This is a genomic window from Psychrobacter sp. FDAARGOS_221 (assembly GCF_002313155.2).
Lineage (GTDB): Bacteria > Pseudomonadota > Gammaproteobacteria > Pseudomonadales > Moraxellaceae > Psychrobacter.
Map to the genome: position 1 here is coordinate 1,614,803 of NZ_NWFK02000001.1, position 115,343 is coordinate 1,730,145.

The window sequence follows — 115,343 nt, forward strand, 5'->3', positions numbered from 1 at the left end:
GATGGAGCAGCGTATCCATGTACCTGTTCAGCTTTATGATGAGCGTCTGTCATCTGTAGAAGCACGTGAGATGGCATGGGATTTGGGCTTAATCAACAATGAGCGTGACCCCATCGATGACATTGCTGCTTGTTTGTTATTACAAAGTTATCTACGCCATCCAGAACACGCGCAAGACATTGCCACTTACAAAGAGTCCTAAGCTATGAGCACACCCAGCGGTCAGCCACACCCTACCTCAGCGGTAAACAATCACGCTACTAATGGTGAGAAAAAACATGCCATCGCAGGTTTTCCTTTGGCAGCAATAGATATCTTACGACAGGCACAAAAGCTGAATCGGCTGACCATCGGCAGTATTGTATTGGCCATCTTCGCGTTTGTGGTTTTTGGCACCTTAGCCAGCCTTGAGATGTTTCATGGCAGCCAGCAGCTGTACTTATTGTTTCACTACTTGCCTTATGTATTGGTCGCCCTCACTATTCCACTGACGCTGTACCAAGCATTTTTGGTCTATCGTTATCGCTTAAGCCAGCCCTCGATGCTGGTGACCAGTGTTGGCGGTGCCAGCTTGCTGCTAATTGTTTGCTTGCTGTTTTCACTGTCGGACTGGTTGTGGCTGGCGATGGCGGCATGGATTGGCGTGGCTTATTGGTTTCAGGCAACCTTTAAACGCTTTTTTAAATTTATCAATGACCAACAGCAAGCAGCGTCTCATCCGACAGACACAGCAACCGATACTAGCGACCAAGCCACTGGCCAATAACATCTATCAAACAGACTAAACGGCAGTGGTTACAACCAACACTGTACTCAAAAATAGCAACTGGGGACTTGATTATGACACAGGCGAATAACGCAGCAGATCAGCACATCGAACATCACCTTGATACTCAAGGCCTTATCTGCCCAGAACCGGTGATGCTGTTGCACCGTGCGATTCGTAAGGCAGACGGCGGCGAGTATATTGAAATATTAGCGACTGATCCTGCCACTACCCGAGATATCCCAAATTTTTGTCGTCATCTTGGTCATACTTTGGTTGAAAAGTCAGAACAAGACAATCCCAATGGCCGCAGTGACAATCATACCGATACGCTATATCGCTATGTGGTACAAAAAAAGCAGGGCTAATGCATTGTTTAAACCTAGCGAGTGAGATAGGTTGCCTCTAGCAGTTACTTTTCATTAACAACACTCTATTATCCGCCTACAAATAAGGCTATTGGCTGTGATAGCATGGGTTTAGTTGATAAGTCACACTCTCCGTGACTTTGTTCAATAAAACCACAGCTATCAATAAAACAGCAGCTATAAAAAATAAAACCATAGCCAAGATCTAAGGATAAGACATGAGTAACAACCGTAACCGCGACCTAGCCCCTACCCCTTACACCGATTTTGATTTGCAATTTATTGCCGGTGACTGGGTAAAAGGTAAAGACGACAGCGTCAATACCGACACCAACCCTTACACCGGTGAGACCTTAGTTGAGATTCAACAGGCCACCAAAGACCAACTAAACGAGGCTTTTTTAGCCGCTGAGCAAGCACAAAAGCAGTGGGCACAAACCTTGCCTGCCGAGCGCACTGCGCTGCTGCACAAAGTCATTAAATTGATGGATGAGCGCCGTGAAGAGATTCTAGATTGGCTGGTGAAAGAATCTGGCAGTACCCGCATTAAAGCCGGTATTGAGCTCAGCGTCGCACGCACTGTCACCATTGAAGCAGCAAGCTACATTCACCGCGCTCATGGTGAAATCCGCCCGAGCAACACACCTGGCAAACAAAACTACGTGCTGCGTGAGCCCATCGGTGTTATCGCTCTAATTAGTCCTTGGAACTTCCCACTACATTTAACTCAGCGCTCACTTGCGCCAGCCATTGCCTTGGGTAATGCGGTGGTGTTAAAGCCTGCCAGCGATACGCCAGTAACCGGCGCGCTGCTGTTGGCCAAACTGTTTGAAGAAGCTGGTTTACCAAAAGGCGTATTGAACGTGGTTGTCGGTGCTGGTAGTGAAATTGGCGATGCCATTGTTACCCATGACGTGCCAGGATTGGTGTCTTTCACAGGCTCTACCCCTGTCGGCAAACACATTGGCGAGCTTGCCTTTAGCGGTCAATATATTAAAGATGTGGCATTAGAGTTGGGCGGTAATAATCCGTTTGTGGTGCTAAAAGATGCCGACATCGATCAAGCGGTTAATGCCGCGGTATTTGGTAAATTCTTGCACCAAGGCCAAATCTGTATGGCTATCAACCGTATTATCGTTGAAGACAGTATCCACGATAGCTTTGTTGAGAAGTTCAAAGCCAAAGTACAGACCCTAAAAGTGGGCGACCCCAATGACAACGATACCTTTGTCGGTCCTATTATCAATTCAGATCAAATCCAGTCTTTAAAAGATAAGATAGCTACCGCTGAGCAACAAGGCGCCAATCTTATCTTAGAAGGCAAAATCGACGGTCAACTGCTGCATCCTTATATCTACACTGAGGTTACACCAGAGATGGATCTGTTCCGTAATGAGATATTTGGGCCAATCGCTGCTATTGTCAAAGCCAAAGATGAAGCGCATGCGTTACAGCTGGCAAACGACACCGAGTTTGGCTTATCAAGCGCCGTATTTACCGGTGATATGCAGCGCGGTATGAACTTTGCCAAACAAATGCAGGCAGGTATGACCCATATCAATGATATGCCGGTTAATGACGAAAGCATGGTGCCTTTTGGTGGAGTGAAAAACTCAGGCATTGGCCGCTTTAACAGTGATCAACTGTTAGAAGAGTTTACTCGAACCCACTGGGTATCTTTCCAAAACGAGCCGCGCAATTACGGTATTTAGAAGCAGGTTAGATTAAACCTTAATACTCGATAAAAAGAGGTCAATTTGATGATGTGGCCTCTTTTTTATGGGCTATAGTTTAAGGCTACAGTGAACTAAATATATGGCTACGATAAGACAATAAATGACACTGGCTACTGCCAATAGTATTAGAAAATTCAATACGGTAGCTGTCTTAAGCTGGCTTGACTATAAACCGCTCACCGTACCTATCATTCACTTTTGTGCTATATTCTATGACCTGTTAATGTTTACCTGTAAAATGATTTTGAGAGTGTCCCATGAGTCGTGATCGCGCCATACAACCCAGACAACCCAAAGCGCTTGCTGTCGATGACGAGCCGGCTTATATCACTGAGTTTCGTCAGGCCATGTTGGCGCGTGGTTTATCTACCCGCACCCGTAATGCCTACGTGCGTGATCTTAAGCTGTGCGAGACGACCAATACCAAAGCCCTAACCGTATGGACTGAGATGGACGTGATGCAGTGCTTGGTCACGCTGAATCAACAAGGTAAAACCCCACGTACTCAAGCGCGTATGCTGTCAAGCTTGCGTCAGTTTTACCTGTGGATGGTCGGCAATGAGCGCCGTGACGATAATCCTTGTGAACGAATTAAGACGCCTAAAATTGGCCGCTCTTTGCCCAAAGATTTGTCCGAATCTGATGTCGAAAACCTACTCTCAGCACCAGATACCAGCACAGCGTTGGGTCTGCGCGACAAGGCCATGCTTGAGGTGTTGTATGCTTGTGGACTGCGGGTGAGTGAGCTGATGGAGCTATCGCTGGAGCAGGTCAATTTAAATGCCGGCTGGCTACAAATCACAGGTAAAGGCAATAAAACTCGCTTGGTTCCCTTGGGGGAATACGCCAGTGAGGCTTTGGAAGACTATATGACCCATGCCCGAGGTGAACTGGTCGCACATTTAAAGTCTGGTAACTGCCAAGCGGTGTTTTTGACTGCTCAAGGCGGCTATATGACGCGGCAAAACTTTTGGTATATGATCAAAAAGTACGCCAAACAAGCCGGTATCGAAGACAGTCTATCGCCACACAGCTTGCGCCATGCTTTTGCGACTCATTTGTTAAATCATGGTGCCGACCTACGCAGCGTGCAGCTGTTACTCGGTCACAGCGATCTATCTACTACTCAGATTTATACCCATGTCGCTACCGCTCGCCTGCAACAGCTACACGAAGCGCATCATCCGCGTGGTTAGGTTAACTGCCTAACCATGTTTTCAGTATTTGAAACTGCTTCGAGTTATCAACTTTGAAGCTATAACCGTTAGCCCATTGCAAAACCTCAATATTGCCAAAAATACGATGTAATAATTGTTCTGCGTTATCGGGTTGACCTTCTAAATATATATTCAAGTACTTTTCACGCACTAAAATAGCTACTTTATCAAAACCATCGATGTTTTTTCGGAATCCAATGAATCGTCTTCTAGAAGGGTCACCCTCTTTTGTCTCTAGACAGTATTGCAGTGCTTCCGCGGCAAAAGGATACGCCAGCTTAGGTAGCACATCATCCCAGGTTATTAACGATTTATCACTGTTTAAAGCTTTTAGACCTCGTTTCTCATAGACATCTTCCAGCTCCTTGAGAGGCAGTCTTTGCTCAAAGTTTACAAAGGTATCATCTTCTAACTTATAGAGAGAAACAGAAAAAGCCGTAATATCCATTCCATACTGATTCGCTAACCAATCTGCGGTAATGATAACCTCAGGGTCATAACGCTCGGAGATAAGAATAATTTTAACGGTGCTATTTAGTGGGTTATTGTTGATTAAATCCACCAGCTCTTCTGAGTCAGAAATCGTAGCGTGCTGAATTTGACTGATTAGCTTTTCTCTATCCCATGTCGCTACCATTGCCGCATAGCTCAGTGACTGTAAAAGCTGTAACTTATCTTTGTCACGCTTCAGCTCGATAACAATGATGGAACTATCATCACTATCAAAAGCGAGTAAATCGATAGAGTTTTGTACAGAATGATGAGGCGTTATCTCCTGACCGACCAAATAAGCATCAGGAATGTTCAAACTGTGTTTAATTTGCTCCCACGAGCTAACTATCGCTGACTGAAAGTCGTAACGCTCTAGTATGTGCTCTTGTTTGAAGTTCCCTTGTGTTAACGGCTCAAACTTCTTATTTTTTAGGTCAAATTTAAGCATAACAATTCACTCTTAACGTCACTGTTAACGCTTCACCAACTCATACACTACAAACTTCGCTGTGGTCTCAAAGTGTTGAGTATCGGTAGAGGCCAATAATGCTTCACGCTTCTCTGCTTTGGCACGATACGAATAGGGCGTCATAGTCAATAAATCAGACAATGCCTGCTTATCTAATGACAGCGGTGCTTGTATTTGATGGGTGTTGATCAGCTTAAATAACGGCGCTAGCTCATCCAAGAACTTATCCGAGTCATGCTGACGCACTTCATCAAACAATGCCTCACGCATACTTTGCAGATGACCCGCATCCGGTTTGGCAATAATCAATCGCCCGCCTACCCTCAATACTCGTGCAAACTCGTCAGGCAATATGGGACTAAAAATACTACTGATAGCGTCCAAACTGTTATCCGTTAATGGCAGGTGCGAGGCACTGGCCACCATCGGATATACCGCAGTACTACCCTCTGAATTATCCTGATACCAAAGCTGATGCTGCTGCTTGGCGGTTCGTGCTAATAGCGCCACTGCTGGCTTACTGATATCCAGTGCAATCAGTGCCGACTTTGGCTGATGTTGATTGCTCAGTGCTTGTGCCATGGCGCTGGTGTAATACCCTTCACCACAGCCGACATCGAGCCAAGTCTGGCTACTTAATGTCTGGTTATTTGATTGGGTAGATTCTGCTGAACCTTCTGTTTTTTGATTAACCAAATGAGCAATCAATTGCTGTAATGGTTGATAAAAACCTTGGCTTAAAAAACGATGTCGCGCCTCTATCGACTGCTGACTGTCACCGGGATCTTTTGATTTTTTGTTTTGTACCGGCAATAAATTAACGTAGCCTTGACGCGCCACATCAAACGGATGACGCGTGCCTTTATCATTTAAGCTGCCGTCACATTGCCAGGTTTTGGCATCTGCGTGTAATGGTGATTGACAATATGGGCAAACAAACGAAGATAATGACATCTGACTAGACTGAGGCGCATTCATAGTGGACTACTTAACAAAAAATGACAGGTATATTTTGACGAGGGTATTTTAGCGACAAGGCTGTGAACTAGAGTATCAATATAACAAATAAACACCAGCCGTTAGTGCCAATGTGACAAGATTTCGTTGATATAGTGCTTATTAAACGCAATAAAATCTCTGTTCTCTAAAGGTTGGCCTTGATTGCCTTGCATACTATCTGATGCTTGAGTTTGCGACAGCTTTAACAGCGCTTGCATCTCGCTATCCTCTGACTCGGCGCTGCTTTGATACACATACTGAGCATTTTGCTGTTTAAAATGGGTCAGCAAGGCATCAATCTGCTGCTGTAGCTCAGCGCGCTGCCCATCTGAGGTCGTACTATCGAAAAACACACGCTGCATATCACTTAAAGTGGTTTCTTCTAGGCGCTTTAAGATAACCTCATGGCTTGATGCCTGAATCTCATCAGGCTGCTGCGCAATCAGCCAACGTAATAGAATCTTAAGCTCCATCACACTGTTTCTAAACTGCTTTTCAATCGGCTGACCCACTTGTGAGAACTCGGCCATTTGTTTTTCTAAAATGGTCTTATTGAGCTCATTAACTTGGGTTAAATTAAGCAGTAATAAGTCATCAACGCGCGCTTCATGTTGCTCAACGAACAGTGCTTGCGCCGTGGTATTGACTTGCCCATCTTTGACAAACTGACTGGCCAATTCATCAAGGCGCACTAAGGTATTTTGGGTTAGATCTTTGAGTAACTCATCCACTCGAGTCGCCAAATAAGGATGTGCTTGCTGCAAATAACTTAAGTGACTATGTAATTGATTCGCGGCTTCGATTAGCTGATGTAAATGTTCAGTAGCGGGCTTTGATAACAACACAGCCAAATGCGTTGCATGACGACTTATGTCCAGTGGTAGCTCATAGTTAACTTGACTAGCCTCTTTTTTAGCATCAATATCCGACTCTGCTGTCGCTGCTTTTTCTGCACTGGCCTTTGACACCACCTGAACCGATATCGCTTGCGGCGCCTGTGTTTCGTGTTGATGTTGCGCATTTTGTTTTGCACTATCTGCTAAGGCAGGCGCGCGACTGTCAGCGATCTGTTGGGCATGACGTTTGATCTGTTTGTTTGACAGTTGCCACATCCAAAAAGCAACCAATAAACCATTCATCGCAAACGCGCTATACAAACCACCAAAGAATAAGCAGATGATGGAAAATAGAATCAAAGCTTGGCTGTTATTTTTTAGCTTAGCGGCATGCTGCTTGTAATTAAAGGCATCACTTATCATATAACTGCCATAAAGCAGCGTAACCAGATAGACGATACCCACAATGATGACAGACCAAAAAGACGCATTTAAGACCAAAGATGCTCCCAGATTGATGGCGACAATAGACAATCCATCCTTTAGGTTTTTTGGTTGGGTAATGAGCTTGCCATGTGGGTTTTTATATCGGGTCGGAGTCAACAATCGATCCGCTGACCCAAAGTTGAGAGCAACTGCCTTGTTTGTGGTACCACTGAGCATCCAAAAGGTTAATGCATGCTCGTTGTTTCCAGTAAACACCAAGCTTTGATTCTCATCTAACGTCCCGAATGCCTTTAGGCGTTGCTGTTGCCACCACTGCAACTGATCATCAAGCTGCTTTATGTCATGGGTTTCAAAATAAGCCAGCAACGCCTCTTCATTTAATAACAGCTGATAATAAGGCTGAAACTCATCCAAATAATAAAAACCATTAACCGCAACATGATTGGCAATCTGCTTTAACTCATAAGCGACTTGTACATTAGCACCAGTGCCAGTGACATAAGAGTCAGGCTCAATCTGTGTCACTTCAGTCGAGGTGTCTTTAGGCTTAGAAAAGGTGCTGATAAAAGCCTTGTAGGAGTCTATCGGAGAGGAGGGTTTTTGGACGTTCCGGCAAAGCGCCAGTTTTTGTAAAAAAAGAGAGGTGTTATATTTGCTAAGCGCATAGTAAATGGCTTGAGTGAGATCGTATAAGCGCCGTTTTTGCATCGGCATTGTGGTGTCATCCTGAAACACCACATAGAACTCTGGCAGTACCACAGTAAGCAGGTCATTGAGCAGATATTGCCAGCAGACAATGCTATTTAAATCTTTGTCGATACGCTGATTGTTGGCAACATTACTTTGCAGCTGCACCACCGTTTTGGCAACCTGTGTCAGCAACACATTGTAGGCAACGACTTGCCTGTCAGTGACGATATCTGACCCCGATAAATTGGTTGGCTGTGTCGACACATTGTCAGATATCATATTAAATTAACGCTGTTAAAAGCTCGCTTCGAATGACGCATTAGAGCCGCTATAACGTAACTTTGCTATTAACGTAACTTTAATGTCATCAGGCCCAGTACTACTAATAAGATAGCGATAATCCAGAAACGCACCACGACCTGAGTTTCTTTCCAGCCCAGCTCTTCAAAGTGATGATGTAGTGGGGCCATTAAGAAAATACGCTTTCTACGCAGCTTGTATGAGCCAACCTGTAGCATCACCGATACCGCTTCTGCCACAAACAAACCGCCCATAATCGCAAACGCAATTTCTTGGCGGGTCATCACTGCGATTGTACCGAGCATAGCACCTAATGCCAATGCACCCACGTCGCCCATAAATACCTGCGCTGGATGCGCGTTGTACCATAAGAACCCTAAACCTGCGCCAATCATAGCGGCACAAACAATGGTCACTTCTGAGTTATAAGCGATATAAGGTACGTGCAGGTAGTCGGCAAAACGCGCATCGCCAGATACGTAAGCAAACACGCCAAGTCCGGCCGCCACAAACACAACAGGCAAGATGGCCAGACCATCTAGTCCGTCGGTTAGGTTGACCGCGTTAGATGAGCCATTAATCACAAAGTAAGTGAAGATAATGAATGCCAGACCCAAAGGAACGGCTGAGAAAGGAATAGATAGGTTTTTGAATACCGGAATCAGCAAGTCGATCATCTCGCGCGAGCTGGTCGGGTCAGGCTGCTGACTGGCAATGTAGTATAACGAGGTCCCAACGAACAGCGCACCCATAGACAACCAGAAGTACTTCTTACGTGCAATCAAGCCTTTGGGGTCTTTGTATTTAATCTTCAGCCAGTCATCAGCCCAGCCCACGCCACCGAAGATGACCATCACCACCATTAAGATCCAGACATAAGGGTTGGATAGATTAGCCCAGCACAGTGTCGCAAAGCCAATAGAGGTTAAGATTAATACCCCGCCCATGGTTGGGGTTCCGGTTTTTGCCAAATGGGTTTTTGGACCATCATCACGCACTGCCTGATCGTATTTCACACTGCGTAAATAGGCAATGGTGCGTGGTCCTAATAATAAACTAAATGTAAGTGAGGTGATGACCGTCAGTAACGCCCGTAACGTTAGCGATGATACCGCCGAAAACGGTGAATAGAATTGACTCAATACACTGTCAAATAACCAATATAACACCGCTTACTCCTCAATTGTTTACTATAAATTTGGTCTAACTCTAAAAATATTTAAAGACGATCTGTTTGAAATTTGGCAAATTATCGCAAAAAACGCACAGAAAATCAGGTTTGAAAAATCTTTTCACCAAAAATGCACAGTTAACCTCTTGTACGTTTCCGATTATCTGCTACTAATCTCTGTGCTTAATCATTATTTTGCAGCGATAAGATCGTCAATCAGTGTTTCCATCGTGGCACTGCGTGAGCCTTTAAATAATAAGCTACAGTGCTGCTGCTGTTGTTCATACTGCTGTAGTTGCTGACTTAATACCGCCAACAAGTCAGCCTTAGTGGCGAATGCTTGTGCTTGATCATGCGACATGCCAGCCGCTTGCGCGCCTGCAATGGTATGTGGTGCAAACTCACCAACGCACAGTAAGACATTAATGTTCTTAGTCGCAATGGCTTCGCCCAATTTACGATGCTCATCAGCAGCGGCATCGCCGAGCTCACCGATATCACCGAGCACCAAAATCTTGGCACCGGTCTGCGCCGCTAGTACATCAGCAGCGGCTCGCATCGAATTAGGGTTGGCATTATAAGTGTCATCGATGATTTGATGTTGACCGAACTGTTGCCTGCCCAGTCGACCTTTGGTTGATTGTGCCTGCCCTAGCCCACGCGCAATATGCTCTGGAGCGACACCAAGCGCATAAGCACAAGCGGCGGTTGCCAGTGCATTACTGACGTTATGTTGACCTGCCATCGGTAACATTACTGGTAAAGTGATAGCAGCGGTTGTTGCTGTGGCGGCAAAGTTTAAGATAAATTCACTTTGCAGTGCGCCGGTTGTTACCTCAGTGGCGTACACTTCAGGTATGTTGTTAGTCTCAGACTGTAGCTGTTGCCAACCAAAATGCAGTATCTGGTCAGTGTATTGCTGTGCCGCTGTGGTTAATTGCTCATTATAATCATCATCGGCAGGTACCACTGCTGTACCTGCTTGCGTTAACGACTGATAAATCTCTGCTTTGGTCTTAGCAATGTTGTCTCTACCGCCAAACTCACCCAAGTGCGCAGTACCTATGTTTAAGATACAGGCCACATCTGGCTTCACCATCGCTGCGGTATATTCAATCTCGCCGACATGATTGGCGCCTAACTCAAGTACCGCATATTGATGCTGATTTTCTAATTCAAGCAGCATCATGGGTACGCCAAAGTCGTTGTTTAAATTACCACGGGTAATCAGCGTGGAGTGACCTTCGGCCTTGGCAGAACTTTGACTGGTATCAGACTCTACAGCGACAAAGATACTGCGTAGCATCTCTTTCACTGTGGTTTTACCGCTAGAGCCAGTAATGGCTATCACTTTTAAATTACTGTGCTGTTGACGACGATAGGCGGCAATTTGACCGAACGCTAAGCGCGTATCAGAAACTTGTAATTGCGGCACATTAACCTTGTCATTAACGCTACTGACAATAGCCGCAACTGCGCCCTTCTCCACGGCGGCTTCCACAAACTGATGGCCATCAAAGTTTTCACCGACAATGGCTAGGAAGATATCACCCGCCTCAATTTTACGGGTATCAGTGATAATGCGAGTCGCTTGTATATGGTTGTCATCATTGCTATCAGCAAGATGATGCCATTGACCGTTCACCGCCTGCGTTGCTGCGACTAAGTTATCTACTTGCCAAACGTATAAGCCACTTTGGGCGTCTGTTGTTGCCATCTTTTATTCCACTCAGTTAAATTATCCTTGATGCGCCTCAATCAACGCCTCTTGCAGTATTAAGCGATCATCGAAATCATAACGCACGCCTTTAATTTCTTGATAGGTCTCATGACCTTTACCGGCGATGACCACGATGTCTTGCGCGCCAGCTTGCTGTACCACGTAGTTAATAGCCTGTTTGCGATCAGCGATCACTGTGGTTTTTTGATGCTGCGCCTCAGTCATACCTTGCTGCATATCTTCTAAAATCAATACCGGATCTTCACTACGTGGATTGTCTGAAGTCAGTACGACTTGGTCAGCGACGCTAAGTCCGGCTTGTGCCATCAACGGACGTTTGCCTTTATCGCGATCACCACCACAGCCAAATACCGCCCACAGTTTGCCTTCACAATGTGACTTTAAGCTGGTCAATACTTGAGTCAGCGCATCTGGAGTATGGGCATAATCGACAATAAACACCCCTTGATCATCATTGGCGGACTCAGCACGCTGCATACGACCGCTGGCACCTTGCAACTGCTTAACCAGCGCTGGCATGGCGTCCAAAGGTACGCCTAACGCCATTGCTCCAGCCACAGCCGCCAACACATTGGCGACATTAAAGCGCCCTAATAACGGGCTATGTAGTTTGATACTGTCAGTGGCAATAGAGTTTGAATCGACAGTTAGCTCAATCTCAACACCGGTTAAACTTGGAGAGATACTTGATGCCACAAACAGAGCATCAACACCGTCAATATTGACCGACACTTCTGGATTGAGGCTATAAAGCCAAACTTTCACCCCTGAATCAATAGCGGTCTTCGCCATCATTGGCGCAAAGTCATCGTCGATATTAATAATGGCATGGGTCAATTGAGGGAAATAAGCTTTATCAAATAAGCGGGCCTTAGCACGTGCGTAATCTTGCATATCAGGGTGATAATCCAGATGATCACGACTTAAGTTACTATAGACAGCAACCTTGACAGGCACCCCTTGCAGACGCTGCTGATCTAAGCCATGCGAGCTGGCCTCTAGCGCCAATACATCGACGCCCTCTTGCTGCATCTGTCTTAAAAAGCGCTGAACCGCCAATGCATCCCCTGTGGTATGACTGGCTTGAACCAGACTACCGAGACGGCCATTACCCGCAGTGCCCATCACCGCGCTATCTGCCAATTCAGGCAGCGCTGATAAATGACACAGTTGTGCTATCAGCTGACTGATAGTGGTTTTACCATTGGTTCCGGTAACGGCGATGACTTGTGGTAATTGCTGCAGTAAGTCTTGAGTACTTTGTATCTGACTCAGAGTAGATGAAGGTAACAGGCTAAGCTGGATTAACGTGCCTAATACGTCACGAATATTGGGTACATATAATAAAGGACAGCCAATATCTTGCTCAGACAGTTGCAAATCAGCAGGATCAATTTCACTGATAATACATGCCGCTTGCTGGGCGGCAGCTTGGGCATACTGCTGACTTTTTTCAATCGGCTGGGTATGGCTTTTTAGCAGTACAAATATATCTTTGGTCGCAGCGTCTGTCGTTAATTGACGGCTGTCTAACACAAATTGAGAAACAGGCAGTTGCAACAATGCACCCTGCTCGGTAGAGACAGCCTGTTCGGCGTCTTGCAGCATATGTTGCAGGGTGTTTTTGTGATGGGGTAATACCTGTTGGGCGGTGGTTAGCAGCTGCTGTAGGGTCAGCGCACTGACTGTTGTATTCTCTTGCGCTGTGTTGTTTGACGGGGTATCAGAGTGAGAAGTATGTGTTGTCATGCGACTGACCTTATGGTTATGAAAGTCAGCTGACGACATCGACGCTGACTTGATGTGTTATAGACGGCTTGTACGAATTATTTAGCGACTACTTTGTTAGCGGCTACTTTGTTAGCCATTACTTTGTTAGCGATTACTTTGACGTTAATGGCTTGTCTAATGGCACATTATACAGACGCAACGCTTCTTGCATCACGCTTTTGAATACAGGCGCCGCCACGATACCAGCATAATGAGCCTTGCGTGGATCTTCTACCAAAATAACCGCTGCCAAACGTGGATTCGACGCTGGAGCAACACCAGCAAACACCGTACGATACTGATCGGTATAGTAACCGCCATCTGGATTAACGCGGCGTGATGTCCCTGTTTTACCGGCAATACGATAGCCATCAATTGCGGCTGCAGTACCGGTACCGCCCGGCTGAGTCACTGTTTCCATCATTTTGACCACGGCCATCGCATTTTTCTCATCGATAATGCGTTTGCCTTCAACCTTTTTGTCCTGCTTAATCAAGGTTAATGGATGCAGCACACCGCCTGAGCCTAATGCAGCATAGGCCTGGGTAATTTGAGCCAAGGTGACTTGTAAGCCATAACCATAACTGACTGTCGCACGGCGTGAGGTTTCATTTTCTTTTGGCGTGGGCACAATACCCGCCTGCTCGCCTGGGAACTCTAGTGCTGTTTTTGAGCCAAAGCCAAAGCTTTTTTGCATATTGGTAATGGCATCAGGTGGTAATGACAACGCAATCTTGGTTGACGCCACGTTACTCGATTTTTGAATCAACTTGCTCATGTTAATAGAGCCTAAGTTGCTGTGGTCGCGAATGGTATAGCCTTTGACTCGAATCGAGCCTGGGCTGGTATTAATCAATGAATTTTCGGTATATTTACCGGACTCTAAGGCAGTGGCCACTGTGAATGGCTTCATTACCGAACCTGGCTCAAACACGTCTAATAGTGCACGGTTACGCTGGTTGTTACCGGTCATTTCATTGAGGTTGTTATTATTAAAGGCTGGCCAAGTCGACAATGCCAATACTTCACCAGTATGCACATCAACGACCATACCGGTCGACCAACGCGCTTCTTGCACACGTCCGACGCGCTCAAGCTCTTTGTATAACAAATACTGCAAACGTGAGTCGATAGACAGCACCACATCTTCACCAGGGACGACTGGTTTAATCTGTTCTAGCTCTTCGATGCTGTGCTGATAGCGGTCTTTTAACACCCGCACCTTGCCATCTTCACCTGCCAGCTTGACTTGATATTGACGCTCAATACCGGCACGACCTTCGTAACCACTGTTTGGATCATTGGCGTTGTAGCCCATAAAGCCTAACAGTTGTGCGCTAGGCTGTGGCTGTGGGTAGTAACGGCGGAACTCTTGCTTTTCATGAACCCCAGGGAAATTTAACGCCATCACCGCATCGGCAATCTCTGGCGTGACTTTATTTAATAGAGGCAAATAATGTGAGCCTGACCCTGACGGCAGTACTTTCTTAACCGCGTCGTCATCAGTCACATCGACGGTATGATCAAGGGCAACCGCTTGCTGTAGGCGATCAAGTGACACACCTGAAACGTTCGATAACTGTGCCAGATCCATTTGATCCAGCTTATCCTGCAAGCGCTTAGTGGCTTCAGGATCATCACTATTTCGTCTCAGTCGTTTTTGCAAATCATAATATGCCAGCGCATAGTCATAAGGACTGAAGGTAACACTAGCCAGAGGCGCACTCACCGCCAACGGCTGATGATTACGGTCGGTAATCATTCCGCGATAAGAGCGCTGAATACGCTCACTGGTAATAATCTCATCACCTTTGGCAATCAGCTCATCGGCATTGATCACCTGTAGATAAAAAGCACGGCAAACCAATGCCAAAAAGAGCATGCAAGCGATGGCCCACATCAACTTAAAGCGTGATAAATCGGTCTCAGCACTACCTCGACTATAGGCACCAACGCCTGTCGATTTAAATATCTGGAAACGTTTGCCTTTACGATGTTTAACACTGGTATAGACTTGGTCGTTTTCCGCCTTCTTCCAAAACTTAAGTTTTGCCAACCCTTGCTTATTGCTTTGGGGGTTAGACTTGCTGGTTTTACTGCGCTTTGAAGCGGTCTTTTTGCTATTGGCCGATGATTTTGACGCCGACTTTTTTGGTGGCACTAAAGGCTCTGTCACCTTGCCATGCATTGGTTTATTGGCGGCTGTCTTTTTTGTTTGACGGCTTTTTTTGTTGGCTGAATCAGAAGGCTTCTTACTCATCTTCGCCTCCTTGATTTCGGGTTACCTGAGTAGAGGGGTTTTGATTGTTCTGGGTTTGGCTATTTTGATTTTGAGTCGCTGGATTGACATCAGTATTAAGATGATCACCGGCGCTGGCTGCCATCGGCTGTAATATCAGCTTATCTGCTGTCGATGGCGAATACATGCCCAGCTGAGTCACCGCACGGCTAGCAATTTGAGGGGTGGCACTAAAAGTCTGCTGCTCAATGACCAAACGCTGATTTTCAATCTGAAGATTGCGATAGTCGACTTTCATTTTTTGCAATGCCATATAATCTTCATGATACTGCTGCACCTGCTCTGCTGTCAGCACTGCAGAACATATAATACCAACAGACAATAGCAACATAATCGCCGCATACAGACGATTAATATTATAACGCTTACTGAGCATCTCACTGACTTCTATGGAGACGCTATCTATTGGATTTGAGACGTGAGATCTTTTGTTTGCCATAAGTGACTGTTATCGTGACCGTTAAAGGTCTGTAAAAGGGTAAAATATCTAACTAAGCACGCATCAACAATCAGCTGCTGAACGCTTGCACATCGCTGTTAGCGGTGCTGCTGGATAGTGTCGGTATTATATGGGGTATCGGTGCGGGTTGCTACTCTTAACCACGCACTTCTTGAGCGATTATTGCCCTGTACTTCCGCTTTGCTCGGCGCGATACGTTTTGGCTTACTAAAATAGCGTGGACGCACAGGCGGCATAGGTAAGTCTTGATCTTCAGGATACTGTCCACGACTGTGACGCTGCAAAAATTGCTTAATACGACGGTCTTCTAATGAGTGGAAGCTAATCACCGCCAGCTGCCCTTGTGGCGCAAGCAGAGTCAGGCTTTGCTGTAAGAAGCTATCGATATCGCCCAGCTCATTGTTAATAAAAATTCGCATTGCTTGGAAGCTTTGAGTGGCCGGATGTTTACCTTTTTGCCACTTAGGGTGTGCCTGTTTAATTACTTCTGCCAATTCTAAAGTAGAAGTATAACGCGGCATCTGCTTAATGGCACGGGCAATTCGGCGGCTGTGACGCTCTTCACCAAAGTCATACAAAACATTGGCTAAGGTCTCTTCATCAACCGTCTCTAGCCATTCACCGACCGACTGACCGCGACTGGTATCCATACGCATATCAATCGCGCCATCACGCATGAAGCTAAAGCCACGACTGCCATCATCAAGCTGCGGTGAAGAAACGCCCAAATCTGCCATAATACCATCGACTTGAGTAACGCCCTTCTCCGCCAAGCATTGGGTCATATTAGCGAAGCTGTCATGGATCACTTGCAGTCGCTTATCGTCTGCAGCCATGGCATTAGCTACTTCAATGGCCTCAGGGTCTTTATCAAACACAAACAGCGTGGCATCATCACTTAATTGCTCAAGCAGCAGCTTGCTATGTCCGCCGCGACCAAAAGTGGCATCGACATAAATACCTGAATGGTTATCTGACGAAGCGCTGCCTGATGGCTTAGCGTCCTGATTTTTGTTATTGCTATCAGCCTCTGCTAATGACTTTTTGCCCAGCACAGCGGCCACGGTTTCATACAACAATACCGTGTCATGGCTAAAGGTTGGTTTTGCAGCGGATTTTGCACCAGCATTTGCATCAGGGCTTACATCAGGAACAGGGACATCAGTCACAGTAAATAGACTCTCTTATTAATATAAACAGGCTGTAAAATAGAATTGAAAAATAGCGTAAAACCAGCATCGAAAAGTATCAGAATAACCAATCATGGTACAGTCAATGTGCACCACAAAAAGCGCATAATAAATCTATGCCAGACCTCATTATCGCAAGCCACAGCCACTTGTCAAGATAATACCATTTTTCGCTATAAATTGAGTGATTAACCACACAAAAAGCATTCAAAAAACATCAACTCAGCAGACTATTTAATACTTTAAGTCAGTTAATGTGCACATCAAGTCAGTCAATCGGTACACCAAGCCCGTCAATGATAAACAAAAATCCATCACAGCCAGTGCTACTCGATTTATGAGGGCTCACTCAAACCTGCTATAATAACCGCCACATATTGCTTAATCATTGCCTAATATAAGAGAAATATTATGACTCAAACTGCAACCAATCGTCCTGTACGTACCCGTATTGCACCGTCTCCAACCGGTTTCCCGCATGTCGGCACTGCCTATATTGCATTATTTAACCTTGCGTTTGCCAAAGCCAATGGCGGCGAGTTTATCTTACGTATCGAAGACACTGACCAAACCCGCTCAACTGAGCAGTCAGAGCAGATGATTTTAGATGCGCTGCGTTGGGTTGGTCTTGACTGGGCAGAGGGTCCTGATGTTGGCGGCCCACACGCGCCATATCGTCAAAGTGAGCGCAGTGAGATTTATAAACAACACGCGCAACAACTGCTAGATAAAGGTCATGCGTTCCGCTGCTTTGCGACCGCTGAAGAGCTAGACGAGATGCGTAAAGAGCAAATAGCACGTGGTGAGAACCCACACTATGATGGCCGTTATGCTGACCTACCGCGTGAAGAGTCAGACAAATTGGCAGCAGAAGGCAAGCCATTTGTGATTCGTATGAAAGTGCCGACTGAAGGTACCTGCAAAATCCAAGACATGCTACGTGGCGAGATCGAGATTCCTTGGGAACAGGTCGATATGCAAGTGCTGTTAAAAACTGACGGCCTACCGACTTATCACTTAGCCAACGTGGTTGATGACCACTTAATGCAAATCACCCATGTTATCCGTGGTGAAGAGTGGATCAACTCAGCGCCGAAACATCAGCTGTTATATGAGTATTTTGGTTGGGAAATGCCAGTACTGTGCCACATGCCACTACTGCGCAACCCGGACAAATCAAAGCTGTCTAAGCGTAAAAACCCAACCTCTATCACCTACTATCGTGATGCCGGCGTATTACCTGAAGCCTTGCTGAACTACTTAGGTCGTATGGGCTATTCAATGCCTGATGAGCAAGAGAAGTTTACTTTAGAACAAATGGTTGAAAGCTTTGACATTACGCGTGTCTCGCTAGGCGGTCCAATTTTTGATATCGAAAAATTATACTGGCTCAATGGCGAATGGTTACGTGACTTATCACCTGAACAGTTAAGAGACAAAATCCTAGCATGGGCCAATGATTCAGAGAAGTTAACGGCCATTGCTGCTGCAATTCAGCCACGTATTCACCTGCTATCTGACGCAGTGAACTGGGGCGGCTTTTACTTCCAGAATATGCCAGACATCAAAACCGAAGACTTCGAGCACAAGTCGCTAACTGCTGAGCAAATCATTGAGATTCTACAATTTGCTACTTGGAAGCTTGAGACCTTACCAGAGTGGACCGAAGAGAACATCTTCGCGACTTTAAAAGGCTTAAGTGGCGCACTGGATATCAAATTGCGTGACATGATGGCGCCGTTCTTCATTGCCATTGCGGGTAGCACCTCATCAACGCCTGTGATGAATTCGATGTATATCATTGGTGCGGACATGACTTTAAACCGCTTACGTCATGCCATCGAGGTATTGGGCGGCTTAGGTAAGAAAAAGTTGAAGAAACTTGAGAAAACCGCTGCCGATATGCCAGACTTTTTAGCAGCTGAATAGAACTTAATTAATGATTTTTGTACAACAAAGCTGAGTATCACACTCAGCTTTTTTATGCCTATCTAAAAATTAAGCATAGCGCCTACCCTATTTTAAACCGATAGAAATCTTAGCTTACCGAGCTATAACACGCTTACGACAAAACATTATATATAAATATATAATAAATGCTATTCTAGTAGCTAAAGATAAGTTAATCAGATAAACAGATACACCCTTATTTATAACAAGACACTCCATTAAAATTAAAACCAAGGAGCAACACCATGGCGAACACAACCGACTTTGTCAGTGCTTTATTCGACGATACCAGCAATCCAAGTAAAATTACCGTTGGATTAACTATGGCGGTTAAGGCTTTAGAAAAAGGCCATTCAGCAAGCGTTATCTTATTTATAGACGCGGTTAAACTGGCCAAGCCTAATGCGCTAGATGGCGTTGATGTTGGCGCACCTTTTAAACCTGCAAAAGACTTGCTAGAAAAGTTTATTGAACAAGGCGGGAACGTATTGGTTTGTGGCGCATGCATGGAACACAACGGCATAGCAGAATCAGACATTGATACCCGTTTTGAAGTTATCAATGGCGGTGATGTGGTTGATTTAATGATGGCCGCAAAAGGGTCGCTACAACTGTCTTAATGAGCATCTAATTGTTCATTATCGATAATTTATTGCTTAAATCCATTAATAAAAAAGCTAAATCAGCATTGCTGATTTAGCTTTTTTAGCTTATCGGTAATACAGCTTAACTAACCTTTCTTATACATCTGTTTTATTGTAAATCCGCTCTGCAATATAGCTACTTATAAATACCATTATTAGCCATACCACCAGTTGCCATTGAGTGGGGATATTAAACAGACGATTTATCAATATGGCGATGCCAATGCCTATTAGTGTGCCCACAATTCGATATACATATTTCATCACAACTCCCCGCTTAACCTATACTACCCTTCACCTCTTACTCTTTTTACTCTCTAAATCGCGCCACAATAGCCACAACCGAGTATCTAACTCATACTGATGATAGTCAGGCTCCATATGACGGCAAAGCTGATAAAAGGCTTTGTTATGCTCACTGACTTTAAAGTGTGCCAACTCGTGCACCACGATCATCCTCAAAAACTCTAACGGCGCTTGTTTAAAGACACTGGCCACGGTGATGCTATTGTGCGCCTTAAGTTTGCTACCTTGCACCCGTGATTGATGGGTATGAATACCCAGCGCATTTTTGAGCACACTCAGTTTGCTGTTATAGCTGACTTGTGACAGCTGCCCGACATTGCGCATGTTTTGATTTTTAATCTCGGTGACGTATTGATATAGCGCTTTATCACTTTGAATCTGATGCGTCTCTGGATATTTTTGCTGTAGATAGCTGCCCAGTTTGTCCTGCGCTATCATAGCTCTGACTTGATCTTGAATATGCGGCGGATAATGGGAGATATACTTTAAGGTTGTCACTGTCTACTATTTCCTATTTGCTGCGGATGGCTTATTTTTGTTTTATGGCTGCTTTGTAAAGCATATCAACTCATGCTACTAAAAGCTGAGTCTATTTAAAGCAAATGGCCACTGTCACCAATCTCAATAATAATTATCGAGTTCAGTAACAATGGCCTAAAAGATAAATATTGGTTTTTACGGGTTATTAATTGTCTGGCTGATAACCAAGTTAACGGCGATAACGCCTCTCTCAGTTGTCTAGCTACGTGTTTCTAGCTGTTTTAATCTAGTTTTGTCTATCCTAACAAGCATCAGTCCGTTTGGTTAGCGTCATCGGCTAAAGTGTTGCTGCTGAAGTGTTGATAGCTGACAGACACCATCGAGAGGCTGGCTACTTTAGCACCAATTCTGATGCCTGTTGGTTGTCATCATCGTCATACCATTTCAGCTCAATCTCTAAACTATGCTCGATACGGTTACGCTTTTTAACTTCATCTTCAACCTCGACTTCTAAGCTGAAGTTCTCTGGGAACTGTACCTCTAGCTCGTCAGCACCCTTGCTCAGCACCAAGCTGCCCTCTTCAACCTTGTCTGCCAATTGACGTAAAAAAGCGACAACCTCTTGCTTGCTTCTTCTTTCTTTACTTTTAAATAAAACGGTCTCTTTACCCATGACATTTCTCCTTGTTGGTTAACTGAGCCGGCTTTTTTATTGGCCGGTTCATTTCATTGAGTTGCCTAAACGCCTATGAGCTTCATTTGTTTGAAAGTAACTTGTTATTAAAGTAAATTCTTATCGTGTACTCGCTTCCTATTCTATTGGTTAACTTAGAATATGCTATTGGCTAAGTTGTTGTACGGACCTTATCTCAATCAATAAAAATCACTGTCCAATAAACATGCCAATAAATAGCTTTTCCATCAGTATCAGCTTAATATTATTTTAAGCTGAATCTCATACTAAATATAGCATTAAGCTCATCACTTAGCCAGTCGCTTACCCTTGCTTCTAAACCCCGTTTCTAAACCCTGCTGCTAAACTATGGAAATAACAGATAATTAATTAGCAAAACTAAATCTAATTCTAATAGATAAATATTATCTTAACAGTTGTACCGCAGATTGTAACACAGTGATAACACGCGCAGCCCTTGAAAGTCGTAATATTAGCAGTCATATAGATAGCATAACTTATTTAGGAGACGATTATGACTAATACTACTAAAAATAGCGTCACTGTAAATCAGCCTCGCGTTGTTGAACATCTTTATCAAGGTGTTGATACTCAAGATGGTGCTGGCGTAAAACTGACTCGCGTATTAACCAATCAATTGCAACATCGTCTAGATCCCTATTTGATGCTAGACAATTTCAAAAGCGATAACCCAGATGATTATATCGCTGGTTTTCCAAATCACCCCCACCGTGGTTTTGAAACCATTACTTATATGATTACTGGTCGTATGCGCCACAAAGACAGTGCCGGTAACGAAGGTTTATTACAAAACGGCGGTGTGCAGTGGATGACGGCAGCCAGTGGTGTGATTCATTCAGAGCTTCCAGAGCAAGAAGACGGTGAAATGGAAGGCTTCCAGTTATGGTTGAACCTACCTGCCAAAGACAAAATGAATGATCCTTGGTACAAAGACTTCCAAAACGAGGATTTACCAAAATTTGAAACCGATAATGGCACCAAAGTAACCGTTATCGCCGGTGAATCACACGGCGTAGAAGGCGCGGTAACCCGTGAGCACACTGAGCCAAACTACTTAGATATTCATTTGCCAGCAGGCGCGAGCTTTAGCCACAGTATTCCTGCAAACCACAATGCGTTTGCGTTTGTGTACCGTGGTTCGGCCAAAATTTCAGGCCAAGACGTGCCTATCAAAACCATGGCTATCTTAAAAAATGATGCCAATACAGATGGTGTCGTCATTGAAGGCTCGGCAGATGAAGAAACCAAAGTGGTACTGATCACTGGCCGTCCATTGAATGAGCCAATCGTACAATATGGTCCATTTGTGATGAACACTCAGCAAGAAATCATCCAAGCGGTTACGGACTTCCAAGAAGGTCGCTTTGGTGAAGGCGCCTAATCAACCTTGTGCTCAACCGGCTCATTAAGTTGAGCCGCTTATTAAAAGTTAAATAAGTGAAAAAGGTCGCTGTTGCGGCCTTTTTTAATGCCTAAAACACTCGGAAACAGCTTAAAACAAAACTATTTGAGCGTAAAAACCAGCTACTTTGAAAATAAATCGATTATTTTCTAAAAAAGGGTTGACAGGCTTCATTAAGTTGCCTAAAATACGCCCACTCTTAGCGAGGGGCTATAGCTCAGTTGGTAGAGCACTTGCATGGCATGCAAGGGGTCAACGGTTCGACTCCGTTTAGCTCCACCAATTCTAAGAATAGTTGATTATCATCTAATTTCAGGTATAATAGATGCTTCTCAACAGCACCAACGTAAGCACCTAGGCAAGCTTTAATTAGCACCTTACGTTGTAAAATATTTCATGTTTACATGATATTGTGTCCCGTTCGTCTAGAGGCCTAGGACCCCGCCCTTTCACGGCGGTAACAGGGGTTCGAATCCCCTACGGGATACCACCTATTCGAGCTTATCCTTAATAGATTGTTCTAACCAACAACATTATGAGATAAGCAACTAAACCTCCAATCAATTTGATTGGAGGTTTTTTTATGCGCGATACTTTTTATGTTTATGTTTAAAACACTTCAACATACTTATTTAAATGTAAAAAAGTAGCATAGACTAATTGTTATAAAACCAAAAAAGCGCTTTTACGATATCGTAAAAGCGCTTTTTGATTGTTGATTCTTTTAGGCTAGCTTAGATTAGGATACAGGACTAGCTTAAGCGTAGACCAATAATGGCTGGAATGCCTTGACGGATAACCTCAATGGTCACCACCCCTTCTCTTGGCAATTGCGCTAACGCACGCTGGAAGTCTTCAATACTGGTGATTGGCTTTTGATGTAAGTTAGTAATTACATCACCAGGGCGCAAGCCAGCACGCGCTGCTAAGCCTGTTGGATCAACCTCTGTAATCAATACGCCCGCTGAGCCTAACTGAGCCTGACTGGCACGTGGAATGGCTTGAATGCTAATGCCCAGACGCAGCTGAGTGTCATTGGCTTTAGTGGTCGCATCTGACACCACATCACCTGGGAATGATGCCACTTGACCGGTAATGGTCAACGTCTTACCTTTGCGCAGTACCTTGGCATTAAAGCGATCGCCCGGCTTGGCACGGCCAATCTCATTGACTAGGTCTGCCGATTCTAATAACAGCTTACCATTGTAATGAGTAATGATATCGCCGGCTTGTAAACCTGCTTTTTCAGCAGGAGAGTCTGGCGATACTTTAATGAGTAACGCCCCTTGTGGCTTGCTTAGTCCATAAGCTTCGGCTAAGTTGCGATCAATATCTTGCGGGAACACACCAAGATAAGCGCGTGATACTTTACCCGTCTCTTTTAACTGCTGATAAATATCCATCGCCGCATTGATAGGAATAGAGAACGACAGACCCATGTAGCCGCCAGTACCACTGAAGATACGCGAGTTAATACCGATTACTTGGCCATGACGGTTAAATAAAGGACCGCCTGAGTTACCTGGGTTTAGTGCCACATCGGTCTGAATGAAAGGCACGCTGGTATCGCGTGAGAAGTTACGTGAGTTGGCACTGACGATACCGGCTGAGGCAGAATAGTCAAAGCCAAATGGCGAACCAATCGCCAATACTGGCTCTCCAACTCTGACTCGACTTGAATCCCCTGTAGGCAATGCAGGATAAGGCTTACCAGGTACCGGATTGACCTTTAATACCGCCACATCCGAACGCTCATCGCTGCCAATTAGTTTGGCATCAAGCTCGGTTCTGTCTTTTAAGGTAACGGTAATTTTATCCGCACCGGCAATGACGTGATGGTTGGTCAACAAGTAACCGTCTGAGGTGACGAAAAATGCGGTGCCATAGCTGTATTCAATGGCTGGTGCTGATTGCGCGCCTGGGATACGCACTCGATCACCAAAAAATTGACGTAATAGCTCAGCGGTTTGCGCCTTGGCCAGCTCTTCTTCACTGACCTGCTTCACCACGTTTACTCTGGCCACACCTGGGGTGACCTGCTCGACCAAGTCTGAGAAGTCTGCAGCAACTACCGCTGCTTGTGCTGTGGTTGGTAGCGCGGCTGTGGTAGCGGCCAGCGTTAATCCAGTTGCTAACCCGCCGACACCAAGACTGCTTAGCGCTAATGCTGATCCAGCGAGCAATGACTTTAATGGTTTAAGTGACTTTAATGGTTTAAATGGTTTAAATGACTCTGATTTAACAGGCCGGTTAGCCGCCATCAACGATGTTGTTATTATTTTTCTCTGTTGCATTGTGAATACTCTCCAGAATAATATGTCAGCTATCAATCAAGTTAAAATGAAACGGCGACATAAAGGGGGATTTTGCGCCATACTGACTCCTTTATAGCACAACTTTCACACACCCTAATTGCTGTTGCTTTTCACTTTGGTAACTGCCTTGTAAGTTAGCAAGCTTTGCGCTTCACCTTTTAATGAGCGCTTCAGCACAATCTTGCTATCCCTTTACAGCCTTATTTCGTGATATCATAACACGCATATCGTGTTGGTTTTGAACCAAAACTTTGGCTCAGCCAACAACAAAACATAGAAGCAAGCCTGTAAAATCAAGGGGTAACCCAGGGTTGATAACGACCCATTTACTGGCTTTTGTTTCTAAAAACATCACTAATGAGCGGATGTCTTGAGCTAAAATAACCGTTTAGAAATAAGTTAATTTGGCTAAATATCTGTTAAATAAAACCAGCGTATTAACTGTCATACTAACTTCATATAAGCACCGTTATAGTAGCTTACTTTTAACAGTGTTGGTAATGCGTGGATGATTAAACACACCGGGGATGACCATCAACAGATTGCGCAGTTATTTGCTGCGACCCTTTGATTATTAGCAAAGCCTAGTTATAAATCACTAGGCTTTTTTTAACGGTACCCCTTTTATAACAGACTTGTTGGCAGTGGATTTATTTTATAATCGCTTAAAAAAGCGCTTTAGAATGTGATCACTGATGAATCACCAACAAGACGAAAACAGACAGATCAATCATTAGTCGATAACAAACTTGCGTCTTAGCTGACACAAAACGACATCGTGATGGTGTCTTGCAAACACAAGGAAATTTTCATGGATACCGCCTTATTATTATCTGGCGTGGTTGGGCTTGGCATTGCAGCACAATGGCTTGCTTGGTATTTAAAACAGCCGTCTATTTTATTTTTACTACTGATCGGCATCTTTGTCGGTCCCATCATGCACTACTTCAATCCAGATGTGGTATTGGGTGACTTACTGTTTCCTTTTATCTCATTAGGGGTAGCCATCATTTTATTTGAGGGCTCACTAACCTTAGAGTTCGAAGAGATTAAGCAGCATGGTAAAGTGGTTCAAATGCTGGTCTCAATAGGTGTGGTGATTACCATTGCCATTGTGGCACTCTCAACCTATCTGCTGTTTGATGTCGATCCTCTGATTGCCTTACTATTCGGCTCCTTAGTGTGTGTCACTGGGCCCACCGTCATTATGCCGCTACTGCGTAGTGTGCGGCCCAATAAAACCATCTCCAATATCCTAAAATGGGAAGGCATTATCATCGACCCTGTCGGTGCGATTGCGGTGGTTTTAGTTTACGAATACATCATCTCAGGCGGTGAAGCCAACAGTATCTTCCTGTTCGCTGAGATTGTGATTATTGCCTCTATTATCGGTATGTTTGGTGCATTTGTGTTGGCAAACCTCATCAAGCGCCACATGATTCCTGAGTTTTTGCACAATGTATTCACCCTCGCCTTTGTGCTGTTATTGTTCTCAATCTCTAACCATTTAGAGCACGAGTCTGGCTTATTGGCCGTGACCGTTATGGGCGTTGCGTTAGCCAACTGGAAAGGCTTCCCACGTGAGCAAATCTTAGAGTTTAACGAATCACTAACCGTACTACTCATCTCTGTACTGTTTATCGTACTGGCAGCACGTGTTGAGCTTGCAAGCCTATATAACGTTGGTTTCCAAGGATTAATCTTGTTGGCCATCGTTATGTTTGTGGCACGCCCACTGTCGGTTTGGGCCTCATCGATGGGGTCAAATCTAAAAGCCTCTGAAAAGATGATGATCAGTTGGATTGGTCCGCGTGGTATCGTCGCAGCGGCTATCTCCTCGTTGTTTGCGATTCGTCTACAAGAGTATGATATCCAAGGGGTTGAGCTGTTAGTGCCATTGGTATTCATGGTCATTATGGGTACAGTTCTGATTCAGGGCTTAGGCGCGAAAATGGTCGGTAACTTGCTTGGTGTGCGTGAGCCTGCCAGCAATGGCGTATTGGTCGTTGGCTCTAACCCAGTAGCCCTAAAAGTGGCGGAATCGCTGCAAGACCAAGGCTTTGATGTCATCGTGGCGCATAACAACTATACCAATATTGCCAAAGCTCGTATGGCGGGACTGCGTACCTACTTTGGTAACCCCATCTCTGACCATGCGGACCGTCACTTGGACTTAATTGGTATTGGCCATCTGTTTGCCATGAGTACCGACAAAGAGATGAACACCTTATCAGAGCTGCATTATCGCCATGAGTTTGGAGACCAAAAGATTTATCGTCTCAAATTCGCTGAAGATAAAAGCAAAGCTGACCGTGAGTCACGTCGCTCAAGCTTCAAGTCACATTGGTTGTTCGGTAAGGATGTGACCTATACCAAAATGGCAAGTATGCTGTCGAAAAAAGCACGTGTGAAAATCACCAACATCACTGACAGCTACAGCTATGCGCAATATAAAGCGGATAACAAACAGTTCGTGCCTTTATTTACCATTAATAAAGAAGGTCATCTGAACGTCATTACTGACAACTCAGAGTCAGAAAATGAAATCACTAAAGACCACAAGCTGGTTGCGCTAGTGATTGAAGATGAGGTTCAGCCAAAAGATGTGGATGTGACAGAGAAACAAAAGCAGGCGCGTGAGCGTGCTGATACTCAGTTCTCATCCACCTCTAAAGCACCTGAAAAGCGTAAAGAACCGTCTTCATCAAGTGATGTGCGAGACCCAAACTATGACAAGCCGGTAGAGTCTAAAAATGATACTCAAGCCAAAGAGCAATCAAAAGACTCGTCTAAAGCTCAGACTTCTGACAAATCGGCAGCGACTACTGCTAAAGACAGCGCTGATGAGCAAAAGACGGTGCCTGCTCCGGTGCCGACGACCAACTTAGAAGCTGAGATGGCAAACAAGCTTGAAAAGACGCTACAAAAGCAGTCTAACAACACAGACAGCTCAGCGTCTAAGTCGACAGGCTCAGTGAAGTCCATTAAATCGCAAGATAATGGTAACTCTCAAGCGCCAAGACAAGCGGACGGTTCATTAGACCCTGAGCGTCTACCGGACACTCAAGCACGTCAAAGCGAAGCCCGTAAAGCAGAGCTTGATAAGAACCGTACGGACAACTCATAAAACCGTACTAAGCATTTATCATTCATGACATAAAAAAATAAGCCAGAGTTAATCTCTGGCTTATTTTTTTTGGCATTACTCTTATCAATTTTTCAGCGTTAATACGTTATAGTCACAGAAGTCTAAAATGATTACAAGGCAACCGAGCGCAAGTACTACACATGTAGGCTTAGCGAGGTTAACACCGTAATCGTTTAGTAATTCACTGACTATATCGCTTTAGGCGCGTAACTCTTGTACCAATGCCCAAATACGCGACGCAACCTGCTCTGCATCACCTGCAGCATCTACCCGCTGAATACGCTGAGGATGTGCTTGTTGCTGCGCCTGGAAGCCTTGATATACTCTATCGAAGAAGTCTAACTGCTGCTGCTCAAAGCGATCAGCGGCACTGCGCTTTTGTGCGCGCTGCATGCCCTCTTGTACAGGCAAGTCTAGCCACAAGGTTAAGTCTGGCAGTGTTGGCACAAATCTATCGATAAGGCTGTCTATCTTGGCAAGCATCTGTGCATCGCCATGTCCACGCCCATAGCCTTGATAGGCCACACTAGAGTCGACAAAGCGGTCACAGATTACCCACTGACCTGCGGCTAATGCCGGCAAAATAACCTGCTGCAAATGATCGCTGCGTGCGGCAAACATCAGTAATAGCTCGGTATCATCGTTAATTTGGGTCTTTACATCCAATAATAGCGAGCGTAGCTGCTCGGCAAAGGGGCTGCCACCTGGCTCACGTGTTTTGATATACGCCACACCTTCTGCGTCTAAGCGCACGCATAGATTGTCAATGGCGGTACTTTTACCCACCCCTTCTGTACCTTCAAAGCTAATAAAGCGACCAGGCTGTATTGCAGCTGACATAAACGGCTCTCTTACATTCTAATTTCGTACAATTTAACTAAAGATTAGTTAGACGACTCACTGTTCTTTTTTTCACGCATCACTTTCAGATAGTCTTGCACCGCGCGGTTGTGTTCAGCCAATGTTTTACTGAACTTATGGCCGCCAGTACCTGTGGCCACGAAATACAACGCATCGCTATCGGCCGGATGCATCGCCGCTTCAATAGAAGCCTTAGAAGGCAAGGCAATAGGCGTCGGCGGCAGTCCATCAATCTGATAAGTGTTATAAGCGGTCTTTTCATTAATATCTTTACGGCGAATATCACCATCATAACGATCACCCATACCATAAATAATGGTCGGGTCTGTCTGTAGGCGCATACCTTGATTAAGACGATTGACAAATACCGCAGAGACCGGCTCACGCTCGCTAGGCACACTGGTTTCTTTTTCGATAATAGACGCCATAATCAGTGCTTCATAAGGGGTCTTGTAAGGCAAATCAGGATCGCGATTTTCCCAAGCCTCATTCAGCGCTTGCTGCTGCTTGTTATATAAGTCCGTCAATATTTGCTTATCGGTAGTGCCCGGTGCATATAAATAGGTATTGGGCGTGAACCAACCTTCAAGATTATCAACGAACTCACCCTCTGGGGTGTAAGCATCAATCTCTAACAGCTGTTTTAAATTCTGTTTTGGCTTACCGTCTTCATTGAGCACTTCTAAGCTAATATCTTCTTTGCTCGCCAGCACTTGATATAAGTCCGAAGCACGCTTGCCTTCGATAATTTGTACTTTGACCATGTCCATCTTTTGGCCTTGCTTGAACGACTGCATCAGTTGCATCAAGCTGGCATTTTCTGGCACTTCATACGTACCTGCGTGTAGCTGCTCTTTCACCGTGGTCTTAATGTATAGCTTCGCTAAGCTGGCAGAGAACATGGGGACATCACGCTGAAACTGCGGCAAGAAGCCATAATAGCTCTGCCCTTCTTCAACCACTAAGTCGCCTGCCGGTTGCTCAGAGTGACCAAACAAGGTTTGATACGCCATGGCCAACACGAAAGCCAGTATTAAGCCTAATACCAGCATGATTTGATAACCGCGCTTCGAGGTTGGGTCTGGTGCAGGTTCTTTGTGCACCACATGATCATCACAGACTAGTGACACATCAGTCTTAGTCTCTGATGTTGTCTTTTTTTCAGGTTGCGGCTTAGCACTGTCATCGACCTGAACTGTTTCATTCGGCAGATTGCTATCCGTCTTATTATGGGTGTCAGAGGTATTCTCTGGGTGAATATCTGGTTTTTTCGAATTTGAATCGCTCATAGCCACTCACGAGGTAAAAGTTTGCTAGAATTTAGCACTGTCTGCACTTATATTCAATGGCGATTCAGCATTTGGGCTGTGTTAAGTGAAATTTAGCAGAAGTTAAAGACGACTTAAGCGGCCAAGAATTATAAATATTTGATATAATACCGACCCTTTTGTTCTTAAACTAGCGGCGTGTATTACTAATGGCAAAACCTTTTATTAAATGGGTTGGTGGTAAAAGCCAACTCTTAACAGAAATAAGCCAAAGACTTCCTGATTATATTAATCAAGGTTTACCTTATATCTATGTTGAACCCTTTGCCGGTAGTGCAGCCGTTGCTCTGCATATCCTTGATCATGCCAATCCACCATCGAAAGTTATCTTAAACGATATTAATACTGATCTTGTAAATCTATATCATGTTGTGCAAACGCAACCTCAAAAACTGCTAGATTATTTACAAGTTTTACAAGATGAATATGACAAGCTAGAGGATAAAGAAGCCAAAAAGCCGTATTACTACGCAAAACGCGAAGAGTTTAACCTTAGGGAAAATGATCCTGTCAAACATGCTGGGCTATTTATGTTCTTAAACAGAGCCGGCTTTAATGGGTTATACCGAGTTAATAGCAAAAATAAATTCAACGTACCTATTGGTAGTTATAAACAACCCAAATTTGTTTTTGAAGACACGATAAATAAAGCTTCAGAACTACTAGCTGATGCAGAGATACTCAATACGAGCTTTGAAGAGACACTAGAGCGAGTACAGCAAATTAATACAGAAAACTTACCTGTTTTCTTTTACTTCGACCCGCCTTACAAGCCCTTAAGCGAGTCATCAAGCTTTACATCGTACGCTAAAGACAGCTTTAATGATGAAGACCAAGAAAAGCTAAAGCAAACGTGTGATTTGCTAAATGAACAGGGTTATCAGTGGCTACTTAGCAACTCTGATACAACCAACTTAGATCCTGAAAATAGGTTCTTTGATGAGTTATATTCAGAATATACGATTGAACGTGTTTCAGCTGGTAGAAGTATTAATTCAAATGGCAGCAAACGTGGCAAGATTAATGAGCTGTTGATTAGGAATTACTAAAGATTAGTCTAAACCAATCTCAGATAAAGGTAGCTCTCCTATAAAATATTTACAACCTACACTTTGGATATAATCAAAAACGTCTTTATACTGCGGTTGATCAAACCAGTCATTTAACAAATAGTAATATTCAACGCTAATATCTAAAGGCTTTAACAGCCGCGTGTATTGCTTTTTCTTGAAGTCACAAGTTTGTAGCTTCTCATCTACTGATCCCGAAACATTTTGATATTTTTTTTCAATAAGATACAAAGTATTATTTACCAATAGAGCCTCATCAGGTAAAAGCTTCTTACTCAATATTTCTTTATAATTGATACCTCGAGGTATTAATAAATCTCTATATAGAGAATGTCCTTTGAAATGCCTAGCGATCTCTATGCCATTTTTCTTAATAATATGACGTTCAATCGTGTATTCAGGACCAATTCTATCTATCATTGTTAACAAATCAGTTTGTCTTTCAAACTTTAAACCATTGGCATTAGTTTGTGCACCACCACCATATATATTAGGCTGTCTTGCCATCTTTAATACCCCTTAAAAGCTCATTAGTTCAGACAAACTCATACCAAAAGCTTTAGCGAATACTTCTATGTTAATCAGAGAGGGGTTACGTTCACCACGCTCAATCATCCCCACATAATTACGATGAAAACCTGCCATCTCAGCCAATTGCTCTTGGCTAAGTCCACGTTCTTTACGTAACGCTCGAATGCGTTGTCCGAATTGAATTAAAACTTGTTTTTCCATTTGCTTTATTCTCAAGAGTTCGTTAGACTTTAACTACACACAATAAGTGTCATTTTAAAATTGAGTAAATACTTACTCTAAGGTTCTGCTATGCTTAATATTGAAAACCTCACCATTAACATCCAGCAAACACCTACTAAAAACGTATCTAATGAAACCTTAGACTCACAGAGTCCGGTAGTAGTAAGAGATGAGCTAGTCAGTACCTTAAGAATAATAAGCGAAGATCCTAGATTACTTGGTCAACAAGTATCAATTCCTGAGGATTGTGAACAATACGGCTTCGCAGAAGGTAGCTTTGACATCCCTACACTGCTGCATTTTTTAGCAGATATGTTGGAATAACAAATGCCTCTTCCCTATTTTCAAAGCAGTAATAAAGATTTCACGCTATATCAAGATGACTGCCTATCAGCCCTTGATAATCTACAACAGCCATTAAATATGGTATTTGCTGATCCTCCCTACTTTTTATCTAATGATGGATTAACGGTAAAGAACGGCAAAATTCAATCTGTAAATAAAGGTCAATGGGACAAGTTCACTACAGATGATGAAACGTACGCATTTACCTATGATTGGTTAGCGAAAACAAGAGATAAAATGGCAGATAATGGCACTATTTGGATTAGTGGCACACATCATAATATCTTTACTTTAGGCAGGATATTGCCGCAACTTGGTTTTAAAATACTAAATGTTATTACATGGGAAAAAACAAACCCACCACCGAATTTCTCATGTCGTTTTTTCACCCATTCTACGGAGTTTATAATTTGGGCAAGGAAGCATCCTAAAGTACCCCATTACTTTAATTATAAGCTCATGAAACAACTTAATAATGATAAACAGATGAAGGACGTTTGGCGCTTACCTGCTATTGCTAAATGGGAAAAAAGCTGTGGCAAACACCCTACCCAAAAGCCGTTAGCTTTATTAGCACAAATTATTTTGGCTTCAACAGAAAAAGGTGACTTAATTCTAGATCCATTCACAGGTTCATCAACCACAGGAATAGCGGCCAACGTGCTTGAGAGAAATTTTATTGGTATTGATAAAGAAAGTGAGTTTATGAAACTCAGTCAGGATAGATATCAGGATTTACAACAAGAGGGACGCAAACAGTTCTTTAAAGAGCAATTTAACCGCTTATTGAATAAATCGATGTAGACAACGCTAACCGCTGATCTGCAACAATCAGCTCGCGTACCGGTATCACTCCACGCACCGCATTACAAAAGAACATAGCGCTGATGGCAGATAAATCCTCATCTCGTAAGGCGCGCTCAACCACTGGGCGACCTTGCACCGCCAACTGATCGATAATGACTTGACGCATCACGCCTTTGACACCCGCAGCATCAATGGGCGGCGTGTACCAAGTCGCCTCATCTGGACGCAACTGATAAAACACATTGCTCATTACCCCTTCCGTCCAGTTGCCCGACATATCTGCGACCAAGCCTTCTGCCACTTCTGGGTGTATTTGCTTTAGACGTTGCAACTCTCCTGCTGCCATCACCCCATCTAATCGGTTTAAGCTTTTAAGCCCAGCAAGTGGCTTTGGCAAACTGGCCAGCTGTGACTGCAAGCAGATGGCGGTAATGGGCACTTGCTGCAACACATTCTGCGCCAACGCACTTTGGGTCGTATGAGACTGTAAAAACGATGCGTACTGTTCGGCCAATAGCGCACTGGCTGCCACACCCAGCCAAATAAGACAGCCATTATGAATAACATTGGGATGATAAGCATAGCCACGCAGCGGTTGCGACTGACGTGATACGATGACTTTGACAATACCGTGCTTGGCCTCTTTGGCCAGCTGTTTGGCTGAGGACCACAGAAGTTGCTCAGTATGGGAAGAGTAATTCAGATGCAGGGCTTGGCAGTGATGTTGCAAACGCTGTTGGTGATAAGTCTGCCACTGTAGCTGCCCATGATGCACTCCCATAGTGGTAAAAAAACCATCGCCATAGGCCAAGGCACGTAGCTGCGGGATGACCTCAGCTGCGACTGGTGAGGTTATAGGGATAGTGGCTGTACTTTGATTGGCGGTTTGATCGGCTGTATGGGATGCCGTTTCACTTAAAGGCTGCGATTGCTCGCCTTGCTGCGACAGTCGAAGCAGGCCGCTGTCTGTCAATTGATACCAAATCATGGCTTGTCGGTGTTAAGCGAGTTTGATAGATGTGGATTTGACATAGAAGCGACCATTGAGTGCGTGATGGATAATGAGCTGTGTTGTTGCGTAAAATCTGGTTTATGACTGATGTTTGTGTTAAACCCACTTATGCAGTGGGTTTATGTTGATAATCACTAATTAGCCGTGTTTACTAAACACCAATACGCAACTATAAAACTCACATTTTGCCAATTCAACTTGGCGCTCATCGACGGTTTTATTTTTGACAACTTGACCAGATAGCATGTTGGCAACCAAACGCCCGCCTTCTTCACCCATTAAGGCTGTGGCCACTTGATACGCTTTTTTGGCATGGTCAATACTCATTTGCTTTTCGCTATCTGAATCATCGGGATTGGCATAATACCAGCCAATTTCCAAATAATTGTCTGAATCGATAACGTCTAAATAAGGCTGCTCGCCTTTTGAGAAGCGGTATTTAACGGCGCTGTTACTGGCATAATCTAGGCTTTTTTCGTCAACCACAGTGACTTCGCCAAATTTATTCTTAATTTGGTCCACATCTTGTAACGACAGTCCCTCTTTTTTGTCCATCGCTTCCCAGCTTTGCACATCATAGCTAACAGGCTTCTGATTTTGGCCTTCTACTTCTTGCTCAGCGGCCACTTCGATCTCACCTTCTCCTTGTTCGGCGAGCAATTGATTGTTGGCAGCTTCTGTCTCCGCAATGACCTGCTCTGAGGTTTTGGTATCTGCTGTCGCATCTGCGCTAGTTTGCGCTTGCTCTGTCTTGCCACATCCTGTGATCGACAAACAAGCGGCCAGTCCTAATGCACCCAAACGGGTCATAGCTGAATTTATAGAAAGCTGTTGGCTCACCTGTCTTACCTTGCTAAAAACCATTCACGTACCACCTTTTACCTATTTTAAAAGCGTTGCTGCTGATGCTTAGCGGTTATATACACACCACAAACAATAGCCTAGTTTATCCAAAACCCCGCCTATTGCATAGTGGAAAAAGCATGAAGGGCCCTAAAAACCTTACCCCTGCCTCTCACTAAGTTAGCTCGTTTGTTATATTGACTTATTTCAATGAAAGATGTCTACTTATACTCAGCCAAACCCAAAGCATAAACCAATCAATAGGGTACTAAAAGTACTCAATCTGGTTCAATAAAATATAAGTATGGCTAACCATAGCTGGCTGTAAAAATCCACTACTGATCTTGAAAGAGTCCTATTATGACACACCCTACCCGACAACATTTCATCGTTATTGGTAATCCGATTGCACACAGCAAATCTCCTGAAATTCATCAGGCTTTTGCCGAACAAACCAAGCTCGATATTCAGTACCGACGTCAATATTGCCCCGATGATCCACAAAGCTTTCAAGCTGTGGTCGATGCCTTTTTTAATGGCGGCGGGGTTGGTGCTAATGTCACGGTTCCGTTCAAGCAGCAGGCCTACTCTCTATGCGCAGAGCAAGGCGGATTGTCAGAGCATGCCAAAGTCGCAGGCGCGGTCAATACTTTACTATTAAAGGACGGCAAGGTCTATGGTGATAACACAGATGGACAAGGCTTGGTCAACCATTTACGCCAATTAGGCTGGCCATTACAGGACGCAAAAGTGGCCATATTAGGCGCTGGTGGTGCCTCTCGCGGGGTGATATTACCGTTAATAGAAGCCGGTATTGGTAGTCTGACCGTCGCCAATCGTACGCCAAGCAAGGCGCAGGATATGCTTGAGCAGCTGTGTACTGCCAGCCCAGCTATCGAACAGTTAAAGCCAACAAGCTGTGCACTTGAGGCGCTGACCGGTGATTTTGATATTATTATTAATGCTACTTCGATTGGGCTGTCTAACGACAAGCTGCCGCTTGATGAGCGCTTAAGCTGTGACTATGCTTATGACATGATGTATGGTCGTGACCTACCCTTTTTGACTCATTTTGAGCAGCAAGGCGCTAGCGTCTCTGAAGGCTATGGCATGTTAATTGGTCAAGCGGCGCTCAGTTTTGAGCGATGGACCGGTGCCACAGTGGATACCTCAAAGCTGTAAACGTTACCGCTTATGGTTTAGCGGCTGACTTTATTATCAGTGAATAAATTGCCAGTGTCTAACTTGTTAATGATTAAACTGTCAGTGAATTAGGCGGTTGTTTTAATTCGATTGACTGTCTTTGTTAAGCGCGTCCTTATTAAGCCTATTGCCAAACAGTTTGGCCTCAAAGCTCATCAACGGCTGTCTTAACCAAGTCGAATGCATCACCACACCGCCTAATAACGCAATTAGACAGCCCAACACCGTATCCAGGAATCTGGCTTCGATAATACCTCGATAGGCCATCGGGCCAAGCCCTGCGATATCCGACTGACCACCGCCATACTCGGCAATAAAGATGGTCAGCGGCGTAATCATAATCACCGCCAGCGCATAATGACGGGCGATAATGCCCTCAATCCATAAAAACATCAGCAATATCGCCAATACCACACCCATATTTGACAAAGGCAGCGCCAATAAGAACCAAGCAACCACGATGCCTATGGCAGTACCGATAATGCGGTGCAACTGCTTAATCCACATAGTACGCAAGTGGGTGCCCAACATAATAATATAGCTACTCACCGGCACCCAATAAGGGTATGGCATATCCAGCCACAAGGCGACTTCTAACGCTAAGACCACAAAGGTGGTGACTACCACACTTTCAGTAATCAGCCCTTGCTCATACTTTCTGCGCTTTGGCGCCGGCATTGGATCTGGTCGCACCATGATTAAGTTATAAACCAGCGAAGACCCCCAAGCGAAAATAGCGCCCAGCGATACAATGCCGATATGAAACGGCATCTGTGCCCAACTGACCGGCATAAATAACGCAATCACAGCCGCCATTAGAATAAACATCCCACTTGGTGGGGTCAGGCGCAAATAGCGACTCAATAGCACAATCACAAAAGTGATGACCACAAATATCGGGGTTCTTACCATAGGCAGGTTATGTGCCACCAGCCCCATACTAAAGCTGCCAACCATCAATAAACCCAGTACAAACAACAAGCCTTGGCGCTGATACAGATTACCGGTGGACGGCTGATTAAGAATAATCATTGCCCCAAGTGATGCCATAATACCCAGCGGCAGCTGATCAAAAATCGCACCAATAAAAATAGTGCTAGCAATGGTCATCGCCGCGGTCACGATGAGGTGCCACGGTCTTTTTATGGGTTGTAATGTAAATAGGTGCTCAGCTTCGCGTTGAGCAAGCTCTTTTATTCGCTGTGTTGGCATAAGCTATTTCGGCATAAGTGGTTTATAGGATTGGGCTGGCCATGTTCAACTGCATAGGTTCGACTGCTTACTTTCGGTTACCTACATTTGGTGCGTGCGTTTGATTATTTAAGTTTGATTGCTTACATTGGTTTAACTAAGCGCTTGATTGGTTAGCGTACATTTTATTGTGCTTATTTTTGACCGTGCTTTGATTGATAAATAGTGTCATTTGAATACATTACCAATCATTTGAACATTCAATAGATGTTGTTCGCTAAAAAGCAGCTGTTTGCTAAATTAAAAGCAATACTATAGCGACAACGTAGGGAACAATATATTAGAAAAATGCAATAATACAAATTAAAAACCTAAACTGACACTTCAACAACATCAAAATGTGGCAGGCGCATACCAAATCCTATAGTCTAGTGTTTTACACGCTACTCAAGGCAGAATATAGCGCTTAGAGCCTTGGCATAGTTAGCTATCAATATATTAGCAGTATTAGCGTTGTCGGTTATTTTATCATTAAACGAGATTGTCAAATAAGCGCTGACTAGCTGCCAAATCCGGCTACACACAAACTAATTTTTATGATATATTTATTCACTTATGAATAATAGTTATGAGTCATAGGTTTTTATATAAATTACCCTTATACTAAAATCGATGATAATACCGACATTATCATGGACAGATAATGTTTTACTGCGACACTTCCAATATGAAAGAGACTCAATTATGTTAAGTTATAAAGCTCCCCTTCGTGACATGAAGTTTTTGTTAAATGACGTTTTTGACTATCAAACGCATTACAAAGATTTAAGCAATGGCGAAAATGCCGACCCAGAAACAGTTGATATGATCCTACAGGGCATGGCTGACTTTGCCGAGAATGTGATTAGCCCACTATATCAACCAGCAGATGCTGAAGGCTGTCATTTTGAAAATGGTGTTGTTACGACGCCAAAAGGCTTCAAAGACGCTTATGATCAATTCGTAGAAGGCGGTTGGCAGGGCATTTCATACCCAGAAGAGTACGGCGGTATGAACTTACCAATGTCACTTAACCTAATCAAAGCAGAAATGATGGGTACCGCGAACTGGCCATGGGCAATGTACCCAGGTCTAACCACGGGTTGTATCAACACCCTAATGCAGTACGGTACTGAAGAGCAAAAAGACACTTACCTACCTAAATTGGTTGAAGGTACGTGGTCAGGCACAATGTGCTTAACTGAGCCACAAGCCGGTACTGACTTAGGTCAAGTTAAGACCAAAGCAACCCCACAAGAAGACGGTAGTTACAAAATCAACGGTACTAAAATCTTCATCTCAAGTGGTGAACATGACCTAACTGATAACATCATTCATATTGTACTTGCTCGTCTTCCAGACGCACCAGAAGGTACACGTGGTATTTCACTATTTATCGTACCTAAATTCATTCCAAACCAAGAAGGCGAAGCCGGCGATCGTAATGGTGTTGTTTGTGGTTCAATTGAACACAAAATGGGTATCGCTTCTTCAGCGACCTGTGTTCTGAACTTTGACGGCGCAACCGGTTACCTAATTGGCGAACCAAACCGTGGTCTAAAAGCAATGTTCACCTTCATGAACACTGCCCGTATCGGTACTGGTATCCAAGGCCTAGCGCATTGTGAACTTGCGTTCCAGAATGCACTACCATACGCTATCGAACGTCGTTCAATGCGTGCCCTTTCTGGTAGTAAAGAGCCAGAAAAAGTAGCCGATGCGATTATCAACCATGCTGACGTACGTCGTATGCTATTAACCATGAAGTCGTTCGCTGAAGGCGGCCGTTCAATGATTTATCATGCTGCGCGTTATGCAGACAAGATGTCTCAAGGCGTTGCTGAAGGTAACAACGAAGAGTTTGAGAAGTGGGATGACAAATTAGGCTTCTACACCCCAATCCTAAAAGGCTTCTTAACTGAACTTGGTATCGAAGCGGCTAAAGAAGGTCAGCAAGTATATGGCGGCCACGGCTATATCAAAGAATGGGGCATGGAGCTAATCGCACGTGATGCACGTATTGCGACTCTTTATGAAGGTACTACTGGAGTACAGGCTCTAGACTTATTAGGTCGTAAGGTTATCTTACAGTCTAAAGGTAAAATCATCCGTGATTACACTGCCAGCATCATGAAGTGGTGTGGTGAATATGCACTAGACAAAAACATGCGCAAATACGTATGGGCTCTAACTAAGCTATGTGCTGAGTGGAACACGTTAACTGTACGCTTAATGCTAAGCGCGCGTAAAGACCGTGAAATCATCTCTGCTGCTTCTGTTGACTACCTAATGTACTCAGGCTACGTAATGATGGCGTACCACTGGGCACGTATGGCAGCAGTCGCTTATGACAAGCTAGAAAACGGCGGTACTGAAGCGCCTGAGTTCTATCAAGCTAAAATTCACACTGCTGAATTCTACTTTGATAAAATCTTACCACGCACATCAGGTCACGCTGAGAGCATGGTCGCACCAAGCTCTTCTATGACTGATATGCCAATTGAAAGCTTCTCATTCCTAGACTAATTAGTTTGGGTTTTAAACCCGCTAATGAGTAAAGCATTAATCAGTAAAAGCTAATAAGTAATAAAAATAAAAAGCCGCTCCCAGCTATTGGGGGCGGCTTTTTTGGGCTTGCACAAGGTTTAGCGTGCAGACAATATGTCACTTGCAAACCCTACCAGCACTGGCTTATGATGGCGTAGAGACTATTGATTAGCTAGCCTATCAATTAAACACACACTTCATTTGTTAAGCCGTTAAACTATTTAAAAGAAGCAAGCCATCTTAAACAAACATATTATCTTGAACGAACAAACCATCTTAAACAAATAAACTATCTTCGGAAATAAGTAAGCATCATGGATTTTCAGACGCTGCGTAATAACTGCCCTACTTGGAATGATTATATTGAGCATGACTTTGTGACTCAGATAGCGGCTGGTACCCTGCCAAAACAGAGCTTTCAGCATTATCTAAAACAAGACTATCTGTACCTGCTACATTACACGCGGGTCATGGCACTCAGCGTTTATAAAAGTGATAACTTGGCACAAATGCGCGTCGGTCAAGCCGGTATCAATGCCATGCTTGATCTTGAAATTGGCATGTATTTGGACTTTTGTCAGCAATGGGATATCCCGCTTGCAGAAGTGGAAAACACCGCTGAATCACCGGCAACCATTGCTTATACTCGCTATCTATTAGATGCTGCCATGTCTGGCTCACTGGCTGAGCTCTATGCCGCCATTGCGCCCTGCTTAATGGGATATGGCGAAATTGGGCAATGCTTAAAAGCGCAAGGCTATGTTGATAACAACCCCTATCAGCAATGGATTGACGTATTCGCCAGCGATGAGTTTCAAGCAGTGACCGCTCAAAATGAAGCACATATCAATAGCCATTTCAAAGACGCAAATCCTGCGCAGCAAGCTAAGTTTCAGCGCTTGTTTAATACCGCATCAAGAATGGAAGTTAACTTTTGGCAGATGGCGCTCGATTTATCCTAAGAGTTGCGCTTTAATCACTTCATAAGTGATTAAATGAACGCCATACCTTAATAAACCTAAACTGATAACGTGATGAAACCAATAACAACAAGGAGAGAATAATGGCCGCATTTGACGAACATGCCAATGCCTATGACAGCTGGTTTATGGAAAACGAAAACTTACTGCTGAGCGAGTTAAAGCTGGTTGCTCACTTTTTAGATAAAGACAGTAACATCTTATCCATCGGCTGCGGCAGTGGCTTATTTGAGATGCTACTGACAAAGGACTACGACATCCATATCAAGCACGGTATTGAACCCTCAAAAGACATGGCTGAAATCGCTGAAAAACGAGGATTAAGCGTCGATATCAATACTGCTGAAGAGGCTGATATCGAGCCAAACACCTTTGATATTATTATGTTTAACGGCAGTGTCAGCTATATCAGTGATCTTGCGTTATGTATCAACAAAGCGTATGCCGCTTTAAAGCCAGGCGGTAAGCTCATTTTGATTGATGTGCCCAAAGAGAGCGGCTTTGCCAGCTTATATAATCTAGCCAGCGCTGTCGGCACTTGGGATCACCAGTTACTGGCGCAGATTTCACCGAAAGACCCATACCCTATCGAGCTGGTACGCAGTGCAAACTGGCGCACTTCAGATGAGAAGATTGAGCTGATGCAACAAGCAGGCTTAACTGACTTTGAATACGCACAGACCCTGCTAACCCATCCGATGTTTGCCAATGATAAATTACAAGATGTCATTGAAGGCTATGATCGCGGTGATTACGTGGCGATTTGTGGCTACAAAAAAGCCTAACCCAGATTTATAGCTGACTTTTTATAGATAACCCCATACAAAAGCCCCATCCTGTCATAGCAGGATGGGGCTTTATGCTATGTATTAACTGCTCTATACCTGACTAAATTTTCTCTTTTTTATAAGCCGCCGTTAGTTCTACCACTTCAACACAATACTGCACCGAAACGCGCCCTGATTGTTGCTCTACCAGCTCCTGCTTCAAGCAGGTGTGTAGCTTCTCAGCTAAGTCATCTCGAATCTGTTGGCTACGTCCTGGCATGAGCCTAAGCTGAATATAGACAAAGCCTTCAGCTTGTTGATCATCTTCCACGCCGACTAGAAAGGTTTCAACATCCAGCAGTCGCGCTTTAATCGCTTGCGGTGAGCCGAAGTGACCCGTTTCCCAAAGCGTGCTGTTTAATTTTCTAAGCAGGCTCTCTGGGTTTTTAATCGTGACATTTGGGGTAGCTTGAACGATAACATGTGGCATAACAGCTCTCTTTTTACAATTTTATATTTAACGGTTATTTAGGGATAATCGGTGTGGTATCGGATAAGTATCAGTCAGCTTTAATCAGCCGTGTTAATCTTCAGTTTTAATCAATAACGTCAGCAAACTTGGCATTTAAAGTTTTGGCCAACTGCGCAGGCGGTAATTCAATCTCTAATCCTCGTTTGCCACCGCTGACATGCATAGTAGTTAGGTCTTGGGCTGACTGATGGATAATGGTTGCTAGTCGTTTCTTCTGACCCAATGGGCTGACGCCGCCAAGCACATAGCCGGTGCTACGCTCAACAACTTTTGGGTCGGCCATTTGCACTTTTTTACAGCCCAAAGCTTTGGCCATCCTTTTAAAATTAAGGGTGTCGCTTACTGGCAATATCGCCACAGCAAGTTTGTCTGCATCGGTTGCCACTACTAACGTCTTAAAAACGTGCGTTGGGTCGACACCCAGTTTATCTGCAGCTTCCAAACCATATGACTCTGCACTTGGGTCATGCTCATACTCATGAATCTGGTAATCAAGTTTTAGCTTTTTGGCAAGATTGACGGCTGGAGTCATCGCAGATATTCCTTACATTTAAATACTCAACTAAATCATTTAGGACTGGCGCAAATTGTACAGTTAATAACAGTATAAATGAGTGGTGTAGAGTTTAGATTACCCTATTTCTTAACAAACAAAAAGCCCTCCTTTATTGCGATAAAAGAGGGCTAATAACATTAAATCATCAATGGGTACTGAGGGCTAAGGCTTAACAGCAACCAGTACACGGATGCTGTCTGGCACCAAGGATAGATTGGTTAACGCCTGCTCACCTTGTGCTTTAAGCGACTCAAGACGCTCAATTTCTTCATCACGCACGTTCGGGTTAACCTGCTGTAGCTGTTTTAAACGATTGATTTCACGTTGCCAAATTTGACTAAAGCGCTCTAGAGCTTGAGCACTAATATCGCCCAGCTTACTTTGGGCAATAGCCTCAGCATCATGATAGCGTGATTCAATCACCCCGCTGCGCACTTTAATGACCTGACGTGCACGGTTTTTATCAAGACGCTCAATGTGCGGCAAGATCATATCGGCGGTGATGCGATCGGCCAAATCACCGCCCTGCTCGCCTAAGAATACGCGCAAGCTTTGGGTCGGTAAATTCGCGGTCAAATTAAGTACTTTTGGCGCAATAGTGGTCACTCGGAAGTTGACCTCTAATAACAGCATACCCTCAGGTACGGTGTTACTCTTCAACATCGCAACCGTGGTATTACCGAAGGTGCCAGAGTTGGCCATATCATAAATGGCCAACATCAATGGGTGCTCATGGGTAATAAAGTCCATGTCTTCACGAATTAATGCTTGGCTGCGCTTGAAGGTCAAGGTCATGCCATCTTCTGAAATGGGCAAGTTATCAACATCGGTGTGTTGGCTATTTTCAGCCTCTGGCGGATGCACTACCCACGAGCCATCACGCTGCACACTGTGGTCTAGATTAACCGATGAGAAAAAGCGATCTAAAAATGCCGGTAACAAGTTATTGGCATCAAAGCTGCTCATTGCATCGGCAATACGTGCAGCCACGCGTGGACGGCAAGAGTTGTATTCCAACAGGCGATCTCGTCCCGATTGTAGCTGTGCTTCTAGCTCTAAGCGTAATGATTTGGCTTCTGCAATCAAGTCACTTAATGCTTGACGGTTATCCGCTGTATTTTCACCTTCTAGCAATGGTTTGAGATCAACAATAAATTGCTCTTGTACTGTCTGTGCAGTCGGTGAAATGTGATTGAAGATATTAAGCGCGCCGTCATACCACTGGTACATACGCTCTTGCGCCGTGCCTTCAACATACGGCACGTGCAGGGTAATTTTTTGGTTCTGACCGATACGATCTAAGCGGCCAATACGCTGCTCTAAGGTATCTGGATTGGCAGGTAAATCCCATAGTACTAAGTGACTGGCGAACTGGAAATTGCGCCCTTCTGAACCAATTTCTGAACACAATAGAATCTGAGCACCGGCTTCATCCGCAAAGAATGCAGCAGCTTGATCTCGCTCAAGCAAACTCATCTGCTCGGTGAAAATAGCGGTTTTAATACCCGCATGTAAGCGCAATACCGCCTCTAGGCTTTCAACGGTTGCCCCACTACGGGCGATAAGCAGTACTTTTTCTTGTTTAAGGTTCTCTTTTAATAGGTTAATTAACCAGGGCACACGCGGATCATCTTCTAACCAACCGCCATCGGGTTGATTTTCTTCACCCCACAGCTGCTCACGCAATTTACCGCAAGTTTGATAATTACCAATCCAGGCATCAGGACATGGCAGTGGATGTGGCACACTAGCACGACCGTGGAAACCTTGAACACTGTCACGCGTATTGCGGAACAACACACGGCCAGTACCATGGCGGTCTAATAGCTGATTGAGTGCATAAGTACGCAGCTTGTCGTCTTCATTAATCGCTGCTAGCTCATTTTCATCTTCTAAACCAAGCAAATGGGTTAATGCGGCAATTTGACCCTCAGTAAGCGGCTTATCATCCATTAAGATTTCAGCAACTGCCGCTGTATCGGAAAATGCCTGTTGACCAGCGATAAAGTCATCTAAGTCATCAAAACGATCTTCATCAAGCAAACGCAAGCGTGCAAAATGACTTTCAACACCCAACTGCTCTGGTGTTGCTGTTAGCAATAGCACCCCTGGAGTCTCGTGTGCAAAGTCAGCAACCAATTCATATTTGTCATTGCCGCCTTGCTCAGGGTCCCAATGCAAATGGTGCGCTTCATCAACGACTAATAAATCAAAGCCAGCATCCATCGCTTGGTCATACAAATCCTGATGATCTAGCAGTAAGTCTAAGCTGGCAATAATGCATTGCTCGGTAGTGAATACGTTTTGCTCTGGATTGTGCTCTTTAATCGCTGCAGTACGTACCAAATCAAATAAGGAAAAGTTCAGATTAAAACGACGACGCATCTCAATCATCCACTGATACTGCAAGCTATCAGGCACTAAGATAAGTACGCGCTGCGCTTTGCCAGTTAACAGTTGCTGATGGATAATCAGACCCGCTTCAATGGTCTTACCCAGACCCACTTCGTCAGCCAATAATACACGTGGCGCCAGACGTTTACCGACTTCATGCGCAATGTATAACTGATGCGGAATAATATCAACTCGCGCACCTATCAGACCTTTAAGTGGATGTCCTGCCAGCGCTGACTGCATACGCAAGATATCTTGACGCAGCTCATACCAGTCGCCACGCTCAACACGGCCCGCCAGCAGACGCTCTAACGGCTTGGCCAAGGTAATGTTGGCGGCCAGTCGAGTCTCCATGATGCCTCTTGGATGTCCTTCTACCAAGTATTTGACCACGCCCATGACTTCTTCAATCCCTGTCACGATATGGCTGTTACCTTCTTGATCAGTGATCTCATCACCCACCTTGAAGGTCACCCTTGATAAGGGGGCTGAGTTTTTGGCGTAGACACGGGTCTCTTCACTTTGGGCAAACAAGATATGTACGCAGCGATCATCAACATCAATCACCACCCCTAAGCCCAGCTCAGCTTCGGTATCTGATAAATAACGTTGACCTACGGCGAATTCAGGAATTAAAGCAGCTATTGTCATAAAGCAGTCAGTTCTTTTTGATAAATAAGATTCGGATTTTCATTGGGCTATATTATAGCGATATTCCCTGTTTATGAGGGCAAACTTCGCATTTTCTATAGCCAATCTTGGTATTTCGATAATCATTTAAAAATTCTGGCACTATTTTAACGCTTATTGCCACTGAGTTGGGGTTTGCAAAGACATAATTGATAAAAAAATACTAACTTAGTACAGTCACTCAACATCTGAGCCATCGTTTTGACTGATTGACTATCTAACTGATTATCTATCTGATTGGCTGTTATTAATGCAAACGTTGAGGTTGTTACTATTTGATATGGGGTGCTTATATCTAATATGGGGATAGTTGTTTAAGAGTTTTGCTAGTTTTAATAGTGATAATTTGACATTGGATACCGGCACTATACACTTAATCACGTAACCAATGACACGCTGCTTTAGCGTTAGTAGAAACACAATTAAAATAAATAGGCAGTGATATGCTGCAAACACCAATAAGCACAGGGAGCGCATGATGAAAGCCGTTTTTTTGGATAGAGGTACTTTTTTGGCAGGCTTAGAGCTGCCCAAACCAGAAGACATTACCGATTATCAAGTGTATCAAAGCACCGAGCAAGACGATGCGCTGATTATTGAGCGCTGCCAAGATGCCGATATTATCTTTAGCAATAAAGTCGTACTTAATGCCAATATTATTGCCAATTTGCCCAAGCTAAAATTAATTCAACTCACCGCTACCGGCATGAATAATGTCGATGCAGATGCTTGTGAACAGCACAACATTACGCTGTACAATGTCGCCGGCTATGCGATCAAAAGTGTGCCTGAACATACCTTTATGTTGATGTTAAACGCACTGCGCGCTGGCGTGCATTATCACAATAAGGTCATCGATGGCAGTTGGGAAGCGTCAGGCAGCTTTAGCTTAATGGATGTGCCTTTGGTTGATTTAGAGGGTCGTACCTTAGGTATTATTGGACCTGGCACCATCGGTAAGCGAGTCGGAGAGATTGCCAAAGCCTTTGGCATGCAAGTGCTGTGGGCAGAGCATCAAGGCAAAGCCCCGCGCAATGAATACTATACCGATTTTGATAGCGTATTAGAAAAGTCAGATATCATTAGCTTACATTGTCCATTAACTGAGAGCACCAAGCACTTAATTAACGAGAGCACACTGGCAAAAATGAAGCAGCAACCGTTGATTGTTAACGTTGCTCGTGGCGGTGTGGTAGATTCTAAAGCGATGGCACAGGCGGTACTTAATGAGCAGGTATTGGGCTATGCTACCGATGTGTTTGAACAAGAGCCAACCACTCAAGATGACCCGTTATTACAACTGACTAAGCAAAACCATCCTCGCGTCATCTTCAGCCCACACAATGCATGGGGCAGTAAAGCCGCGCAACAAAAGTTGTGGGATATTTTAAGCGAACAAGTCAGCAGCTTTATTAAGCAGCAGTAGTTTAAGTCGGACATCAGCGTTCCACAGTCCAAGCCTTAGTTAAGGCGTTTATAGCTTAACTAAGGCTTTGTAAAAGCCCGCTACTTTGATAAACGGCCACTACTAATTAAGCGGTACCCATACTGATGGTCTCAGGCAAAGTTGCACCGCCATCAATAACCACTTGCGAACCTGTCAAATAACTGGACTCATCGCTGCCTAAAAAGGCGAACAACTCACCCACTTCCGTTGGTTTTGCCAAGCGCTGCATAGGAACCGATTTGGCAATAGAATCAATCGCCGATTCTGGATCGTCTGGGTTAGACTCAGCGGCCATTTTCTCAACCATTGGCGTGCGTGCATAACCCAGCTGCGTACAGTTGACCCGAATATTTCTATCCGCATATTCAACTGCCAAACACTTGGTTAACCCGACCAACGCAGACTTAGTCATGGCATAAGCCGCTTCACCAGCATCCGCAACCAAGTCGCCAGTAACCGATGAGGCAATCACAATACTACCCGAGCCTTGGCTTAACATTTGTGGTATCACCGTCTGGCAGGTATTCCATACCCCTTTAATGTTGACATCAATGTGGAAGTCGCGCATGTCATCGCTCATCTTCTCAAACGGGGCTAATTGGCACACACCGGCATTACAACAGGCAATATCAAGGCTACCAAAGGTATCGACCGTTAGCTTCACTGCCGCTTGCATTTCGGCTTTATCAGTCACATCACCAACATAGGTAATGACTTCTGTCTGATAGGTTTGACGGATGCGCTCTGCAGTTTGTTCAACCGAATCAGATAAGTCGATCATACAGATCTTGGCGCCGTACATGGCATAGACACTGGCAATGCCTTCGCCTAGCCCAGTTGCTGCACCAGTGATAATGGCAACCTTATCGGTTAATTTTGCCATGATAATCTCCTTAGTTTGAGTGTCATTTTAGGTTTGGTTTTAACGTTATAAGCAGTTTTTACTGTCTCAGCTTGTTAACTTTTTAGTCTTAATAGTCTTAACCATTTTATCGTTATTTTTATAGTGGCTATTTTTATCGTTACTGCCTTCATTGTAGCCAATATTAATGACATTTTGGTAATTGAGGACGGTATTGAATGACTATGCTAAAAGCCTATATTAGATAACTGCTTATTTTCAGAGTGATAACTACCAACCATTAAGCCCAAAACAAAACAAACACACAGCCGATTGCCAATAAAATACCAACCAGATTAATTTTGCTCAGTGATTCTTTAAACGCAAATACCCCAACTAGCGTTGCCACCGCAATCACCCCAACGTTCATACCGGTAAACACCACACTCGGCGAATCGGCAAGGCTCTGATGCGCTTTGATATAGGCATAAATATTACCCATATTCAGCACACCCAATATCAGCCCAGATGCCAAGGCCTTGCCCTGCCAGCGTGTTTTCGTTAGTAGCAGATAAGCAAACAGCAAACTACCTGCCAGTCCAAACGCCACAAATAAGGTTAATGGAAACGCCGTACCCTGCTTGGCCACTTGCTTAAACAAGATATCAATCACGCCATAACCGAGCCATACGCCAAGCAGCCAAACCCCTGTTGGCACTTGGGTAGTCGGCTTAGATGAGTACACCGCTTGTCCTACAATTGTCTGCCCATTGGCTATTGTTGCTGAACGACGATATACCAATGCAGTCAGCGCCAAAAAACCCAAACCAATACCCAATAAGCGCTGAGTGGTTAAGGTGTCGCCAAAAAACACAAAGGCCGCTACAATCGGAATGATTAATGATAAGCGCTGAGCCGCATCAGTCGCTATAATACCGACCGCATCAATGGCACGACCCAAAATGACAAATACCAGTGGCAATAATAGCCCCAATAGTAGAATAATGCCCCACGCACTGCCCAAATCACCGATTGCCGATAAGTCAGGCTTTAACAGTACGCCAGTTAATAAAAAGGCAACCGGATAGCCGGCAACAATGGTCTGACGAATATCAACGCCTTGCTGGCGCAACACTTTTAATAATACCGACACCGCAACGCTGCATAACACAGCGATAATCAGATAAGTCATGACAATTAAGCCCAATCAATTATGAATCATGAAATGTAACAAACTATTACAACTCATACAACATAAAACTCAACGCTTGAAAAATATAGTGATTTTTAATGTCATAGCCCCTTGTATATCGACTATTTACCCTTATCTAGTTAACATCTAAACCCTGCTGGTTTTTATAGATCCTACTGATTTCTACCATACACAGCAAAGCCGAGCACAAACACAACCGAGCACAGTCACAATCGAGCTCATCATTGGCTGCGCTAACTGATGCGTACGCCCAATATCACTTTTCACTCTCAAGTCAGTCGACTGTTATGAATAAGCTATTATGAACAAGCTATTTACCTTCTTCGAAAACCGCCTGCCCGCCTTTCCGGACAATAAGATTCCTTTGCCCAAAGACGGCTTATTTAAGTTCTTATGGGCCTGTACTTATGGTCTGCGCGGCTGGCTGCTGCTGTTTATGATCCTCACCGCTGGTGTCGGGGTGTATGAAGCCATGCTGTTTGCTTGGATTGGTGAAGTGGTCGACTGGCTAGGCATGTATACCCCGCAAACGCTATGGGCTGAAAAAAGTAGCTCGATTAAGTGGATGGCAGCGGTGCTGTTTTTGAGTCCTTTTTGGGTCGGTCTCGGTGCCTTAGTCCACTTTCAGGTGATTCAGGGTGTATTCCCGATGCAAATGCGATGGCGCTTTCATAAGCGTATGCTTGGCCAGTCGATGCAGTTTTATCAAAATGAATTCTCAGGTCGAGTCTCTGCCAAAGTGATGCAAACCGCGCTCGCCGTCCGTGATACGGTTACCACAGTGGTAGATATGATGGTCTATGTGGTGGTGTACTTTGTCACCAGTGGCATCATCTTATTTAAGCTCGACCGCTTGCTGCTGATTCCTTTTGCGCTGTGGTTACTTCTGTTTGGCCTGACCCTGTGGTACTTTTTGCCCAAGCTGAAGCACACCGCCAGCATACAAGCAGATGCCAGAGCATTAATGACCGGACGTATTACCGATGCTTATGCCAATATCATGACGGTTAAACTGTTTAGCCATTCACGCCGTGAATTGGGCTATGCCAAGACCGCCATGCAACAGTTCTTACAGACGGTACACGGCCAAATGCGCTGGGTGACCGCGTTAGAATTCGTCAACCATGTGATTAGTGTCACCTTAATTGGTAGCACTGCAGGCATTGGATTGTATCTATGGCAAAGAGGTGATGTCGGGGTTGGTGCCATTGCTGCCGCCACTGCGATGGCACTGCGCCTAAATGGCTTAACCCACTGGATTATGTGGCAAATGGCCAGTTTGTTTGAAAGCATTGGTACCGTTCAAGATGGTATCCATACTTTGGCAGCGCCGCAAAGTATCGTTAATAAGCCTGATGCCTCTGAAATGAAGGTTAATGAAGGCCGTATCCAGTTTGAGCATGTCGACTTTGGTTATGAAGGTCATGACCCAAGCGCAGAAGCTGGGCAAAAGTCTGAGCTACCACCTGGGTCACATAATAAAAACTACATCAAGCTGCTCGATGACTTCAACCTAGACATCAAGCCAGGCGAAAAAGTCGGTCTCGTCGGACGCTCCGGCGCCGGAAAGTCAACCTTAGTCAACTTACTTCTGCGCTTTTATGATGTCGATGCGGGTCAAATCAGTATTGACGGCCAAGCCGTTGATGCGGTGACTCAAGAAAGCTTACGTCAACAAATCGGCATGGTGACTCAAGATACCTCCTTGCTACACCGCACGGTACGCGAAAATATCGCCTATGGTCGCCCGACTGCTAGCGATGCCGAGATTATTGCCGCTTGTAAAAAGGCGCAGGCTTGGGAGTTTATTCAAGAGTTAAACGATGCCAAAGGCAATACCGGACTAGACACACAAGTCGGTGAGCGTGGGGTGAAGCTCTCTGGCGGTCAACGTCAGCGTATTGCTATTGCCCGAGTGATGCTCAAAAACGCCCCTATTTTGCTTCTTGATGAGGCGACCAGTGCGTTAGACTCCGAAGTTGAGCATGCCATTACTCAAAGCTTGCATGCCATGATGGAAGGCAAAACCGTGATTGCCATTGCTCACCGTTTATCTACTATTGCAGAGCTGGATCGCTTAGTGGTTATGGACCGAGGCCAGATTATCGAGCAAGGCAGCCATGAAGAGCTGCTAGCCAAAAATGGAGTATATGCGGGTCTTTGGCAACGTCAAAGCGGCGGTTTTTTGGGCGAAGATGAGTAATAAAATCGTAACTGACTACTCTGCCCTTTAGTGTGTACAGTCGGGTTATTATTTTAATTTTTTAGCCAACCGTGGCTGCTATAATAAAACCATGATCAACAAATTGGGATAGCAATCATGGACGTATTAGAGCAGCGCATCACGTTGGCAGGCAAGCAGGCCCGCACCTATCATTTTAATCGCGATCAGCAGGGTAATAACAACCTCATTAACGCTGCTGAAAATAGCGATCAGCCAAGCAATCCACCTAGCCCGGCAGCGACCAAACAAAGCTTACATTTTTATGGTGGCAATGGCTTTCCTGTCGGTGTCTATCAGCCGCTGCTTACTAAACTGAGCGAGCAATTTGAGGTGTCTAGCCTAGCCATGCGTGGCTACTGGTATGACCTGCCCACTGATAAGGTGCTGACCCGTGAGCAAGATGCTGAGTTGTTGATTGACTACTTAGAGAAGACTCAAGACCGCCCTGTCATTGGGGTTGGTCACTCACAAGGCGCAACCGCCACCGCAATGGCCGCCGCCAAACGTCCTGACTTATTCTCAGCGCTATACTTAATAGACCCAGTGACCTTTACCAAGCCACAAGCCCTGCTATATAGCCGCTTACCGCGCCGCTTTATGCTGACTCAAGAGCCGTTCAAAAGCACCAAGCAAAAGCCAAGCCATTGGGCCAGTATTGATGCCTATTATCAACACTTACGCCAGCGTCCCGCTTATCGCCGCATCAGTGACGACAACCTGTATATTTTTGCTAAAAACAGTTTGGTTGAGACAGACACAGGCTATCAGTTACTATTTCAGCCTCAGTACGAGCTGGCCAGCTACTTTGGCACTCCCTATGTCACGCCGGCATTGAAAAAGCTCAGTAAAAAGACACTGCCCTATTATCTAATTTTAGCCAAGCCTTCGGTGTTTAATAGTGAAAAAGTGCGTCAAAGCTGGCAACGTGTGGTCCCCTCCGAGCGCATTATAACCCTGTCTGAATATGGACATTTACTGCCCATGGAAGCACCAGAGCGGTGTGCAGAGATTATTGATATTCTCAACAGACTGCACACCACCTAAGTGATTATTTAAGTTTAAGTCATTAGGTTTTTAGCGGTTAGGCTCTAAGCGATTAGGTTTGCTTAGAGTACTTGAGCGCTATGCCATCTCAAGCACAATTTTGCCAAAGGTATCACCCGTCTCAAGCGCTTTATGCGCCTCAGCGGTTTTGGCCAGTGGATAGCTTTGCTGGATATGCAATGTCAGCTTATTATCGGCCAATTGCTGCAGTACCGTATCCAAATCCTGTGCATTGGGCTTGGCAATAAAGCCCTCGATGGTCAAGCTATCAGGGCCGGCTTGCTTAAGCTTATCAACCCAGATAGAAGGCAACACCACCACGCGCCCATCGTCTTTTAGCACAGACAACGCAAGCACGCCAGCATCACCACCAACCAAATCTAACAATAGATCGGCCTGTAACGCTGAGAATGCCTCATCTTTGGTGTAATCTATCCAACCTGCTAGCTTACTGGTATCGATTAAACCACCCAGTTTTTCATACTTTTCAGGGGAGCAAATAACAGTCAGTTTGATATTTTTTTCAGTGACTAAATGCGCCAACATCTGCAGTGCTAAGTGACCGACACCACCGGCTGGCGCACTCATCACCACATGCTCACCGGCTTTAATATCCGCAAACCGTAGCATTTGATAGGCCGTGGTACCGACACATGGCAGCGCTCCGGCCGTTTTTAAGTCGACCGACTCAGGGACTTTCGCCAACAGATCGGCATCGACTGTGTTGTACTGAGCATAGCAGCCGCCTTTGAAGTTAAGCGCTGCCACTTTATCACCAACCTTAAACTGACTGCTGTTACTGGCAACCACCTCACCTGCCATATCAAAACCTAAGACAGCCGGCTCATTGCGGGCAAACTGATTGTTTTTAATATTTTCTGCACCCCAGCCCAAGCCTTGACGGGTCTTGTAGTCGACTGGGTTAATACCGGCATAAGCTACTTTTACCAGTACTTGATTGTCTGCCAGCTCAGGGACGGCCACATCCTTTTGATAATGTAAGACATCAGTCTCACCAAACTCGGTAATGGTAATCGCTGATTGGGTTTGCGGATAAGTTGAAGACATTACATGCTCCTTGTCTGATTGTTTTATCGTCTAGCGTTTGTCACTCGCTTATTATTGTACAACCCATAGCTTATCTATTTAATGCAGCAAACGCCACTCTCCACCTCTATTAGTATCACCCAATAAAAAAGCTGGGCACTTATTTCAGTGACCCAGCTTTTTTATTTTATAAGAGCCGGATGTATAACAGATAAAACTCTATCCTGCGCTTCTGTTAACGCTTAATCTCTAAACACTTAACATCCACGATACGTTATATCCTTTCTTTTATTCTCTTATTATCAAGGCTCAGATTATTTTAAAGAATCGGGCACTTGTGCACCGTCTTCAATATCTAAGCGCTGACTACCCTCGCCTTTGGCAACGATGTCACCGCCAACTTGCATGGCATGAATGATGCCGCCTTTGTTGACTTCTAAGGTGCTCAGCGCATCGCCTTGAGTTTCTAGGTTACCGCCAATCGTGATTTGCTCAGCTTCACCGCCTTCTTTCACCGATAAGCCAATCGCTTTTAAAGTCGATAACACGCCTTTCACTAGTGACTGACCTTCACCGCCATGGGTGATGACATCGCCATGCACCGTTAGTTTGCCAATCTTACGGCTTAACTGAATTCCAATTGAGCCGTCACCAAAGGTTTCGATGCTGCCAAATTCGATGTTATCCACTGTACCATCATACTGATTGTAGCCTCGTGCGCCTAAGCCGTAAGTTTTGACATCGCCTTTGACCACAAAATTACCGACGGTACCGAAGTTAACAAAACCAATACCACTAGGGCCATAAGAAATGACGTCTTTTTCTGACAGCCAGTTTTCGACATGACCCCAAGTATCTAGCACCATATCGCTGACGCCATAAGTGACGATGGTCTCATGATGAGTTAACTGTTTCACGGTTGCGCCATAGACGATAAAGATAGCGGCAGTAATGATGTCTGGCACACCAAACGGCAACTTACCATTCGAATACACTGCGCCGGTGGTAATGCGATCAGCAACAACGGTACCGCCTTTATCGCCAAAGCCTGATACAAATAAGCCTGAACCTAATACAGGCGCGTTTTTGCGACCGATGGTGATGTTGTCGATGGTCAGGTCGATACGGCTGTCGTCTTCACTGTTGAAGTTATATACGGTTAATGCGCCCTGCCAGACATTGACACCATATTTTTGTGGTTGCTCAGGATAGCGACGCGCGTCACAGGCAATAATATCTAAGTCTTTGATGCTGACTTTGGCAGACTTAGTCCCTGGACGAGTAATGAATGAGAACTGACCAATTAGGCGTAAGTTTTCAAACTCAAAATGCCCCAAATCCTGCGCTTGCAAGATGTTATACACCGCACGGTGACTAGGGTCTGTTTGAATATTTAAGTTTTTAATCTGATTGTTTTTAGTTAAGCCAACCCCATCGGTATTTGAAAAAGATAAGGTTGGATATTCGCCATTTTCTTGCGCTTCACCGCGGATGGTAACCTCTGGTGCTAAGGTAATTGAGCTGCTCACTAAAATACTGCGGCCGATGACCAACTCTTTGTCACCTTGTAATAAAGCGCTTACTAAGTCGTTATAGGTTGTGATAATGCTCATTGTTATTATCCTTTTTTGACTGATTAATCATTCATTGTTCAATCAGTGGTGATGAGAGATTATGAAACACTTATGCGCTGCGCTTGTTTTGTTTTTAAAATAGCTGATAGCTGTTATAGCTGATGGCTCTTTAAGAGAGCTGATAGCGTTTTAATATAGCTGACAATTAAGATAGCTGTTTTGGTTGTCTATTTTTGCAAAAAAATGTGGCAGTTTTATGAACTTTTTATTAACTAATATTAAGCTTTTACACATAATGAGAGTCGTATTGGTATAAAACGTCAGGTATAAAACAATAAGCATAAAAAAAAGACCATCGCTTTACACGATGGTCTTTTTGATTATTCATTTAATAAAGATAATATTACCAAGCGCCACGGCGATGGTTTAGAACCCAGCGATGCATACCCAGCACGTTTAAGGTTTTCATATTACTAAAGTTAGTCCACTCTTGTACTTCTGGACTAAACTTCACATTGCGATATAACTGGTCCCAAGTTTGACCTTGGCGAGTTAAATCAAGCACTTGCTGATGCAAGTCAACCATATATTCACGTAACGCTGCTTGCTCTGCCTTAGTGGCCGGCGTGTAGTGACCGATATCAATAATATCGACGTCTTGTTCAATAACCCAATCTAGCGTCTCAATCCAACCTGGATAATAAAAATCTAAAAAGTCATTGTATGGCATGGTTTTGTTCTGACACACATCGGTACATTGCAGTGCCTTTTGGCGTGGGAACAATACCATAGTCATGCTGTCTGAATGGCTAGGCTCTACACGATGCAACTCGACCGTTTCACCACCTAAGGTAATGGTCATGTCTTCATCAAACACTCTATCTGGTACGGCGTACGGTAGTTTTTCACCGATGATAGGCTCAATAGCGCGCTTATTAGCAACGACGATAGCGCCTTGCTTTTGGAACACTTGGCTGCCGGCCATATGATCGGCATGAGCATGAGTCAAGACGTTATAAACCACGGGCACATTAAAGCGCTTTTCGATCTCAGCACTCAACCACTCTGCGGCGCAAGTTGCCCCGCCATCGACCACTAAAGCACCTTCATCAGTAATCATAACGATACCACTGTGTACCGCTAAACCTTTACCATTGGTATGACGATATAAATTGTCTTTTAAATGTACCAAGGTTGGGGCGGCATCATCACACATACCTTGCGTGAAGTCAGACACGACAGCTCTAGGACCAATTTTGGATTTATCAACACTCACACCTGTGTCAGAAGCGGCTGAGGCGAACATGGATAGTGCCAGTCCTGCAGCGGCGACGACAGATTTTTGAAGAAAGCTCATAACACATTCCTATAATAATAAACGTAAATGGCGAATATACTTATTAATAACGCTAATAAAAATCCAACAATAGCTGGTCTTTTATTTTTATAATTAGTGTCTATTTAATCGAAAAAATAATAATATAAATCAGTATTTTATTAAGTACTTATAGCCTTGCGCACCAACAAGTAAATGACAGCAGCACAACCATCTGTTAAATCTGACTCATTAATACAACTAAACAGACCACTTTCAATATCATAAAGTCTTTTGCGCTCTGAGCTTTATTTCTTTATGTTAAATTTAGTAACTAATAGATTGTGATAATCACTCTATGTAACTTATGTAAGTTTTCATTGCTAAAATTAACAATAAATGCGTTGAACTAAATTTATTATCTGTAAAACTATGTCGATAACTGCCTATTTATTTAGTTTTTATTGCTGGGTCTATTTTTAATTTATAATATTCTAAATAATATAATATTCATTTTAATGGCCACAATAGGTATAAATACTGACTTTGAGGATATAACATGAGCACATCAGCATTAACCAAAAAAAGCATTTCTAGACGTAAATTACTAAGTGCCGCTGGTGTCAGTCTTGGTGCGACCACCTTGCCATTAATGAGCACTCAAGTATTTGCCGCAGCCAATGATGCCAAAAGACCGCCGGTTCCTTACCGTGCCAGTACGGCAGAGCAAAAGCTGACTGTGGTTAGTCTGGATCGTCTTGAAGTAGAAGCACGCGGTGCAATTCCAAAAGCTGGCTATGAGTTTGTCTCTGGCGCGGCTGGTGATGAGTGGACACTGCGTGAAAACCGCCGTGCCTTTAATGACTATCGTATTGCTGCCAAACGCTTGGTTGGTTTAACCAGCAATGACATTAATATCAAAACCCGCCTATTGGGTTTAAACTTAAACTCACCGATTATGGTTGCACCAATGGGTGCCCACGCTATGGTTCATGAGCGTGCTGAGCAAGATACTGCGCGTGGTGCAGGCCTTGCCAAAACCCTGTATTGTTCATCAGGCGCTTCTAACGCAACTTTAGAAGAAATCGCGAAAGCTACCACTGGGCCAAAATGGTTCCAGCTGTACTATAACAATGATGAAGCCGTGACTCGTGCACTACTAACCCGTGCCAAAGAGTCTGGTTATTCAGCCATTATCTTAACCGCTGATGCGTTAGGCCCAGGTCAGCCTGATGAATTTAAAGCCATGGGCAGCCCTTTCCGCCCAGACAAAAACTTTGGTAACCATGACCCTAAAAAAGGCGGTTTTGGTAACTTCTTTGATCAAAAAACATCATTAACCACCGCAGACATTCAATTCATTAAGCGTTTTACTGGTCTACCGGTTATTGTTAAAGGTGTATTGCGTGCTGATGATGCGGATAAATTCATCCGTGCAGGTGCCGATGCCATTCAAGTATCTAACCATGGCGGTCGTCAAATCGATGGTGTGCCTGCCAGTATTACCGCGCTTCCAGCCATTGCTAAAGTAGTTAATAAACGTGTGCCTATTATCTTAGACGGCGGTATTCGTCGTGGTATCGATATCGTGCGTGCGGTGGCTATGGGTGCAGATGCGGTTGCGGTTGGTCGTCCAGTATTATATGGTCTAGCATTAGGCGGCGCGCAAGGCGTACAGTCTGTGATTGAGTTTTTAGAGCAAGATTTAAAAACTGCAATGTTATTAACTGGTGCTGCTAAACTGTCAGATCTTGACGGCAGCTATATCGATATCGTTGGTGAAAATGAGAAATACGACACTTACAATGGCTAGTCGTCTCTCATCAGACCCGAGATAACCGGATAGTATCGAAAGTATTTAAATACAAACTATCAGAATAAAAAAACCGAGTGTTCAACACTCGGTTTTTTGTTTTTAAAACATTAGATCAGTATATCGATACTAAAACATATCTAGAGGACTAAACTGACAGAGCGTCAGATTAATACACTCGAGTACGTTTAAACCCCATCCTTACTCCTGAGGACTGTCGTGACTCAGTAAGTCGGTGTCGCCTGAAGTGTCTTGAATTTCTTCTTCCACCTTTTGCATCAGCTTAGGATCAGGACGCGTATCTAGAATTTCGTCTGGATCTGCTTTGGCCAAAATCTGCTGAGCACGCTGTTTGGCACGTGCTTTTTGCAGCTCATCACTTGGCTTAACCACTTTGACAGGTTTACTTGTCTCACTGGCTTGCGTGGTCTCAGTAGATGGGTTGAGATCATTATAAATATCATCATTAAATTGCTTAATCGCGTCTTCAACGTCATCTTCAAAGCGTAGTCGATAGATAGGCTCAGGCAAGCTAAAGCCATGATTTTCTAGCGCATGTTTCACTTCACGTATGCCGATACTGCGTGCTTTGCTAAAGTCAGTCTCGGTTTGATCGACCCAAACTTGAAACTGCAATATGATGTTTGACTCACCCACTTCGGTAATAATGGCGCTCGCTTTAGGCGTATCGAGTGCGAAGTCCAGCTCGCATACCGCATCTAACCCCACTTTGATTGCTGCTAGCGGATCGTCATTGGCATCGATACCCAACTCAAAGGTAAAGCGGCGCTCTGGGTTTTTGCTGTAGTTAACAATGGTCGCTTTAAACACTTCTGAGTTGGGAATACGCAAGTGGTTACCATCTGACGTCATTAAGATAGTCGCACGACTGGTCAGACGCACCACGACACCCTCTTGGCCATTGATATCGACAAAGTCACGTGCACGGAACGGCTGGCGAATACTCAGCATTAACGAGGCTATATAGTTCTCGATACTGTCTTTGACCGCAAAACCAACCGCAATACCGATCACCCCTGCACCGCCAAGTAGGGTACCAATAATAGCCTCAGCACCAACCAAACTTAACGCCAATATCAAACCAACGATAATGAAAGCAACTTTGACCGTTTGCGACAACAGCTCGGCAACAAAAGGATTGGGGCTAATACGCAGCCAAAGCTGTTCACGTCGTCGCAGCCATCCGCCAAACCAAGCAACTGACGCAAACACAATGATGGCCACCAACAACAAAGGCAAGGCTTTAATTAAACTAAACGCCTGCTGCTTAAGCGTGGCAATCACTGGGGTGACGTTATCTTGTACATCCAGAGTACGATTAATGCGGTCTTCCACTGCTACCACATCACTGACTCGGTTAGCAAGACTAATGGCTTGATGCGCCTTTTTCTCATTGGGCACTTCACCGCTAAGACTGACGACCCCTTGGTTGACGCTGACATTGATGGCTTTTAGACCCTCAATTTCAGAGAAGATACCACTGATACGCTGACGAATATCGCTGTCATTGACGGCGCTAGGCTTGGTTTCAATGACCGTATCTTTTTCAGTGATGGTGCCAGCTGCAGGTACATTAGCGGCAGGTTCGTCCTCTTCTGCTGCTAAGCCAAGATCGATACCATTATCGCCTGCACTGCTCTTATCGGCACTGGCCTCTTCAGTATCAGCGGCTGCTTCACTGGTCTCAGCCGCGGCACTTGAATCATCAGCACTCTCTGATGCGACATCTGCTGCTGCACTCGTTTCTGCAAAAGCGACTTCAGCTTCTTGTGCTGCCGAAGCGCTATAAGTGGGCAGCATGCCACTGCCGCTCACGATCAATGATAACAACACACGGCTGATTATTGTTAGTCGCTTTTGCTTGCTTGTTGGTTCGGTTGTTCGATTGTTTGTCATCTGACTGCCCTAACTTGACATGAATGGCTTAACTTTCAGTTGCTGCTTATCCACTCGCGTCTTATTTAGCGGTCTAAATAGGACTGCGCCTCACCCATATCTAAAGTGCCTTCATAAATAGCACGGCCGGTGATAATACCCTCTAGATACTCACCGTAAGGTTTTAACAGCTCAATGTCTTTCATGTCGGTCACACCGCCTGAGGCAATTACAGGGATACCGCCTACTTTGGCCAAGTTGACTGTTTGCTCAACGTTCACCCCTTGCATCATGCCATCACGGGCGATATCGGTATAAACAACTGACGACACACCAGCATCGGCAAAGTGTTTGGCAAGCTCTGTGGCCTTAACATCAGTCACATTGGCCCAGCCATGGGTCGCAACCATACCGTCTTTGGCATCAATACCAACGATGATATGACCAGCAAACTCACGACACGCCTGCTCAACGAACTCAGGCTCTTCAACCGCTTTAGTACCAATAATAATGTAGGTTAAGCCGGCATCTAGATAATGCTCAATGGTCTGTAAACTGCGCACACCACCGCCTAATTGTACTGGCAGATTAGGATGGGCTTTGGCAATCTCCATCACCACATTTTTATGAACCGGTACGCCATCAAAGGCACCGTTTAAATCCACTAAGTGTAAACGGCGCGCCCCTTCATTAACCCAGCGCGTTGCCATAGCTACAGGGTCATCTGAAAACACCGTATCATCCTCCATACGACCTTGTTTCAGGCGAACACATTTGCCATCTTTTAGATCAATCGCTGGGATAAGTAGCGGCGCTGTGACATTAACATCAGATTGGGTGTGCATAATAAAAAACCTTTATATATAAAAATGTATGGAAAATGTGCTAATTAAAAAGACAACAGACTACATTTATACTATCTAAACCTATAAATTAGTAAACGGACTGGTAATTTTAGGGTAATTTAACGTATAATCCTAGGTTATATTGTATATGTATTTTGGTAGCCAGTCGCCACTGTCTTCTATGCTAAGAGGTTAGCACAGGTCTATCTAGTCGCAACTATTGCTATAGAGTTTAGCGGATAGATGATCCTGTTGTGCGTGTTTTGTCGTACTGTTGCTACATTCTCTTGCAATAGCAAGTTCAATTCGCGGTACACATGTATACCGATCCTGAGTTGCTCACACCCGACAGGACGTCTGGCCTTTCTTCTCTTATGGAATAAGTTCGCTTATGATTACCATCAAAAAGGGGCTTGATTTGCCCATTGCTGGCGCACCCAGCAGTGAAATCACCCAGCATTCGCCAAAGCACATTGCGCTCATCGGCTATGATTATGTCGGCATGAAGCCTACTATGAATGTCAAAGTCGGTGATGTTGTCACGAAGGGCCAACCCGTTTATGAAGACAAAAAACGCGTTGGTGTTATCTACACCGCACCTGCCTCGGGCAAGGTAGTGGCTGTTAATCGTGGCGAGCGTCGTGTTTTTGAAAGCTTGGTTATTGAGGTGGATCCCAATGGTTCTGATGCCAATGAGATCACGTTCAATAAGTATGCTTCAAGCGAGTTAGCTGGTTTAGATTCTGAAGCTGTTGAAGCGCAATTAATCAAATCTGGTGAATGGACGGCATTTCGTACGCGTCCTTACAGCCGTACGCCTGATATAGGTACTCGCCCACAAGCCATCTTCGTTACGGCCATGGATACCAATCCTTTGGCTTATGACCCAATGCTGCTGATTCAACAAGAACAACAAGCATTTGATGACGGCCTTGCTGTGCTATCTACCTTATCGCCAAAGACTTATGTCTGCCATCATGGCAATGCGAAACTGCCTAAAACCACAAACACTGCGGCTGGCAATACCACCGTATACGAAGCGTTTGCAGGCAAACACCCTGCCGGTCTAGCGGGTACTCACATTCACTTCTTACATCCTATCAGCCGTGACGTCACGGTATGGACCATTGGATTCCAAGACGTGATTGCGATTGGTAAATTATTTACCACAGGTAGCATTTATACCCGTCGTTTAATCAGCTTAGCAGGTCCTGCTGTCTCTAACCCACGCTTAATCGTTACCGATCGTGGTGCTGATTTAACCGAGTTGACTCAAGGTGAGCTGATTGGCAATGACTACCGTATCATTACCGGTTCGGTACTTGCTGGTCGTAAAACCATTGAAAGCACTGCCTATCTTGGTCGCTTCCATAACCAAGTCAGCGTATTAGATGAAGGTCGTGAGCGTCCAGCGTTCCACTTCTTTAGCTTAGGCTTCAATCGCTTTTCAAAACTGCCTATTTATATTTCACAGTTTTTTAAAGACAGAAAATACAACTTCACCACGTCTACTAATGGCTCTCCTCGTGCAATGGTACCTATCGGTGTCTTTGAGGAAGTCATGCCACAAGACTATTTGCCAACCCAATTATTACGTGCCTTAATTGTTGAAGATATTGTTTCAGCAGTTGATCTGGGTGCATTAGAGCTAGATGAAGAAGACTTGGCACTATGTACCTTTGTCTCTCCTGGCAAATACGAGTTTGGCGACATCCTGCGTGATAACTTAACTCGCATTGAGCTGGAGGGCTAACGCTGATGAAATTTTTACATAATATCTTTGACCGCTTAGAGCCAAACTTTACCAAAGGCGGCAAATACGAGAAGTACTACGCTGTATTTGAGATGTTTGATACTTTCTTACGTCAGCCAAGCAGTACAACTCACTCAGCAGCGCACGTGCGTGACGGTATTGACCTTAAGCGCATTATGATTATGGTCTGGCTATGTACTTTCCCTGCTATGTTCTGGGGTATGTACAACGTTGGCCATCAAGCACTGACTGCTATGGCCCAATTAGGCCTACAGCCTGAAGGTTGGCGCACTGTTATTACCGGTATGGCCGGCTACGATCCAAATAGCATTTGGGCCGCTTTCGTATACGGTGCGATGCAGTTTTTACCGATTTATATTGTCACATTCGCAGTGGGTATCCTTTGGGAAATCATTTTCGCTGTGGTTCGTGGCCATGAAGTAAACGAAGGTTTCTTCGTTACCTCAGTACTATTCGCACTTTGTCTACCACCTGATATCCCATTATGGCAAGTTGCCTTAGGTATCAGCTTCGGTGTTGTGGTTGCCAAAGAAGTATTCGGTGGTACTGGTAAGAACTTCTTGAACCCTGCCCTATCTGGCCGTGCTTTCTTATACTTTGCTTACCCAGCTTATATGTCTGGTGACACAGTTTGGACAGCGGTTGATGGCTTCTCTGGTGCAACTCCACTTGGCCTATCAGCGATTGGTGTGACACCGGATCAGTTTACTGATGCTTACGGCTCTGCCATCACTTGGATGGATGCTTTCTTAGGCAACATGCAAGGCAGTATCGGTGAAGTATCTACTTTAGCTATCTTAATTGGTATGGTGTTCTTAATCTGGGGACGCATTGCCTCATGGCGTATTATTGCCGGCTGTGTGGTTGGTCTAATCGCAACCTCAATGGTATTTAACCTATTTGGTTCTGAAAGCGACAACCTAATGATGAGCCTACCTTGGTACTGGCACTTAGTATTGGGTGGTTTTGCGTTCGGTGCTGTCTTTATGGCAACCGACCCTGTATCAGCTGCTCAAACTAACAAAGGCCGTTGGGCTTATGGTATTTTGATTGGCTTTATGACTGTTTTGATCCGTGTGATCAACCCAGCATTCCCTGAAGGCATTATGCTAGCCATCTTATTTGCTAACTTGTTTGCTCCTTTATTCGACTACTTTGTCACTCAAGCAAACATCAAACGTCAAACGGCTCGGAGGATGCGTCATGTCCCAGCAGACTAAGAAAAGTAATTCAAATATGACCACCATTATGGTGGCACTGGTCTTATGTTTGGTATGTTCTGTACTGGTATCCGCCGTTGCAGTAGGCTTAAAGCCTGCACAAGTTGACAACCAACTGTTAGACCGTAACAAAAACATCTTGGTAGCCGCCGGTCTTTTTGATCCTGCGACAGATACCAACGAAGATGTTCAATCACGTTTCGATGACTTTGAGATTAAGTTGGTTGACCTTGAAAAAGGCGAATATGCCACTGAAGATCAGCTAGCGACAGCAGGCATCGAAGATGTTAACGCTTATGATGCAAACCAAGCATCAAAAAACAAAGCTTTAAGCATTGACTTAGGTAATGACGACCCAGCAAGTATTGGTGCCGTTCCTAAATTTGCAAAAGTTTATGTTAAAAATGATGCCGATGGTAAACCAGAGCTAATGGTACTTCCAGTACATGGTTACGGCCTATGGGGTACTATCTATGGCTTCTTAACCCTAGAAGGTGACCTAAATACTGTTAAAGGTATTAGTTGGTACGAGCACAAAGAAACACCAGGCCTAGGGGCACGCATTGAAGAACCAAAATGGCGTGCACAATGGGAAGGTATCCATGCATATGATGAAAATGGTGAGGTTGCAACAGGTGTAACCAAAGCCGGTCAAAGCCGTGACAACTGGGTTGACGGTATTAGCGGTGCAACACTGACCAGTGTTGGCGTAAGAAACCTTATCCAGTTCTGGCTTGGCGAGCGCGGATACAAGCCATTTTTAGATAATTTACGTGGTGGCACTCCTGATAGCGATGCTAACGCTCAAACTCAAACCACTACGGGCGAGGAGGCATAAACATGGCAACAGATACTAAAAAAATCTTAACCACGCCGATTTTTGACAACAACCCGATTGCTTTACAGATTTTGGGTATTTGTTCGGCACTGGCGGTTACAACCAGCGTAAAAAACGCGCTAGTGATGTGTATTGCACTGACCTTAGTAACTGCATTTTCAAGCTTTTTTATCTCAACAATTCGTAATCGAATTCCATCAAGTATTCGTATTATTGTGCAAATGACCATTATTGCTTCATTAGTAATCGTGGTTGACCAAATCCTAAAGGCGGTCGCTTATGACGTCAGTAAATCTCTATCGGTATTCGTTGGTCTGATTATTACCAACTGTATCGTTATGGGTCGTGCTGAAGCCTTTGCGATGAGTAACCCACCGATTCCAAGCTTTATGGATGGTATTGGTAACGGTCTAGGCTATTCAGCGGTATTACTATTTGTTGCCACAATTCGTGAACTACTGGGTAACGGTAGCATCTTAGGGTTTACTTTATTAAACCCAGTAACGGATGGCGGCTGGTACGTGCCAAATGGCTTATTATTATTACCGCCTTCAGCTTTCTTTATCATTGGTTTGTTTATTGCCGTTATTCGTACTTGGAAACCAGAGCAAGTTGAAGAAGCTGAGTTCGTTATGAAGCCTCAATCTAAAGGCATGGCTCATGGAGGAGGACACTAATGGGACACTATGTCAGTCTATTTATCACGTCTGTTTTTATTGAAAACATGGCGTTAGCCTATTTCCTAGGCATGTGTACCTTCTTAGCCGTTTCTAAAAAGGTATCAACTGCAATCGGCCTTGGCGTCGCAGTTATCGTGGTTATGGCCATTACTGTACCGCTTAACAACCTGTTATTTCAGTTCATTTTGAAAGACGGTGCGTTAGCATGGGCAGGCTTCCCAGAAATGGATCTAAGCTTCTTAGGCTTATTGAGCTACATCGCTTTGATTGCAGCAACGGTTCAAATCTTAGAGATGTTCTTAGATAAATTCGTGCCTGCACTATACAACGCGCTAGGCGTGTTCTTACCACTAATTACCGTAAACTGTGCCATCATGGGTGGTGTATTATTCATGGTTGAGCGTGATTACAACTTCACTGAATCATTAACTTATGGTGTTGGTGCTGGTTTTGGTTGGGCACTAGCGATTACGCTACTTGCAGGTATTCGTGAAAAGTTAAAGTACTCAGACGTCCCTGCCCCACTACGTGGCCTGGGTATTACTTTCATTACTGTCGGATTGATGTCGCTTGGATTTATGTCATTTGGTGGCATGTCAATTTAATGAACCGATTTAAATTGCCCAATTTATAGATAACAAGCGATTTTAATATTTAAATAAGGACAAAAATCATGGAGTTATTTGGTACCGCCATTGGCGGCGTCGCCATGTTTACCCTGATTATCATGAGCTTGGTAGCCATTATTTTGATTGCCCGCTCACGATTGGTCAGTTCAGGGGATGTCACCATTCGTATTAATGACAATCCTGACAACGACGTGGTCACGCCAGCTGGTGGTAAACTTTTACAAACCCTAGCAAGCGAAGGTATCTTTCTATCTTCTGCTTGTGGTGGCGGTGGTACGTGTGCACAGTGCCGCTGTAAAGTGATTGAAGGTGGTGGTTCGATTCTACCAACCGAAGAAGGTCACTTCACTCAAGGTGAAATTCGCGATCACATGCGTCTTGCCTGTCAGGTTTCTGTTAAGCAAGACATGAAAATTGAGATTGACCCAGAATTCTTTGATGTACAGAAGTGGGAATGTGAAGTGGTTTCTAACCACAACGTTGCTACCTTCATTAAAGAATTGGTATTGAAAATCCCTGAAGGCGAAGAAGTAAACTTCCGCGCCGGTGGTTATGTTCAGCTTGAAGCGCCACCGCACGAAGTTCACTACAAAGACTTTGATATTGATGAAGAATACCTGGAAGACTGGGAAAAGTTCAACATGTTCCGTTATGTGTCAAAAGTAGACGAAGAAGTGATTCGCGCCTACTCTATGGCAAACTACCCAGACGAAAAAGGTATCATCAAGTTCAACATTCGTATCGCAAGTCCACCTCCACGTGGTCCAGAAGGTATCCCACCAGGCAAAATGTCTTCTTGGGTATTTAACCTAAAACCAGGTGATAAAGTAACTGTTTCAGGTCCTTATGGTGAGTTCTTCGCCAAAGACACCAAAGCAGAAATGGTATTCATCGGTGGTGGTGCCGGTATGGCGCCAATGCGTTCACATATCTTCGACCAGCTAAAACGTCTAGAATCAGATCGTAAGATCAGCTTCTGGTATGGTGCACGCTCGGTTCGCGAGATGTTCTATGTTGAAGATTACGACATGCTACAAGATCAGTTCGATAACTTCGAATGGCACGTGGCCTTGTCTGATCCATTACCTGATGACAACTGGGATGGTTACACTGGATTCATTCACAACGTATTATACGAAGAGTATCTGAAAGATCATCCAAACCCAGAAGATTGTGAATACTACATGTGTGGGCCACCGGTGATGAACGCTGCCGTTATCGATATGTTACATAGCTTAGGCGTTGAAGATGAAAACATCTTACTTGATGACTTTGGTGGTTAATCCCTAATCCCATAACAGCAAGTCTCATAACAGTAATAAACTGTGATAAATTAAGAGTCTCAAACTGAGGCTCTTTTTTTATGCCCATTCAAAATGCGTATTCTTTATAATAAGAAAAAATCAAATACCCTAGCTGAATCGCTTTAAATTTTAGTAATTTGGATAAACAACTCAAATAAGAAAGGATGCTTATGACAACGAAAGCTAAGATTAAACATTTAACAGTCTGGATTACCGGTGCATCAAGTGGCTTAGGCGAAGCACTGGCCATCGAATTTGCCCGCCGTGGTGCCCGCGTGGTATTAAGTGGACGTAATACCGCAAAACTTGAAGCGGTAAAAAATAAATGCAAAAAGCCAAAAAAACATCACGTTGTTGCCTTTGACATCTTAGATGCTGAACAAACCAAAGCCGCTTATCATACGGTAATGTCTCAAGCCGGTCAGGTAGATTGGCTAATTAATAACGCAGGCGTCAGTCAACGCTCGCTAATTATGGACACAGAAGAAGCCGTTGAACGCCAGTTGATGGAAATTGATTATTTTGCCCAAACCAGACTAACGCGATTGCTATTGCCTGCGATGATTGAGCAAGGCGGCGGCAAAGTAGTAATGGTATCCAGTGTGGCTGGCCTACTCGGTACCCAATATCGTGGCGCATACGGCGCCGCCAAAGCAGCACTGCATATGTGGGCCAATAGTTTGCGGGCAGAATTAAGCGAACAAAATATTCAAGTCGCTACTATCTTCCCAGGCTTTATTCAAACCAATGTGTCTATTAATGCACTTACTGGTGATGGCAGCACTCAAGGTACGATGGATGAAGCCACTGACAAAGGCTTAAGCGCAGCAGCATTTGCAAAACAAGTGGTAAAAGCATTAGCAAAAGACAAAGAATATGTTATTGTCGCCGGTCAAAAAGAAAAACTGGCCACCGTGCTAAATCGAGTGTCACCATCTAAGTTGTATCAGGTTATTCGTAAGGCCAAAGTCACATAATCAATTGACTTAATACTGTCACTTAAATAAAAGCGCTTAATAAGCTGGTAATAAGAAACCCTGAATACAACTCAGCCAGACGGTGCAACTCGTATGTAAAATTGATGCAGGCCATATCAATCGTCTCATTCCCTCACTCATAAAAAAAAGGATGCCCTATGTCCCTTCCTACGCTTTCTATGAAAACAACCGTCACTACCAGTGCCGTGCTTGCCAGCGCTCTGGCTGTTAGCGCCTGCCAGCAAGCCCCTCAATATAACTATATCGAGGGAGAGACGATGGGCACCAGCTATCACATTACCTTTCAGCAGCCTAAAGATGTCGATGAAGAGCAGATTAAACAATCCATTGAGCAGCGCCTGCAAGCCATCAACGACAGCATGTCGACTTATCAAGAAGACAGTACCATCTCTAAGTTTAACCGCTTAGCTGCGGGTCAATCATTGACGGTCGATCCTTACTTTATAAAAGTCTTACAAGACTCAAAGCAGGTATATCAAAGCTCTGGCGGCGCTTTTGATCCAACCATCATGCCGTTAATTAACCTATGGGGTTTTGGCAGTGTGATGACGGTAGAGCGCTTGCAAAACCCGCCTTCTGAGGCCGATATTAATAGCGCAAAATCGTTGATAGACTTTGACAGTATTAAGCTTAGCGGTGATCAACTCAGCAAAAATAAAGAAGGCGTGCAGTTAGACTTCTCTGCCGTGGCCAAAGGCTATGGTGTCGATGTCATCGCTGACGTGTTAAAAAGTGAGTATAAAATCAATAACTATATGGTAGAAATTGGCGGCGAAGTGGCCACTTCAGGAGTCAATCAAAAAGCACACTCTTGGCAAATTGCCATTGATGCACCGATTATCGACAGCTCGGTCAGTGAGCGGGTCACTATTGCTGCCATTCGTCAGCCAAAATCAGTGGGTAACTTACATATTGCAACCTCTGGCAACTATCGTAACTCGGTTATTTTTGACGGTAAGCGCTACAGCCACACCATCGATCCAACGACCGGTCAGCCTATTGCCGGCGGCGCGCCATCGGTCACTGTCGCGGCAGAGTCGGTCTCTATCGCTGATGCTTGGGCAACCGCTCTGACTGCCATGAGCTATGAGCAAGCACTGAAATCAGCCACAGACAATGATGTTGCAGCGATGTTTATCATCCCTAAAGATGGCAAGATTCATGATGAAGTGGCCAGCGCCGATGACATTGCAAAAAACAAAGCCGATCCGCAGGCTTATTGGCAAATTGTCGAAACCCCAGCCATGCAAGCCATACGTGCAGATACAGGTCAGTAGTTTAACTTTTAAAATATCGCTTATAACTTGGGCTTAGAACACAACCCATAGCATTCCTTATAGCGCCACTTGCCGCTTATCTGCCGTTTAAATAAAGCGAGATAAATTGGCGGGTGTGCGCTAATTGCTACAGTCACCTTACAGGCTGTTATATTTTTTGTATATGCTTTAAAATAGTCGATTTGCATGTAGCAAGCGTGTATTAACACTAAGGATATACAATGATTTATTCATTGATGGCATTAGTATTTGTTTTGGGTTATATAGCGATTGCTCTGGAACATAATGTTCATGTGGATAAGGCAGCCTCTGCCCTATTGACCGCTATTATAATCTGGACACTCCTCGTCTTTGGCGCCGATACCCTCCTTGCCGAAGAACTGGCACAGTCAGGCAGCCTTCCGGTAACCGATCTATTAAACTCTGAGCTTCGACATCACCTCGCCGAGATTGCAGAAATTCTGTTCTTCTTAATGGGTGCGATGGTTATTGTGGAGCTTATCGATGCTCACGATGGCTTCTACGCCATTACCAGTCGTATCAGGACCACCAGCGCCATTAAGCTGCTTTGGACTATCGGTACCTTAACCTTCTTTTTCTCAGCATTATTAGATAACTTGACCACCACCATTGTGATGGTGTCGTTATTGCGTAAGCTGATTGAAGACAAGCAAATGCGATGGTGGTATGTGGGCATGGTCGTTGTCTGTGCCAACGCTGGCGGTGCTTGGTCACCGATTGGCGACGTTACCACCACCATGTTATGGATCGGTAGCCAAGTGACGGCAAGTAAGATCATTGTTGACTTAATTGTGCCAAGCTTGATTGCTGCTGTGGTGCCTTTGTCTATTCTAAGTATTATGTTTAGAGGCAAAAAGATTGTCCGACCCAAGCCGGTTAAACCGATTGCACCCTCATCAAGCAGTAACTATTTAGGTGATGATGGTAAGTCTAGTGGCATACCTGCGACCTATATGGAATCGCCCTTACCGAGTGCCCCTGAAGGCTCTTTACCAAAAAATGAAATCGCAGCTTTTGCACAACGCACCATCACTAACAAAATGCGAGTCAGTGTCTTAGCGCTCGGTCTGTCAGCATTGGCATTCGTACCAATCTTTAAGACAGTGACTCACTTGCCGCCTTATATGGGTATCTTATTTGGGGTTGGCGTACTGTGGATTTTCACCGAAGTGATCCACCGTCATCATGACTGGTATGTCAAAGAGCGTATGACGGTCGTTGGTGTGTTGACCCGTGTCGATATGCCCAGTATTTTATTCTTTTTGGGTATTCTATTGGCAGTGGCAGGCTTAGCAACCGCAGGGCATCTAACCGATGTGGCGTTATGGCTAGACAATACCTTTGGTAACTTATATGTGATTAACGTATTAATCGGTCTATTATCATCGTTGGTTGATAACGTCCCCTTGGTCGCTGGTGCGATGAAGATGTATCCACTATTAACCGATGCATCTGTTGCTCATTTATCTGGTGCTGAGTTAGCACGTCAAAGTCAGTTCTTACAAGACGGTGCTTTCTGGCACTTCTTAGCCTACTGTGCTGGTACTGGCGGTAGCTGCTTAATCATCGGTTCAGCAGCAGGTGTTGCTGCGATGGGTATGGAGAAAGTACCTTTCATGTGGTATCTAAAACGCATCAGTGGCTTGGCCTTAATTGGTTATTTGGCCGGTGCTGCTGCTTATATTTTAATCCACGTGGTTTAATATAGCTAAGTTGTTATAAAATATAGCATTAAGGGCAATCATTAAGCGGTTGCCCTTTTTTGTGATTGAAAAAAGGCGTTTTTTACACCTAACCTTACAGCCGCTTTTACAGCATTAATACCTCCTAACCTACCTAGGGCTAGCAATTGTGCTAAAATAGAGAGTCATAAACACATTAAAATTCAGCTTGTGCACTTATATTGATTTTAATAAGCCCTATAAACAAGCGCTTAAAGTGAGGTTATTATGCTCGCTCAACTTCTTCCTATGCTTGGCATTACCTTTGCCGTATTCGTCCTATTTTTCTTATTCATGGGCATCGGTTATATGGTCAAAAAAGAGCCACTACGTGGTTCATGTGGTCGTGTGGCCAATTTGATGGGTGATGAAACCTGCCAGTTCTGTGGCAATGATCCTAACCTGTGTGAACAGATCAACGATGAAAAAGCTTTTGATAGCAAAAAAGCCGCTGATTTAGGCAAATCTGCAATGTAATAAAAGCAATATTAACAGTACACTCTACTGACTTAAAGCAGACGATTGATTAAAAGCAGAAGACTGATTAATAACAGATAATTGGGTTATTTCATTCATCACATAACCAATTCTGATACATAGCCAAAATATTTTCGCTGTTTATTTGTTTCTGCTATTTTTCTATTTCTGCTATAGTTAAAACCATCGCTTCGGCGATGGTTTTTTATGACATCAACTTTTTGTTTTCAGTCATAGATTTTTTATCACAGCTTCTTTGTCACAGTTTTTTTGTCACAGCTCTTTTATCACAGATAAGTGGTCTATTATGGCAAGCTCAAGCTCAACCTCTCCGACTCCGCAACCCCCTCACCACCAGCCCGCTTCACGCGCAGTTTTTTGGTTGGTGTTAATTGCCATTTTATTAATGGCCAGCAATATGCGCTCGCCTATCGTCGCTTTAGGATCTATTGCACCGGTTGTGCAACAAGACTTAGGGCTGAAAGCCACGCATATCGGTTGGCTGGGTGCCATTCCGATGCTGATGTTTGCCCTAGGCGCCTTGGTTTCACCGGCTATTGGTAAGCGCTTTGGCTTAGAGAACACCTTAATTGCGGTAATTATCGCCATTACCTCCGGCATTATTATTCGCTCCACTTGGCTTGAATGGCATGGTTTCTTGTTTGGTACAGTATTACTGTCACTGGCGATTGGATTTGCCAATACCTTGGTAGCGCCTGTGATTAAGCAGCATACGCCCGGCAGTATCGCCCTAGTGACTAGTATGTTTAGCTTAACCATGTCTGTGATGGCAGGCATTGTCTCTGGTGTGGTATATCCGCTGTCTGAACACGTGGGTTGGCAGTGGGCGCTTGGCGGTTGGGGTGCTTTGAGTATTGCGGCGCTTGTGGTGTGGGTTGTGTTAAGAATAAAGCTTGGCTCATCACATAAGATGCCAGCGGCTGTATTGACAGAAAGTGAAGTGACTCAAGAAGCCACCTCTATTTGGAAGGCGCCTCTTGCGTGGCAGCTAGCGATTTTTATGGGGCTACAGTCGTTGCTGTTTTATACCATTGCCGCCTTTTTACCGTCTATCTGGATTGGTAAAGGGCTCACGGAAGTCAAAGCTGGTAGTATGGCCTCTGTGTTCCAGTTTATGGCGCCGATTGCCATCATTGGTATGACCTGGCTGATACGTAACCGAGGTATTAAATTGCAGTCGGTAGCCATTGCAGCGACCGTACTGAATGTCACGGGGCTGGTTGGCATCTCTTACCTGCCATTGGCGATGCCATTTGTGTGGACTGGAGCGATGGGCTTAGGCTGCGCCGCGATATTTACGCTGTGTATTATGCTGTTTTCACTGCGCACTTATACTCCAGGTCAGGCCAGTAAGTTATCTGGAATGGTACAAACCATCGCTTATCTGATTGCCTTTGCTGGTCCGTTTGGCGCCGGGTGGTTGTATGAACAAACCAGCAGCTGGGATGCGCCGTTATTATTTATTCTGATAGTGACCATCATCAATATCATTATTGCTTGGCTCGCCAGTCGTCCTATTATGATTGACGGCAAACCGGCATAACGATTATAGTCAATTAAAGGCTAAATGATTAAAGCAGAGGCACAAACAATTTTTAATTCGCTTTGATTAAAAAGCGGCAACAAAACAATGGAATCGGTACTGTTATGAAGTTTTCAAAATATGGGCAACAATTTACCAAGACCAGCGCCATCTCACAGCTTATGGACGATTTGGGTGATGCTTTAAAAAGTCCAACCCCAGTCAATATGTTAGGCGGCGGCAATCCCGCGCGTATTGATAAAGTGAACGACGCCTTTTTTTCAGTGTATCAATCATTAGAAGACGGTGGTCTTGATAGCGATGCCATTGAATCCATTGGTAACTACTCAAACCCGCAAGGCGATGCCAAATTTATCAATGCTTTGGTCGAATTTTTTAATCGTCATTACGACTGGAACCTAACCACAGACAATATCGCTTTAACCAATGGTTCGCAAAACGCCTTCTTTTATTTGTTCAACCTATTTGGCGGTGCGTTTGAAGATGAGCAAGGCAACACCAGTAACAAGTCTATCCTACTTCCGTTAGCGCCTGAGTATGTCGGCTACAGCGATGTTCAAATTGACGGTGAACACTTTATTTCAATTAAGCCAGAGATTGAAGAAGTCGAGCACGACGGTGATACTGGCTTTTTTAAATACTCGGTCGATTTTAAAGTATTAGAAAACTTGCCTGCGCTAAAAAATGGTGAGGTCGGCGCTATTTGTTGTTCACGCCCAACCAATCCAACTGGCAACGTGTTAACCGATGATGAAATGGCGCATCTTGCCCAAATCGCTAAACAGTATGACGTACCGCTGATTATTGATAACGCCTACGGTGAACCCTTCCCCAATATTATTTATCCTGATGTTAATTTGAATTGGGATAGCAACACCATTTTGTGCTTTAGCCTGTCAAAAATTGGCCTACCTGGTACCCGTACCGGCATCATCATTGCCGCACCAGAAGTGGTGAAGACCGTCAGTGCCATGAATGCGGTAGTCAATCTTGCCCCCACTCGTTTTGGGGCAGCTATTGTTGCGCCACTGCTTGAAAATGATCAATTAAAACAGCTGTGTGATGATACGATTCAGCCGTTTTATGCCAATAAAGCCAAGCTCGCCATTAGTCATATTAAATCTGAGCTGGGCGATTATCCAGTATTTATTCATAAGCCAGAGGGTGCGATTTTCTTATGGGTTTGGTTTAAAGATTTACCGATCAGCACCACCGAGCTATACGAACGCTTAAAGCAAAAAAATACACTAATTATCCCAAGCGAGCACTTCTATCCTGGCTTAGATACCAGCGATTATCCGCATGCATTTGAATGTATCCGTATGAGTATTGCCGCCAGTGATGAGACCTTAGAGTCGGGTATTAAAGTGATTGGTGAAGTGGTACGTGAGCTGTATGATAATAAGTAGTTGTGATAATCCATAACTAAATCCAACCACAACACTATCCCTACTTAATAGAATCAATGCCCAAGCTTGAACCTATCAAGATTGGGCATTTTTTTATTATTAGCGCATCTCTATACTATATATCAGATATACATATACACTGCCCTTCAGCTATCAACTGTCTACTCTCATCACCTCTTCCTTTCATTATCTTAAGGCTCTGCCATGACTGCCTCAACCCTTTTATTCTCAACCAAGATGGCCGATGTTCATCTTATTAACCATAAGTTTGCACAGCCACTGCAACAGTATTTAGTTGCTAATAAACAACGCCTAGCCCCATTTGAGCCAGCCAGAGATGCAGATTATTTCACACTGGATAGTATCAAAAACCGTATTGATGCCATGCTAGATGATTACCAGCAGCAGCGTGGAATATCAATGCTGATAACTCTATTAGACAGCTGTCAGGTCATAGGCAGCGTTAACTTTACCGGCTTTATGTATGGCGTATTTCAAGCAGGCTATTTGGGCTTTTCAATCGATAAAGACTTTGAAGGTCAGGGCATCATGAGAGCCGTATTAACCGACGCTCTACAGTATGTGCATGCGCAATACGGGCTACACCGCATTATGGCCAATCATCTGCCTGACAATAACCAAAGCGCACGTCTGCTTAAGAGACTGGGTTTTGAAAAAGAAGGCTATGCCAAATCGTATTTAAAAATTAACGGCCAATGGCGAGATCACGTTCTAAACTCGATAGTGTTTGAAGACAGTATTTGAAGACATTATGTGAAGATAGGGTTTAACAGTAAGCTTTGAAGATACTATTTGATAACACGGGGTTATAAGCGCGGATGACTATAACCATTCATAAACAGCTAAACCTCATGATCACTGCTAGTATATAAGCATCATTTTATTATTATCATTTGTTTAATTATTTTTAAAAACCATACCAATTTTTATTTGAGGTTCGTTATGTCCTTGGCATTCTTAAAGCCGTTAACCGCTCTGGTGGTTGCCAGTGCCATGCTGATAGGCTGTCAGCCCAACACCAATGACAGCAATGATGCAGAGACAGCTGACAATGCAGCAAGCAGCACTGAATCAACCACGGCAACCAACAATACAGCCGCACAACAACCCACTGACGCTGAAATAACTGCCCAAAATACCACATCAGAAGAAGTCATTGAACAGCCTGTGACCATCTTGGCATTGGGTGATTCATTGACCGAAGGCTTAGGTCTAGCAGAAGAAGACGCCTACCCTGCGCAGCTAGAGAAAGCTTTACAGCAAGCCGGTTACGTCAATGCCAAAGTGATTAACTCTGGCTTAAGTGGCGAGACCAGCACAGGCCTAGTGAACCGCTTGGACTGGGTATTAAAGACCAAACCTGATATTACTATCTTGACCATCGGCGCCAATGATGCGATGCGCGGTATCGATGTGGCGACTGTAGACAGTAACATTCGCACTGCCATACAACGCTTGCAAGACGAAGGCAGCGTGATCGTGTTAGGCGGGATGCAGATTTATGATAACTTGGGCGATGAATACGTAAAATCTTTTTCAGCGCTTTACCCGAAAATAGCCGAAGACACCGGCGTGGCCTTTATTCCTTTCTTTTTGGATGGGGTGGGCGGTGTGCCTGAGTTGAATCAAGCCGATGCCATTCATCCAACCGCTGAGGGCTATACCCGTATCGTGCAGAATAATATCCTGCCTGTGCTGAAGCCAACATTAGCTGAATTCGTTGATGAGCAAACAGCTGATAGCGCACAACCCTAACCTTGCCTGACTAAGCCTGACTATGAATGAGAGACCCGATGACCAACGTAAATCCTCCAACTAAGCCGTTATTACACGCGACCAATCTCAGCAAAAGCGTAATGATTGGCGATACCAAAACTGACATCATCAAAGGCGTGGATGTCGCCGTCAATGCCGGTGAGTTTGCAGTAATTATGGGTAAATCTGGCTCGGGTAAGTCGACCTTATTGGGTCTACTGGCGGGGCTTGATTATCCAGACAGCGGCGAGGTTTGGCTAGATGGTCAAAACCTGACTGCCCTATCAGAAGATGAGCTGGCACAAAAGCGTCAGCAACACATGGGTTTTGTGTTTCAGTCATTTCATCTGTTGCCAACACTGACCGTCGCTGAGAACATCGCCTTTCCACTAGATATTGCACGCCAGCCGGATGCTGAACGAGTGGAAGAATTGTTAGAAGCAGTGGGGCTAACCCATCGCCGTGATAGCCTACCGCATCAGCTTTCTGGCGGTGAGCAACAACGTACAGCCTTGGCTCGTGCCTTAGTTGCACGTCCAAAGATTATCTTTGCTGATGAACCCACTGGTAACCTTGATGAGCAAAACGCGCAGCAGGTAATGAGCTTACTGGTTGAGCTGCAGCAGCAATCTGGTACTGCCTTGGTAGTGGTCACCCATGATCCAGCAATGACCGAGCATGCCGATCAGGTCATTACCATCCATGATGGACGGGTTGAATGAACCTAGCATTATTCGACTTCGACGGCACCATTACCCATACAGATACCTTTACGCAATTTATGCTGTACGCGGTGCCTAAAAACAGATTGCGTCTCGGTAAACTGGTACTGCTACCCACGCTAATCAAATATAAATTAGGCTTTGAAAAAGGTCGTGATATCCGCGCAAAAATCTTACACTTTGCTTTTAAGGGCGTCGATGAGCACAGACTGCAAGCCAAAGGCCAAGCTTATGCCTATCATATTCTGCCCAAATTTTTGCGCCCTAGTGCCATGCAACGACTGCAATGGCACAAAGACAGAGGCGACACTGTGGTTATCGTTTCCGCTTCTTTGGATATATATCTAAAGCCTTGGTGCCAACGACATGGGCTGAAGCTGATATGCACCGAAGTGGATGCAAAAAATGGCGTTGTCACCGGCTTTAGCAAGCAAGGCGACTGCAGCTCTCAGCAGAAACAACAGCGTGTTATGCAACAATTTAAGCTGTCTGATTATCAGCATATTTATGCCTATGGCGACACGCCAGAAGATAATGAGCTGCTAGCAATGGCGTCGTCGGATGATAAGCGTTTTTATCAGTACTTTGATTAACCATCGACACCATCTGTACTGCTGTCTATGTCTGTGCTAATCACTTACCGCCTATTATGTACCACAGCCTGACTGCTCTACATTATTAAACTCTTACCCACATTAACCATCAATCAATAGCCCTGCCACTATGACCAAACCACATACGCCCGTTTCAACCAACACTTATAGCAACCTAGGTCGCAAGTCACTACAGCGCAGTTGGTGGCGCCATTGGATTTATCCATTGCTGTTTTTGGTGGCGATGGTGCTGTCGTTATCGACTTATTTGACCCTCGACTCTATTCAGCAGTCGGTACAAGATTATGTGGCGGACAATCAACGGGCATTGGTCGGTGGTGACTTGGTATTGCGCAGTCGCCAGCCTTGGCCTGAGTCTGTACTCGATGTGGCGACTGAGTTTGAGCCTGATGATGTGGTGTATGACTATCAGTTTAACGCCATGATTTCTGATATAGAAGGTGCTGATGTCACAGAGTCAGAATCTCTATCTTTAGAAAATAGAACGGCAGAACCTAGCTCTTTAGAAAATGCCACTATAGAAAACAGCAATTCAGAAGCGCTAGTTGGCGAACATACCTTACTGGCTCGTGTTAAAGGTGTGTCCTCTAATTATCCGCTATACGGCGAGGTAGAGTTGGCATCTGGCAAACCATTGTGGCAACAGCTGAAATCAGGTCATGTGGTGGTAGAAACCCAAGTGTTAACCGGACTTGAGCTCGACGTGGGTGATACGGTTAAAATCGGTGACGCTACCTTCGTTATCGCTGATGAACTGCTCGCTGAACCAGACCGACCATTAACCGCGTTTGGTTTTGGTGCTCGGGTACTGATGGCAGATACTGACTTAGACGCAACCAACCTGATGGGGCAACGCAGCCGTATCAGTTATCGCATTGAGTTGGCTAGCACTCCAGAAACCATTTTGGCTACCCAAACCAAACTGGAGCCTATCCTCGAAGCATTACCCCTATCGCAGGAGATTAAGGTTAGCACCGCTGATGAAGCCGATACCTCAGTGACAGAAATGTCTGATAACGTGCTGATGTTTTTGAAGTTATTAGTGATAGCGGTGCTGTTTTTATCTGCTGTGGCGCTACTAAGTGTGGTCAAAGCCTTTGTTAGCTTACAACAAACGGCCAATGCCATCCGTCGTGCTTTAGGCGAGTCAGTGACCGCCATTAAGCGCAGTTATTATCTATTATTTGTGCTGATGGCTGTGGTCGCTTGTGCCCTCTCCGCGGGTCTGAGTTTACTGATGCTCAATGTTGGTGCTCAATACTTAACCGCCATTTTGCCTGCCGATGTGCAACTGTCTATCAAGCTGGTGAGCCTGATTAAAATCAGCATTGTGGCGCTGGCCATCACCCTGCTGGTTGTTCAGCACAGCCTGTATGCAGTCACCCATACCAAGCCTTCTGCAGTGCTTAAGCAAGCGACAAGCAATGCCCGTCAACATCCGCCAGCGTACTGGTATTTGGCCGTACTGGTTGCCAGTTTTGGCTTGATGGCGTATGAGTTTGGCTCAGCCAAGGATGGACTACAAGTATTGGGCGGTATGCTGGTGCTGGCCGGTGGGTTCTGGCTATTGGGTAAAGGCTGGCTGTGGCTGTTATCAAGACTGGCCAATAAAGGCTTATTTGGCTTCAAGCTGCTGGGGAAACAGTCGAATTGGATGGCACGTATTGCCTTGCATAATCTTTCGCGTAAGGGCAATCAATCCGGTTTATTCTTTGTCACCCTAGCGCTGTCGGTAGCGGTACTGACCATGATTACCTTGCTTAATCACAGCTTAAATACTCAGTTTGTGCAAGCCTATCCTGAAGATGCGCCTAACTTATTTATGCTCGATGTACAAAGCAATCAACATGATGATTTAAATGCATTAGTCGATGCGCCCATCACTTATTATCCAGTGGTACGAGCTCGAGTCAGCGAAGCCGGCGGTGTGCCAGCAGCAGATATCGAAGTAGCACGTGGTGAAGGTGATGACCCGACGCGTATCTTTAATCTAAGCTATGCTGATACGGTAATGGAAACCGAATTTATCAAAAAATCGATTGAACCCAATCAGCTGTACGCCCCGCTTGATAAACAAGCCACTGATTCAGATGTGGTGCCCTTGTCTATCTTAGACAGTGCCGCCGATCTATTAAACGTGGGCATGGGTGACCAAATACGCTTTAACATCCAAGGCATCGAAATCGTCGGTCAAATCACCAGTATTCGTGAGCGCTATGAGCGTGGCCCTAGCCCATTCTTCTACTTCTTATTTGAGCCTGAAGTATTGGCCGATGCCCCTCAAATCCAGTTCGCGACTACCAAGGTTGATGCTGGCAGTATTCCACAATTACAAACCGATCTTGCGCGTCAGTTTCCTGCGATCACTACCATTGATGGCGGTGCGATTGCCAAACGCGTACAAGGCTTTGTGGCGCAAATGAGCCGCTTGGTGCAGTTATTCACTGTGCTTGCCATTATTACCGGACTGATGGTGCTCATTACCTCGCTACTATCGACTTCTCAAGACCGTTTGCGTGATAGCGCCTCGTTCCGATTGCTGGGTATGCAGACGGCTGATTTATATAAGATTAATATACTTGAGATTGGATTGTTAGGCATCAGTGCCGGTATGTTTGCGGTGGTGCTTGCTAGCGGTACGGCGTATGTGCTGATTACTGAGTGGTTTAATCTGCGCTTTAGTGTGCCGTGGGCAAGCTTTGGGCTTGGTGCGGTGATGCTAGTGGCGGTGTTATTGATTATCGCGGTGAGTTATGTGCGCTTGGTGATTGGCCGTGGGATTATGGCAAGGGTGAGAGGGATGGTATAGAAGGTTAGTTGTGATAGCTAATCCTACTTTTTACTGATATCTTGGCTGGCACTGCGGTAGGTACTAAGATTATGATCGTTCCTGACTCAGCGATAACGCCTCTAACCAAGTGCCTATACCGCCCTGGTGTGCCAAGTATATCCGCTTTAATCAGGGCTAAACCGCACTTCCAAATAAGATTCAAGATAAAACTAAAGAACTTAATAATAATTCACTTTTACATAATTAATATTGTAAGCATATGCTATGAAGGAGATTATCTTTATCGAAAAAAGTTTCTCTTTATTATATAAATTTGCCAACCAAAGACTCTTAATTAGTTTTATTGGAGCTTTCTTGTGTAAAAGCTATCATATAGTCTCCATGTTGTTCTAAGCGAACAATTTTTCTTGCTTTTCTAATAGTATCTTTTGAAGGTGCATTTTCTTTAGCTTTAACTAAAGAAGACCTAGGTTTAAATTCAGTTGGATTGATATTTATACGGATAGTCATTTCAAGTTTAATAAAAAACTCTTCAAATTACTGGTAATATTTTTATTCCTACCATTTTTAGTAATTTTAGGTTTTTCATCTCCTTTATTAAGGATCACAGAGTATTCCGAACCTGTATGATCTTTGCAAGTCCACTGTTGAGAGTTTCCACTAGAATTATAGTGCCAATCAAGCCCTACATAATCAATAGAGCTCAAGTCATTTAATATATCTCTAGTGTTACTATACCTTTTAGAAGTATCGTTTTCTAAACATCTCATTATCACTTTTTTTAGCTGCAACGGTATATGTATTGGTATAGCTTTTTCATCTGGAAAACTCCCAGCTTTTAAAGCTTCTACAAATTCATTAGTTTTCAACTCACCATTATCACTTAAGAAAACATTGTACTGTTCGTTGAATACATCATCTCCAACACACATCCTATAAATAGTTAATCCAATTTGATAAATATCAAATTGGATATTAACGAGGTTTTGTCTTGTAGAGTCACATAATTCTGGTGCAGAATGCTTTATATAGTGGCGAGTAAGCTGAAACCAACCATTATCATCAGTGTAATCTGAGAGACCAAAATCAGATAACAAAGCTTCGTTATTATCTGATAATAAAATATTATCTGGCTTAATATCTAGATGGACTAAATTTTTAGAATGAATATGAGATACACCATTAATAAACTGAATACTATATCTAATAATCTCTCTAGAAGTTAAATTCCTTTTAGACATGAGAGACTTCAATGACCCATTACTGTAGAAAGGCATAGCTATATAAAAGTTATCATCATCTTTACAGGCATATTGAATCTGCACAACGTTTGGATGAGAACTTGCATATAATATTTTTGCTTCTTTAGAGAGCTTATCAAGATCTGTTGAATATTGAGAAATCTCTTTAATAACTATCTTGGCATCCATGTGTTCATCATGTGCAAGAAATACTTTAGAATTTCTTCCCTCTTGTCCAATCTCATTTATTTTTCTAAAAGATACAATGGCAGGTGAATAAACTGGCTCAAAATTCATAATGTCATAACCACCGCTACTAGTATTGATTCTATTTGTTCTTTATTAAAATCTGCAACATTTATTTCAATTTCAGTGTCATTCTTCTCTTTGTTAATGAATTTCTTTAGCTCTTGAGCATTTGTACTTAATTTACTTGCCATACTCGAAAGAACTAGAGTTCTATAATCGCTAACAGAGCTACTTGCAAAAGTTTCCTGTATTACACCTTCTAAGTAGAATCTTTGTATACTTTTAGACTGAGCATTGCCTTCTGCAACTCTAATTCCAGCTCTAGATATTGAATACTCGCGAAGAATATCTAATATGTTGCTTCTAACGTACTTAAGTTGTTCTGGAATAGTAATTGCACACGGCACTTTAAGACTTTCAATATTAATAAAGCTATTACTTTTGCTATCATAGACTGAAAATATCACTTCCTTTGGTTTAACCCTTATCCCTAAAGTGTTCAATTTATACCCTCTTTTCAATTATAAAGTTAGACATCACTACTAAATCAGCGAAATCTATTTCATTATAATTATGGAAGTATAAAAGATTTATAGCAAGTTAATCATGACTATTTAGAATAGCAAGGTTACTATTTAACTAAACAAATTGTGATTCATAAACCAGACTATTAATCTTTTTAACCTTATTTGTAAAAAAGCTTTTATTTCAAACATCACCGAAAACCCCGCCTTAGAAGCGGTTTAGCCCTGATTGAAGCGGATATACTGACTGGCTGAACAGGATGCAGTGGTCAGGCTTGGGGTGGCGCGCGAAGCAAGCGACGCCACAAACTGAACCCACTGCCCTGTTCAGACTGGTAGATAGTAGCGAAAAGCAGGAAATAGCTTCATACCTACAATAATATTACCCGAGCTTTAACCATCCATATCACCCAGTGACCTCCTAACGCGCCTTGACAAAGCCAACCATTCGCTCAATACTGGAACAAGTGTCAGCTAAGGATAGCTGAACGAGAATACCGTTACACGTTGAGCTAACTCTTGAACTAAATCAGCGACAACTCAACGGACTGGAAAAGGATGTCACATGGATATACTGCAATATTGGGCAGGGTTTTATAACGACCCTTGGTTTTGGACGTTCCCAATGGCAACGCTTGCCATCAGTATGACTGCCTTTCTTGCGCTCGCCATTCCTTGGACCATCATCGCTTGGCTCGACCCCGTCTCCCTACGCAAATATAAAATCCAACAAAAACCGTTTGAGATGAAGAAGTTTCTATTGCCCTCAATCGGTCGAATTGTCATCAATAATATTATTCTTGCCAGCTTACTGGTTCTCGTTTGGCCATTACTTAAGCTCACTGGCGTGCATGATGGTGCATTGCCTGCGTGGTATATCATCATCGCTCAGCTTTTATTCTTCGTGCTACTCGATGATTTCTTGTACTACCTTGTGCATCGCAAAATGCACGAAAACAAGTGGCTGATGAAGCACATCCATAGCGTACATCACCGTATTCACAATACCTGCGCCATTAGCGGCAACTACATGCACTGGGTGGAATACACCATCACTGCATCGCTGACTTTAGTGGGTCCTATTTTGCTTGGCGCGCATATTTATGTGGTTTGGCTGTGGGTGATTATCCGTCAGATTGAAGGGGCGGATGGGCATATCGGCTATGATATCCCGTGGAATCCTGCTCATTTATTACCTATTTATGAAGGCCCTGTGTATCACGACTTTCATCATGCCAAATTCAAAGGTAATTACGCAGGCTTTCTCCCCTATCTTGATAAATATCTTGGCAAAACGCATATACCCGCCTATCTAAACTACGTAAAAGCCAGACGTCAGGGATTAAATCCAGATGAAATCGAGCGTCTGGCAACGGAAGCAAAGCAAACAGCAAAGCGGTTAAAACGTCAGCAGGCCTTGAATCAGAATTAACCCAACTTGATAGCTTTAGCTCAAAATCTATAAGAGTTAAACGCCCACAAAAAAAGCCAGATAACAAATATCTGGCTTTTTCTTATTTTATAACGCTAAATTGTCGTTTTGAGGATTACTCTAACGTCCTAAACTTATTTTTTCTTCCAAGTTTGGCTGCGTGAGAATCGAGCTAAATGACCTTTAAGCTGTTGCCGTTTTCTGGCTTTAAATCAAACTTATTGCTCAAGTTTAAAATGCAACCAATCACAACTCTGTAGATTCAACAGCCTGCCCTTCCATGCAGTCCTCGAAGCTTTCTACCCCTTCAACGATACCATCATAACTGTTAACGTTTTGCCCCGAAAAATACAGTTCTTCATCCCAATACGCACACACTTCTTCTTCAAAAGAGCTCCATACTCTTATGGTGTTGCCGTTATCATCGGTTAATCCACTGTAGATCTTACCGGTTTCTGTAAATAACACATAAGGAAAGCCCGAGTAAGGCTGATCATAGTCATCTACTACCGTAAACGCTAAATTATTTTTAAAAATATCGTATTTTTTAGGTGTCTCACTGACTTGTTTTGACGCTATTTTATTTTTAGTGGCTTGTTTTAAAGTAGTTTCTTGTTGTGTTGCTGCGTTAGGTGAAACATGCAATAGCTGCGTGCAGCCAGCAGTTAAGCAGAGGCTAAAAATAAGAATGAATCGCTTCATTGACTGTCCTGTTAGTTATTAAAGGCTTTAGATTTTGACAAAAGTCAGAACAGCTTAACGTTCTCCAGACTCATGTAATAGCTTACACTGATTAAAACTAACGGTTATAACAAGAAATAAACTCTCTTATCGCCCAACCCCAATAGCGATACTCGCCTTTATAGTTGCCTTCTAAATACACCCACACCCGACCTTTATTGTCATAACTAGAATTAGTAATCAACACTTCGCGACCATTACGTAACTGATTAATGACCTTGCCATTAGGTGCATTACGAATATTTAACGGCGTACCCGTAGGATCCGTTACCTTGCAAACAGTCGCTGCTTGCGCTAATGAGGTGCCCGCAATAAATGTTGTTAACGCTAAAATCATATTACAAGTCAGTTTTTTCATAGTAGACCTTGGTAAATTTAAAGGGTTAATAGAATATTTATAAGTGTTGATAATAAGATAATCATTTTATTTTAGACTAATTTAATATGATATTTAAGTAAAAAACAACAAAAAGAGCCAGACACTTAAGTATCTGGCTCTTTTTTATTTCACTTTTGAATAATCGGCTATGGTTTTGAGGGTTACTCAAACGCGCTTAACTTATTTTTTCTTCCAAGTTTGGCTGCGTGAGAATGGACCTAAATGACCTTTTAGCTTTAAGCTGTTGCCGCTTAATTCAGCGGTCAAACGGTAAGTTTTGCCGTTTTCTGGGTCAGTGATTTTACCGCCGCTGTATTTGCCGCCGCCATCAGCTTTTAAGCCTGAGATAACAGTACGACCAACGAATTTTTTGCCTTCTGGGCGAACGGTAGATAGGATTTTACCAGTTAGCGTACCGCCAGACTCTGTAATTTTAACAACTGCTTTTGGCTCGCCGTCGTCATAAGTCTGCCAAGTAGTATTGGCTAATGGATCTGCGGCCATTGCTACAGTGGCAAGACCTAAAGCTGATAGTGCTAGAACTGATTGGTTAAGTAATTTCATGATGCGATTCCTTTCGAAAGGTTAACTAGAATGCTTGTACTGTTTATAAGATACGATTTATAGAATCTAATACTTATAACCACAAGGTACTTAGGATAGTAATCTATTTAGCCCTTATGAAAGGAGCTATGTTCAATGTCACTGTATTCAATGTTAGCGTGTTTGGCTAACTCAATGTGTAACGATGAACCCTAAGATTGTGTTAAAAATAACTTATATTTTAATAAGTTACAAGTATTTTAATAAACGACAAGTCAGTTTTTTTAATTGTTAATCAAGAATAAGTGTTGATCCTTGACTGCCATAACTTGATTATAAGGGTTAATTGATAAAAAAAAAGGTTTAATTTGATGAAGTATTACTACAGTCTTATTTAATCGTAAGAGTTATGAAAACGGGTTGTCTACCATCTTACTGGTTTGCGTCTGTTCGCTTACATTAACCCCTTTTGTTACCGCTTTATCAAGGGTTCCATTAGATTGTGCACTCTGCAACTCGTCAACAATGGCATTAAATACGTGTTGTAGCTTTAATGCCTGCTCCAGCCCTTTTTCATTTTTATAGATATCAATATCACCATAAACAATCACTTTATCAGTTTGGTTCTCAAACACCAGCTCACCGATTTGCATGCTTTGATGGTCGTTTTTGTAAGGCGCAAATGCCATTGTTTCGGGGTGCTGCTCGCTATCTTGCGACAGTTGCGCATCATTTTCATGATCAGATTGAGTCATAATAAACGCATCCTTAGTTATTATTGTCTGTATAAAATAGGGCCTGCTGCTAACCGTACTGAGTAAAACTGCTAAATAAAAGGTTCTAAACAAAACTGAGTTTATTATTAACGAAAATTACTACTTTGACAAAAAGTTATTCACAAACCAGCGTAAAATCTCAATTAATATAAGATACCACAACGGTTCATCATCCTGCCCATTGGATTGAGTGGTGTTATTACTGTCCGGATGACTTTTGCCTGATGGATAATGACGTGTCACCTCAGGCATCTCATCAATACTGGTCGCCAACACCATAGTGCCGGCCTTTGCTTCCGGTGAAATACCTGGAAAAGCATCGATACCAGAGCGCAATGCCAACTCATCAACACTGATAACTTCAACACGATCGCTGTCATCATTGGGGGCGTAATAGACCCCAGCTTCGCCAGTTTGCGGTACATACACTGCTTTAAACACATGGCTTGGCACTAACACGCGCCCGTTTAATTGAGTGACCTTTCGCCCCTTGAACGCCACGCCAGTGACGACATAGGCCTCGCCATACTGCTTGGTCAAATAGCGGGTGACCGACTCAATATTACGCCAACTGTAGCGGTTATTCCGAGGGTCTTGCGGGACAATATTGGCCAAGCTAAAGCTGTCATATTGCTGCTGCTTATTGGCCATATCACCATTGGGTGCAAGATGGCCCCTGTCATAGCCTGAGCCCTTATAGTCAGAAAGCTCAGCACGCATCGACTCAGGTACTCTACTCTCGCTATGAAAGCTGTCCTCTCTGGGAATCTCTTCTGCCTGTAACAGTCGGTCTCGAGTCAAATGCTCCGCTGACCATAACGGCGTGCGTGACAGCCCAGAGTACATGGTCGCAAAGCCATTAAAGCAAAGCGGCACGCTTTTAGTTAGTAGTTTGGTATCGACATAATCCGGTGCCGTGCCAGCATAGAAGTTGTGGGCACATTGACTGAAATCTGCGCCCAACGCACTGACCGATAATAAGCAAATGCCCGCCAGCAAACTCAAAGAGCGCAATGCTTTGATGCCAACATTGCTTGGTCTATCAGTTAGATTGCGCTGTGTTCGTTTATTATTTACCGATCCAATAGCAGTCTGTGTTTGCGCCACTTGGTACTGCTTAACCTGACTGCGCCGAAACCCTGTAACCTGAGACCACTGATTGTATTTTTGGTCACTTTTATTTACCACTATTACCGCCTTACTGTGACTGATCTTTATTACTTAAATCTAAATTGCTCAAATCTAAGCCAAATGCCTGTTGTAAGCCATGACTAAGCTAAGTCGCCTAAGCCAAGTAGCTATCTCTAAATCAAGCAACCATCTCTAAGCCAAACACCGAGCATGACTTGTGCTTATTAATAGGGTTAACAAAGGGCTGACAACTGGGACTAATGCATGCACGTTGACAAAATAGGCTCATGCTAGCAATGTCATTCACCCCTGTAAAGCACTTAGCGGAATAATACGACAATAAGTGACGCTCAGCAGTAATGTTCTAGCGAATGGTGACAAACTGCCTGCCTTTGAGTATACTATACGCCTTTATTGGTGAAGTGGCCGAGTGGCTGAAGGCGCACGCCTGGAAAGTGTGTATACGTTAATAGCGTATCGAGGGTTCGAATCCCTCCTTCACCGCCATTATTATTTTTACTGACTTTTAGTTTAATAAGTTTTATCTGGGCCTCACTGGCCTTTTTTTGTGCCTGATGTTTAGCGGCTGTTATTTAATAATTACCGCCTAAAAACAAGCCTGCTCTATCCCCTTTTCGCAAGCCTTATCAAAATAGCTTTTTGCTAAATCTTGGTCTTCAGCAACGCCATTACCATGGGCATAGACCACACCTAAGTTATAGTAGGCTGGTGCAAACTCCTGCTGCGCTGCTTGTTGATACCAGTCAATGGCCTTAGCAAAATCCTGCTCAACACCGGTGCCGTTATAATAAAAATTACCTAAGTTATATTGCGCCTGCGCATGCCCTTGTGACGCAGCCTTTTGATACCAATGGGCAGCCTTAACCGCGTCTTGAGCCACACCGCTACCACTATCATAGATAGCAGCTACCGTAAATTGAGCTCGGGCATCGCCTTGTTCAGCCGCTTGGGTATACCAGTGCAAAGCTTGGGTGTAATCTTGCTCGACACCTCGACCATTTTCATATAACACACCTAGGTTATTTTGCGCCATAGCATGACCTTGATTCGCTGCTTTGGCATACCAGTCAAGCTAATATCACACCCTCCCTACTTATCTACCCTCAAGCCTTAGTTATTATTGGCTATTTGGTTATTAAACATCTTATCACTAGAGCCTGCTCTCACATTTTATGTTTGTTTTATTTCTACCATGATTTTTTCAAGATAAGTAGTGTCCCTAGACTCTACTCTTTACTGTGGTACTTAGCAGCTTCGTCAATATAGCCTGTTATATAAACTATCTAAGCAAACTACTCTAAAGATATTTATTACTTAAATACCACAAAAAAAACACAACAAATGTTGACTGAGTTTTGAAATCTATTGGATAATATCGCTGTAAGAAGAATTCCACTTAATCTTTGTGGGTTTATTTGTTTTTGCTTTCGGAGCAATAAGCCATGCTTAACAAATCATTTGTCGTTCTACCTTTAGTCTCTATGGTCTCAGTTTTAACAGCTTGTAGTAGTGGTGGTAGCCATAGCCGTATTGATAAGATCTTAGATGTACCGTTAGCCTCTAAAACTTTGGACACAAATGGCTTAGTAACCAACGCTAAGTCAGATAATAACGGTGTTCCATGGATTGTTAAAAATCAATTGAATGGTAATGATAAAGAGTTCGATATCGAAGATTATGAAATTACCATCGATAATAAAACTTATAAGAAAGGCGATAAGATTGACTTAAAAGACTTAGGTGCTAATCCTGGAATAGCCCCAACTGTTACTATTACCGATATTCAAGAAAATTTTAATGTTATAGACAAAAATGGCAAAAAACTCGGTAATATTGAAACCAATCGTAAAGCTTATTTGTACCAGCAACAACATTCTATTATTGGATCGCTTGGTTCTATCAGCCATAAAGTGAATGGTGAAGATTTTAACTTTGCTTCTTGTGATAAAAATTGTGACACGCCTTTATTTATGGGTGAATCTACAAAAAATCTGCCCAATGCAGGACGTGCAAATTATAAAGGTGTGGCTTGGACGACCAAAACCAATGGTGAAGCACCTTATACCCTTGGTAGTTTAGACTATACAGTTGATTTTGAGGCTAAAAACGGATCTGGAAATATTAAGTTTTCTGGTAAAGACAACGATATTCGATTAGAAAGCTCAAAAATTGAAGCATTATCTGGACAAAATAAGAATGCTCTTGATGGTTCTGCTATGCCAGGTCATGGTATTTCTGGAAAAGCAATTCAAGGTGATAGCAAAGGTCAATATGATTTGAGATTCTTTGGGCCATCTGCTGAAGAAGTCGCCGGTTACGTTGATATAGAAGGTACTGATAAAAATGTTGACGTTGGATTTAGTGGTGTAAAAGACGCTAAATAGCTTTACGAAGGCTTTAGGACATTAATATAGTCTGGAATACTACTGACAATTTATCAGTCAAATAAAAAGCCATCTGCTTTTGATACAGCAGATGGCTTTTATTCTGTCTTTTGCTAATTTAAGGTGTGTGATGTCTACATATAGATATGCATTGATAGCCTGTTGTATAAGCAGTACCTTCGGCATTACTGCTCGAGCTGTCGCCAATGTGCAAGTGATTACTAATGATAATTTTGCTATCGCAGACACACTGTCTGACAAAGAACCTATCTCTTTTAATACCCCATTCGAAATTAATTTACCTGTCAAGCCTATCAAACCTGATGCTGATTCTATTGATGAGGTAATCAGCAGTACCACTCAATCATTACCCTCTCAGCGCTCTAATGATGATTCTAAAATAACCGACGCAGATTCTAATAAGACAACACTTACTGAGCAATACTCACAACAAAATAACCTGTTGGTTTTGGAAGACGCCATCAATGACGCTATAAAAAGCAGACAATGGCAAGCGCTTCAACACTTACTGCCCGCATATAAGCAGCAGCCCGATCATGACTTATTATTATATTACTATGCTTTAGGTGGTATTTATCGCTCTCAGAATCGTCATAAAGAGGCCATTGCAGCATATCAAACCATTATTGATGCTGAGCCTGAGTTGGTATATCCACGTTTTGACTTGGGTGTTATGCTATTTGAGAATAAACAGTATCAACAAGCTGAGTATGAGATACAAAGAGCTCGTTCTGGCTTAGACTCTCAAATGCAGCAACTAGCAGACTCCTATTTAGAGTATATCAAGCAGCGTCAACGTTGGCAGTTCGATGCAAGCATAAATTATGAAGCTACAGATAATGTTAATAATGCCTCAAGTACCCGTGTGATCAATTGGGGCGGCAAACAGTGGCGTAAAACAGAAGATAGCTTACCTCAGAGTGCTCATGGTATTCGCTATGCATTAGAGGCATCTCGCGATGTTAATATCACTGGCAATCATTTTGGACATATGAATGTTGATATCAACGGTGTTCATTATTGGGATAACAGCGATTATAGTGAACAGAGTACACGCTTAGCAGCAGGTTATGAATATCGAGACATAAAAACCACCTTTTCATTGACGCCCTTTGTAGAACATAACTGGTTAGGTGGTGATAGCTATAATCAAATGTTAGGAATCAATACCTACTCACGCTATCAGTTGAATGATAAATGGCAAACCTCGGCAGGACTGGGATATTCTAAAAAAGAGTATCGACAACCTTCTCTATCGGCAAAATATGATGGTCATATCTTATCAACAAATGGAACTCTACTTTATACTATTGATCCGACTTGGCTGGTTTACGGTAGTCTAAACTGGAGTGATGATAGAACCGAAGATGCAGAAAAAGCTTCGATAAGACGTGGCATATCATTGGGTACAACTAAGTTACTACAAAATGGGCTTGGCGTACGTTTTGGTACTCAATATGCAAAACGAGACTTTAAAGCAGCAGGCACACTGGTTTACCCTTTCATACGTGAGGACAAAGAATACCGATTACAGAGCGAACTTTGGCATAATAAATTGTCTTATAAAGGGCTAGTACCACACCTTAATATCAGCTATCTCAATATTGATAGCAATATGCCGGGCTTTTATTCAAGAGATGAGTTCCAGTGGCTTATCAGCTTGCAAAAATCGTTTTAATTAATTTGCTTTAGCAAAATCCTGCTCAACACCGGTGCCATTATAATAAAAATTACCCAAGTTATATTGCGCCTGCGGATGTCCTTGTGCCGCAGCCTTTTGATACCAATGCGCCGCTTTGACAAAATCTTGAGCCACACCGCTACCACTATCATAGATAGCAGCAACCGTAAATTGAGCTCGGGCATTGCCTTGTTCAGCCGCTTGGGTATACCAGTGCAAAGCTTGGGTGTAATCTTGCTCGACACCTTGACCATTCTCATATAACACACCTAGGTTATTTTGCGCCATAGCATGACCTTGATTCGCTGCTTTGGCATACCAATGCGCAGCTTTGGCATAGTCCTGAGCAGTGCCCCGAGCATATTCATACATCACGCCCAGTTGAAACTGTGACGTCGCATGACCCTGATTGGCCGCTTTAGCATACCAATCAAGCGATTTAGTATAATCCTGTTTAATACCCTCACCGCCATCATATAGAGCACCTAGATTGTATTGCGCCATGATAAAGTCTTGCTGTGCTGACTTTTCAAGCCAATAAAGTGCCTGATTATAATTTTGCTGCACCCCATTACCATAAAGGTACATCTGACCAAGATTAAACTGCGCCTCCGCAACCCCTTGATTAGCAGCCTTTTGATACCAATTTTTTGCTTGGGCTAAGTCTTGCTCTGTGTCTATGCCAAATTGATAATATCCACCAAGACTAAACTGAGCCATGGCATCACCCTCATGAGCCAACACATAAATCTTTTCAAAAGTTGTTGCTAATGCTGTTAATGAGAGTGATAACGAAAACAGAATAATAGCGAGTTTTGATGAAATTTCTCTCAAACTGGTTGAGAGTTTTTTATTGAAAGTTGTCATAGGAAAGACTCAGGGGTTGTATCAGATAGATCTATTAAGCATACCACGCTGTCAGCAACGAAGGTGTCATATTGTCTGGATGGCTGATATCTATTGATCGATTCGTTATGCGTTATGCGTTTGCTTTGCCGCTTATTCTGATTGTTAAATCGACTATCTATCTGACAAAACCAATGGCACAATAAAAGCCATCCACTCATTGAATAACCAACCCCATGACCACACACCCAATTGCCCATTACAATAAATCTGAACGCCTGTTCGCGTTATATCAGCGCCTGCCCCGTAGCAAAGACAAGGCGATATCGCTAACCGAGTTAATGGCAGGTTATGGCACCGATCCCAACAAGTTTAGCAGCCAACGCAAAAACTTAGAAAATGATCTGAATAGCTTACATCAGATATTTAATACTATTTTTTATAGCGATGCATTACAGCGCATACCCGACTGGGGGCTGAATATCAGTGGCCAAACCGCACGCTTTTATATCGAATCTAGCTTTAGTATTGATGTTATTGACGAGCACAACTTATTTTTTTGGGAGATGCTCAACAACTATACGGCAAGCTATCTACCCATTGCTGTTCAGCAAACTATCAGCGACAAGCTGACTCAAGTGCGCAAACAAGATAAGGCTAAGTTTAATAACTCACCACTTGGGCAATGGCACACCCATTTAATGACGCTGCCCAGTGTTATCAAAGCACCAACCCTAAATACTGAGGTGCTTAGTGCCATTCATCAGGCCTTATTAAGTAACCGTCAACTATCCATTCGCTATGTCAAAAAGTGGACTGAGACCGCAACCGAGCGTTTGGTTTATCCTAAAGGCTTGGTATTTATCGATAATATGCTATACCTGACTGGATTTAATCCTATCGCAGATAGTATTGATGATGACAAGCTATTAACCGCGCACCGCAACTTTACCGTCTCTCGTATCGTAACGGCTGATGTGCTCAATGACGCCAACCCTAGTTGGATACACCGAGATGCGTTTACGCTGAGCAATCTACATCAATTGGGCAGATTGGAGCCCACGCAACAGACTCAAATTACGCTGGTATTAAAGGTGCAAAAATATGCCTGCCAGCATCTTTACGAGCGGCCACTATCTTATAATCAAAGCATCATTGAACTCGATAATACTTGGAATCAGGTTACCGCCACAGTGGCTAATACTCAGCGCTTAGAAGACTGGCTAGTGAGCATGTCACAATTGGCAGTGGTGATTAAGCCTACATCGTTAAAGCAAGCGGTTCTTAAGCGCCTACAAAGTGCGATAGCGTTGTATGTTGATAATGACTAATCACCGTTGATCGCTTGGTTTAATCGCATACACGGCTCCAATCCAAAAGCGATGATTTTTTTCAGCACTATGAGTACGATCACTGTTTGTGCAATATATATAGTTAACCCTTTCACTTAAGTCCTGCTCCACGATTTGGGTTACTAAACTAAGCTCTTCTAAGCGCCATCTGGGTGCAGACTCCATAACTAATAGATACTCTGTCACCTGAGATGGAGCAACGCCCTGCTTGGCTAACCGTCGCACAACCTTATGGCTTGCTTGGATTGCTCGTTGAGGCTGTTGCTTGCCCTTTACCTGCGCTTGTATAAATAAAAACTGCAGACCACTTTGCATCAGCGCGCGCACATCAAATAGGTGACCTCGCATCTCACCTCGGACTAAGGCTATCTCAAACAGTGCTAATAGTGCATCGAAATCATCGGCATCACATTGAATGACAGCATCGACTACATCCGGCTTAGTTGTGACAGCTTGTCTTGCCAAATCTGCGCTGTCGGTGATGCCGATTAATAATTCAGCGCCTGACTGTGCTTTTAGTTGCGCAAGAGAGTCAGTATTCCAAAGAGGGTAGTTTTTAATATCACTGTCATTGTTCTGAAAATAATTGTCGAAATTAAAAAAAGCTATCAGTGCCGGTGCATACTCGGAGGCAGGCTGTTGATACAGTCTAATGCTATGGGTGGTCATATCTACTCTCACTTAATAACTTGGTTAGCTATTTATTGTTCATCTAAAGCATAAAAATAGCGCATAAAACAGGTGATAATCACCACTATAGACACTCTCCTAGAAGAATAGTTTCTAGCTAATAAACAGGCTAACCTGAGACATATACCACTCAATCATTTTTTTTACTTTCTATCTGATTTAGATAGTGGCACAATAACCTTCATTGCAAATGATGCATTCAACTTCTTGATTTTGCGTTAAGTTTATATAAATTGATATCAACTTAGCGATCAAGTAATTGTCACTAAAAAGGATTTTTTATGCCCGCCAGCCCACTTTCTGCCCTAAAAACATTATCACCAAGTACCTTAAGCCACGCCGGCTACTTAGCGGTCGCCAAGACCCGCGCCAAAGCATTACACGCTTTATCATTAGTTATTACTGTTCCTAGACCTCAATTATTTATTGGTGAGCAGTCGTGCTATGAATTATGCGATATGATGATTAATGAAGGCGCAACCAACATCTTGATTGTTACCGATGCGGTGTTAAACAAATTGGGTGTCCCTGAAAAAGTTACCACTTATCTTGAACAAAAAAACATCAGCTATCACTTATTTGATGGCATCACGCCAGATCCCACTTTTAGTGTGGTTGAAGAAGGCTTAAGCCGCTCTGTTGAAAATAACTGTGATGCGATATTGGCACTGGGCGGGGGCTCTGTGATTGACGCGTCAAAAATCATTGCTATCAGTCAAGCCACTGGCCGCAAACCTAAAAAACTGATGGGGATTTTGAAGGCCACTGAATGTATGCCGCTATATTGTATCCCAACCACTGCTGGTACTGGCTCAGAAGCCACGTTGGGCGCGGTAATTTCAGACGATAAAACTCACCAAAAATCATTGTCTATTGACCCAAGAATGGTGCCTTTAGCGTCAGCAGTAGACCCTAGCATCATGCAAGGTATGCCGCCACGTATCACCGCAGACACTGGTATTGACGTATTAACCCATGCCCTAGAAGCGTGGATGAGTGCGACGGCCAACAGTGAAACTGATTATTACGCCGCCTCTGCTACTCGCGCAGTCATGCAGTACCTACCGGTTGCGTACCAAAACGGTTCAGACCTAAAAGCTCGCGAACAAATGGGCATCGCCGCTCATTATGGTGGTATCGCCTTTAACAAGGCAGGTCTAGGCTATGTGCATGGCATCGCACACCAATTGGGCGCTTTTTACGGCATCCCGCACGGCCGCGCGAATGCCATCGTCTTACCTTATATCCTAGATGCCAACCGTGATGTTAGCAAAGAAAGACTGGCAGCATTAGCCAGAAAAACCGGCGTTGTGAACCCTGACCAGCCTCAAGCTGACGATGATGACGCTGCTGATTATTTAATCGCTCAGGTGAAGCGTTTGATCGAAGAGGTCAATATTGATCGCACGGTTGATGGTATTAACCCAGCTGACTTTAAGAAGATAGCAAAAGGCGCCGCCAAAGAAGTCAGAGACACTTACACCGTGCCTCAGTACTTTACCACGGCTCAGATTGTTGCCATTTTGAATAAAATTAAAGCGGCTAGCGATTCACTGAGCGCTCAGTAGCATTTAGCTCGTTATACCTAAAAAGCCATAGTCGGTCTAACTGACTATGGCTTTTTATTTGTTAGGTCTAAACTCTGCCTCTATAGTCAGCGAACTACTAAACAGTTACGGTGTTAACCTCGCTAAGCCTACATTTGTAGTACTTGCGCTCGATTGCCTTGTAACCACTTTAGACTTCTTTGACTATATTAAAAATTAGCCCTTAAAAGCTCAGCTGTTTAGCTTATAGTATAGCGGCCTGCTGCAAGCGCTGATCCCAGTAAGGATTGTCGCCAATTTGTTCAATAATAAAGTCAATAAAAAAGCGACAGCGCTGAGACACATAACGGTTCTTTGGATAAACCGCATAGGCATTGATAGTGGGCAACTCATAGTCGGTCATCAAAGGTATCAAGGTGCCGTCCAACAAAGCTTCATAAGCAATAAAAGTGGGAATAAAGGCGATACCATGACCTTTTGCCGCCATTTTTACCAAAAAATCTCCGTTATTGGCTTTAATACTCGAGGTTGTATTGAGTCGGTGTTGCTGCTGATCACTATCAATTAATAGCAAACTGCTTTGCTTGGCTAGTCCATACTGCAGAAAATCATGCGTTTGCAACGTCTCCAAACTGGTTGGCATACCCGCTTTAGCAATATAATCAGGGCTGGCACACAGTACATAGCGAATCTCAGTCAAGCGTCTGGCTTGATAACTCGAATCCTTGAGCTCCCCAATACGTATGCCAAGCTCATAGCCCTCCTCTACCAGATCGACATGACGGTCAGAAAAATCAAGCTCAAAGGCTAAGTTCGGATGCTGCTTAGCATAACGATCAATCAAATCACTTAAATGCATCAAGCCAAATGATAATGGCGCGGTCATCTTTAGTGTGCCCTCAATATGCGCCTTTACCCCGCTGATTTCCTCATTGAGAATATCAACGTCACTTAATATATTACGAGCTTGCTCATAATACTGACGGCCAGCATCTGTCAGGGTTGAGTTACGTGTGGTACGGCTGATTAGCTGCGCATTTAATCGGGTTTCCAACTCTTTTAAACGACGACTGGCAGCTGATTTGGCAATGTCTAGTTGTTCAGCGGCTTTGGTAATACTGCCGGCTTCAACAATACGAATAAATAGGCACATATCTTCAAACTGTCCCATTAGTGGTCTCCCTTTCTTCCAGCTGTCATGATTGATTTGTATACTTGCATATGTTTGGATATAGATAATTGTTTTTGTTGATTATTTTTTATTGATTGTGTGCTTAATGAGCGACTCTCTCAACCCTTGGCCCACACATCCAGATAAGTTATTCTGCATCATTGTTCTCATAAAGAGAACTATTATTTGCAATAATCAGGGTTTAATTTATATTCGTCAACAATTAACATATGCCCATTGTTAAACGCTATTAAATATAAACACTTTTTTATTAATTATTTTTTTTGGAGAACATTATGGATAAGTTTTACGATATCAGCGCACCAATTGGCCGTTTTTTATTAACCGCTATTTTCATTTATTCAGGTCTTGGTAAAATTTCTAGCTATGCGGCGACTCAAGGCTATATGGAAGCAATGAACATACCTGGCTTTATCTTACCGTTGGTAATCATCTTAGAAGTATTTGGTGGTCTAGCAGTTCTAGTTGGCTTTAAAGCCCGTGCTATCGCTTTCTTATTGGCTGGTTTTAGTATCCTATCAGCGATTATTTTCCACCCATTCAGCGATCCAGAACAGCAAAACCACTTCTTGAAAAACATTGCAATGGCAGGTGGTTTCTTAATGATTGTTGCTCATGGCCCAGGTCCATTATCATTTGACGCACGTCATAAGTAAGCTGCTTTGAGGGGTGATTTGATGGATGATGCATAGGTTCACTATCAGACTTTAACACCCCCTCAATCATTGGCCGCTTAATTGTCACTGAACGCTTAATTTAAGTCCTACAGCCTCTACCCTTATTAAGGTGTATGAGGCTGTATTGTTTTAGGTATCAACAAATCAATCATTAAGTGCTGCTACGCCAAACAGCCCTTACTATTAGTTTCTTTTATTAACTGAATAACAACCCAAATGAGTTATCAGTTAATGCATAATAATCGCCATAATTTAATGTTGACAATATAAACCTGCCCACAAGCAACACAGTGCCGATTATGCCTAGCGCATAACCCATTGATTGAGCTGGTGCACAGGTTTATTTTTATTTTATTTGTGCCGTTTTGCACCTTTGCTTTGCGTTATTATTAATAGTTTGTAACCATAGTCCTATTTATATTTACAACCATAACCTCTAATAACAAGGGTATCTCTAACGTTAATTAAGATCGAACAAGATAAGCATTCATTAATAAGAATAAGCGCCTCCCTGTGAGGTCTTATTTAAACCTGAATAAGGACTGTTGCTCATCTTTTTCGCTTAACGTTAGTATTATTGATAGAGCACTTATAAAACTTATAAATGTTAAAGCTTTTATCTAATTTATCCACTTACCTATTTATCATGACAATGAATAAGGAGTTATTGGGTTATGCAATCAAAGAAACTGGCGTTAATTATTGGCAGTTTGCGTAAACAGTCTATCAACCGTCAAGTGGCTGAGTATATCTGCTCGCAGTTGCCGGCGCATATTGAAGTTGAAGAGATTAATATCGCGACACTACCGCTATACAATCAAGATTATGATCAACAGCAAATTGACAGCTATGATGCAGTGCGTAAGCAAATTAAAAATGCCGATGCCATCTTAATCGTCACCCCTGAGCACAACCGTACGCTACCGGCTGCACTAAAAAATATCATTGATATCGGCTCTCGCCCGCATGGTGATAGCGCCTGGGATAATAAAAAAATAGCCATAGCCACCGCGTCACCTGGTAGATATGGGGCCATTAACTGCGGCGTTGATCTACGAAAAGTCATGCACAGCTTACATACTAGAGTGATGAATCAGCCAGAAGTTTATTTAAACAATGCCGATAAGAGTTTGAGTAATGGTGCGGTTAGTGACGAACACACTCAGGCATTTTTACAAAAATTTTCTGCTGCATTAACTCAGTTTATAGAGGAATAATATGAGTGATAACACCAATACTGATGAGAATAAGCCAATCTCAGAGAAGCCTTTGTGGAAACGCTATGAAGCAACCATCTTACTGACCATGGTCGGAGGCGCCATTAACACCATCGGTTTTGTGGCGTTATTGGGCTTCTTCACCAACCACGTCACGGGAAACTTGGTAATGGCCGGTGGTGGGCTGGTCAAAGACGATAAGGGTTTATGGATTAAACTTGGGGCATTACCCGTGTTCATCCTGACCGTTATTATTACCCAGCGTATTATTAATACCAGACGCGAAGGTCAGCCTATTCTCAGCCAATTACTATTTACCGAGGCGCTGTTTTTAACTGCGTTTATGATTTCGGCATTGGCTTTTGGTCCATTTAATACGGCTGGTGCTATTGACGTTGCCATCACAGGCTTTTTGGGCTTAATGGCATTTGCGATTCGTAACACTGCCAGCCGTGGCGTGATGGGCAAATCTCGTCCAACGCTACTGATGACCGGTAACACCACTCAGTTGGGTATCGACTTATCTGATTATGTGTTTAACCGTACTAAGTGTAATATGGAGAGCTTAAAGTACAGCTCGACGGTTGTGCTTAGCTTCGTATTTGGTGCCTTCATCGGTGCTGTGTTCTATTTGCACACGGGCTTCTGGTCGATCGCACCTTTTGTTGTGGCGGTTTTATACTTAGCATTTAAAGCGCGTGATACCGAGTATTTAAAGCAGCAAAATATGTACACCAAATAAGTGTCTGTGTTTTAAATAACCCGTTAAATAAAAAGCCCTTTGCTATCCACTAGCAAAGGGCTTTTTGTTTAGGGTCTAGATGACGCTGTAGACGTAAAGCAGATACCTGCCTGCATTATAATTTACATTACTTACAAAGCATAACTAAACAATAGCAAGCCATAGATAGCATTTAGCTGTCTAGCTGCTATTCTAATAGATGGAATATGAGGCATGCTCTAAGCGAACAGGCATTGACCTCCTCCGAGCGGAACTTATTTCTAATAGCTTAGTGCTAATAACTTAGTATTAGTATTAGTATTAGTATTAGTTTTAGTATTAGTTAAAAAAGAAGAATCCATCAGAAAAAAAGGAATAGAGTAATATGTTTAAGCCAAAACTCAAAAAAGACAAATCAAAAAAAATGGATCCAAAACTAAAAACTGATGACAAACTATATAACCGCTTATCAGTAGATGACGCTGTTGTACTATTGGTTGATCACCAAACCGGTCTGCTATCACTGGCGCGTGATATGCCAGCAGCTGATTTTCAAAACAACGTATTAGGCTTAGCAAAAGCAGCGAAATACTTTGATCTACCAACCATCTTAACCACTAGCTTTGAAGATGGTCCAAATGGTCCATTAATGCCTCAGATTAAAGATATGTTCCCTGATGCGGACTACATTGCTCGTCCAGGTCAGATTAATGCTTGGGATAATGAAGAATTTGTTAAAGCTATTGAAAAAACAGGCCGTAAGCAGCTGATTATCGCTGGTATCGTTACCGAAGTCTGTGTTGCTTTCCCAGCTCTAGCAGCTGCAAAAGCAGGCTATGATGTATTCGTAGTAACCGATGCGTCTGGTACCTTTAATAATGTGACTCGCGATGCCGCTTGGATGCGTATGCAAAAAGAAGGTATCGAGCTGATGTCATGGTTCGCGGTTGCCTGTGAGCTAGCACGTGACTGGCGTGTGGATATGGAAGGATTAGCCAATCTATTCCACGACTCAATCCCAGAGTATGGTCCACTAATGGACAGCTATAGCGCAGCTCAAGGTGCTAAAAAATAAGCACCAAAACTAAACCTTTTGGCTATTAAGCGCAATAAAAAATGCCCGATTATTTAATCGGGCATTTTTTTGATGTCTTGTTTTACGTCTTATTTTATGTTTTATCACTGATACCTTTATTAGATAGCTAACTTTTAATGGCTAGCATCGTCTAAAGCATATCTGTTTAAAGCTCAATAAATATTAAAGCTTAGCACTTATGGCGTAGCATTGTGGAATACTGAGTTGTCTTGATACTCAGGATGCTTATCAATGTAAGACTTCACAAATGGACAGATTGGCTTCACGCGTAAGTTCTTCGCTGCCGCATCATCTAACAAATACTTCACAAAGTATCCAGCAATACCACGTCCGCCTAACTCTTTAGGAACAAACGTGTGTAGATAGGCAATGCCCTTCTCGCCTTGGCTAGTAGTAAAGTATTCATAGTCTTCAAAAGCAACGTGACCGTCGACATGAATTTCAAAACGGCTTTCTTCTTTATTATCAATGACGTCATAATTTGGTTGTGGTTTGTCTGACATAATATCCTCTCTTGTTATTTAATTTTGGATTGAAATATTTATTTTAAATAAATGTGGCTTAATGAGTGGGCAGACACTTATGTTTGTCAATGTCATGACCACCAACATCACAGCTATCATAGCCAGTCATAGGCTTGTCGTCTAGTTTCACTGTGTACAGAAGCTTAACCATTTGTTACTTGAATTTTTTTATAAAGATATTATTATGTAGTTACATTAAATCTATATAGCTCTTTATGAAGGAGAGTTTATGAAAACCGTTTATCATGCTGCAGGGTCTCGAGGTGGGTCTCACCATGGATGGCTAAAGAGTAAGCATACTTTTAGCTTTGCCGACTATTACAACCCACAACGAGTCGGCTTTGGTGCCTTACGCGTAATCAATGACGACCATGTCGATGGCGGTACAGGTTTTGGTGATCACTCGCATGCCAATATGGAGATTATCAGTATCCCTTTATCTGGCAAGCTGATGCATGGCGACAGCATGGGCAACCATGGGGTGATTGAAAGTGGTGAAATTCAGGTCATGTCTGCTGGTACCGGTATCGTTCATTCTGAGATGAATGGTGATGATGAGAAACCGGTTAAGTTTTTGCAGATATGGGTTGTGCCCAACACCTTAGATGTTGAGCCGCGTTATCAGCAAAAGTGCTTGCGTGACTTATTGCAGCGCAACCAATTTAATCAAGTGCTGTCACCAGACCCTGAAGATGCAGGTGTCTGGATCTATCAAAACGCTTGGTTCAGTATTGGTGAGTTTGATAAAGGCATCACCACCACTTATGCATTACGCAGCCCATTAAATGGGGTCTACGTCTTTGTCATCTCAGGCTCAGTGGTGATCAACGGTCACACCTTAGAAGGACGTGATGGTCTGGGTATTACCGATACCAAAAACTTTACGATGGATGTGATTGAAAATGCTCAGGTGCTGCTAATGGATGTACCAATGAGCTTTTAGCTCAGCCGCTTGAGCTTATCATCAAAACTGATATAGTTTTAATAGTGATGACTGTTAACAGAGCATAAACAAATTCTTACTCAGTCATCCATCTAAATATCGACCAAATAGGCTACTGTAATACCTGATTTTGATCGCCTGTTTTTGTGGATATTTTTTGATAGTATTTATTGATAATAGAAGATAAATTATTAGTAATACAAATAATTAGTAATATAAGACAGACTATAATTAATTTAATACAAATATCACAACGCTAATTTAAACTTAACCATTAGAGGTAACTTATGAAAACTGAAACACTTAAACCACGTATTGCAGATGTTGGTGGTATTCCTATCGCGCGCTTATTACCTAATAAAGGCAAGCAACCAATCGGCGCTTGGTGCTTTATGGACCATGCCGGCCCTGCTGAATTCGGTGATGATGAGGCCGGTATGCAAGTAGGCAGACACCCACACACCAACTTACAGACGTTTAGTTGGATGATTGATGGTGAAGTGTTGCACAAAGACAGTATTGGTAACGAGCAAGTTATTACCAAATATCAAGTGAACGTAATGACAGCCGGTACGGGTAACGATCAAGGTATTAGTCATACTGAACAAAGTGTTTTCCCAGACACAGGCGGTTCACCTGAAGCATGGCGTGGCATGAACATGGTTCAACTATGGATTGCCCTACCAACTGATCAAAAGATTGAGCGTAACTTCCACCACTATCCAGAGCTACCAAGCTGGAAAGAAGGCGATGCTGAATTTGTATTAACCACAGGCAGCTACACCACACCAGGTGGCGACAGCTACGAAGCACCTACTATCCAATACTCAAAACTGCTTGGTTTAGATGTTAATTTAGTTGAAGACACTGAAGTCTCTTTAGTATTAGAGCCTGGCATGGAATACGGTATCCTGATGGTGGTTGATGGTATCGAATATCAAGGCGAACAGTTCGAACAAAACGATTTAATCCGCTTTGATGACATCGAAGAGCAAACCGTCGTGAAAGTTAAAGGTAAAAAAGGCACTCGCTTTATGCTATTAGGCGGTGAACCTTTAAACCAAAAAGTATTGCTATGGTGGAACTTCGTTGCTGATAACAAAGAAGACATTGAGCAAGCGATTATTGACTGGAATAATAACCACCCTCGCTTTGGTAATGTTGACTCTGAGTTAAAACGCTTAGAAGCACCAGAATTACCTGAAGGCTTTAAAGAGTAACGTTTCACGTTAAATTAAAAAATAGCACTGTTTATAACAGATTGATGAAAGTAGGCTATTGTTAAAATATATTTACAAAAAAACAATAGCCGTTTTTGCCAAATCTTTTATAATAGCGTCATGTTATTTAGACCCACGTTAATTAAACAAGTGTTATATAAACAATCGGATTATACAAACAACAGGATAGATTAAATCTGTGTTTGTGTTACCCAACCTTGTTATATAAAACCATACAATAATGGAGAACTGTTATGTCAGACTTACAAACATTCCAAAAACTTGCTGAAGCTCGTCGTTCTGTTTATGCACTAAACGATCAACTACCAGTCTCAAAAGAAGAAGTTATCAAGCTAGTTGAGCACGCTGTGCTACACACACCATCAGCGTTCAACTCTCAATCAACTCGTTTGGTTGTATTAATGGGTGAAGATCACAAAAAATTGTGGCAAATCACTGAAGACGAACTACGTAAAATCGTAAAAGATGACACTCAGTTCGAAGCAACTAAGCAAAAGCTTGAAGGCTTTAAAGCAGGCGCTGGTACTGTATTATTCTTCGAAGACAACGCTGTTGTAGAGCATCTACAAGACCAGTTCGCTTTATACGCAGACCGTTTCCCAGTATGGGCAGAGCACACAAGCGCTATGCATCAGTACGTTATCTGGACTGCACTAGCTAGCCTAAACATTGGTGCTAACCTACAGCATTACAGCCCAATCATCGATGAGCCAGTAGCTAAAGCTTGGAACATTGATTCTGACTGGAAACTAATCGCTCAGATGGTATTCGGCGGTATTTCAGAGCCAGCAGGCGACAAGCAGTATGCGCCACTTGAAACTCGCTTAAAAGTATACGGCAACTAATTATTGCTGATATAGCGTATCAACATACTACTTAGTAAACTCTACTGGTAGTATGTTAGTAGATAAAAAAGCAGCCCTGAGAAATCAGGGCTGCTTTTTTGTGTATTCGGCTTAATATCAAATTCGGCTTAATATCAAATAAAACCAGATAGAGCTAACTGTCTAAGCTAACTCTTTGCCTGACGCTTAGCGCCTTGTTTACGGAAGAAGTCAACATAATTGCCGGTAGTCTGTGGGAACATATTCGCTACTTTAGCGACCACGCCTCGGCTTGCCGGCAATACTACCTCTAATGGGCGCTTACTGATGATAGGACCGACAATCGCATCAACCACTTCATCCACGCTCAAGGTACGATTACCTGAGAAGGTTAGCGCTGCCTGCTCCTTATCCTTTTGCTGATCTAGCATAGGAGTTTGCACTGCATCAGGACACACGGTTGTGACCGCAATGCCATACTGTCCAAGCTCCATACCTGCAGCCAATGAATAAGAACGTACCGCAAACTTACTGGCACTATATAGCGATAGCCCAGGTACCGGAGATAACGCTGCCAATGAGGCCACATTAATGATATGACCGGCGCCTTGCTTGCGCATCACCTCAATCACATTTTGAGTACCAAAAATGGTGCCTTTGACATTGATATCAAAGTGCAAGTCGACCTCGTCAGGCACCACAATATCAGCAACCCAGTTCTCTTTTAGTACCCCTGCGATATTGCACAGCACATCAACCCGCCCCCAGTGCTCGATAACTTCTGAGACCACGGCCTGCCAAGCCTCTACGCGGCGCACATCGAGTGTTTGGAGTAATAGGTTGCCACCGTCTGTGACCGACTTGTGATCGCCAAAGCTTGCTTGCAGCGCTTCGGTATTAATGTCGCAAGCACACACCTGATGGTTGTCTGCTAGCAAACGCTGGCACAAGGCATGGCCAATACCAGATGCCGCACCAGTTACGATATAAGTTTGCGCCATATGCCACCTCTCTTTTTGTTATTAGCGGATTGTGATACCGATGTAAATGTACCAAACTCAAGCTCACCCATACGCACGGTTGGCGCAGTACCTGGGAATAGATAATATCCCGCAGACTCAGAAGACAACGCCATATTATAGAAGCGCTCATCTTTTGGATAAGGGCCTGCTACTGTCTTTTCTTGAATCATAGATAGGTACTGATCGACACCGAACTCTAAGGTATTACCATTTAATATCACCTCTGAGCCTGTCATTTCGGCATACTCAGCAAGCCCTTTAATGGTTGAGTGTTGCGGTGCGTAAGAGTCCATACTGACGCCGTTTTCTGAAGTCACTAATAGACCTTGATCGGTATGCGCCACAATTGAGTGGTTACCTTCGGTGTGACCTTTGGTATGCATTAGAGCTACCGAGCCATCACCCAAAAATACATCGCCATCAATCAGCTCAATACGGCTATCGTCTATCCCATCGATACCACCTGGGCAATACCACTGATTTTGCCAAGGCAATAACGCTTGCGTACTTTCCCACTCTTCACGCATCACCAATAGCTTGGCATTAGGGAAAATAGCCGCTTGACCATTACCGCCTAACCAGCGCGTAATATTCTGGGTATGCAAGTGATCGTAGGTTATGTAATCGACATCTTCTGGCGCCAGTCCTAGCTTCTCCAGTGCTTGTAGTACTGTATTCTTAGGTTTCACAATAAGGGCTTCAACAGGCTTAGAGAAGACACCAACGTCTTCAAGCATGTGATAGAAATAAGGCGTATCGCGCTGATTTTCCCAATCAGAAGGACTCACCAACAAGGTCTTTAAACCTTCATCACTATCAAACTGAATCACAAACAGCTTATTACAAATGTGGATGTAAGGCGTGGGAAGTGAGAAGGCGTTGAGATAGCCGTATTTGGTAGGATAAGGAATGCGAATTAACTCAAAGGTTTTATAAAACTTAACCTTAGGGTTGCTTAGCATGGCTTTACGAAAGTCTGTAGCGGCGGCTCTCACATCTTCCACTCTATCGAGTGGTTTAGCCGCATCACGGGCTGATTTGAAGTGAGAGACCGATTGAATGATACTCATATGACAATCCTTGTGTGGTAGTAACTTGTTAACATCCCTTCATAACATACTACTTGAGCTAACAAAATAAAAGTGCTTTATTCAGGCGCTACAGTTCTGTTTTTATTGATATAAACCTCTTAAGTAAGGCTGACAACAAAATCTAAAACGGCATTTGGATCTAAAAGCACCTGGCTCTAAAAAGGCACCTCACTTTCCCATGCCATCCAAGTATTCATAGTCGGATGCTTTAGTCTCAGCTTATGCGCATGCAAATTCAGGCGTGGTGCTATCGATAACGCCTCGCCTTCAGCATAAATCGGGTCGCCAATAATGACATGCCCTAAGTGCTGCATGTGTACTCGCAGCTGATGACTACGACCCGTTATCGGGTGTAGTGCCACTCGAGTCACTGCCTTACCTTCTCTTAGCTCATGATGTAACACTTCATAGTGGGTCAGCGCGTGTTTTTTCCAATCAGGATCAGCGACATGCTTTGGCTTAATAGTCGGCTCATAGCGCACAGGAATGTTAATCTCACCTTTTTTGCCAGGCACCGCTAAAGTACCCATGACAACCGCCTGATATTCTTTTTGAGGAATACGCTCAATGAACTGCTTACTGATATGAGTCTGAGCCGGTTTGTTTTTTGCAAAGATCATCAGCCCTGAAGTGTCCATGTCCAATCGATGAATCAATTTGATATCGGGATTGGCTTTTTCTAAGCGTGATAACAGGCTGACCTTCAAGTCCTTACCGTCAATGCTGAGCAGCCCAGCTGGCTTATCGACCAGCAGGATATCGTCATCTTCATAGACCGTAATATCAGCGGCAAATTGTTTAAAAAATTCAGAATCGTACTGAGATTCTTGTGAATTTAATTGATTCACAGTCTCTATTGATATTGGCATAATATGTCACAATATTAGTTAAGTGTATGGATTTAAAGCGCTAAGAGTATATCATCAATCTAACTCATACTAATTATTAACCTTACTTAACGGGGTTAAAACAAAAAATCAGAACAATAAATGGTAAGATACACACCATGATGGTTGATGGCATGGTATAAGCTTTGGCTATTTATATCACTTCTATTCAAACACCTTATCTTTAACCAATCCAATTTAGATATCTAAATTAAAACATTTCGAATTTAAACACCCATAAAAGGAATCTATTATGTCAGATTTAATTATCAATACTTCAGACGCTAACTTTGAGCAAGACGTTGCAAAATCAGAACTGCCTGTTCTATTAGACTTCTGGGCAGCTTGGTGTGGTCCATGTAAAGCGATTGCGCCTATCTTAGAAGAGATTGCTGAAGAATATAAAGGCAAAGTACAGGTTGTAAAAATTGATGTAGACGACAACCCAGAAACTGCCAGCCGCTTTGGTATCCGTAGCATCCCAACGCTAATGGTATTCAAAAACGGTGAGAAAGTAGATACGGCAATGGGCCTACAGCCTAAAGCAGACCTAGCTGCATTGCTTGATAAGCACCTATAGTTCTAAGTATCTATAGCTCTAAGCACCTATAATGCTATCGCTGATGATAAGTCAGTCAGCAGTTAAATATTGTAGGTATTGATTCTGCAATGACAATTCCGCTACAAAGATTCTGTCTTGGTAGCGGTATTTTTATGGGTAGCCCTATTAGCCAAACTATGTTGTTAGTAAAAAGCAGCTTGTTAGTAAAACTGCTTCTAAGTAAAAACTGCATGTTAGCTAAAATAGCAGTTAAACACTAAAAATAGAGCTAAAAGCTTATCAATTTTTAGCTTTAAAGCAACAAAATCATTGACATGACACGGGTAAACACCGTATAGTTTGAACTCTAGAGAATACCTATTGTCAACTTGTGTCAATTTGCGCCCTGCCAAAGCCATTAGCAGTATTATTATTCACTGTTAATCTTTTAGTCCGCAGTCAACGCTATCTGCACACAACCTTTGCTTAATCATTTTTGTAACAGAGCTTCTATCATTATTGCGCCTCCCAGTTGTGCTCAATACTATTGAGTTTGTGTTGAATCTTATTGTGTTCGACGCATTGTTAGCAGCTGTGCATTGCCCCAATACATGATTTACTGCTCTACACGCTGTGTATGAACTCCTAATTTGCTTGCAAATATTTGTTTAATACAGGGTTAGCAACCTCAATAATGATACGAAGTCAAACACTGACAATCATAAAATCTTTTCTCATTTTCTTGCATAACCGTACATCCCATCTGTACCTGATAACAATATATACATATACCACCTTGTTTTAAATTTGTCTGCTCGGTTAATTTGGTCATGAGCTGTTATTAACCTAGTGATTATGATGAATAACGGTGAACGGATATATAGCAAGTGCTCTTCTTATTTTGAGTACCTATTTCTGAGTAACTATCCACTGACTATTGAATACTTATCTACCCCATTGTGTAAGGTTCTAAACGGATATCAACATACTCCTTAAGCAAGTCTGGATGACGTCTTAATTGAGCTAAGTAAATTTCTTCATGCTATGACATTGATATTTTCCTATCTTAATTTCTTGTTAAACCTACCTGAGTATGACGCAGGCTCCTTGCCACTAATGCGTATATCTCAATAACTTATTTTGCATGTACCCAAATCTAGGTGTATTGGCAGCTGACTATGACTCAACAACCATCAAACGAAACCTCTATGAATCTGACTGAACTGAAAAAGAACTCTGTTTCTGAATTGCTAAACATTGCAAAAGAAATGGGGCTTGATAACCTGGCACGTAGCCGCAAACAAGACATCATTTTTGCGATATTAAAAAAACATGCCAAAAATGGAGAAGCCATCTACGGTGATGGCGTTCTTGAAGTCCTCCCAGACGGTTTTGGCTTCTTGCGCTCATCGGAAGGCTCTTATCTTGCCGGTCCTGACGATATTTATGTCAGCCCCAGTCAGATTCGCCGCTTTAGCCTAAAAACAGGTGACTCAATCGCCGGTACCATCCGACCACCTAAAGATTCTGAACGCTACTTTGCCCTATTAAAAGTAGGCGAAATCAACTTTGATACCCCAGATCGTTCTCGTCACAAGCTTATCTTTGAAAACCTCACCCCTTTATTCCCAACTGAGCAATTAAGACTTGAGATGGGAAATGGCACATCAGAAGATTTAACTGGTCGCGTAATTGACTTAATTGCCCCTATCGGTAAAGGCCAGCGCTCTATTATTGTTGCACCGCCAAAAGCCGGTAAAACCGTATTATTACAGACCATTGCTCAATCGATCACCCGCAATAACCCAGAGTGTTACGTCATCGTATTGTTAATTGACGAACGTCCGGAAGAAGTGACCGAAATGCAGCGCACCGTACGCGGTGAAGTGGTTGCTTCAACCTTTGATGAGCCGCCACAACGTCACGTACAAGTGGCAGAAATGGTGATCGAAAAAGCCAAGCGCTTAGTTGAACATAAGCAAGATGTGGTGATTTTACTTGACTCTATTACTCGTCTTGCTCGTGCCTACAACATTGTCGCACCCTCTTCTGGCAAGGTATTAACCGGTGGTGTTGACGCCAACGCCCTGGCACAGCCAAAACGTTTCTTCGGTGCGGCGCGTAATATCGAAGAAGGCGGCAGCTTAACCATTATTTCTACGGCATTGATTGATACCGGCAGTAAAATGGACAGCGTGATCTTTGAAGAATTCAAAGGAACCGGTAACCAAGAAATTACGCTTGAGCGTGACTTGGCCGAAAAACGCGTATTCCCTGCCATTAATATCAAAAAATCAGGTACTCGCCGCGAAGAGCGTTTGCTAGATGAAGATACGTTGCGCAAAGTTTGGATCTTACGCAAACTGCTACAGCCAATGGATGGTGTGCAAGCTACTGAGTTCTTGTTAGACCGCTTAAAAGAAGCCAAAACCAACGATGACTTCTTTGATCAAATGAAGCGTAAATCACAAAACTAATGCTGCACTTATTACGCTCATAGCAGCTTTAATAAGATGCTATTACCGAAAGACCCCCTATTTAGTCCAATAAATAGGGGGTCTTTTTAATGCTTTAATATAACTGACATCAAAACGATACATCTTTGTAACAACCGTTACGTACCTATGATAAAGACTTGCTATATCGATACACCTAAATATTAAGTCGTGCTCTACAATAGATTATAGAAATAAATAGTAGCTAAAGTTTACTTATATCATATATCTAAAGACATACTCACTCATCTAGTGACATAAAGGAAGGGACTATGAAACTTACTAAATCTATCGCATTAGCAACCATGACTAGCTCAGCTCTTTTGATGGCTGGCTGTAACACAACGACAGGTACTTTTGATCCAAATAACATGAGCACTACTGCAAAAGGTGCGACTGCCGGTGCTGCCGCAGGTGCATTAATCCGTAGTGGCGGTGATTCAAAAGATATCGCTCGTGGCGCTATTGCAGGTGCTGCATTGGGTGGTGCTGGTGGTTATGCGCTTGAGAAGCATAGAGAAAACCAAAATAACCAGCAATATCAAAATCAGCAGTACCAAAACCAACAGTATCAAAGACAGCGTTAATCACTAATACTTACTAAGTGTTAGAAAAAAAGGAGCCTATTATTTATAGGCTCCTTTTTTTGTTGCTATGTTTTATAAGACTGCTTTTAACTCTAATTGAGTCGTTAATTAAATATTACCGCTAAAAGTGTCACAACGATTGATGTCACCGCTTTCTAAGCCGGCAGTAAACCAATTAACACGTTGTTGACTACTACCATGGGTAAAGTTATCAGGTACTGCTGCTCGACCACTGGCTTTCGCTAAGCGATCATCACCAATCTGACTGGCGGCGTGTAGCGCCTCATCAATGTCACCTTCTTCTAAGAACTGAACACGCTGCTGATTTCTATTGGCCCAAACGCCAGCGAAACAGTCGGCTTGCAGTTCTTGGCGCACTGACAGCTCATTACCTTGGGTTTGACTTAACTGACGACGTGCTTCATTGACCTTTTGAGAAATGCCTAACAAGGTTTGAACATGATGGCCAACTTCATGCGCGACCACATAAGCTTGCGCAAAGTCACCGGCTTTGTCACGGTTCTCAGCATCACCTGACGCTTGTTGGTCACCAGTAATACCTAGGTTATTGCGCATCTCAGCAAAGAATGAGGTATCCAGATAAACTCGCTGATCGCCAGGACAATAGAAAGGACCGGTTGCTGAGGTTGCACTGCCGCAAGCCGATTGAACGCTACCACTAAATAGAATCAACTCTGGCTCTTTATAGGTTTGACCCATTTCATTAAAAATTTGGCTCCAAACCGCTTCGGTATCCGCTAAGACAACTGAGACAAACTGTGTGTCACGATCTGCATCTTCTTCGGAGATAGGTTGCACCGAGCCATTGCCGTCACCCGCAGTCACTGATTGCGCCGTTTGGTAAGCAGTCATTGGGTTCATATCAAACACCAACCACAACACCCCGGCAATAATAATACCTAAAATACCACCGCCAGCGACTTTACCACCACTTTTGCGTACATTACTACTGCCGCGTCTACCTTGCCATTTCATTTATATTTGCCTCAATATCTAATAAAAGTACTCAAATTATAGATGTCGCTTGATAAATTAGTAAATTAGAAAGTTGTAATAGGTCAGGATAACCATTTAACAGGTCAAAATTATACCGGTCGAATTAACGATGAGCTGACCCAATGACACACATTGAATAGGATTAAAATTTGCAATCCAACTGAGCACAATATAATAAATGAATGGCAAAGCGCAAATGACGATTCGAAAAAATCGGGCTCTAAACAGGATAATTGCCGACTTTATGGTGAAAATAACATATTTTGTTACATTTTTTGGTGCTTTTGGTCACTACTCTGTCAAACTCGTTACTGACTTTTTCATAACAACCCTTTATTATATCTAATCATAGAGCGATGATTTGCGTCACTCAAGTGTCATTGTTAACATTTCACAACTTTGTACCTAAGTAACTAATATACTTATCATTAAAAATACAGTATATATTAGGGTTATCTAGTTTTTTCGCTGGTTATTGATACATTATTTGGTCTATTGACCCAATTTATGTGCTGACAATCAGATGAACGGAAAAAAAATGCAGGCAATGTTTCGTTAAAAATTGTATCTAAATATAATGTTTAATGAGATTTACTTTAACTTGTAATATTAGTGATGTATAATCGCTAACGAATTCTGACTCTACGAGTTTTGATTATAATTAGTTAATCGACAGTAAACCCTTTATCTGCGTAACTTAATTATATGATGTTGTGTCAGTTATATTTCACTTTTTGGAGAAAATTATGAATCTTAAGCTAATCGCACTTTCAGGTATTATGGCTGCTTCTTTAGGTCTAGCTGCTTGTGACAGCAACAAAGAAGACGCTGTTGAAGACATCAACGATGCTCAAGAAGAGCTACAAGACGCTTCAGCTGAGCTTGATCAAGCTGCTGCTGAAGGCGAAGTTGTTGCTGACGAACAAGCTCAAGTAGCTGACGCTGAAGCTGCTGCTGCTGAAGCTGAAACTGCTGCTGCTGCTGGCGATGCTGAAGCTGCTGAAGAAGCTAACAACATCGACACTGACGCTGCTGACGCTACTGCGAACGACGCAATGGAAGCTGCTGATGACGTAACTGAAGCTACTGGCGAAGCTGCTGCTGACGCAGAAGCTGAAGTAACTGCTCAGTAATCAGTTATTTAGCAAAGATAATTGCCAGGTAGATGATTGCTTAATCAGTAATCCCTACTTTGCAAAACATAAAAAAGAGAGCCGTATGGCTCTCTTTTTTTTGCTTTGATTTTAATATCGGTCAAAAAAAATAGCGTCAGGACCTGTCTGAGACAACCAGATTCCTAAACGCTATCTGCTCTTCTGCTATCTATCCTTCTTACCTTATGTGAACGGTTATGAGCAATTATAAATGGTTTAATTGAACGGCTTCATTTAAAAATGAATTTAGGTGGCCATCTGAAGCTGCTTCTCATCCACTTGACGACGTAGCTTTTGACCGGCTTTGAAAGTAACCACACGACGTGCGCTTATTTCAACTTCTTCCCCTGTTTTAGGGTTACGGCCAGGACGGCTCTTTTTATCTTTCAATAAAAAGTTGCCAAATCCTGAAAGCTTAACTTCTCTACCCTCTACTAAGTGGGCATAAATTTCGTCAAAAAATGAATCGACCAGCAATCTTCCTTGTTGACGTGTAAACCCGAACGTATCGACTAAATGGTCGATGATGTCCGCTTTGGTTAGTGTTTCTGATTTTAATAATGTCATGACGGCTTCCTTATCGTGTAGAATCCTTTGGTGGTTATAAAAACCGGTATAGCTTATAGAGTGTGCTGAACACACTCTATAAGCTTTATTTTATAATTATAATAACTAACTTTTATACATTATGCTAAATTAAACGCACAATATCCATTTTTTATTGGCTTTTTTAATACTAGCTGTCTCTTAGCTGAGCACCGCGCTCGGATTCTAGTGCCTGAATAACTTGATCCATCACCTTATTCACCACGTCATCCGATAGGGTTTGTGCCACATCTTGCCAAATTAAAGCAAACGCAACCGAACGCTTACCGTCTGGTGTATGCTCACCTTGGTAAACATCAAATAGCCAGTGCTGCTGCAACAAGGTTCCGCCCGCTTTACGGATGGTATCCGATAACGCTTGGCGCGGAATCTCAGCATCGACTAACAGTGCGATATCGCGGCGAACTTGTGGGAATTTTGACAAGCTCTGAACCGCTTGAAGCGCACGAGCTTCTTTTAAGATTGGTGCTAAGCTTAATTGTGCTACCCAAGTCGTTGGTAGGTCAAGCTGTTGTGCCACGCTAGGGTGCAATTGTCCCAACCAACCCACAGCAACATCGTCAATTAACAAGGTCGCACTTTGACCTGGGTGCAAAAATGCTAAGTCACTGCGCTGATAACGGATACGCGAGTCATCCACTGCCAATGGCAATAACTGCTCAATGTCACGTTTTAGATCAAAAAAGTCCATCGCACGGTTGGCGTGTGCCTGCTCTGGATAGGCATCACCGGTCGCAACAATGGCTAGGCTTGGTGTTTGCACCAACTCAGAAACCGTTGCACCAACGAAGCTTAAACCTGTCTCAAAGAAACGGACGCGTGACTGCTGACGATTTAGGTTGTATTGTACACAAGGAATCAAGCTCGATAACAGTGTACGGCGCATCACAGCCAAGTCTGACGAAATTGGATTGGCAAGCGCTAACAGGTTACCCAGTTTTCGATCATCAAGCACTTTCTCAATTTTTTCATCACTGAAGCTAAAGCTAATCGCTTCCATATAGCCGGCATCAACCATCGACAGTTTTAAACGATGGGTTAAATCAG

Annotated in this window: 100 protein-coding genes and 3 tRNA genes (2 of these 103 running past the window's edge); 56 read left to right on the forward strand and 47 right to left on the reverse strand. The window is 43.4% G+C overall.

From position 1 onward, the window contains the following. From ruvX to xerD, 5 genes are all read left to right on the forward strand, one after another. Window positions 1–202 carry the end of a Holliday junction resolvase RuvX gene (ruvX, locus tag A6J60_RS06730; RefSeq protein ID WP_227526085.1) on the forward strand. It extends 377 nt beyond the left edge of the window, so the window shows 202 of its 579 coding nt (coding positions 378–579); its start codon lies beyond the left edge, outside the window; its stop codon occupies window positions 200–202. A gap of 3 nt (window positions 203–205) precedes the next feature. Further along, entirely contained in the window at window positions 206–766 is a 561-nt protein-coding gene (locus A6J60_RS06735) for a hypothetical protein (RefSeq protein ID WP_096065298.1), read from the forward strand. Window positions 767–840: 74 nt separating this feature from the next. Then, complete coding sequence (tusA, locus tag A6J60_RS06740) at window positions 841–1,134, forward strand: sulfurtransferase TusA (protein WP_096065299.1); 294 nt, start codon at window positions 841–843, stop codon at window positions 1,132–1,134. 218 nt (window positions 1,135–1,352) lie between these two features. Next, on the forward strand, window positions 1,353–2,846 hold the full coding sequence (locus tag A6J60_RS06745) for an aldehyde dehydrogenase family protein (RefSeq protein ID WP_096065300.1): 1,494 nt from the start codon (window positions 1,353–1,355) through the stop codon (window positions 2,844–2,846). Window positions 2,847–3,127: 281 nt separating this feature from the next. Further along, on the forward strand, window positions 3,128–4,066 hold the full coding sequence (xerD, locus tag A6J60_RS06750; protein WP_096065301.1) for a site-specific tyrosine recombinase XerD: 939 nt from the start codon (window positions 3,128–3,130) through the stop codon (window positions 4,064–4,066). Window position 4,067: 1 nt separating this feature from the next. Here xerD and A6J60_RS06755 read toward each other — a convergent pair whose 3' ends face one another. From A6J60_RS06755 to rsmH, 9 genes are all read right to left on the reverse strand, one after another. Continuing rightward, a complete protein-coding gene (locus tag A6J60_RS06755; protein ID WP_096065302.1) occupies window positions 4,068–5,027 on the reverse strand; it encodes a hypothetical protein in 960 nt (319 codons plus the stop codon). 24 nt (window positions 5,028–5,051) lie between these two features. Continuing rightward, a complete protein-coding gene (locus A6J60_RS06760; protein WP_227526086.1) occupies window positions 5,052–6,026 on the reverse strand; it encodes a putative RNA methyltransferase in 975 nt (324 codons plus the stop codon). A 101-nt stretch (window positions 6,027–6,127) separates the two neighbouring features. Continuing rightward, window positions 6,128–8,299, reverse strand: coding sequence for a hypothetical protein (locus A6J60_RS06765; protein ID WP_096065303.1), 2,172 nt, complete (start codon window positions 8,297–8,299; stop codon window positions 6,128–6,130). 68 nt (window positions 8,300–8,367) lie between these two features. Then, window positions 8,368–9,489: a phospho-N-acetylmuramoyl-pentapeptide-transferase gene (gene mraY / locus A6J60_RS06770; RefSeq protein ID WP_096065304.1), complete on the reverse strand. Its 1,122-nt coding sequence runs from the start codon at window positions 9,487–9,489 to the stop codon at window positions 8,368–8,370. A gap of 192 nt (window positions 9,490–9,681) precedes the next feature. Next, on the reverse strand, window positions 9,682–11,208 hold the full coding sequence (locus tag A6J60_RS06775; protein WP_096065305.1) for a UDP-N-acetylmuramoyl-tripeptide--D-alanyl-D-alanine ligase: 1,527 nt from the start codon (window positions 11,206–11,208) through the stop codon (window positions 9,682–9,684). Window positions 11,209–11,229: 21 nt separating this feature from the next. Continuing rightward, window positions 11,230–12,981, reverse strand: a complete 1,752-nt coding sequence (locus A6J60_RS06780; RefSeq protein ID WP_096065306.1) for a UDP-N-acetylmuramoyl-L-alanyl-D-glutamate--2,6-diaminopimelate ligase — start codon at window positions 12,979–12,981, stop codon at window positions 11,230–11,232. A 133-nt stretch (window positions 12,982–13,114) separates the two neighbouring features. Continuing rightward, the gene (locus A6J60_RS06785) at window positions 13,115–15,262 is read right to left on the reverse strand and encodes a peptidoglycan D,D-transpeptidase FtsI family protein (protein ID WP_096065307.1); all 2,148 of its coding nucleotides are present in this window, start codon (window positions 15,260–15,262) and stop codon (window positions 13,115–13,117) included. Continuing rightward, the gene (locus A6J60_RS06790; protein ID WP_096065308.1) at window positions 15,255–15,740 is read right to left on the reverse strand and encodes a cell division protein FtsL; all 486 of its coding nucleotides are present in this window, start codon (window positions 15,738–15,740) and stop codon (window positions 15,255–15,257) included. Before A6J60_RS06790 ends, A6J60_RS06785 begins: the two co-directional genes overlap by 8 nt. A gap of 98 nt (window positions 15,741–15,838) precedes the next feature. Next, window positions 15,839–16,930, reverse strand: coding sequence for a 16S rRNA (cytosine(1402)-N(4))-methyltransferase RsmH (gene rsmH, locus A6J60_RS06795; RefSeq protein ID WP_096065309.1), 1,092 nt, complete (start codon window positions 16,928–16,930; stop codon window positions 15,839–15,841). Between the two features lie 432 nt (window positions 16,931–17,362). Here rsmH and gltX point away from each other — a divergent pair, with 432 nt between their 5' ends. Together gltX and A6J60_RS06805 are read left to right on the forward strand one after the other, a co-directional pair. Beyond that, the gene (gene gltX, locus A6J60_RS06800) at window positions 17,363–18,880 is read left to right on the forward strand and encodes a glutamate--tRNA ligase (RefSeq protein ID WP_096065310.1); all 1,518 of its coding nucleotides are present in this window, start codon (window positions 17,363–17,365) and stop codon (window positions 18,878–18,880) included. A 266-nt stretch (window positions 18,881–19,146) separates the two neighbouring features. Further along, complete coding sequence (locus tag A6J60_RS06805) at window positions 19,147–19,521, forward strand: DsrE family protein (protein WP_096065311.1); 375 nt, start codon at window positions 19,147–19,149, stop codon at window positions 19,519–19,521. Window positions 19,522–19,839: 318 nt separating this feature from the next. On the opposite strand, the gene A6J60_RS06810 is transcribed toward A6J60_RS06805, so the two are convergent. Beyond that, entirely contained in the window at window positions 19,840–20,349 is a 510-nt protein-coding gene (locus A6J60_RS06810) for a M48 family metallopeptidase (protein WP_096065312.1), read from the reverse strand. Window positions 20,350–20,722: 373 nt separating this feature from the next. Further along, window positions 20,723–21,004, reverse strand: a complete 282-nt coding sequence (locus A6J60_RS06815; protein WP_096065313.1) for an amphi-Trp domain-containing protein — start codon at window positions 21,002–21,004, stop codon at window positions 20,723–20,725. Between the two features lie 535 nt (window positions 21,005–21,539). On the opposite strand from A6J60_RS06815, the gene A6J60_RS06820 reads away from it, so the two are divergent. The 3 genes from A6J60_RS06820 to A6J60_RS06830 all read left to right on the forward strand — a co-directional run bounded on the left by A6J60_RS06820 (window position 21,540) and on the right by A6J60_RS06830 (window position 22,938). Beyond that, on the forward strand, window positions 21,540–22,427 hold the full coding sequence (locus A6J60_RS06820) for a pirin family protein (protein ID WP_096065314.1): 888 nt from the start codon (window positions 21,540–21,542) through the stop codon (window positions 22,425–22,427). A gap of 227 nt (window positions 22,428–22,654) precedes the next feature. Next, window positions 22,655–22,730, forward strand: a tRNA-Ala gene (locus A6J60_RS06825). A 132-nt stretch (window positions 22,731–22,862) separates the two neighbouring features. Further along, window positions 22,863–22,938: transfer RNA gene (locus A6J60_RS06830), tRNA-Glu, on the forward strand. Window positions 22,939–23,200: 262 nt separating this feature from the next. On the opposite strand, the gene A6J60_RS06835 is transcribed toward A6J60_RS06830, so the two are convergent. Next, window positions 23,201–24,709: a Do family serine endopeptidase gene (locus tag A6J60_RS06835; protein ID WP_227526087.1), complete on the reverse strand. Its 1,509-nt coding sequence runs from the start codon at window positions 24,707–24,709 to the stop codon at window positions 23,201–23,203. Between the two features lie 865 nt (window positions 24,710–25,574). Between A6J60_RS06835 and A6J60_RS06840 the strand changes: the two genes are divergently transcribed. Next, window positions 25,575–27,890 (forward strand): cation:proton antiporter, encoded by a 2,316-nt coding sequence (locus tag A6J60_RS06840; RefSeq protein WP_096065315.1) that lies wholly within the window; start codon window positions 25,575–25,577, stop codon window positions 27,888–27,890. A 219-nt stretch (window positions 27,891–28,109) separates the two neighbouring features. Here the strand turns inward: A6J60_RS06840 and tmk are convergent, their stop codons facing one another. Continuing rightward, on the reverse strand, window positions 28,110–28,751 hold the full coding sequence (gene tmk / locus A6J60_RS06845; protein WP_096065316.1) for a dTMP kinase: 642 nt from the start codon (window positions 28,749–28,751) through the stop codon (window positions 28,110–28,112). A gap of 44 nt (window positions 28,752–28,795) precedes the next feature. Then, on the reverse strand, window positions 28,796–30,061 hold the full coding sequence (mltG, locus tag A6J60_RS06850; protein ID WP_096065317.1) for an endolytic transglycosylase MltG: 1,266 nt from the start codon (window positions 30,059–30,061) through the stop codon (window positions 28,796–28,798). 188 nt (window positions 30,062–30,249) lie between these two features. On the opposite strand from mltG, the gene A6J60_RS06855 reads away from it, so the two are divergent. After that, window positions 30,250–31,149: a DNA adenine methylase gene (locus A6J60_RS06855; RefSeq protein WP_096065318.1), complete on the forward strand. Its 900-nt coding sequence runs from the start codon at window positions 30,250–30,252 to the stop codon at window positions 31,147–31,149. Between the two features lie 3 nt (window positions 31,150–31,152). On the opposite strand, the gene A6J60_RS06860 is transcribed toward A6J60_RS06855, so the two are convergent. Further along, window positions 31,153–31,677, reverse strand: a complete 525-nt coding sequence (locus A6J60_RS06860; RefSeq protein ID WP_096065319.1) for a hypothetical protein — start codon at window positions 31,675–31,677, stop codon at window positions 31,153–31,155. Window positions 31,678–31,689: 12 nt separating this feature from the next. Continuing rightward, window positions 31,690–31,902, reverse strand: a complete 213-nt coding sequence (locus A6J60_RS06865) for a helix-turn-helix domain-containing protein (RefSeq protein ID WP_096065320.1) — start codon at window positions 31,900–31,902, stop codon at window positions 31,690–31,692. A 90-nt stretch (window positions 31,903–31,992) separates the two neighbouring features. Between A6J60_RS06865 and A6J60_RS06870 the strand changes: the two genes are divergently transcribed. Next, the gene (locus A6J60_RS06870; RefSeq protein ID WP_096065321.1) at window positions 31,993–32,247 is read left to right on the forward strand and encodes a hypothetical protein; all 255 of its coding nucleotides are present in this window, start codon (window positions 31,993–31,995) and stop codon (window positions 32,245–32,247) included. Window positions 32,248–32,250: 3 nt separating this feature from the next. Beyond that, complete coding sequence (locus tag A6J60_RS06875) at window positions 32,251–33,072, forward strand: DNA-methyltransferase (protein ID WP_096065322.1); 822 nt, start codon at window positions 32,251–32,253, stop codon at window positions 33,070–33,072. Here the strand turns inward: A6J60_RS06875 and A6J60_RS06880 are convergent. Next, window positions 33,044–34,063 (reverse strand): aminotransferase class IV, encoded by a 1,020-nt coding sequence (locus A6J60_RS06880; RefSeq protein ID WP_096065323.1) that lies wholly within the window; start codon window positions 34,061–34,063, stop codon window positions 33,044–33,046. The two genes, A6J60_RS06875 and A6J60_RS06880, sit on opposite strands and share 29 nt — an antisense overlap. Before the next feature lie 162 nt (window positions 34,064–34,225). Then, entirely contained in the window at window positions 34,226–34,927 is a 702-nt protein-coding gene (locus tag A6J60_RS06885; RefSeq protein WP_227526088.1) for a hypothetical protein, read from the reverse strand. A gap of 363 nt (window positions 34,928–35,290) precedes the next feature. On the opposite strand from A6J60_RS06885, the gene aroE reads away from it, so the two are divergent. Next, window positions 35,291–36,112 (forward strand): shikimate dehydrogenase, encoded by an 822-nt coding sequence (gene aroE / locus A6J60_RS06890; RefSeq protein WP_096065325.1) that lies wholly within the window; start codon window positions 35,291–35,293, stop codon window positions 36,110–36,112. 102 nt (window positions 36,113–36,214) lie between these two features. Here aroE and A6J60_RS06895 read toward each other — a convergent pair whose 3' ends face one another. Then, window positions 36,215–37,345: an FUSC family protein gene (locus A6J60_RS06895; protein WP_096065326.1), complete on the reverse strand. Its 1,131-nt coding sequence runs from the start codon at window positions 37,343–37,345 to the stop codon at window positions 36,215–36,217. 723 nt (window positions 37,346–38,068) lie between these two features. Here A6J60_RS06895 and A6J60_RS06900 point away from each other — a divergent pair. From A6J60_RS06900 to A6J60_RS06910, 3 genes are all read left to right on the forward strand, one after another. Beyond that, window positions 38,069–39,889, forward strand: coding sequence for an acyl-CoA dehydrogenase C-terminal domain-containing protein (locus A6J60_RS06900; RefSeq protein ID WP_096065327.1), 1,821 nt, complete (start codon window positions 38,069–38,071; stop codon window positions 39,887–39,889). A gap of 335 nt (window positions 39,890–40,224) precedes the next feature. Beyond that, window positions 40,225–40,872: a thiaminase II gene (gene tenA / locus A6J60_RS06905; RefSeq protein WP_096065328.1), complete on the forward strand. Its 648-nt coding sequence runs from the start codon at window positions 40,225–40,227 to the stop codon at window positions 40,870–40,872. Between the two features lie 101 nt (window positions 40,873–40,973). Further along, the gene (locus A6J60_RS06910; RefSeq protein WP_096065329.1) at window positions 40,974–41,675 is read left to right on the forward strand and encodes a class I SAM-dependent DNA methyltransferase; all 702 of its coding nucleotides are present in this window, start codon (window positions 40,974–40,976) and stop codon (window positions 41,673–41,675) included. A gap of 103 nt (window positions 41,676–41,778) precedes the next feature. Here the strand turns inward: A6J60_RS06910 and A6J60_RS06915 are convergent, their stop codons facing one another. The 3 genes from A6J60_RS06915 to rapA form a co-directional block, all read right to left on the reverse strand. Next, window positions 41,779–42,147, reverse strand: coding sequence for a 5-carboxymethyl-2-hydroxymuconate Delta-isomerase (locus A6J60_RS06915; protein ID WP_096065330.1), 369 nt, complete (start codon window positions 42,145–42,147; stop codon window positions 41,779–41,781). A gap of 106 nt (window positions 42,148–42,253) precedes the next feature. Continuing rightward, a complete protein-coding gene (ybaK, locus tag A6J60_RS06920; protein WP_096065331.1) occupies window positions 42,254–42,721 on the reverse strand; it encodes a Cys-tRNA(Pro) deacylase in 468 nt (155 codons plus the stop codon). A 186-nt stretch (window positions 42,722–42,907) separates the two neighbouring features. Beyond that, window positions 42,908–45,790 carry an RNA polymerase-associated protein RapA gene (gene rapA / locus A6J60_RS06925; protein ID WP_096065332.1) on the reverse strand — a complete coding sequence of 961 codons (2,883 nt, stop codon included), beginning with the start codon at window positions 45,788–45,790 and terminating at the stop codon, window positions 42,908–42,910. A 517-nt stretch (window positions 45,791–46,307) separates the two neighbouring features. On the opposite strand from rapA, the gene A6J60_RS06930 reads away from it, so the two are divergent. Beyond that, the gene (locus tag A6J60_RS06930) at window positions 46,308–47,255 is read left to right on the forward strand and encodes a D-2-hydroxyacid dehydrogenase (protein ID WP_096065333.1); all 948 of its coding nucleotides are present in this window, start codon (window positions 46,308–46,310) and stop codon (window positions 47,253–47,255) included. 106 nt (window positions 47,256–47,361) lie between these two features. On the opposite strand, the gene ucpA is transcribed toward A6J60_RS06930, so the two are convergent. Both ucpA and A6J60_RS06940 read right to left on the reverse strand, forming a co-directional pair. Beyond that, complete coding sequence (gene ucpA / locus A6J60_RS06935) at window positions 47,362–48,159, reverse strand: SDR family oxidoreductase UcpA (protein ID WP_096065334.1); 798 nt, start codon at window positions 48,157–48,159, stop codon at window positions 47,362–47,364. Between the two features lie 259 nt (window positions 48,160–48,418). Then, window positions 48,419–49,309 (reverse strand): hypothetical protein, encoded by an 891-nt coding sequence (locus A6J60_RS06940; RefSeq protein WP_096065335.1) that lies wholly within the window; start codon window positions 49,307–49,309, stop codon window positions 48,419–48,421. 322 nt (window positions 49,310–49,631) lie between these two features. Here A6J60_RS06940 and A6J60_RS06945 point away from each other — a divergent pair, with 322 nt between their 5' ends. Both A6J60_RS06945 and A6J60_RS06950 read left to right on the forward strand, forming a co-directional pair. Then, entirely contained in the window at window positions 49,632–51,533 is a 1,902-nt protein-coding gene (locus A6J60_RS06945) for an ABC transporter ATP-binding protein (protein ID WP_096065336.1), read from the forward strand. A 117-nt stretch (window positions 51,534–51,650) separates the two neighbouring features. After that, window positions 51,651–52,598 carry an alpha/beta fold hydrolase gene (locus tag A6J60_RS06950; RefSeq protein WP_096065337.1) on the forward strand — a complete coding sequence of 316 codons (948 nt, stop codon included), beginning with the start codon at window positions 51,651–51,653 and terminating at the stop codon, window positions 52,596–52,598. 78 nt (window positions 52,599–52,676) lie between these two features. Here the strand turns inward: A6J60_RS06950 and A6J60_RS06955 are convergent, their stop codons facing one another. The 3 genes from A6J60_RS06955 to A6J60_RS06965 all read right to left on the reverse strand — a co-directional run bounded on the left by A6J60_RS06955 (window position 52,677) and on the right by A6J60_RS06965 (window position 56,576). Beyond that, window positions 52,677–53,666, reverse strand: coding sequence for an NADP-dependent oxidoreductase (locus A6J60_RS06955; RefSeq protein WP_102993961.1), 990 nt, complete (start codon window positions 53,664–53,666; stop codon window positions 52,677–52,679). Window positions 53,667–53,959: 293 nt separating this feature from the next. Next, a complete protein-coding gene (locus A6J60_RS06960) occupies window positions 53,960–55,258 on the reverse strand; it encodes a hypothetical protein (protein WP_227526089.1) in 1,299 nt (432 codons plus the stop codon). Window positions 55,259–55,622: 364 nt separating this feature from the next. Continuing rightward, window positions 55,623–56,576 carry an MBL fold metallo-hydrolase gene (locus tag A6J60_RS06965; protein ID WP_096065338.1) on the reverse strand — a complete coding sequence of 318 codons (954 nt, stop codon included), beginning with the start codon at window positions 56,574–56,576 and terminating at the stop codon, window positions 55,623–55,625. Window positions 56,577–57,093: 517 nt separating this feature from the next. Here A6J60_RS06965 and A6J60_RS06970 point away from each other — a divergent pair. Beyond that, on the forward strand, window positions 57,094–58,347 hold the full coding sequence (locus tag A6J60_RS06970; protein WP_096065339.1) for an alpha-hydroxy-acid oxidizing protein: 1,254 nt from the start codon (window positions 57,094–57,096) through the stop codon (window positions 58,345–58,347). A 201-nt stretch (window positions 58,348–58,548) separates the two neighbouring features. Here the strand turns inward: A6J60_RS06970 and A6J60_RS06975 are convergent, their stop codons facing one another. Both A6J60_RS06975 and hisA read right to left on the reverse strand, forming a co-directional pair. Next, window positions 58,549–60,264: a mechanosensitive ion channel domain-containing protein gene (locus tag A6J60_RS06975; protein ID WP_227526090.1), complete on the reverse strand. Its 1,716-nt coding sequence runs from the start codon at window positions 60,262–60,264 to the stop codon at window positions 58,549–58,551. A 65-nt stretch (window positions 60,265–60,329) separates the two neighbouring features. Next, on the reverse strand, window positions 60,330–61,088 hold the full coding sequence (gene hisA, locus A6J60_RS06980) for a 1-(5-phosphoribosyl)-5-[(5-phosphoribosylamino)methylideneamino]imidazole-4-carboxamide isomerase (protein ID WP_096065340.1): 759 nt from the start codon (window positions 61,086–61,088) through the stop codon (window positions 60,330–60,332). Between the two features lie 391 nt (window positions 61,089–61,479). On the opposite strand from hisA, the gene A6J60_RS06985 reads away from it, so the two are divergent. From A6J60_RS06985 to A6J60_RS07065, 17 genes are all read left to right on the forward strand, one after another. Continuing rightward, on the forward strand, window positions 61,480–62,841 hold the full coding sequence (locus tag A6J60_RS06985) for a Na(+)-translocating NADH-quinone reductase subunit A (protein WP_096065341.1): 1,362 nt from the start codon (window positions 61,480–61,482) through the stop codon (window positions 62,839–62,841). A 5-nt stretch (window positions 62,842–62,846) separates the two neighbouring features. Continuing rightward, entirely contained in the window at window positions 62,847–64,082 is a 1,236-nt protein-coding gene (locus A6J60_RS06990; protein WP_096065342.1) for an NADH:ubiquinone reductase (Na(+)-transporting) subunit B, read from the forward strand. After that, window positions 64,066–64,920, forward strand: a complete 855-nt coding sequence (locus A6J60_RS06995; protein WP_096065343.1) for a Na(+)-translocating NADH-quinone reductase subunit C — start codon at window positions 64,066–64,068, stop codon at window positions 64,918–64,920. Before A6J60_RS06990 ends, A6J60_RS06995 begins: the two co-directional genes overlap by 17 nt. Window positions 64,921–64,922: 2 nt before the next feature. Next, the gene (locus tag A6J60_RS07000; protein ID WP_096065344.1) at window positions 64,923–65,597 is read left to right on the forward strand and encodes an NADH:ubiquinone reductase (Na(+)-transporting) subunit D; all 675 of its coding nucleotides are present in this window, start codon (window positions 64,923–64,925) and stop codon (window positions 65,595–65,597) included. Continuing rightward, window positions 65,597–66,205 carry an NADH:ubiquinone reductase (Na(+)-transporting) subunit E gene (gene nqrE / locus A6J60_RS07005; RefSeq protein WP_096065345.1) on the forward strand — a complete coding sequence of 203 codons (609 nt, stop codon included), beginning with the start codon at window positions 65,597–65,599 and terminating at the stop codon, window positions 66,203–66,205. The genes A6J60_RS07000 and nqrE overlap by 1 nt, the downstream gene beginning before the upstream one ends. Window positions 66,206–66,273: 68 nt before the next feature. Next, window positions 66,274–67,512, forward strand: coding sequence for an NADH:ubiquinone reductase (Na(+)-transporting) subunit F (nqrF, locus tag A6J60_RS07010; protein ID WP_096065346.1), 1,239 nt, complete (start codon window positions 66,274–66,276; stop codon window positions 67,510–67,512). A 191-nt stretch (window positions 67,513–67,703) separates the two neighbouring features. Beyond that, window positions 67,704–68,510, forward strand: a complete 807-nt coding sequence (locus tag A6J60_RS07015; RefSeq protein ID WP_227526091.1) for an SDR family NAD(P)-dependent oxidoreductase — start codon at window positions 67,704–67,706, stop codon at window positions 68,508–68,510. A gap of 158 nt (window positions 68,511–68,668) precedes the next feature. After that, window positions 68,669–69,808 carry an FAD:protein FMN transferase gene (locus A6J60_RS07020; protein WP_096065348.1) on the forward strand — a complete coding sequence of 380 codons (1,140 nt, stop codon included), beginning with the start codon at window positions 68,669–68,671 and terminating at the stop codon, window positions 69,806–69,808. Window positions 69,809–70,029: 221 nt separating this feature from the next. Next, window positions 70,030–71,532, forward strand: a complete 1,503-nt coding sequence (nhaD, locus tag A6J60_RS07025) for a sodium:proton antiporter NhaD (protein ID WP_096065349.1) — start codon at window positions 70,030–70,032, stop codon at window positions 71,530–71,532. Window positions 71,533–71,778: 246 nt separating this feature from the next. Continuing rightward, on the forward strand, window positions 71,779–72,027 hold the full coding sequence (nqrM, locus tag A6J60_RS07030) for a (Na+)-NQR maturation NqrM (protein ID WP_096065350.1): 249 nt from the start codon (window positions 71,779–71,781) through the stop codon (window positions 72,025–72,027). Window positions 72,028–72,334: 307 nt separating this feature from the next. Beyond that, window positions 72,335–73,591, forward strand: coding sequence for a CynX/NimT family MFS transporter (locus tag A6J60_RS07035; protein WP_096065351.1), 1,257 nt, complete (start codon window positions 72,335–72,337; stop codon window positions 73,589–73,591). Between the two features lie 104 nt (window positions 73,592–73,695). Further along, window positions 73,696–75,000 (forward strand): valine--pyruvate transaminase, encoded by a 1,305-nt coding sequence (locus A6J60_RS07040; protein WP_096065352.1) that lies wholly within the window; start codon window positions 73,696–73,698, stop codon window positions 74,998–75,000. 204 nt (window positions 75,001–75,204) lie between these two features. Further along, window positions 75,205–75,765, forward strand: a complete 561-nt coding sequence (locus A6J60_RS07045) for a GNAT family N-acetyltransferase (RefSeq protein WP_096065353.1) — start codon at window positions 75,205–75,207, stop codon at window positions 75,763–75,765. 198 nt (window positions 75,766–75,963) lie between these two features. Further along, complete coding sequence (locus A6J60_RS07050) at window positions 75,964–76,776, forward strand: arylesterase (RefSeq protein ID WP_096065354.1); 813 nt, start codon at window positions 75,964–75,966, stop codon at window positions 76,774–76,776. A gap of 38 nt (window positions 76,777–76,814) precedes the next feature. Continuing rightward, on the forward strand, window positions 76,815–77,498 hold the full coding sequence (locus A6J60_RS07055) for an ABC transporter ATP-binding protein (protein ID WP_096065355.1): 684 nt from the start codon (window positions 76,815–76,817) through the stop codon (window positions 77,496–77,498). Then, entirely contained in the window at window positions 77,495–78,091 is a 597-nt protein-coding gene (locus tag A6J60_RS07060; protein ID WP_096065356.1) for an HAD-IB family hydrolase, read from the forward strand. Before A6J60_RS07055 ends, A6J60_RS07060 begins: the two co-directional genes overlap by 4 nt. 130 nt (window positions 78,092–78,221) lie before the next feature. Further along, window positions 78,222–80,921, forward strand: a complete 2,700-nt coding sequence (locus tag A6J60_RS07065; protein ID WP_096065357.1) for an ABC transporter permease — start codon at window positions 78,222–78,224, stop codon at window positions 80,919–80,921. A gap of 488 nt (window positions 80,922–81,409) precedes the next feature. On the opposite strand, the gene A6J60_RS07070 is transcribed toward A6J60_RS07065, so the two are convergent. Both A6J60_RS07070 and A6J60_RS07075 read right to left on the reverse strand, forming a co-directional pair. Further along, window positions 81,410–82,441: a serine/threonine-protein kinase gene (locus A6J60_RS07070; protein ID WP_096065358.1), complete on the reverse strand. Its 1,032-nt coding sequence runs from the start codon at window positions 82,439–82,441 to the stop codon at window positions 81,410–81,412. Beyond that, window positions 82,438–82,896 carry a hypothetical protein gene (locus A6J60_RS07075; RefSeq protein ID WP_096065359.1) on the reverse strand — a complete coding sequence of 153 codons (459 nt, stop codon included), beginning with the start codon at window positions 82,894–82,896 and terminating at the stop codon, window positions 82,438–82,440. The genes A6J60_RS07070 and A6J60_RS07075 overlap by 4 nt, the downstream gene beginning before the upstream one ends. A 586-nt stretch (window positions 82,897–83,482) precedes the next feature. On the opposite strand from A6J60_RS07075, the gene A6J60_RS07080 reads away from it, so the two are divergent. Then, on the forward strand, window positions 83,483–84,349 hold the full coding sequence (locus A6J60_RS07080; protein ID WP_096065360.1) for a sterol desaturase family protein: 867 nt from the start codon (window positions 83,483–83,485) through the stop codon (window positions 84,347–84,349). 246 nt (window positions 84,350–84,595) lie between these two features. On the opposite strand, the gene A6J60_RS07085 is transcribed toward A6J60_RS07080, so the two are convergent. From A6J60_RS07085 to A6J60_RS07105, 5 genes are all read right to left on the reverse strand, one after another. Further along, complete coding sequence (locus A6J60_RS07085; protein ID WP_096065361.1) at window positions 84,596–85,051, reverse strand: hypothetical protein; 456 nt, start codon at window positions 85,049–85,051, stop codon at window positions 84,596–84,598. A gap of 97 nt (window positions 85,052–85,148) precedes the next feature. Then, entirely contained in the window at window positions 85,149–85,448 is a 300-nt protein-coding gene (locus tag A6J60_RS07090; protein ID WP_096065362.1) for a peptide-binding protein, read from the reverse strand. A 201-nt stretch (window positions 85,449–85,649) separates the two neighbouring features. Beyond that, window positions 85,650–86,033 carry a DUF2147 domain-containing protein gene (locus A6J60_RS07095; RefSeq protein WP_096065363.1) on the reverse strand — a complete coding sequence of 128 codons (384 nt, stop codon included), beginning with the start codon at window positions 86,031–86,033 and terminating at the stop codon, window positions 85,650–85,652. A gap of 386 nt (window positions 86,034–86,419) precedes the next feature. Further along, a complete protein-coding gene (locus tag A6J60_RS07100) occupies window positions 86,420–86,767 on the reverse strand; it encodes a hypothetical protein (RefSeq protein WP_227526092.1) in 348 nt (115 codons plus the stop codon). Between the two features lie 120 nt (window positions 86,768–86,887). Next, window positions 86,888–87,976 carry a DNA/RNA non-specific endonuclease gene (locus A6J60_RS07105; protein ID WP_096065364.1) on the reverse strand — a complete coding sequence of 363 codons (1,089 nt, stop codon included), beginning with the start codon at window positions 87,974–87,976 and terminating at the stop codon, window positions 86,888–86,890. Between the two features lie 359 nt (window positions 87,977–88,335). Between A6J60_RS07105 and A6J60_RS07110 the strand changes: the two genes are divergently transcribed. After that, window positions 88,336–88,426: transfer RNA gene (locus A6J60_RS07110), tRNA-Ser, on the forward strand. A 100-nt stretch (window positions 88,427–88,526) separates the two neighbouring features. Here the strand turns inward: A6J60_RS07110 and A6J60_RS07115 are convergent. After that, window positions 88,527–88,973, reverse strand: a complete 447-nt coding sequence (locus A6J60_RS07115; protein ID WP_096065365.1) for a tetratricopeptide repeat protein — start codon at window positions 88,971–88,973, stop codon at window positions 88,527–88,529. A gap of 409 nt (window positions 88,974–89,382) precedes the next feature. Here A6J60_RS07115 and A6J60_RS07120 point away from each other — a divergent pair, with 409 nt between their 5' ends. After that, on the forward strand, window positions 89,383–90,324 hold the full coding sequence (locus A6J60_RS07120) for a Slam-dependent surface lipoprotein (RefSeq protein WP_096065366.1): 942 nt from the start codon (window positions 89,383–89,385) through the stop codon (window positions 90,322–90,324). A 130-nt stretch (window positions 90,325–90,454) separates the two neighbouring features. Continuing rightward, window positions 90,455–92,023 carry a surface lipoprotein assembly modifier gene (locus tag A6J60_RS07125; RefSeq protein ID WP_227526093.1) on the forward strand — a complete coding sequence of 523 codons (1,569 nt, stop codon included), beginning with the start codon at window positions 90,455–90,457 and terminating at the stop codon, window positions 92,021–92,023. On the opposite strand, the gene A6J60_RS07130 is transcribed toward A6J60_RS07125, so the two are convergent. After that, window positions 92,024–92,893 (reverse strand): SEL1-like repeat protein, encoded by an 870-nt coding sequence (locus tag A6J60_RS07130; protein ID WP_096065367.1) that lies wholly within the window; start codon window positions 92,891–92,893, stop codon window positions 92,024–92,026. Window positions 92,894–93,108: 215 nt separating this feature from the next. Here A6J60_RS07130 and A6J60_RS07135 point away from each other — a divergent pair, with 215 nt between their 5' ends. After that, window positions 93,109–94,203: a helix-turn-helix transcriptional regulator gene (locus A6J60_RS07135; RefSeq protein ID WP_102993962.1), complete on the forward strand. Its 1,095-nt coding sequence runs from the start codon at window positions 93,109–93,111 to the stop codon at window positions 94,201–94,203. Here A6J60_RS07135 and A6J60_RS07140 read toward each other — a convergent pair whose 3' ends face one another. Continuing rightward, window positions 94,204–94,893 (reverse strand): hypothetical protein, encoded by a 690-nt coding sequence (locus tag A6J60_RS07140; RefSeq protein WP_096065368.1) that lies wholly within the window; start codon window positions 94,891–94,893, stop codon window positions 94,204–94,206. It lies immediately after the preceding gene. Window positions 94,894–95,195: 302 nt separating this feature from the next. On the opposite strand from A6J60_RS07140, the gene A6J60_RS07145 reads away from it, so the two are divergent. After that, the gene (locus A6J60_RS07145; protein WP_096065369.1) at window positions 95,196–96,482 is read left to right on the forward strand and encodes an iron-containing alcohol dehydrogenase; all 1,287 of its coding nucleotides are present in this window, start codon (window positions 95,196–95,198) and stop codon (window positions 96,480–96,482) included. 223 nt (window positions 96,483–96,705) lie between these two features. Here the strand turns inward: A6J60_RS07145 and A6J60_RS07150 are convergent, their stop codons facing one another. After that, complete coding sequence (locus A6J60_RS07150; protein WP_096065370.1) at window positions 96,706–97,632, reverse strand: LysR family transcriptional regulator; 927 nt, start codon at window positions 97,630–97,632, stop codon at window positions 96,706–96,708. Between the two features lie 296 nt (window positions 97,633–97,928). On the opposite strand from A6J60_RS07150, the gene A6J60_RS07155 reads away from it, so the two are divergent. The 4 genes from A6J60_RS07155 (at window position 97,929) to ycaC (ending at window position 101,343) form a co-directional block, all read left to right on the forward strand. Further along, on the forward strand, window positions 97,929–98,309 hold the full coding sequence (locus A6J60_RS07155; RefSeq protein ID WP_096065371.1) for a DoxX family protein: 381 nt from the start codon (window positions 97,929–97,931) through the stop codon (window positions 98,307–98,309). 695 nt (window positions 98,310–99,004) lie between these two features. Next, window positions 99,005–99,547, forward strand: a complete 543-nt coding sequence (locus A6J60_RS07160) for an NADPH-dependent FMN reductase (protein ID WP_096065372.1) — start codon at window positions 99,005–99,007, stop codon at window positions 99,545–99,547. Window position 99,548: 1 nt separating this feature from the next. Further along, on the forward strand, window positions 99,549–100,289 hold the full coding sequence (locus A6J60_RS07165; RefSeq protein WP_096065373.1) for a YoaK family protein: 741 nt from the start codon (window positions 99,549–99,551) through the stop codon (window positions 100,287–100,289). A gap of 403 nt (window positions 100,290–100,692) precedes the next feature. Continuing rightward, window positions 100,693–101,343: an isochorismate family cysteine hydrolase YcaC gene (gene ycaC, locus A6J60_RS07170; protein WP_096066514.1), complete on the forward strand. Its 651-nt coding sequence runs from the start codon at window positions 100,693–100,695 to the stop codon at window positions 101,341–101,343. 197 nt (window positions 101,344–101,540) lie between these two features. Here the strand turns inward: ycaC and A6J60_RS07175 are convergent, their stop codons facing one another. Further along, window positions 101,541–101,867: a GNAT family N-acetyltransferase gene (locus A6J60_RS07175; RefSeq protein WP_096065374.1), complete on the reverse strand. Its 327-nt coding sequence runs from the start codon at window positions 101,865–101,867 to the stop codon at window positions 101,541–101,543. A 250-nt stretch (window positions 101,868–102,117) separates the two neighbouring features. Between A6J60_RS07175 and A6J60_RS07180 the strand changes: the two genes are divergently transcribed. From A6J60_RS07180 to A6J60_RS07190, 3 genes are all read left to right on the forward strand, one after another. After that, window positions 102,118–102,831 carry a pirin family protein gene (locus A6J60_RS07180; RefSeq protein ID WP_096065375.1) on the forward strand — a complete coding sequence of 238 codons (714 nt, stop codon included), beginning with the start codon at window positions 102,118–102,120 and terminating at the stop codon, window positions 102,829–102,831. A gap of 287 nt (window positions 102,832–103,118) precedes the next feature. Further along, window positions 103,119–104,051, forward strand: a complete 933-nt coding sequence (locus A6J60_RS07185; protein WP_096065376.1) for a pirin family protein — start codon at window positions 103,119–103,121, stop codon at window positions 104,049–104,051. Window positions 104,052–104,305: 254 nt separating this feature from the next. Next, complete coding sequence (locus tag A6J60_RS07190) at window positions 104,306–104,917, forward strand: nitroreductase family protein (RefSeq protein WP_096065377.1); 612 nt, start codon at window positions 104,306–104,308, stop codon at window positions 104,915–104,917. Between the two features lie 167 nt (window positions 104,918–105,084). Here A6J60_RS07190 and A6J60_RS07195 read toward each other — a convergent pair whose 3' ends face one another. The 3 genes from A6J60_RS07195 to A6J60_RS07205 form a co-directional block, all read right to left on the reverse strand. After that, window positions 105,085–105,897 (reverse strand): SDR family oxidoreductase, encoded by an 813-nt coding sequence (locus A6J60_RS07195; protein ID WP_096065378.1) that lies wholly within the window; start codon window positions 105,895–105,897, stop codon window positions 105,085–105,087. After that, window positions 105,876–106,988, reverse strand: coding sequence for a hypothetical protein (locus A6J60_RS07200; RefSeq protein ID WP_096065379.1), 1,113 nt, complete (start codon window positions 106,986–106,988; stop codon window positions 105,876–105,878). Before A6J60_RS07200 ends, A6J60_RS07195 begins: the two co-directional genes overlap by 22 nt. Window positions 106,989–107,164: 176 nt before the next feature. Next, window positions 107,165–107,878 (reverse strand): RluA family pseudouridine synthase, encoded by a 714-nt coding sequence (locus A6J60_RS07205; RefSeq protein ID WP_096065380.1) that lies wholly within the window; start codon window positions 107,876–107,878, stop codon window positions 107,165–107,167. Between the two features lie 271 nt (window positions 107,879–108,149). Here A6J60_RS07205 and trxA point away from each other — a divergent pair, with 271 nt between their 5' ends. The 3 genes from trxA to A6J60_RS07220 all read left to right on the forward strand — a co-directional run bounded on the left by trxA (window position 108,150) and on the right by A6J60_RS07220 (window position 111,519). After that, complete coding sequence (gene trxA, locus A6J60_RS07210; protein ID WP_096065381.1) at window positions 108,150–108,476, forward strand: thioredoxin; 327 nt, start codon at window positions 108,150–108,152, stop codon at window positions 108,474–108,476. Between the two features lie 1,169 nt (window positions 108,477–109,645). Further along, the gene (gene rho, locus A6J60_RS07215) at window positions 109,646–110,914 is read left to right on the forward strand and encodes a transcription termination factor Rho (RefSeq protein WP_096066515.1); all 1,269 of its coding nucleotides are present in this window, start codon (window positions 109,646–109,648) and stop codon (window positions 110,912–110,914) included. A gap of 290 nt (window positions 110,915–111,204) precedes the next feature. Then, window positions 111,205–111,519 carry a glycine zipper domain-containing protein gene (locus tag A6J60_RS07220; protein ID WP_096065382.1) on the forward strand — a complete coding sequence of 105 codons (315 nt, stop codon included), beginning with the start codon at window positions 111,205–111,207 and terminating at the stop codon, window positions 111,517–111,519. A gap of 108 nt (window positions 111,520–111,627) precedes the next feature. Here the strand turns inward: A6J60_RS07220 and A6J60_RS07225 are convergent, their stop codons facing one another. After that, window positions 111,628–112,515 (reverse strand): neutral zinc metallopeptidase, encoded by an 888-nt coding sequence (locus A6J60_RS07225; protein ID WP_096065383.1) that lies wholly within the window; start codon window positions 112,513–112,515, stop codon window positions 111,628–111,630. Between the two features lie 767 nt (window positions 112,516–113,282). Here A6J60_RS07225 and A6J60_RS07230 point away from each other — a divergent pair. Then, window positions 113,283–113,669, forward strand: a complete 387-nt coding sequence (locus A6J60_RS07230) for a hypothetical protein (RefSeq protein WP_193778034.1) — start codon at window positions 113,283–113,285, stop codon at window positions 113,667–113,669. A gap of 267 nt (window positions 113,670–113,936) precedes the next feature. Here the strand turns inward: A6J60_RS07230 and A6J60_RS07235 are convergent, their stop codons facing one another. Continuing rightward, complete coding sequence (locus A6J60_RS07235) at window positions 113,937–114,281, reverse strand: integration host factor subunit alpha (protein ID WP_264755594.1); 345 nt, start codon at window positions 114,279–114,281, stop codon at window positions 113,937–113,939. Between the two features lie 145 nt (window positions 114,282–114,426). Further along, a protein-coding gene (pheT, locus tag A6J60_RS07240; protein ID WP_096065385.1) for a phenylalanine--tRNA ligase subunit beta crosses the window boundary here: on the reverse strand, window positions 114,427–115,343 show its final stretch. It continues 1,495 nt past the right edge of the window; the window shows 917 of its 2,412 coding nt (coding positions 1,496–2,412); its start codon lies off the right edge, out of view — the gene reads right to left on this strand; the stop codon is at window positions 114,427–114,429.

Bases quoted from the DNA above. Each gene is read 5' to 3' on its own strand.
- A6J60_RS06735 (WP_096065298.1), top strand. From the start codon at position 206: ATGAGCACACCCAGCGGTCAGCCACACCCTACCTCAGCGGTAAACAAT.
- tusA (WP_096065299.1), top strand. From the start codon at position 841: ATGACACAGGCGAATAACGCAGCAGATCAGCACATCGAACATCACCTT.
- A6J60_RS06745 (WP_096065300.1), top strand. From the start codon at position 1,353: ATGAGTAACAACCGTAACCGCGACCTAGCCCCTACCCCTTACACCGAT.
- xerD (WP_096065301.1), top strand. From the start codon at position 3,128: ATGAGTCGTGATCGCGCCATACAACCCAGACAACCCAAAGCGCTTGCT.
- A6J60_RS06755 (WP_096065302.1), bottom strand. From the start codon at position 5,027: ATGCTTAAATTTGACCTAAAAAATAAGAAGTTTGAGCCGTTAACACAA.
- A6J60_RS06760 (WP_227526086.1), bottom strand. From the start codon at position 6,026: ATGAATGCGCCTCAGTCTAGTCAGATGTCATTATCTTCGTTTGTTTGC.
- A6J60_RS06765 (WP_096065303.1), bottom strand. From the start codon at position 8,299: ATGATATCTGACAATGTGTCGACACAGCCAACCAATTTATCGGGGTCA.
- A6J60_RS06775 (WP_096065305.1), bottom strand. From the start codon at position 11,208: ATGGCAACAACAGACGCCCAAAGTGGCTTATACGTTTGGCAAGTAGAT.
- A6J60_RS06780 (WP_096065306.1), bottom strand. From the start codon at position 12,981: ATGACAACACATACTTCTCACTCTGATACCCCGTCAAACAACACAGCG.
- A6J60_RS06785 (WP_096065307.1), bottom strand. From the start codon at position 15,262: ATGAGTAAGAAGCCTTCTGATTCAGCCAACAAAAAAAGCCGTCAAACA.
- A6J60_RS06790 (WP_096065308.1), bottom strand. From the start codon at position 15,740: ATGGCAAACAAAAGATCTCACGTCTCAAATCCAATAGATAGCGTCTCC.
- gltX (WP_096065310.1), top strand. From the start codon at position 17,363: ATGACTCAAACTGCAACCAATCGTCCTGTACGTACCCGTATTGCACCG.
- A6J60_RS06805 (WP_096065311.1), top strand. From the start codon at position 19,147: ATGGCGAACACAACCGACTTTGTCAGTGCTTTATTCGACGATACCAGC.
- A6J60_RS06815 (WP_096065313.1), bottom strand. From the start codon at position 21,004: ATGGGTAAAGAGACCGTTTTATTTAAAAGTAAAGAAAGAAGAAGCAAG.
- A6J60_RS06820 (WP_096065314.1), top strand. From the start codon at position 21,540: ATGACTAATACTACTAAAAATAGCGTCACTGTAAATCAGCCTCGCGTT.
- A6J60_RS06835 (WP_227526087.1), bottom strand. From the start codon at position 24,709: ATGGCGGCTAACCGGCCTGTTAAATCAGAGTCATTTAAACCATTTAAA.
- A6J60_RS06840 (WP_096065315.1), top strand. From the start codon at position 25,575: ATGGATACCGCCTTATTATTATCTGGCGTGGTTGGGCTTGGCATTGCA.
- tmk (WP_096065316.1), bottom strand. From the start codon at position 28,751: ATGTCAGCTGCAATACAGCCTGGTCGCTTTATTAGCTTTGAAGGTACA.
- mltG (WP_096065317.1), bottom strand. From the start codon at position 30,061: ATGAGCGATTCAAATTCGAAAAAACCAGATATTCACCCAGAGAATACC.
- A6J60_RS06855 (WP_096065318.1), top strand. From the start codon at position 30,250: ATGGCAAAACCTTTTATTAAATGGGTTGGTGGTAAAAGCCAACTCTTA.
- A6J60_RS06860 (WP_096065319.1), bottom strand. From the start codon at position 31,677: ATGGCAAGACAGCCTAATATATATGGTGGTGGTGCACAAACTAATGCC.
- A6J60_RS06865 (WP_096065320.1), bottom strand. From the start codon at position 31,902: ATGGAAAAACAAGTTTTAATTCAATTCGGACAACGCATTCGAGCGTTA.
- A6J60_RS06870 (WP_096065321.1), top strand. From the start codon at position 31,993: ATGCTTAATATTGAAAACCTCACCATTAACATCCAGCAAACACCTACT.
- A6J60_RS06875 (WP_096065322.1), top strand. From the start codon at position 32,251: ATGCCTCTTCCCTATTTTCAAAGCAGTAATAAAGATTTCACGCTATAT.
- A6J60_RS06880 (WP_096065323.1), bottom strand. From the start codon at position 34,063: ATGATTTGGTATCAATTGACAGACAGCGGCCTGCTTCGACTGTCGCAG.
- aroE (WP_096065325.1), top strand. From the start codon at position 35,291: ATGACACACCCTACCCGACAACATTTCATCGTTATTGGTAATCCGATT.
- A6J60_RS06895 (WP_096065326.1), bottom strand. From the start codon at position 37,345: ATGCCAACACAGCGAATAAAAGAGCTTGCTCAACGCGAAGCTGAGCAC.
- A6J60_RS06900 (WP_096065327.1), top strand. From the start codon at position 38,069: ATGTTAAGTTATAAAGCTCCCCTTCGTGACATGAAGTTTTTGTTAAAT.
- tenA (WP_096065328.1), top strand. From the start codon at position 40,225: ATGGATTTTCAGACGCTGCGTAATAACTGCCCTACTTGGAATGATTAT.
- A6J60_RS06910 (WP_096065329.1), top strand. From the start codon at position 40,974: ATGGCCGCATTTGACGAACATGCCAATGCCTATGACAGCTGGTTTATG.
- A6J60_RS06915 (WP_096065330.1), bottom strand. From the start codon at position 42,147: ATGCCACATGTTATCGTTCAAGCTACCCCAAATGTCACGATTAAAAAC.
- ybaK (WP_096065331.1), bottom strand. From the start codon at position 42,721: ATGACTCCAGCCGTCAATCTTGCCAAAAAGCTAAAACTTGATTACCAG.
- rapA (WP_096065332.1), bottom strand. From the start codon at position 45,790: ATGACAATAGCTGCTTTAATTCCTGAATTCGCCGTAGGTCAACGTTAT.
- A6J60_RS06930 (WP_096065333.1), top strand. From the start codon at position 46,308: ATGAAAGCCGTTTTTTTGGATAGAGGTACTTTTTTGGCAGGCTTAGAG.
- ucpA (WP_096065334.1), bottom strand. From the start codon at position 48,159: ATGGCAAAATTAACCGATAAGGTTGCCATTATCACTGGTGCAGCAACT.
- A6J60_RS06940 (WP_096065335.1), bottom strand. From the start codon at position 49,309: ATGACTTATCTGATTATCGCTGTGTTATGCAGCGTTGCGGTGTCGGTA.
- A6J60_RS06945 (WP_096065336.1), top strand. From the start codon at position 49,632: ATGAACAAGCTATTTACCTTCTTCGAAAACCGCCTGCCCGCCTTTCCG.
- A6J60_RS06950 (WP_096065337.1), top strand. From the start codon at position 51,651: ATGGACGTATTAGAGCAGCGCATCACGTTGGCAGGCAAGCAGGCCCGC.
- A6J60_RS06955 (WP_102993961.1), bottom strand. From the start codon at position 53,666: ATGTCTTCAACTTATCCGCAAACCCAATCAGCGATTACCATTACCGAG.
- A6J60_RS06960 (WP_227526089.1), bottom strand. From the start codon at position 55,258: ATGAGCATTATCACAACCTATAACGACTTAGTAAGCGCTTTATTACAA.
- A6J60_RS06965 (WP_096065338.1), bottom strand. From the start codon at position 56,576: ATGAGCTTTCTTCAAAAATCTGTCGTCGCCGCTGCAGGACTGGCACTA.
- A6J60_RS06970 (WP_096065339.1), top strand. From the start codon at position 57,094: ATGAGCACATCAGCATTAACCAAAAAAAGCATTTCTAGACGTAAATTA.
- A6J60_RS06975 (WP_227526090.1), bottom strand. From the start codon at position 60,264: ATGACAAACAATCGAACAACCGAACCAACAAGCAAGCAAAAGCGACTA.
- hisA (WP_096065340.1), bottom strand. From the start codon at position 61,088: ATGCACACCCAATCTGATGTTAATGTCACAGCGCCGCTACTTATCCCA.
- A6J60_RS06985 (WP_096065341.1), top strand. From the start codon at position 61,480: ATGATTACCATCAAAAAGGGGCTTGATTTGCCCATTGCTGGCGCACCC.
- A6J60_RS06990 (WP_096065342.1), top strand. From the start codon at position 62,847: ATGAAATTTTTACATAATATCTTTGACCGCTTAGAGCCAAACTTTACC.
- A6J60_RS06995 (WP_096065343.1), top strand. From the start codon at position 64,066: ATGTCCCAGCAGACTAAGAAAAGTAATTCAAATATGACCACCATTATG.
- A6J60_RS07000 (WP_096065344.1), top strand. From the start codon at position 64,923: ATGGCAACAGATACTAAAAAAATCTTAACCACGCCGATTTTTGACAAC.
- nqrE (WP_096065345.1), top strand. From the start codon at position 65,597: ATGGGACACTATGTCAGTCTATTTATCACGTCTGTTTTTATTGAAAAC.
- nqrF (WP_096065346.1), top strand. From the start codon at position 66,274: ATGGAGTTATTTGGTACCGCCATTGGCGGCGTCGCCATGTTTACCCTG.
- A6J60_RS07015 (WP_227526091.1), top strand. From the start codon at position 67,704: ATGACAACGAAAGCTAAGATTAAACATTTAACAGTCTGGATTACCGGT.
- A6J60_RS07020 (WP_096065348.1), top strand. From the start codon at position 68,669: ATGTCCCTTCCTACGCTTTCTATGAAAACAACCGTCACTACCAGTGCC.
- nhaD (WP_096065349.1), top strand. From the start codon at position 70,030: ATGATTTATTCATTGATGGCATTAGTATTTGTTTTGGGTTATATAGCG.
- nqrM (WP_096065350.1), top strand. From the start codon at position 71,779: ATGCTCGCTCAACTTCTTCCTATGCTTGGCATTACCTTTGCCGTATTC.
- A6J60_RS07035 (WP_096065351.1), top strand. From the start codon at position 72,335: ATGGCAAGCTCAAGCTCAACCTCTCCGACTCCGCAACCCCCTCACCAC.
- A6J60_RS07040 (WP_096065352.1), top strand. From the start codon at position 73,696: ATGAAGTTTTCAAAATATGGGCAACAATTTACCAAGACCAGCGCCATC.
- A6J60_RS07045 (WP_096065353.1), top strand. From the start codon at position 75,205: ATGACTGCCTCAACCCTTTTATTCTCAACCAAGATGGCCGATGTTCAT.
- A6J60_RS07050 (WP_096065354.1), top strand. From the start codon at position 75,964: ATGTCCTTGGCATTCTTAAAGCCGTTAACCGCTCTGGTGGTTGCCAGT.
- A6J60_RS07055 (WP_096065355.1), top strand. From the start codon at position 76,815: ATGACCAACGTAAATCCTCCAACTAAGCCGTTATTACACGCGACCAAT.
- A6J60_RS07060 (WP_096065356.1), top strand. From the start codon at position 77,495: ATGAACCTAGCATTATTCGACTTCGACGGCACCATTACCCATACAGAT.
- A6J60_RS07065 (WP_096065357.1), top strand. From the start codon at position 78,222: ATGACCAAACCACATACGCCCGTTTCAACCAACACTTATAGCAACCTA.
- A6J60_RS07070 (WP_096065358.1), bottom strand. From the start codon at position 82,441: ATGAATTTTGAGCCAGTTTATTCACCTGCCATTGTATCTTTTAGAAAA.
- A6J60_RS07080 (WP_096065360.1), top strand. From the start codon at position 83,483: ATGGATATACTGCAATATTGGGCAGGGTTTTATAACGACCCTTGGTTT.
- A6J60_RS07085 (WP_096065361.1), bottom strand. From the start codon at position 85,051: ATGAAGCGATTCATTCTTATTTTTAGCCTCTGCTTAACTGCTGGCTGC.
- A6J60_RS07090 (WP_096065362.1), bottom strand. From the start codon at position 85,448: ATGAAAAAACTGACTTGTAATATGATTTTAGCGTTAACAACATTTATT.
- A6J60_RS07095 (WP_096065363.1), bottom strand. From the start codon at position 86,033: ATGAAATTACTTAACCAATCAGTTCTAGCACTATCAGCTTTAGGTCTT.
- A6J60_RS07100 (WP_227526092.1), bottom strand. From the start codon at position 86,767: ATGACTCAATCTGATCATGAAAATGATGCGCAACTGTCGCAAGATAGC.
- A6J60_RS07115 (WP_096065365.1), bottom strand. From the start codon at position 88,973: ATGGCGCAAAATAACCTAGGTGTGTTATATGAAAATGGTCGAGGTGTC.
- A6J60_RS07120 (WP_096065366.1), top strand. From the start codon at position 89,383: ATGCTTAACAAATCATTTGTCGTTCTACCTTTAGTCTCTATGGTCTCA.
- A6J60_RS07125 (WP_227526093.1), top strand. From the start codon at position 90,455: ATGTCTACATATAGATATGCATTGATAGCCTGTTGTATAAGCAGTACC.
- A6J60_RS07130 (WP_096065367.1), bottom strand. From the start codon at position 92,893: ATGACAACTTTCAATAAAAAACTCTCAACCAGTTTGAGAGAAATTTCA.
- A6J60_RS07135 (WP_102993962.1), top strand. From the start codon at position 93,109: ATGACCACACACCCAATTGCCCATTACAATAAATCTGAACGCCTGTTC.
- A6J60_RS07140 (WP_096065368.1), bottom strand. From the start codon at position 94,893: ATGACCACCCATAGCATTAGACTGTATCAACAGCCTGCCTCCGAGTAT.
- A6J60_RS07145 (WP_096065369.1), top strand. From the start codon at position 95,196: ATGCCCGCCAGCCCACTTTCTGCCCTAAAAACATTATCACCAAGTACC.
- A6J60_RS07150 (WP_096065370.1), bottom strand. From the start codon at position 97,632: ATGGGACAGTTTGAAGATATGTGCCTATTTATTCGTATTGTTGAAGCC.
- A6J60_RS07155 (WP_096065371.1), top strand. From the start codon at position 97,929: ATGGATAAGTTTTACGATATCAGCGCACCAATTGGCCGTTTTTTATTA.
- A6J60_RS07160 (WP_096065372.1), top strand. From the start codon at position 99,005: ATGCAATCAAAGAAACTGGCGTTAATTATTGGCAGTTTGCGTAAACAG.
- A6J60_RS07165 (WP_096065373.1), top strand. From the start codon at position 99,549: ATGAGTGATAACACCAATACTGATGAGAATAAGCCAATCTCAGAGAAG.
- ycaC (WP_096066514.1), top strand. From the start codon at position 100,693: ATGGATCCAAAACTAAAAACTGATGACAAACTATATAACCGCTTATCA.
- A6J60_RS07175 (WP_096065374.1), bottom strand. From the start codon at position 101,867: ATGTCAGACAAACCACAACCAAATTATGACGTCATTGATAATAAAGAA.
- A6J60_RS07180 (WP_096065375.1), top strand. From the start codon at position 102,118: ATGAAAACCGTTTATCATGCTGCAGGGTCTCGAGGTGGGTCTCACCAT.
- A6J60_RS07185 (WP_096065376.1), top strand. From the start codon at position 103,119: ATGAAAACTGAAACACTTAAACCACGTATTGCAGATGTTGGTGGTATT.
- A6J60_RS07190 (WP_096065377.1), top strand. From the start codon at position 104,306: ATGTCAGACTTACAAACATTCCAAAAACTTGCTGAAGCTCGTCGTTCT.
- A6J60_RS07195 (WP_096065378.1), bottom strand. From the start codon at position 105,897: ATGGCGCAAACTTATATCGTAACTGGTGCGGCATCTGGTATTGGCCAT.
- A6J60_RS07200 (WP_096065379.1), bottom strand. From the start codon at position 106,988: ATGAGTATCATTCAATCGGTCTCTCACTTCAAATCAGCCCGTGATGCG.
- A6J60_RS07205 (WP_096065380.1), bottom strand. From the start codon at position 107,878: ATGCCAATATCAATAGAGACTGTGAATCAATTAAATTCACAAGAATCT.
- trxA (WP_096065381.1), top strand. From the start codon at position 108,150: ATGTCAGATTTAATTATCAATACTTCAGACGCTAACTTTGAGCAAGAC.
- rho (WP_096066515.1), top strand. From the start codon at position 109,646: ATGAATCTGACTGAACTGAAAAAGAACTCTGTTTCTGAATTGCTAAAC.
- A6J60_RS07220 (WP_096065382.1), top strand. From the start codon at position 111,205: ATGAAACTTACTAAATCTATCGCATTAGCAACCATGACTAGCTCAGCT.
- A6J60_RS07225 (WP_096065383.1), bottom strand. From the start codon at position 112,515: ATGAAATGGCAAGGTAGACGCGGCAGTAGTAATGTACGCAAAAGTGGT.
- A6J60_RS07230 (WP_193778034.1), top strand. From the start codon at position 113,283: ATGAATCTTAAGCTAATCGCACTTTCAGGTATTATGGCTGCTTCTTTA.